General features: G+C 61.1%; 105 protein-coding genes and 1 other RNA gene (1 of these 106 cut by a window edge). 40 read left to right on the forward strand and 66 right to left on the reverse strand.

What is annotated here, in order from left to right:
• Positions 1 to 18 precede the first annotated feature (18 nt).
• Positions 19 to 270, forward strand: a complete 252-nt coding sequence (locus A7317_RS27685) for a YfhL family 4Fe-4S dicluster ferredoxin (RefSeq protein WP_010564414.1) — start codon at positions 19 to 21, stop codon at positions 268 to 270.
• 123 nt (positions 271 to 393) lie between these two features.
• Here the strand turns inward: A7317_RS27685 and mutM are convergent, their stop codons facing one another.
• Both mutM and A7317_RS27695 read right to left on the reverse strand, forming a co-directional pair.
• Positions 394 to 1,206, reverse strand: a complete 813-nt coding sequence (mutM, locus tag A7317_RS27690; RefSeq protein WP_024077929.1) for a bifunctional DNA-formamidopyrimidine glycosylase/DNA-(apurinic or apyrimidinic site) lyase — start codon at positions 1,204 to 1,206, stop codon at positions 394 to 396.
• 21 nt (positions 1,207 to 1,227) lie between these two features.
• A complete protein-coding gene (locus A7317_RS27695; protein ID WP_069077221.1) occupies positions 1,228 to 2,094 on the reverse strand; it encodes an HDOD domain-containing protein in 867 nt (288 codons plus the stop codon).
• Positions 2,095 to 2,227: 133 nt separating this feature from the next.
• Between A7317_RS27695 and A7317_RS27700 the strand changes: the two genes are divergently transcribed.
• On the forward strand, positions 2,228 to 3,424 hold the full coding sequence (locus tag A7317_RS27700; protein WP_015886370.1) for a class I SAM-dependent rRNA methyltransferase: 1,197 nt from the start codon (positions 2,228 to 2,230) through the stop codon (positions 3,422 to 3,424).
• A gap of 225 nt (positions 3,425 to 3,649) precedes the next feature.
• Complete coding sequence (locus A7317_RS27705) at positions 3,650 to 4,810, forward strand: MFS transporter (RefSeq protein WP_069077222.1); 1,161 nt, start codon at positions 3,650 to 3,652, stop codon at positions 4,808 to 4,810.
• A 124-nt stretch (positions 4,811 to 4,934) separates the two neighbouring features.
• On the opposite strand, the gene A7317_RS27710 is transcribed toward A7317_RS27705, so the two are convergent.
• Complete coding sequence (locus tag A7317_RS27710) at positions 4,935 to 5,393, reverse strand: REP-associated tyrosine transposase (RefSeq protein ID WP_069077223.1); 459 nt, start codon at positions 5,391 to 5,393, stop codon at positions 4,935 to 4,937.
• 386 nt (positions 5,394 to 5,779) lie between these two features.
• Here A7317_RS27710 and ilvD point away from each other — a divergent pair, with 386 nt between their 5' ends.
• The gene (ilvD, locus tag A7317_RS27715; protein WP_069077224.1) at positions 5,780 to 7,621 is read left to right on the forward strand and encodes a dihydroxy-acid dehydratase; all 1,842 of its coding nucleotides are present in this window, start codon (positions 5,780 to 5,782) and stop codon (positions 7,619 to 7,621) included.
• A 189-nt stretch (positions 7,622 to 7,810) separates the two neighbouring features.
• Here the strand turns inward: ilvD and A7317_RS27720 are convergent, their stop codons facing one another.
• Positions 7,811 to 8,872, reverse strand: coding sequence for a hypothetical protein (locus A7317_RS27720; RefSeq protein ID WP_024077933.1), 1,062 nt, complete (start codon positions 8,870 to 8,872; stop codon positions 7,811 to 7,813).
• A gap of 241 nt (positions 8,873 to 9,113) precedes the next feature.
• Between A7317_RS27720 and A7317_RS27725 the strand changes: the two genes are divergently transcribed.
• Positions 9,114 to 10,505 (forward strand): L-cystine transporter, encoded by a 1,392-nt coding sequence (locus tag A7317_RS27725; RefSeq protein WP_024077934.1) that lies wholly within the window; start codon positions 9,114 to 9,116, stop codon positions 10,503 to 10,505.
• Positions 10,506 to 10,600: 95 nt separating this feature from the next.
• On the opposite strand, the gene A7317_RS27730 is transcribed toward A7317_RS27725, so the two are convergent.
• Positions 10,601 to 11,113, reverse strand: coding sequence for a dihydrofolate reductase (locus A7317_RS27730; protein ID WP_069077225.1), 513 nt, complete (start codon positions 11,111 to 11,113; stop codon positions 10,601 to 10,603).
• Positions 11,114 to 11,203: 90 nt separating this feature from the next.
• Between A7317_RS27730 and A7317_RS27735 the strand changes: the two genes are divergently transcribed.
• Together A7317_RS27735 and A7317_RS27740 are read left to right on the forward strand one after the other, a co-directional pair.
• Positions 11,204 to 12,583 (forward strand): DUF2868 domain-containing protein, encoded by a 1,380-nt coding sequence (locus tag A7317_RS27735; protein ID WP_069077226.1) that lies wholly within the window; start codon positions 11,204 to 11,206, stop codon positions 12,581 to 12,583.
• A complete protein-coding gene (locus A7317_RS27740; protein WP_024077937.1) occupies positions 12,576 to 13,943 on the forward strand; it encodes a DUF3482 domain-containing protein in 1,368 nt (455 codons plus the stop codon). The genes A7317_RS27735 and A7317_RS27740 overlap by 8 nt, the downstream gene beginning before the upstream one ends.
• A gap of 5 nt (positions 13,944 to 13,948) precedes the next feature.
• Here A7317_RS27740 and A7317_RS27745 read toward each other — a convergent pair whose 3' ends face one another.
• The 8 genes from A7317_RS27745 to A7317_RS27780 all read right to left on the reverse strand — a co-directional run bounded on the left by A7317_RS27745 (position 13,949) and on the right by A7317_RS27780 (position 23,571).
• Positions 13,949 to 14,491: a hypothetical protein gene (locus A7317_RS27745; protein ID WP_069077227.1), complete on the reverse strand. Its 543-nt coding sequence runs from the start codon at positions 14,489 to 14,491 to the stop codon at positions 13,949 to 13,951.
• 93 nt (positions 14,492 to 14,584) lie between these two features.
• Positions 14,585 to 15,139, reverse strand: a complete 555-nt coding sequence (locus A7317_RS27750; protein ID WP_041161315.1) for a phosphonate degradation HD-domain oxygenase — start codon at positions 15,137 to 15,139, stop codon at positions 14,585 to 14,587.
• Positions 15,139 to 16,272 (reverse strand): TIGR03364 family FAD-dependent oxidoreductase, encoded by a 1,134-nt coding sequence (locus tag A7317_RS27755; RefSeq protein WP_069077228.1) that lies wholly within the window; start codon positions 16,270 to 16,272, stop codon positions 15,139 to 15,141. The genes A7317_RS27750 and A7317_RS27755 overlap by 1 nt, the downstream gene beginning before the upstream one ends.
• A 165-nt stretch (positions 16,273 to 16,437) precedes the next feature.
• Entirely contained in the window at positions 16,438 to 17,463 is a 1,026-nt protein-coding gene (locus tag A7317_RS27760; RefSeq protein WP_024077941.1) for a putative 2-aminoethylphosphonate ABC transporter substrate-binding protein, read from the reverse strand.
• Between the two features lie 22 nt (positions 17,464 to 17,485).
• Positions 17,486 to 19,198: a putative 2-aminoethylphosphonate ABC transporter permease subunit gene (locus A7317_RS27765; protein ID WP_041161047.1), complete on the reverse strand. Its 1,713-nt coding sequence runs from the start codon at positions 19,196 to 19,198 to the stop codon at positions 17,486 to 17,488.
• A 1-nt stretch (position 19,199) separates the two neighbouring features.
• Positions 19,200 to 20,264: a putative 2-aminoethylphosphonate ABC transporter ATP-binding protein gene (locus A7317_RS27770; RefSeq protein WP_069077229.1), complete on the reverse strand. Its 1,065-nt coding sequence runs from the start codon at positions 20,262 to 20,264 to the stop codon at positions 19,200 to 19,202.
• Positions 20,265 to 20,408: 144 nt separating this feature from the next.
• Positions 20,409 to 21,272 (reverse strand): LysR family transcriptional regulator, encoded by an 864-nt coding sequence (locus tag A7317_RS27775; RefSeq protein WP_024077944.1) that lies wholly within the window; start codon positions 21,270 to 21,272, stop codon positions 20,409 to 20,411.
• A gap of 16 nt (positions 21,273 to 21,288) precedes the next feature.
• On the reverse strand, positions 21,289 to 23,571 hold the full coding sequence (locus A7317_RS27780; RefSeq protein ID WP_069077230.1) for a heavy metal translocating P-type ATPase: 2,283 nt from the start codon (positions 23,569 to 23,571) through the stop codon (positions 21,289 to 21,291).
• An 84-nt stretch (positions 23,572 to 23,655) separates the two neighbouring features.
• On the opposite strand from A7317_RS27780, the gene cadR reads away from it, so the two are divergent.
• Entirely contained in the window at positions 23,656 to 24,105 is a 450-nt protein-coding gene (cadR, locus tag A7317_RS27785; RefSeq protein ID WP_024077946.1) for a Cd(II)/Pb(II)-responsive transcriptional regulator, read from the forward strand.
• A 381-nt stretch (positions 24,106 to 24,486) separates the two neighbouring features.
• On the opposite strand, the gene A7317_RS27790 is transcribed toward cadR, so the two are convergent.
• The 3 genes from A7317_RS27790 to A7317_RS27800 form a co-directional block, all read right to left on the reverse strand.
• Complete coding sequence (locus A7317_RS27790; RefSeq protein WP_024077947.1) at positions 24,487 to 25,320, reverse strand: thymidylate synthase; 834 nt, start codon at positions 25,318 to 25,320, stop codon at positions 24,487 to 24,489.
• A 52-nt stretch (positions 25,321 to 25,372) separates the two neighbouring features.
• Complete coding sequence (gene lgt, locus A7317_RS27795) at positions 25,373 to 26,185, reverse strand: prolipoprotein diacylglyceryl transferase (protein ID WP_024077948.1); 813 nt, start codon at positions 26,183 to 26,185, stop codon at positions 25,373 to 25,375.
• 64 nt (positions 26,186 to 26,249) lie between these two features.
• Positions 26,250 to 27,032 carry a sulfite exporter TauE/SafE family protein gene (locus A7317_RS27800; protein ID WP_069077231.1) on the reverse strand — a complete coding sequence of 261 codons (783 nt, stop codon included), beginning with the start codon at positions 27,030 to 27,032 and terminating at the stop codon, positions 26,250 to 26,252.
• A 122-nt stretch (positions 27,033 to 27,154) separates the two neighbouring features.
• Between A7317_RS27800 and A7317_RS27805 the strand changes: the two genes are divergently transcribed.
• Complete coding sequence (locus tag A7317_RS27805; protein ID WP_024077950.1) at positions 27,155 to 27,901, forward strand: NRDE family protein; 747 nt, start codon at positions 27,155 to 27,157, stop codon at positions 27,899 to 27,901.
• Positions 27,902 to 27,966: 65 nt separating this feature from the next.
• Here the strand turns inward: A7317_RS27805 and ptsP are convergent, their stop codons facing one another.
• Together ptsP and A7317_RS27815 are read right to left on the reverse strand one after the other, a co-directional pair.
• On the reverse strand, positions 27,967 to 30,246 hold the full coding sequence (gene ptsP / locus A7317_RS27810; RefSeq protein ID WP_024077951.1) for a phosphoenolpyruvate--protein phosphotransferase: 2,280 nt from the start codon (positions 30,244 to 30,246) through the stop codon (positions 27,967 to 27,969).
• 22 nt (positions 30,247 to 30,268) lie between these two features.
• The gene (locus A7317_RS27815) at positions 30,269 to 30,748 is read right to left on the reverse strand and encodes an RNA pyrophosphohydrolase (protein WP_003176750.1); all 480 of its coding nucleotides are present in this window, start codon (positions 30,746 to 30,748) and stop codon (positions 30,269 to 30,271) included.
• Positions 30,749 to 30,891: 143 nt separating this feature from the next.
• Between A7317_RS27815 and A7317_RS27820 the strand changes: the two genes are divergently transcribed.
• A complete protein-coding gene (locus A7317_RS27820; RefSeq protein ID WP_024077952.1) occupies positions 30,892 to 31,548 on the forward strand; it encodes an HAD family hydrolase in 657 nt (218 codons plus the stop codon).
• Positions 31,549 to 31,648: 100 nt separating this feature from the next.
• Here the strand turns inward: A7317_RS27820 and A7317_RS27825 are convergent, their stop codons facing one another.
• Positions 31,649 to 32,062 (reverse strand): DUF2269 family protein, encoded by a 414-nt coding sequence (locus A7317_RS27825; RefSeq protein ID WP_024077953.1) that lies wholly within the window; start codon positions 32,060 to 32,062, stop codon positions 31,649 to 31,651.
• A gap of 40 nt (positions 32,063 to 32,102) precedes the next feature.
• Complete coding sequence (gene ilvA / locus A7317_RS27830) at positions 32,103 to 33,617, reverse strand: threonine ammonia-lyase, biosynthetic (RefSeq protein ID WP_024077954.1); 1,515 nt, start codon at positions 33,615 to 33,617, stop codon at positions 32,103 to 32,105.
• 135 nt (positions 33,618 to 33,752) lie between these two features.
• Here ilvA and rpiA point away from each other — a divergent pair, with 135 nt between their 5' ends.
• Positions 33,753 to 34,424 carry a ribose-5-phosphate isomerase RpiA gene (rpiA, locus tag A7317_RS27835; RefSeq protein ID WP_024077955.1) on the forward strand — a complete coding sequence of 224 codons (672 nt, stop codon included), beginning with the start codon at positions 33,753 to 33,755 and terminating at the stop codon, positions 34,422 to 34,424.
• Positions 34,425 to 34,548: 124 nt separating this feature from the next.
• Here rpiA and A7317_RS27840 read toward each other — a convergent pair whose 3' ends face one another.
• From A7317_RS27840 to A7317_RS27855, 4 genes are all read right to left on the reverse strand, one after another.
• Complete coding sequence (locus A7317_RS27840; protein ID WP_024077956.1) at positions 34,549 to 35,463, reverse strand: SdiA-regulated domain-containing protein; 915 nt, start codon at positions 35,461 to 35,463, stop codon at positions 34,549 to 34,551.
• Positions 35,464 to 35,583: 120 nt separating this feature from the next.
• Complete coding sequence (locus A7317_RS27845; RefSeq protein WP_024077957.1) at positions 35,584 to 36,510, reverse strand: SdiA-regulated domain-containing protein; 927 nt, start codon at positions 36,508 to 36,510, stop codon at positions 35,584 to 35,586.
• 420 nt (positions 36,511 to 36,930) lie between these two features.
• Positions 36,931 to 37,596: a fumarylacetoacetate hydrolase family protein gene (locus tag A7317_RS27850; protein ID WP_024077958.1), complete on the reverse strand. Its 666-nt coding sequence runs from the start codon at positions 37,594 to 37,596 to the stop codon at positions 36,931 to 36,933.
• A 22-nt stretch (positions 37,597 to 37,618) separates the two neighbouring features.
• A complete protein-coding gene (locus tag A7317_RS27855) occupies positions 37,619 to 39,013 on the reverse strand; it encodes an FAD-binding oxidoreductase (protein ID WP_069077232.1) in 1,395 nt (464 codons plus the stop codon).
• 205 nt (positions 39,014 to 39,218) lie between these two features.
• Here A7317_RS27855 and serA point away from each other — a divergent pair, with 205 nt between their 5' ends.
• Complete coding sequence (serA, locus tag A7317_RS27860; protein WP_024077960.1) at positions 39,219 to 40,448, forward strand: phosphoglycerate dehydrogenase; 1,230 nt, start codon at positions 39,219 to 39,221, stop codon at positions 40,446 to 40,448.
• Between the two features lie 67 nt (positions 40,449 to 40,515).
• Here the strand turns inward: serA and A7317_RS27865 are convergent, their stop codons facing one another.
• On the reverse strand, positions 40,516 to 40,971 hold the full coding sequence (locus tag A7317_RS27865; protein ID WP_069077233.1) for a DUF4399 domain-containing protein: 456 nt from the start codon (positions 40,969 to 40,971) through the stop codon (positions 40,516 to 40,518).
• 133 nt (positions 40,972 to 41,104) lie between these two features.
• On the opposite strand from A7317_RS27865, the gene A7317_RS27870 reads away from it, so the two are divergent.
• Positions 41,105 to 41,632: a transporter substrate-binding domain-containing protein gene (locus A7317_RS27870; protein WP_069077234.1), complete on the forward strand. Its 528-nt coding sequence runs from the start codon at positions 41,105 to 41,107 to the stop codon at positions 41,630 to 41,632.
• Here the strand turns inward: A7317_RS27870 and A7317_RS27875 are convergent.
• Positions 41,583 to 42,065: a DUF523 domain-containing protein gene (locus A7317_RS27875; protein ID WP_024077963.1), complete on the reverse strand. Its 483-nt coding sequence runs from the start codon at positions 42,063 to 42,065 to the stop codon at positions 41,583 to 41,585. The genes A7317_RS27870 and A7317_RS27875 overlap by 50 nt on opposite strands.
• Before the next feature lie 2 nt (positions 42,066 to 42,067).
• On the reverse strand, positions 42,068 to 42,700 hold the full coding sequence (locus tag A7317_RS27880; protein WP_024077964.1) for a 2OG-Fe(II) oxygenase: 633 nt from the start codon (positions 42,698 to 42,700) through the stop codon (positions 42,068 to 42,070).
• Positions 42,701 to 42,831: 131 nt separating this feature from the next.
• Between A7317_RS27880 and A7317_RS27885 the strand changes: the two genes are divergently transcribed.
• On the forward strand, positions 42,832 to 43,584 hold the full coding sequence (locus A7317_RS27885; protein WP_024077965.1) for a DUF2059 domain-containing protein: 753 nt from the start codon (positions 42,832 to 42,834) through the stop codon (positions 43,582 to 43,584).
• A gap of 104 nt (positions 43,585 to 43,688) precedes the next feature.
• Here A7317_RS27885 and A7317_RS27890 read toward each other — a convergent pair whose 3' ends face one another.
• Complete coding sequence (locus A7317_RS27890) at positions 43,689 to 44,630, reverse strand: alpha/beta hydrolase (RefSeq protein ID WP_024077966.1); 942 nt, start codon at positions 44,628 to 44,630, stop codon at positions 43,689 to 43,691.
• 111 nt (positions 44,631 to 44,741) lie between these two features.
• Between A7317_RS27890 and A7317_RS27895 the strand changes: the two genes are divergently transcribed.
• On the forward strand, positions 44,742 to 45,317 hold the full coding sequence (locus A7317_RS27895) for a DUF6436 domain-containing protein (protein WP_069077235.1): 576 nt from the start codon (positions 44,742 to 44,744) through the stop codon (positions 45,315 to 45,317).
• Between the two features lie 30 nt (positions 45,318 to 45,347).
• Positions 45,348 to 47,702, forward strand: coding sequence for a penicillin acylase family protein (locus tag A7317_RS27900; RefSeq protein ID WP_069077236.1), 2,355 nt, complete (start codon positions 45,348 to 45,350; stop codon positions 47,700 to 47,702).
• A 255-nt stretch (positions 47,703 to 47,957) separates the two neighbouring features.
• Here A7317_RS27900 and A7317_RS27905 read toward each other — a convergent pair whose 3' ends face one another.
• A complete protein-coding gene (locus A7317_RS27905; protein ID WP_069077237.1) occupies positions 47,958 to 48,923 on the reverse strand; it encodes a GlxA family transcriptional regulator in 966 nt (321 codons plus the stop codon).
• A 292-nt stretch (positions 48,924 to 49,215) separates the two neighbouring features.
• Here A7317_RS27905 and A7317_RS27910 point away from each other — a divergent pair, with 292 nt between their 5' ends.
• Positions 49,216 to 49,857, forward strand: a complete 642-nt coding sequence (locus A7317_RS27910; protein WP_024077970.1) for an HD domain-containing protein — start codon at positions 49,216 to 49,218, stop codon at positions 49,855 to 49,857.
• An 82-nt stretch (positions 49,858 to 49,939) separates the two neighbouring features.
• On the opposite strand, the gene A7317_RS27915 is transcribed toward A7317_RS27910, so the two are convergent.
• From A7317_RS27915 to A7317_RS27945, 7 genes are all read right to left on the reverse strand, one after another.
• Positions 49,940 to 50,824, reverse strand: coding sequence for an ABC transporter permease subunit (locus A7317_RS27915; protein WP_024077971.1), 885 nt, complete (start codon positions 50,822 to 50,824; stop codon positions 49,940 to 49,942).
• Positions 50,821 to 51,741, reverse strand: a complete 921-nt coding sequence (locus A7317_RS27920; RefSeq protein WP_024077972.1) for an ABC transporter permease subunit — start codon at positions 51,739 to 51,741, stop codon at positions 50,821 to 50,823. The genes A7317_RS27915 and A7317_RS27920 overlap by 4 nt, the downstream gene beginning before the upstream one ends.
• Entirely contained in the window at positions 51,738 to 52,880 is a 1,143-nt protein-coding gene (locus tag A7317_RS27925; RefSeq protein ID WP_024077973.1) for an ABC transporter ATP-binding protein, read from the reverse strand. Before A7317_RS27925 ends, A7317_RS27920 begins: the two co-directional genes overlap by 4 nt.
• Before the next feature lie 66 nt (positions 52,881 to 52,946).
• A complete protein-coding gene (locus A7317_RS27930; RefSeq protein WP_024077974.1) occupies positions 52,947 to 54,041 on the reverse strand; it encodes a polyamine ABC transporter substrate-binding protein in 1,095 nt (364 codons plus the stop codon).
• A 239-nt stretch (positions 54,042 to 54,280) separates the two neighbouring features.
• Complete coding sequence (locus A7317_RS27935) at positions 54,281 to 55,375, reverse strand: polyamine ABC transporter substrate-binding protein (RefSeq protein WP_041161317.1); 1,095 nt, start codon at positions 55,373 to 55,375, stop codon at positions 54,281 to 54,283.
• Positions 55,376 to 55,582: 207 nt separating this feature from the next.
• The gene (locus A7317_RS27940; protein ID WP_024077976.1) at positions 55,583 to 56,947 is read right to left on the reverse strand and encodes an aspartate aminotransferase family protein; all 1,365 of its coding nucleotides are present in this window, start codon (positions 56,945 to 56,947) and stop codon (positions 55,583 to 55,585) included.
• Positions 56,948 to 57,005: 58 nt separating this feature from the next.
• Positions 57,006 to 58,364, reverse strand: coding sequence for a glutamine synthetase family protein (locus A7317_RS27945; protein ID WP_017845082.1), 1,359 nt, complete (start codon positions 58,362 to 58,364; stop codon positions 57,006 to 57,008).
• 609 nt (positions 58,365 to 58,973) lie between these two features.
• Between A7317_RS27945 and A7317_RS27950 the strand changes: the two genes are divergently transcribed.
• Together A7317_RS27950 and A7317_RS27955 are read left to right on the forward strand one after the other, a co-directional pair.
• Positions 58,974 to 60,350, forward strand: coding sequence for a glutamine synthetase family protein (locus A7317_RS27950; protein WP_003213894.1), 1,377 nt, complete (start codon positions 58,974 to 58,976; stop codon positions 60,348 to 60,350).
• A 232-nt stretch (positions 60,351 to 60,582) separates the two neighbouring features.
• Complete coding sequence (locus tag A7317_RS27955) at positions 60,583 to 61,224, forward strand: TetR/AcrR family transcriptional regulator (protein ID WP_069077238.1); 642 nt, start codon at positions 60,583 to 60,585, stop codon at positions 61,222 to 61,224.
• 109 nt (positions 61,225 to 61,333) lie between these two features.
• Here A7317_RS27955 and A7317_RS27960 read toward each other — a convergent pair whose 3' ends face one another.
• The 10 genes from A7317_RS27960 to argE all read right to left on the reverse strand — a co-directional run bounded on the left by A7317_RS27960 (position 61,334) and on the right by argE (position 72,255).
• Positions 61,334 to 61,549: a TOBE domain-containing protein gene (locus tag A7317_RS27960; protein ID WP_003176783.1), complete on the reverse strand. Its 216-nt coding sequence runs from the start codon at positions 61,547 to 61,549 to the stop codon at positions 61,334 to 61,336.
• A gap of 28 nt (positions 61,550 to 61,577) precedes the next feature.
• The gene (gene ssuB, locus A7317_RS27965; RefSeq protein ID WP_024077978.1) at positions 61,578 to 62,384 is read right to left on the reverse strand and encodes an aliphatic sulfonates ABC transporter ATP-binding protein; all 807 of its coding nucleotides are present in this window, start codon (positions 62,382 to 62,384) and stop codon (positions 61,578 to 61,580) included.
• Positions 62,381 to 63,169, reverse strand: coding sequence for an aliphatic sulfonate ABC transporter permease SsuC (gene ssuC, locus A7317_RS27970; protein WP_024077979.1), 789 nt, complete (start codon positions 63,167 to 63,169; stop codon positions 62,381 to 62,383). Before ssuC ends, ssuB begins: the two co-directional genes overlap by 4 nt.
• A gap of 9 nt (positions 63,170 to 63,178) precedes the next feature.
• Entirely contained in the window at positions 63,179 to 64,327 is a 1,149-nt protein-coding gene (ssuD, locus tag A7317_RS27975; RefSeq protein ID WP_024077980.1) for an FMNH2-dependent alkanesulfonate monooxygenase, read from the reverse strand.
• A 25-nt stretch (positions 64,328 to 64,352) separates the two neighbouring features.
• Positions 64,353 to 65,321, reverse strand: a complete 969-nt coding sequence (locus A7317_RS27980; protein WP_024077981.1) for a sulfonate ABC transporter substrate-binding protein — start codon at positions 65,319 to 65,321, stop codon at positions 64,353 to 64,355.
• A gap of 98 nt (positions 65,322 to 65,419) precedes the next feature.
• Complete coding sequence (gene ssuE, locus A7317_RS27985; protein WP_024077982.1) at positions 65,420 to 66,013, reverse strand: NADPH-dependent FMN reductase; 594 nt, start codon at positions 66,011 to 66,013, stop codon at positions 65,420 to 65,422.
• Between the two features lie 312 nt (positions 66,014 to 66,325).
• A complete protein-coding gene (locus A7317_RS27990) occupies positions 66,326 to 66,964 on the reverse strand; it encodes a peroxiredoxin (protein WP_024077983.1) in 639 nt (212 codons plus the stop codon).
• Between the two features lie 290 nt (positions 66,965 to 67,254).
• A complete protein-coding gene (locus A7317_RS27995; RefSeq protein ID WP_069077239.1) occupies positions 67,255 to 68,625 on the reverse strand; it encodes an OprD family porin in 1,371 nt (456 codons plus the stop codon).
• 1,046 nt (positions 68,626 to 69,671) lie between these two features.
• Positions 69,672 to 70,973 (reverse strand): amino-acid N-acetyltransferase, encoded by a 1,302-nt coding sequence (argA, locus tag A7317_RS28000; RefSeq protein ID WP_024077985.1) that lies wholly within the window; start codon positions 70,971 to 70,973, stop codon positions 69,672 to 69,674.
• A gap of 133 nt (positions 70,974 to 71,106) precedes the next feature.
• Entirely contained in the window at positions 71,107 to 72,255 is a 1,149-nt protein-coding gene (gene argE, locus A7317_RS28005; protein ID WP_024077986.1) for an acetylornithine deacetylase, read from the reverse strand.
• A gap of 158 nt (positions 72,256 to 72,413) precedes the next feature.
• On the opposite strand from argE, the gene A7317_RS28010 reads away from it, so the two are divergent.
• On the forward strand, positions 72,414 to 73,781 hold the full coding sequence (locus A7317_RS28010; protein ID WP_024077987.1) for an inorganic triphosphatase: 1,368 nt from the start codon (positions 72,414 to 72,416) through the stop codon (positions 73,779 to 73,781).
• A 39-nt stretch (positions 73,782 to 73,820) separates the two neighbouring features.
• Here the strand turns inward: A7317_RS28010 and A7317_RS28015 are convergent, their stop codons facing one another.
• Positions 73,821 to 74,291 carry an Lrp/AsnC family transcriptional regulator gene (locus A7317_RS28015; protein WP_024077988.1) on the reverse strand — a complete coding sequence of 157 codons (471 nt, stop codon included), beginning with the start codon at positions 74,289 to 74,291 and terminating at the stop codon, positions 73,821 to 73,823.
• Positions 74,292 to 74,418: 127 nt separating this feature from the next.
• On the opposite strand from A7317_RS28015, the gene A7317_RS28020 reads away from it, so the two are divergent.
• The 7 genes from A7317_RS28020 (at position 74,419) to A7317_RS28050 (ending at position 80,509) form a co-directional block, all read left to right on the forward strand.
• A complete protein-coding gene (locus A7317_RS28020) occupies positions 74,419 to 74,757 on the forward strand; it encodes a hypothetical protein (protein ID WP_024077989.1) in 339 nt (112 codons plus the stop codon).
• A 76-nt stretch (positions 74,758 to 74,833) separates the two neighbouring features.
• A complete protein-coding gene (locus tag A7317_RS28025; RefSeq protein WP_069077240.1) occupies positions 74,834 to 76,513 on the forward strand; it encodes a GspE/PulE family protein in 1,680 nt (559 codons plus the stop codon).
• A 77-nt stretch (positions 76,514 to 76,590) separates the two neighbouring features.
• Positions 76,591 to 77,511, forward strand: coding sequence for an SPFH domain-containing protein (locus A7317_RS28030; protein WP_024077991.1), 921 nt, complete (start codon positions 76,591 to 76,593; stop codon positions 77,509 to 77,511).
• Positions 77,512 to 77,521: 10 nt separating this feature from the next.
• Positions 77,522 to 77,968, forward strand: coding sequence for an NfeD family protein (locus A7317_RS28035; RefSeq protein ID WP_024077992.1), 447 nt, complete (start codon positions 77,522 to 77,524; stop codon positions 77,966 to 77,968).
• 69 nt (positions 77,969 to 78,037) lie between these two features.
• Positions 78,038 to 78,355 (forward strand): DUF2388 domain-containing protein, encoded by a 318-nt coding sequence (locus A7317_RS28040; protein ID WP_041161049.1) that lies wholly within the window; start codon positions 78,038 to 78,040, stop codon positions 78,353 to 78,355.
• 190 nt (positions 78,356 to 78,545) lie between these two features.
• The gene (locus A7317_RS28045) at positions 78,546 to 79,211 is read left to right on the forward strand and encodes an outer membrane protein (RefSeq protein WP_069077241.1); all 666 of its coding nucleotides are present in this window, start codon (positions 78,546 to 78,548) and stop codon (positions 79,209 to 79,211) included.
• 158 nt (positions 79,212 to 79,369) lie between these two features.
• Positions 79,370 to 80,509: a DegT/DnrJ/EryC1/StrS family aminotransferase gene (locus A7317_RS28050; RefSeq protein ID WP_069077242.1), complete on the forward strand. Its 1,140-nt coding sequence runs from the start codon at positions 79,370 to 79,372 to the stop codon at positions 80,507 to 80,509.
• Positions 80,510 to 80,551: 42 nt separating this feature from the next.
• Here the strand turns inward: A7317_RS28050 and gcvH are convergent, their stop codons facing one another.
• The 9 genes from gcvH to A7317_RS28095 all read right to left on the reverse strand — a co-directional run bounded on the left by gcvH (position 80,552) and on the right by A7317_RS28095 (position 89,805).
• Positions 80,552 to 80,938 (reverse strand): glycine cleavage system protein GcvH, encoded by a 387-nt coding sequence (gene gcvH / locus A7317_RS28055; protein WP_069077243.1) that lies wholly within the window; start codon positions 80,936 to 80,938, stop codon positions 80,552 to 80,554.
• Positions 80,939 to 80,989: 51 nt separating this feature from the next.
• Complete coding sequence (gene gcvT, locus A7317_RS28060) at positions 80,990 to 82,072, reverse strand: glycine cleavage system aminomethyltransferase GcvT (RefSeq protein ID WP_024077997.1); 1,083 nt, start codon at positions 82,070 to 82,072, stop codon at positions 80,990 to 80,992.
• Between the two features lie 156 nt (positions 82,073 to 82,228).
• Positions 82,229 to 83,845, reverse strand: coding sequence for an ABC transporter permease (locus A7317_RS28065; protein WP_069077244.1), 1,617 nt, complete (start codon positions 83,843 to 83,845; stop codon positions 82,229 to 82,231).
• A gap of 60 nt (positions 83,846 to 83,905) precedes the next feature.
• A complete protein-coding gene (locus A7317_RS28070; RefSeq protein WP_069077245.1) occupies positions 83,906 to 84,910 on the reverse strand; it encodes an extracellular solute-binding protein in 1,005 nt (334 codons plus the stop codon).
• Between the two features lie 105 nt (positions 84,911 to 85,015).
• On the reverse strand, positions 85,016 to 86,233 hold the full coding sequence (locus A7317_RS28075) for a 2-octaprenyl-3-methyl-6-methoxy-1,4-benzoquinol hydroxylase (RefSeq protein WP_172831390.1): 1,218 nt from the start codon (positions 86,231 to 86,233) through the stop codon (positions 85,016 to 85,018).
• Between the two features lie 9 nt (positions 86,234 to 86,242).
• On the reverse strand, positions 86,243 to 86,728 hold the full coding sequence (locus tag A7317_RS28080) for a DUF4442 domain-containing protein (protein WP_024078001.1): 486 nt from the start codon (positions 86,726 to 86,728) through the stop codon (positions 86,243 to 86,245).
• Positions 86,721 to 87,908 (reverse strand): 2-octaprenyl-6-methoxyphenyl hydroxylase, encoded by a 1,188-nt coding sequence (gene ubiH, locus A7317_RS28085; RefSeq protein WP_024078002.1) that lies wholly within the window; start codon positions 87,906 to 87,908, stop codon positions 86,721 to 86,723. The genes A7317_RS28080 and ubiH overlap by 8 nt, the downstream gene beginning before the upstream one ends.
• A complete protein-coding gene (gene pepP, locus A7317_RS28090; RefSeq protein ID WP_024078003.1) occupies positions 87,905 to 89,227 on the reverse strand; it encodes a Xaa-Pro aminopeptidase in 1,323 nt (440 codons plus the stop codon). The genes ubiH and pepP overlap by 4 nt, the downstream gene beginning before the upstream one ends.
• 20 nt (positions 89,228 to 89,247) lie before the next feature.
• A complete protein-coding gene (locus tag A7317_RS28095; RefSeq protein WP_021492630.1) occupies positions 89,248 to 89,805 on the reverse strand; it encodes a YecA family protein in 558 nt (185 codons plus the stop codon).
• Between the two features lie 138 nt (positions 89,806 to 89,943).
• Here A7317_RS28095 and A7317_RS28100 point away from each other — a divergent pair, with 138 nt between their 5' ends.
• The 4 genes from A7317_RS28100 to A7317_RS28115 all read left to right on the forward strand — a co-directional run bounded on the left by A7317_RS28100 (position 89,944) and on the right by A7317_RS28115 (position 91,363).
• Positions 89,944 to 90,153 carry a TIGR02449 family protein gene (locus A7317_RS28100; protein ID WP_003177365.1) on the forward strand — a complete coding sequence of 70 codons (210 nt, stop codon included), beginning with the start codon at positions 89,944 to 89,946 and terminating at the stop codon, positions 90,151 to 90,153.
• Entirely contained in the window at positions 90,150 to 90,467 is a 318-nt protein-coding gene (locus A7317_RS28105; RefSeq protein WP_010207385.1) for a cell division protein ZapA, read from the forward strand. Before A7317_RS28100 ends, A7317_RS28105 begins: the two co-directional genes overlap by 4 nt.
• A gap of 30 nt (positions 90,468 to 90,497) precedes the next feature.
• A non-coding RNA gene (gene ssrS, locus A7317_RS28110) (6S RNA) lies at positions 90,498 to 90,676 on the forward strand.
• Between the two features lie 57 nt (positions 90,677 to 90,733).
• Positions 90,734 to 91,363 carry a 5-formyltetrahydrofolate cyclo-ligase gene (locus A7317_RS28115; RefSeq protein WP_024078004.1) on the forward strand — a complete coding sequence of 210 codons (630 nt, stop codon included), beginning with the start codon at positions 90,734 to 90,736 and terminating at the stop codon, positions 91,361 to 91,363.
• A 7-nt stretch (positions 91,364 to 91,370) separates the two neighbouring features.
• On the opposite strand, the gene A7317_RS30800 is transcribed toward A7317_RS28115, so the two are convergent.
• Positions 91,371 to 91,520 carry a hypothetical protein gene (locus A7317_RS30800; RefSeq protein WP_024078005.1) on the reverse strand — a complete coding sequence of 50 codons (150 nt, stop codon included), beginning with the start codon at positions 91,518 to 91,520 and terminating at the stop codon, positions 91,371 to 91,373.
• Between the two features lie 195 nt (positions 91,521 to 91,715).
• On the opposite strand from A7317_RS30800, the gene A7317_RS28120 reads away from it, so the two are divergent.
• The 4 genes from A7317_RS28120 (at position 91,716) to A7317_RS28135 (ending at position 97,139) form a co-directional block, all read left to right on the forward strand.
• Positions 91,716 to 92,165, forward strand: a complete 450-nt coding sequence (locus tag A7317_RS28120) for an EVE domain-containing protein (protein WP_024078006.1) — start codon at positions 91,716 to 91,718, stop codon at positions 92,163 to 92,165.
• Between the two features lie 176 nt (positions 92,166 to 92,341).
• Complete coding sequence (locus A7317_RS28125) at positions 92,342 to 93,307, forward strand: HlyD family secretion protein (protein ID WP_024078007.1); 966 nt, start codon at positions 92,342 to 92,344, stop codon at positions 93,305 to 93,307.
• Positions 93,304 to 96,021: a ribosome-associated ATPase/putative transporter RbbA gene (gene rbbA / locus A7317_RS28130; RefSeq protein ID WP_024078008.1), complete on the forward strand. Its 2,718-nt coding sequence runs from the start codon at positions 93,304 to 93,306 to the stop codon at positions 96,019 to 96,021. The genes A7317_RS28125 and rbbA overlap by 4 nt, the downstream gene beginning before the upstream one ends.
• Entirely contained in the window at positions 96,021 to 97,139 is a 1,119-nt protein-coding gene (locus tag A7317_RS28135) for an ABC transporter permease (RefSeq protein WP_024078009.1), read from the forward strand. Before rbbA ends, A7317_RS28135 begins: the two co-directional genes overlap by 1 nt.
• 81 nt (positions 97,140 to 97,220) lie before the next feature.
• Here the strand turns inward: A7317_RS28135 and A7317_RS28140 are convergent, their stop codons facing one another.
• Complete coding sequence (locus A7317_RS28140) at positions 97,221 to 97,628, reverse strand: flagellar basal body-associated protein FliL (protein ID WP_024078010.1); 408 nt, start codon at positions 97,626 to 97,628, stop codon at positions 97,221 to 97,223.
• A 150-nt stretch (positions 97,629 to 97,778) separates the two neighbouring features.
• Here A7317_RS28140 and A7317_RS28145 point away from each other — a divergent pair, with 150 nt between their 5' ends.
• Positions 97,779 to 98,756 carry an NADPH:quinone oxidoreductase family protein gene (locus A7317_RS28145; protein WP_069077247.1) on the forward strand — a complete coding sequence of 326 codons (978 nt, stop codon included), beginning with the start codon at positions 97,779 to 97,781 and terminating at the stop codon, positions 98,754 to 98,756.
• 295 nt (positions 98,757 to 99,051) lie between these two features.
• On the forward strand, positions 99,052 to 100,389 hold the full coding sequence (gene glpT / locus A7317_RS28150; protein ID WP_024078012.1) for a glycerol-3-phosphate transporter: 1,338 nt from the start codon (positions 99,052 to 99,054) through the stop codon (positions 100,387 to 100,389).
• Here the strand turns inward: glpT and A7317_RS28155 are convergent.
• Entirely contained in the window at positions 100,386 to 101,039 is a 654-nt protein-coding gene (locus A7317_RS28155) for a gamma-glutamylcyclotransferase (RefSeq protein ID WP_024078013.1), read from the reverse strand. The two genes, glpT and A7317_RS28155, sit on opposite strands and share 4 nt — an antisense overlap.
• Positions 101,040 to 101,079: 40 nt before the next feature.
• Positions 101,080 to 103,467, reverse strand: coding sequence for a TonB-dependent receptor plug domain-containing protein (locus A7317_RS28160; protein WP_069077248.1), 2,388 nt, complete (start codon positions 103,465 to 103,467; stop codon positions 101,080 to 101,082).
• 328 nt (positions 103,468 to 103,795) lie between these two features.
• Between A7317_RS28160 and A7317_RS28165 the strand changes: the two genes are divergently transcribed.
• The gene (locus tag A7317_RS28165) at positions 103,796 to 104,278 is read left to right on the forward strand and encodes a hypothetical protein (RefSeq protein ID WP_024078015.1); all 483 of its coding nucleotides are present in this window, start codon (positions 103,796 to 103,798) and stop codon (positions 104,276 to 104,278) included.
• A gap of 128 nt (positions 104,279 to 104,406) precedes the next feature.
• Here A7317_RS28165 and A7317_RS28170 read toward each other — a convergent pair whose 3' ends face one another.
• The 6 genes from A7317_RS28170 to A7317_RS28195 all read right to left on the reverse strand — a co-directional run bounded on the left by A7317_RS28170 (position 104,407) and on the right by A7317_RS28195 (position 111,680).
• The gene (locus A7317_RS28170) at positions 104,407 to 105,375 is read right to left on the reverse strand and encodes a CDP-6-deoxy-delta-3,4-glucoseen reductase (RefSeq protein WP_024078016.1); all 969 of its coding nucleotides are present in this window, start codon (positions 105,373 to 105,375) and stop codon (positions 104,407 to 104,409) included.
• The gene (gene ubiD, locus A7317_RS28175; RefSeq protein ID WP_024078017.1) at positions 105,375 to 106,841 is read right to left on the reverse strand and encodes a 4-hydroxy-3-polyprenylbenzoate decarboxylase; all 1,467 of its coding nucleotides are present in this window, start codon (positions 106,839 to 106,841) and stop codon (positions 105,375 to 105,377) included. The genes A7317_RS28170 and ubiD overlap by 1 nt, the downstream gene beginning before the upstream one ends.
• A gap of 59 nt (positions 106,842 to 106,900) precedes the next feature.
• Entirely contained in the window at positions 106,901 to 108,883 is a 1,983-nt protein-coding gene (locus A7317_RS28180) for an acyltransferase family protein (RefSeq protein ID WP_069077249.1), read from the reverse strand.
• A 155-nt stretch (positions 108,884 to 109,038) separates the two neighbouring features.
• Complete coding sequence (gene rho / locus A7317_RS28185) at positions 109,039 to 110,298, reverse strand: transcription termination factor Rho (RefSeq protein WP_017845130.1); 1,260 nt, start codon at positions 110,296 to 110,298, stop codon at positions 109,039 to 109,041.
• 234 nt (positions 110,299 to 110,532) lie between these two features.
• Complete coding sequence (trxA, locus tag A7317_RS28190; RefSeq protein ID WP_024078019.1) at positions 110,533 to 110,862, reverse strand: thioredoxin TrxA; 330 nt, start codon at positions 110,860 to 110,862, stop codon at positions 110,533 to 110,535.
• Between the two features lie 122 nt (positions 110,863 to 110,984).
• Positions 110,985 to 111,680, reverse strand: coding sequence for a FadR/GntR family transcriptional regulator (locus tag A7317_RS28195; RefSeq protein ID WP_024078020.1), 696 nt, complete (start codon positions 111,678 to 111,680; stop codon positions 110,985 to 110,987).
• Between the two features lie 255 nt (positions 111,681 to 111,935).
• Here A7317_RS28195 and A7317_RS28200 point away from each other — a divergent pair, with 255 nt between their 5' ends.
• Both A7317_RS28200 and A7317_RS28205 read left to right on the forward strand, forming a co-directional pair.
• Complete coding sequence (locus A7317_RS28200; protein WP_069077250.1) at positions 111,936 to 112,721, forward strand: transporter substrate-binding domain-containing protein; 786 nt, start codon at positions 111,936 to 111,938, stop codon at positions 112,719 to 112,721.
• Positions 112,722 to 112,735: 14 nt separating this feature from the next.
• Positions 112,736 to 113,054, forward strand: the 5' portion of a protein-coding gene (locus A7317_RS28205) for an amino acid ABC transporter permease (RefSeq protein WP_017736949.1). Its footprint extends 350 nt past the window's final position; only the first 319 of its 669 coding nucleotides appear in the window; its start codon is at positions 112,736 to 112,738; the stop codon falls past the right edge of the window.

Raw genomic sequence — 113,054 nt, forward strand, 5'->3', positions numbered from 1 at the left:
GCCCTGGCAGGAGTTTCCATGTCCCTGATCATCACCGACGATTGCATCAACTGCGACGTCTGCGAACCTGAGTGCCCGAACGCTGCGATTTCACAAGGCGAAGAGATCTACGTGATCGACCCCAACCTGTGCACCCAGTGCGTCGGCCACTACGACGAACCCCAGTGCCAGCAGGTGTGCCCGGTGGATTGCATTCCGCTGGATGAGGCACACCCCGAGACTGAAGCGCAGTTGATGGAGAAGTACCGGAAGATTACCGGTAAGGCTTGAGCTTCTTTAGTGCCTGTCAGGACCTCATCGGGGCAAGCCCCCTCCCACACTTTGATTTGTGAATACCCTCAAAATGTGGGAGGGGGCTTGCCCCCGATAGCGATATCAGCCTTTACACCGCAATCAACTCTGGCACTTGGGGCAAAACACACTCGCCCGTTGCCCCAGCACCACGTTGCGCAATTCGCTCCCACAGACCTTGCACGCCTCGCCACCCCGGCCGTAGACGAACAATTCCTGCTGGAAATACCCCGGCTGCCCGTCACCGCCGATAAAGTCGCGCAACGTGGTGCCGCCACGCTCGATCGCCGCCGCCAGAATGCGCTTGATCTCGATCGCCAGCTTCAAATAACGCCCGCGTGAAATGCCGCCGGCGGCGCGACGCGGATCAATCCCCGCCGCAAACAACGCCTCAGTCGCATAGATATTGCCCACGCCGACCACCACCGCGTTGTCCATGATGAACGGTTTCACCGCCATCGACTTGCCGCGAGACAGTTGAAACAAACGCTCACCGTCGAACAGCTCGGTCAACGGCTCCGGCCCCAGGCGCAGCAGCAGTTCGTGGTTATGCGGGTCCTGGCTCCAGAGCATTGCGCCGAAACGCCGAGGGTCGGTGTAACGCAGGGCCAGGCCGGATTCAAGCTCGATGTCCACATGCTCATGCTTGGCCGCCGGCATGCCGACCTCCACCAGGCGCAGGTTACCGGACATGCCCAGGTGGCTGATCAAGGTGCCCACTTCGGCGTTGATCAACAGGTACTTGGCCCGTCGTTCCACCAGCACGATACGCTGCCCGGACAGGCGCACATCCAGGTCTTCCGGGATCGGCCAGCGCAGGCGCCGTTCGCGCACCACGACGCGGCTGACCCGCTGGCCTTCCAGGTGCGGCGCGATCCCGCGCCGGGTGGTTTCGACTTCAGGTAACTCGGGCATGTGGACCTCTTGAAGGGGGGATCAGTGCGCGCCCAGCTCGCGGATCGACAGCTTCATGCTTTCGAAGTCGTAGTCCGACAGGCCCACGTAGTCCAGCACCAGGTGGCCAATGGCGTTCCACTCATGGTCCTCCGCCTGGTTGCCCAACACGCGGTAGGACGAGCAGATGTGCTCGGCCATTTTCAGGATCGCCAGCAGGTTTTTCAGCTGCGGATTGCGCGACGACTCATCGCTGAAGATCGCCAGGGCATTGTGGTGGTTGGCGATGGCATCGGTCACATGCTCCGGCAGGCGCCAGGACTTGGCCGTGTAGTAGCCGACCACGGCGTGGTTGGTGTTGAACGCATTGTTCTCGGTGTCGACTACCCGGCAATCGGCGCCAGCGTTGGCGTAGGCCTCTTCGAGCACCGCCATGTAGTCGGGGAAGCGCTTGAGCATCAACGGCACGCCGCAGTCGTGGAACAGGCCCAAGGCATAAGCCTCGTCGACTGCCTGGGAACCGGTGCGCTTGGCCAGGGTCAGGCAGGTCATCGCCACATCCTGGGCGGTGTCCCAGAAACGGTTGAGCGTAACGATGGTGTCGTCGCTCATCTCGCCTTTGATCGACAATGCGTTGATCAGGTTGATGATCGAACGGCTCCCCAACAGGTTAACCGCGCGCTGGATCGAAGCGATCTTGTTGCTCAAGCCGTAATACGACGAGTTGACGACCTTCAACAGCGCACCGGAAAGGCCTGGATCCTGGGAAATCAGCCGCGCAATCACTTCCAGGTCCGGATCGGGCATGTACTGCTCCATCTGCAAATCCACCATGATTTGCGGCTGAGGCGGTACGCTGATGCCTTGCAAGGCCTGTTGGATCTGTTCGGCGGAAAGCTCTGGGGACATAAGTGCATACTCTGGGCTAGGCGGAGATTCTAACCCTTATCCACGGCGCGCCGACACCTTCCCGCACATCCGGCAGCCCGGCCATTTCCTACACAACACGGTATACTCCCGCTCTTTTTTCCGGAGCGACGTCATGTCCCTGCCAAGCCTGCGTCTCAAAGCCAACGCCGATCGTCGTTTGCGCAACGGCCACCTGTGGGTCTACAGCAACGAAATCGACGTGGCCGCCACACCTCTTCACGGCTTCCAGGCAGGCGACCAGGCCATCCTGGAAGCGGCCGGCGGCAAGACCCTGGGCATCGTGGCCATGAGCCCGAACAACCTGATCTGCGCACGCCTGCTGTCGCGTGACATCAAGTTGCCCCTGGACAAATCGCTGCTGGTGCACCGCCTCAACGTCGCCCTGTCCCTGCGCGACCGCCTGTTCGACAAGCCGTTCTACCGCCTGGTCTACGGCGATTCCGACCTGCTGCCGGGCCTGGTGGTCGACCGTTTCGGCGACATCCTGGTGGTACAGATCGCCTCGGCGACCATGGAAGCCCATAAAGAAGACGTGATCGCCGCCTTGACCCAAGTGCTCAAGCCCAGCGGCATCCTGTTCAAGAACGACTCCGCCGCGCGCGATGCCGAAGGCCTCAACCGCTACGTCGAGACCGTATTCGGCCTGGTGCCGGAGTGGGTGGCACTGGAAGAAAACGGCGTGAAATTCGAAGCCCCGGTGATCCAGGGCCAAAAAACCGGCTGGTTCTACGACCACCGCATGAACCGCGCGCGCCTGGCGCCGTATGCCAAAGGCAAACGTGTACTCGACCTGTACAGCTACATCGGTGGCTGGGGCGTGCAAGCGGCAGCCTTCGGCGCCAGTGAAGTATTCTGCGTCGACGCCTCGGCCTTCGCCCTCGACGGCGTCGAGCGCAACGCCGCGCTGAACGGTGTCGCCGAGAAAATGACCTGCATCGAAGGCGACGTCTTCGAAGCCCTGAAGGAACTCAAAGCCAGCGAAGAACGCTTCGACGTGATCGTCGCCGACCCGCCGGCCTTCATCAAACGCAAGAAAGACATGAAAAACGGCGAAGGCGCCTACCGCCGCCTCAACGAGCAAGCCATGCGCCTGCTCAGCAAGGACGGCATCCTGGTCAGCGCCTCGTGCTCGATGCACCTGCCCGAAGACGACCTGCAAAACATCCTGCTGACCAGCGCCCGCCACCTGGACCGTAACATCCAGATGCTCGAACGCGGCGGCCAGGGCCCGGATCACCCGGTGCATCCGGCGATTGTCGAGACGCGCTATATCAAGAGCATTACGTGCCGGTTGTTGCCCAATAGCTAAATACCGAAACCGTCCCCCTGTAGGAGCGAGCTTGCTCGCGAAGACCCCATAGACGACGCGGGCTACCTGATAGCGCTGCGTCATCGTTGACGCTTTTCGCGAGCAAGCTCGCTCCTACAGGGGCGGCGTACACCAATACAGGACGCTTCGCACAATAGATTTGATTGAATTCCATTTTTCGCAGACTAGTATCGGTTTCTGGTTTTACTCCGGAAAACAAAAACAATGTCTGGGCCCACCCTCTCCCGCTTTATCCTCATCACCTGCATTTCACTGATCAGCTTCTTCCCTATCAACATCCTACTGCCCTCTTTCCCCGCGCTGGCAACCCGGTTTGACACGCCCAGCGCAGACATCGCGCTGTCCATCAGCCTGTTCACCCTGGTCTTTTCCATCTCTCAACTGGTCACCGGTCCGCTTTCGGATAAATGGGGGCGCAAGAACGTGCTGCTCGGCTGCATCACGTTGTCGATTGTCGGAGCAATAGGCTGCGCACTGGCGTCGAATTACCTGACCTTCCTGCTGTTTCGCGCGGTGCAGGCCATGGGCTGTGGATTCTTTGTATTGGGCCATGCACTGGTGGAAGACCTGTTCGACGAACAGGACCGAGTCCGGGTGCGCCTCTATTACATGACCCTGAGCGGCTCGTTTGTCGCCTTGTCACCGCTGATCGGCTCCTGGCTGCAAACCACCTTCGACTGGCAAGGGAGCTTCTATGCGTTCGTACTCATGGCATTGGGCATGTTTCTCCATGCGTTTTGCATCCTGCCTTCCAAGGCTGCCAGCCCTCACAGCGCGCCCGTCTCGATCCCAGGCACGCTCAAGGCGGTCGCGGCCAATCGCGACTTCCTGCGCTACTGGTGGATCGCCGCCCTGGTGTTTGCCTGCTACTTCGCCTTGATCAGCGTGACACCGCTGATTTTCATGGATGCGCTGAAGCTTTCCGAATATCAGTACGCGCTGGTGCTGATGGTGTACGGCGCGGCTTATCTCCTCGGCGGAGTGGCAGCCTCGTACCTGCAAAAACTTATCGCGCTGTCCCGGCAAATCAATATCGGTCTTGGGTTGTTGCTGGTCGCGGGTGTGCTGCTGGCGCTGATTATCATCTTTGAAGCCATTACCACAGTGACCCTGCTCATTCCGATGATGATCAGCGCACTGGCGGTCACCCTGATTCGTCCCGCCGCAATTTCGGCGGCGATGCTGTTGTTTTCAAGCAGCGCGGGCACAGCAGCATCAGCAGGAAATAGCATCATGTTCTTCACCGCCGCCGTCAGCAGCGCAGCGCTTGCGCAAACCGGCAGTCATTTGCTGATGACGATTGCCGTGAGCTTTATCATCTTCAGCCTGTGGGGTTGGCTGACCAATGCGCGGGTCGGACACTGACACTGTCCCCCTGTAGGAGCGAGCTCGCTCGCGAAAAACTCATAGACGACTCGGGCCATCTGATAGCGCTGCGTCATCGTTGACGTTTTTCGCGAGCAAGCTCGCTCCTACAGGGGAGAAGAGGTCACAACCAGATGGCGTCCCATAGCGGGTACTGGCCGATATGCTCGACTAGCCCTGCACGCAAGGGATTGGCCACGATATAGCGGGCCATTGCTTTCAGATCTTCCTCCCGACGCAGTGCGCGGTCGAAGTAACCTTTTTGCCATAGGGTCCCGAACGAACACCTGGCCTGGTTGATGGCACGGGCACTTCGCGACTTGGTTATTCGCATCAGCCTTGGCAAGTCGCCGTTATGCAACTCGACCAGCCAATGGAAATGGTCAGGCATGACCACCCAGGCCAGCGAAGTCGCCTCACCCTTGTCCTGAGCCGCCCTGAATTCACTGACAAGCAACCGACCGACGCGCCAGTCCTGAAAGACCCATTGCCGTTGATGGGTAACCGCAGTGATCAGGTAAATTCGGCCTGACTCCGAATAGCGCCCGGTACGCAGCCGATGTGCATGTTGCTGGGTGGACATTCCTTCGTCCTCTTCTGTGAATGGAGGAGAAACGGTAGGCGTAGCGGCGTCGACTGACCTTTTAAACAGTGGTTCTGAATATGTCCGGTACCTGTAGGAGCGAGCTCGCTCGCGAAAAACTCATAGACGACTCGGGCCATCTGATAGCGCTGCGTTATCGTTGACGTTTTTCGCGAGCAAGCTCCCTCCTACAGGAAGACGGTGTAGAATCGGCCCTATTCATCGCCAGTCATCCCCCGGCGGGTTTATGAGCTCAAGGCCAATGCGCACGGCGATCCCGTCACGTTTGCGGCAACTTCCGGACACCAGTGCCATTTTTCGGGTGTTCCAGACGTCAATAGAAGCTCACTCCCCTTTGATACCGATTAGCCGCCCGGAGTGCTCCAATGCCTGATTACCGCTCGAAAACATCCACCCACGGTCGCAACATGGCCGGCGCCCGCGCACTGTGGCGTGCCACTGGGATGAAAGATGACGACTTCAAGAAGCCGATCATCGCGATTGCCAACTCGTTCACCCAGTTCGTACCGGGTCACGTGCACCTCAAGGACCTGGGCCAGCTGGTCGCCCGCGAGATCGAACGCGCTGGCGGCGTGGCCAAGGAATTCAACACCATCGCCGTGGACGACGGCATCGCCATGGGCCATGACGGCATGCTGTACTCGCTGCCGAGCCGCGAGATCATCGCCGATTCCGTCGAGTACATGGTCAACGCCCACTGCGCCGACGCCATCGTCTGCATCTCGAACTGCGACAAGATCACCCCCGGCATGCTGATGGCCGCCCTGCGCCTGAATGTGCCGGTGATCTTCGTCTCCGGCGGCCCGATGGAAGCCGGCAAGACCAAGCTGGCCTCCCACGGCCTCGACCTGGTCGACGCCATGGTCATCGCCGCCGATTCCAGCGCTTCTGACGAGAAGGTCGCGGAATACGAGCGCAGCGCCTGCCCGACCTGCGGTTCGTGCTCCGGCATGTTCACCGCCAACTCGATGAACTGCCTGGTGGAAGCCCTGGGCCTGGCCTTGCCGGGCAACGGTTCGACACTGGCCACCCACAGCGACCGCGAGCAACTGTTCCTGCAGGCCGGCCGCACCATCGTCGAGCTGTGCAAGCGTTACTACGGCGAGAACGATGAGTCGGTATTGCCGCGCAATATCGCCAACTTCAAGGCGTTCGAAAACGCCATGACCCTGGACATCGCCATGGGCGGTTCCACCAACACCATCCTGCACTTGCTGGCCGCGGCCCAGGAAGCCGAGATCGATTTCGACCTGCGCGACATCGACCGCCTGTCCCGCCGCGTGCCGCAACTGTGCAAGGTCGCGCCGAACATCCAGAAGTACCACATGGAAGACGTGCACCGCGCCGGCGGGATCTTCTCCATCCTGGGCTCCCTGGCCCGTGGCGGCCTGCTGCACACCGACCTGCCGACCGTACACAGCAAGTCCCTCGCCGAAGGCATCGCCAAGTGGGACATCACCCTCACGGACGACGAAGCCGTGCACACCTTCTTCAAGGCCGGCCCGGCGGGTATCCCGACCCAGACCGCGTTCAGCCAGTCGACCCGCTGGGACACCCTCGACGACGACCGTGAAAACGGCTGCATCCGCAGCGTCGAGCACGCCTACTCGAAAGAGGGCGGCCTGGCCGTGCTGTACGGCAACATCGCCCTGGACGGCTGCGTGGTGAAAACCGCCGGCGTGGATGAGTCGATCCACGTGTTCGAAGGCAACGCCAAGATCTTCGAAAGCCAGGACAGCGCGGTACGCGGCATCCTCGCCGACGAAGTCAAGGAAGGCGACATCGTGATCATCCGCTACGAAGGCCCGAAAGGCGGCCCGGGTATGCAGGAGATGCTCTACCCGACGTCCTACCTGAAATCCAAGGGCCTGGGCAAAGCCTGTGCCCTGCTGACCGACGGCCGCTTCTCCGGCGGCACCTCGGGCCTGTCCATCGGCCACGCTTCGCCAGAAGCCGCTGCTGGCGGCGCGATCGGCCTGGTGCAGGATGGCGACAAGGTGCTGATCGACATTCCAAACCGTTCGATCAACCTGTTGATCAGCGACGAAGAACTGGCTGCGCGCCGGGTCGAGCAGGACAAGAAAGGCTGGAAACCGGTGGAGAAGCGTCCTCGCAAAGTCACCACGGCGCTGAAAGCCTATGCCCTGCTGGCCACCAGTGCCGACAAGGGCGCGGTGCGTAACAAGGCGATGCTCGACGGCCTGTAAGCCTCGCGCATAAAAATGCCCCGCCAAGTGCGGGGCATTTTTTTTGCCTGGAACAACTCTTCAAAACACTGAAGATCAACCGTGGGAGGGGGCTTGCCCCGATGGCAGCGTGTCAGTAGATACATCCACAGCTGACCCACCGCTATCGGGGGCAAGCCCCCTCCCACATTTTTGACCGCATTCGGCCCGTTACTGGATTTCGTCAGGCTTGACGATCACCCAGTTCTTGTCCGCCGTCACCGGCAACCCTTCCTTGGCCTGCGCTGCCGCGTGCTTGGCGATCATGCCGTTGAGCTGGGTCATGTACTTGTCCTTGCGGTTGACCCACAGATGGATGCCGCCCTTGGCCACGTCCACATCGTGGAACAGCATGTAGCCGTCGCTGGTCGGGGTATCGCCACCGACGATCACCGGTTTTTTCCATTCGTCGATGTAGGTCAGGATCGCGGCATGTTTGCCGGCCATCCAGGTGGCGGGGGTCCACAGGTACGGGGTCAGTTCCAGGCCGAGGTTGGCTTTCTCGTCATATTTACCGGCGCTGATCTGCTTGCGCGCCGTGGTCAGCTCGCCGGTCTTGCGGTCCTTGAGCAAGGTGGTCACGCCGATGACGTTCTCGGGCTTGACGTTATAGCCGTACTTCGGATCGGCGGCGACCATGCGCACCAGCTCTTCCGAGGCAGCGGTCATCACGTACACCTCGATGCCGTTTTCCATCAGTTTGTTGTACAGCTCGGCCTGGCCGGTGAAGACTTTCGGCGGCTGTACTTCGGAGTTCTTCACCACGTCGCCTTCGAAGTAGCTGACCGGTACCGGCTTGCCGGAGGCCATCAACTCATCGACCTGAACCTTGAGCTCCTTGAGGGTAAAACCTGCAAACACTTGGGCGACCCACGGGTAGCAGACCATGTCGTCCACTTCGCAGAGGCGATAGTAGTAACTGAACAGGCTTTCCTTATGGTCGGCGGTGTCTTTGAACGGGATGAGCTTGAGCGACGGATCGAGCGTGTCGCGGGTGATCAGGCCCTTGTTTTCCATGTAGGGCAGCAGGGACTCTTCGAGGTCGTAGCGATAGCTGGTGTTGTCCATGTCGAACACCGCAAAGTTACCTTTGTTGGCATTGGCGGCGATCATTTCGTCCAGTTGCTTGGCGGCGGGTGCCGGCCAGTGCTTCAACTCGGTGGCGGCGAACGCCTGGCTGGCGAGGCCTAGGCAGAATGCGGCGGATACCAGTAGTTTCGGTACGAGCTTCATAGGCGTTGTCTCCCTGAGTGAAAGACATCGACGCTAACAAATCTCTGTGACAGTTACCGCCCGAGCACGACCGCCTCCATCGCGATTGCGCCAATGGCATGTGCCTGAGCGTCAAACGCTTATTCCAAAAACGACAGACGCCATTCCATATCGGTATTAAATCATTATATTTCAAGCTGTTAGGCTTCCCGGTTCGCAATCGCAGGCTCACGCGATTGGCTGCCTTCTCAACGGAGCTTCAATGAATCTGCCCCTGATTCTCAACTTACTGGTGTTCGTGGCCTTGCTATTGGGCCTGGCACAAACCCGTCGCACCCACTGGAGCCTCGCCAAGAAGGTTCTGTTCGCCCTGGTACTGGGCGTGGCGTTCGGTGTGGCCCTGCACGCCATTTATGGCGCCGGCAACCCGGTGCTCAAGGCCTCCATCGGCTGGTTCGACCTGGTCGGCAATGGTTATGTGCAGTTGCTGCAGATGATCGTGATCCCGCTGGTGTTCGCCTCGATCCTCAGTGCCGTGGCGCGCCTGCATAACGCCGCGTCCCTGGGCAAGATCAGCTTCCTGACCATCGGCACGCTGCTGTTCACCACGGCGATTGCAGCCCTGATCGGCATCGGCCTGACCAACCTGTTCGGCCTCACCGCCGAAGGCCTGGTGGCCGGCACCCAGGAAATGGCGCGCCTGCAAGTCATCCAGAGCGATTACGCGGGCAAGGTCGCCGACCTGAATATCCCGCAGTTGCTGCTCTCATTCGTGCCGGCCAACCCGTTCGCCGACCTGGCGCGGGCCAAGCCGACGTCGATCATCAGTGTGGTGATCTTCGCCGCATTCCTAGGGGTTGCCGCGCTGCAACTGCTCAAGGATGACGTGGAGAAAGGCCAGAAAGTGCTCAACGCCATCGACACCCTGCAAGCCTGGGTGATGCGCCTGGTGCGCCTGGTGATGAAGCTGACGCCCTACGGTGTATTGGCGCTGATGACCAAGGTGGTCGCCAGCTCCAACCTGCAAGACATCATCAAGCTCGGCAGTTTTGTCGTGGTCTCGTACCTGGCCCTGGGGCTGATGTTCGTGGTGCATGGCCTGCTGCTGTCGCTGGCCGGGATCAACCCGCTGCGCTTCTTCCGCAAGGTGTGGCCGGTGCTGACCTTTGCCTTTACCAGCCGCTCCAGCGCGGCGGCGATCCCGCTGAGCATCGAAGCGCAGACCCGTCGCCTGGGGATCCCGCACTCCATCGCCGGTTTCGCCGCCTCGTTCGGCGCCACCATCGGCCAGAACGGCTGCGCCGGCCTGTACCCTGCCATGTTGGCGGTGATGGTCGCGCCGACCGTGGGCATCAACCCGCTGGACCCGCTGTGGATCGCGACCCTGGTGGCCATTGTGACCTTAAGCTCGGCCGGTGTGGCGGGCGTGGGTGGCGGTGCGACATTCGCCGCACTGATCGTATTGCCAGCCATGGGCTTGCCGGTGTCACTGGTGGCGCTGCTGATTTCCGTGGAGCCGCTGATCGACATGGGCCGCACGGCGTTGAACGTGAATGGTTCGATGACAGCGGGGGCGATTACCAGCCAGATCATGCAGCAGACGGATAAAGCGTTGTTGGATGCCGATGAGCATGCCGAATTAGCGCAGGCCTGATAGGCCGCTATCGGGGGCAAGCCCCCTCCCACATTCGACCGCATTCTCATGTTGGAACTCGATCAACTGTGGGAGGGGGCTTGCCCCCGATGCTTTTAGACTTTTTCCCAGACTTCGAAGGTGTAAGCCGGCTTATCACCTTCGGCTGGGTTCGGCAGATTGGAAACCAACGTCCACTGGTTCGTATCAAAATCCGGAAACCACGCATCCCCATCCGGGCTCAACGCCACCCGCGTCAAATACAGGCGATCCGCCTGCGCCAGCCCCTGCTCATACAGCTGCGCGCCGCCGATCAGCATCAGCTCATCCACGCCCTGCTCCAGCGCCCAGGCCTCAGCCCGCGCCACGGCGGCATCGAGTGACGGAAAAACTTCCGCACCTTCAAGCGCCAGATCGGTCTGACGACTGACCACAATGTTCAAGCGCCCCGGCAGCGGTCGGCCCAGGGAATCCCAGGTCTTGCGCCCCATGATGATCGGCTTGCCCAGGGTGGTGGCCTTGAAATATTTGAAATCCCCCGGCAAATGCCAGGGCATGCTGTTGTCGACGCCGATCACACGGTTTTCACCGAGGGCTGCGATCAGGCTTAAAGGGAGAGTTTTTTTCATGGCGACGAGAATACCAGAGCAGCACGCCGCGTACCCCAACCAGGTGCACAGCGGTTATGCTCCAGGCTCACGAACACAACAGGACGGCGCGTGACTGCACTGACCCCCCTGCACACACTCTGGCTGACGGAAACCGTGCGCCTGCGTGAAGAACACGCCGGCCCCTTGGAAGACCTCGAAGCCAACCGCCTGGCCCGTACGGCCGGCGGCGATCTGCCGACGCGCATCCAGCAGCGCGCTCTGCACCTGGCCGAGCGCGATGGCCTGACGGCGGCCCTTGCTCGCTGGCTGCAAGGTGCGCGCCTGGCGCTGCTGCTGCTGGCAATAGTCGCAGTGATCAGCGGTGCCGGCCTGGCCTTTGCCGCGCTGGGTAACGGCTTGATCCCGGTGAACGTATTCTGGGCCCTGGGCAGCCTGCTCGGCTTAAACCTGATCCTGTTAATCAGCTGGGCTTTGGGCCTGCTGTTTGCCGGCGAACACAGCGCCAGCCTGGGGCGACTGTGGTTGTGGCTCAGCGAAAAGCTCGCCCGTGACGCCAAGGCCGCACAACTGGCGCCAGCGCTTTTACTGCTGCTGCAACGACAGAAACTCAATCGCTGGGCGGTCGGTGTGCTGGTCAACAGCCTGTGGGTGTTGGCGCTGCTCAGTGCCCTGGTGATTCTGCTGACGCTGCTCGCTACCCGCCGCTACGGCTTTGTGTGGGAAACCACCATTCTGGGCGCCGATACCTTTGTCGCCGTCACCCAGGCCCTCGGCACCCTGCCCGCCCTGCTGGGCTTCAATGTGCCAACCGTCGACATGATCCGCGCCAGCGGCGATTCCGCGCTGAATATCGAAAGCGCCCGCCAAGCCTGGGCCGCCTGGCTGGTGGGCGTGCTGCTGGTCTATGGCTTGATGCCCCGCTTGATCCTCGCCCTGCTGTGCCTGTGGCGCTGGAAACGCGGGCGCGCCGCCCTGCGCCTGGACCTCAACCTGCCCGGCTACAGCCAGTTGCGCGAACGCCTGATGCCGAGCAGCGAGCGCCTTGGGGTCAACGATGCCGCGCCCGAACAGCTGCACCACGTCAGCGGCGGCGTCAGTGAATTGGAAAGCGATGGCGCGCTGCTGGTGGCCATCGAGCTGGACGACCAGCACCCCTGGCCGCCCAAGCTGCCCTCCAGCGTCAAGAACGCCGGCATCCTCGACAGCCGCGAATCGCGCAACAAGCTGCTGGAACAACTCGCCCGCTTTCCACCTGCGCGCCTGGCCATCGCCTGCGATCCACGCCGCTCGCCGGACCGCGGCAGCCTGGCGCTGATCGCCGAGCTGGCACGCAGCGCCAGCGCTACCCGGGTGTGGCTGCTGCAAGCCCCGCCCGGCCAGGCGCTGGATGCCGAGCGCCTGGGCGACTGGCACGCCGCGCTGCAACAGCTTGAACTACCGTTCGCCGATTGCGCGCCGCTGAACTGGCTGGAGACCGGTCATGACTAAACCGCTGAAACTCGCCGTGGTCGGCCACACCAACGTCGGCAAGACCTCCCTGCTGCGCACGCTGACCCGTGACGTCGGCTTCGGCGAAGTCTCCCATCGCCCCAGCACCACACGCCATGTCGAAGGCGCGCGTTTGTCGGTGGATGGCGAAGCCTTGCTGGAGCTTTACGACACCCCCGGCCTGGAAGATGCCATCGCCCTGCTCGACTACCTGGAGCGCCTGGAACGCCCCGGCGAACGCCTGGACGGCCCGGCACGCCTGGTGCGGTTTCTGGACGGCAGCGAAGCGCGCCAGCGGTTCGAACAGGAAGCCAAGGTGCTGCGCCAGTTGCTCGCCTCCGACGCCGGCCTGTATGTGATCGACGCCCGCGAGCCGGTGCTGGCCAAGTATCGCGATGAACTGCAAGTGCTGGCCAGTTGCGGCAAACCGCTGCTGCCCGTACTCAACTTTGTCAGCAGCAACGACCACCGCGAGCCGGACTGGCGCGAAGCCCTGGCCCGCCTCGGCCTGCATGCGCTGGTGCGCTTTGACAGCGTGGCGCCGCCGGAAGACGGCGAACGGCGCTTGTATGAAAGCCTTGCCCTGCTGCTGGAAAACGCGCGGCCGCAACTGGAAAGGCTGATTCTCGATCAACACGCCCAACGCCAGGCTCGTCAGCAAAGCGCTGCGCGGTTGATTGCCGAATTGCTGATCGACTGCGCCGCTTGCCGCCGCAGCGTGGTCACCGAAGACGAACAGCAAGCCATCGGTGACCTGCGCAAAGCGGTGCGCCAGCGCGAACAAAAATGCGTGGAAGCCCTGCTCAAACTATTCGGCTTCCGCCCCCAGGATGCCGCCGCCAGCGACCTGCCATTGCTCGACGGCCGCTGGGGTGATGACCTGTTCAACCCGGAAACCCTCAAGCAACTCGGCGTGCGCGTCGGAGGTGGCATCGCCGCAGGCGCTGCCGCGGGTGCCGGTGTGGACCTGCTGGTCGGTGGCCTGACGCTTGGCGCCGCCGCCCTGGCCGGCGCGATTGCCGGCGGCGCACTGCAAACCGCGCGCAGCTATGGCAGCCGACTGCTGGGCAAAATCAAAGGCCAGCGTGAGCTGACCGTCGACGATAGCGTGCTGCGCCTGCTCGCCCTGCGCCAACGCCAGTTGCTCAAGGCCCTTAACCTGCGCGGTCATGCGGCGATGCACAGCATCAAGGTCGACACGCCGCAGGACAAGACCTGGCGTGAAGGCAAGCTGCCGGAAGCCTTGCACAAGGCCCGCGCTCACCCGCAATGGTCGTCCCTCAACCCAAACGCCAAATTGAGCCAGGCCGAGCGTCAGGAGCAGGTCGAAGCCCTGGCCGCCCGACTCGATGAAGCCTGACCGGCTTATTGACGCGCGTACCACTCAAAGCCCAGAAAGGTCGTGCATAACGTGCGGATCAGCTCTTTATCGGCCTTGTCCGCAATACCGTCGCGGTCGATGTCACTGTTGGTAAACGATTCCAGCACCCCGTCGCCATCGCCGTCATAGGCCGCCGCCTTGTAGATCAGCGAACCCTTGCACTGCGACGCCGTGCGCTCTTGGAATTCCAGCTTGACCGCGTTGGGCGTGCCGGCCTTGGCGTAATGATCGACGTACAGCGTCAACGTGCGCTGCCAGTGGCTGCGCCGATTGAACCAGTTCAACTTCAAAAAGCAGTCGGCGAAAGTGTCCACCCGCTGTTTTTCCAGCCGACAGGGGCGGGTGACCGGGTTCAGATCGTCCGCCCATTGCAGGTCGACCCGACCGTCCGCGCTCATGTCCACGGCGAAGATCTCGTGGATCAGTTCATCGGGACGGCCAGCCTGCTGCTCATAGAAGTGCAGGATGACGGTGTCTGCCCGACCGTTGCCGCTCATGTCCTGGGCCGTCACTTTTAAGTAGCGCATCAGCGTTGCTCCTTGGATTGAAGAAGCAAGCCACCTTAGTGATCCGACCTCAGGGGCTCTAGGCGGCGCATCTGCATTTGGCGTAAGGCCAATCTACGCAGCCAGTAGCCGCGCGGCCTTGGCCTTGAGTAGCTGCAGGTCGAGCACCGGCACCTGCGCTTGCTTGGCCTGTTCGTCCCAGTGGCGCAGACGCAGACTGATCGCGTAGAGCGGGTCTTGCTCGAACGCCCGCGCTTCGTCAGGCGTCATTGCCCCGCCTTGATACGCCAGCGTGCGGCGGCTGGCTTCGCTCAACCGGGCGTAGTAGTCCGGCTGGCTGAAGGTCAGGTAGCGCTTGGCCTCGACGTGATATTCCACCAGCCGCGCCAGGCGCTCGCTGAAACCGACGCGGCGCAGGTAATCGGCGCCCAGCCGCTCATGGCTGGCCACGCCATAACCGCCCATGTTCTCGCCGCCCTGGCCGCAGAGATGGCCGATATCGTGGAAGAACGCCGCCAACACCACTTCATCATCAAAGCCCTCGGCCATGGCCAACTGAGCGGCTTGGGACATGTGCTCGATCTGCGACACCGGCTCGCCGATGTAATCCGCCGCGCCGTGCTGCTCGTACAAGCCAAACACCTCGGCGATTGCCTGTTCCGGGTTCATCATGCCGCCCCCCACAACGCACTGATATTTCGCTCGGCCATCGCCGGCCCCACGCTCATGCCTACACCGGTGTGCATCAACGCCGCGCTCACCCCTGGAGCAGCACGCAGGAATGAAAACGGTCCCGGCCCGCGCGAGCCATAGACACCCTGCCAGCGCTCCACCACCTGGATCCTGCACCCCAAGGTGTGCTCGGCCAGCTCAACCAACCAGTTATCCACGTGTTCGGCGTTGAACGGCGACGGATCGCCGCCGTAATCATGGGAATCGCCGATGATCAGCTCACCATGGGGCGTCGGGCTGATCAGCAGGTGGATGCCGTGTTCGTGCAGGTACGGTGCCTCCCGCAGGATCTGCGCCTGTACCGCCGCCGCTTCCGGCAAGTCGGCAAACGCACCGTAGTGCACGCAACTGAGGCCGGTGAGCAAGGCGTGTTGCAGGTTAAGGTTGAGTGCAGGCCGGGCGCGCAGCATTTGCAGCCGGCAGATCTGCGGGTTGAGTTCGGCGATGGCCTCGGCCAGCAGGGTTTGGTAGTCATGGCCGGAACACACGATGATCTGCTCGCCACGAAAGCTGCCGGCCGTGCTGTGCAACTGGCCCGGTTCCACATCGCGCACCAGGGTGGAAAAGTGAAACTCCACCTTCAGTTCATGGCGAAGGTAGTTGATCAGCGCCGGGATCGCTTCGCGCGAATACAGTTGCTGATCGTCCTTGCCATGCAGCGCGGCGCGGTGATGGCGGAACTGGCCGCCGTACAGGTCCTTCATTGCCGCGCCTTGCAGCAGTTCGACGTGATAGCCGTGCTCCTGCGCGCGGCCGGCACAGAAGGCTTCCAGCAGATGTTCTTCCGCTTCGGTTCGCGCGAACAGGTAAGAACCATTGCGCTTGAGTTGCAGGCTGGCGAGTTGTGCCCATTGGTCCCAGATCGCGCGGCTCTCCCGAGCCAGGTCGAGCATCGGCCCCGGTGGTTGGCCCGTGACCAGCGCCTGGCCAAAGTTGCGCACGGAGGCGCCCAGCGGGGTGGCGCTGCGCTCGAACACCCTGACCTTGAGCCCGCGCCTGGCAGCGGCGTAGGCGTGGGACAGGCCGAGGATGCCGGCGCCGACGATCAGCAGGTCGCTGTGGTGTGTCATTGAGTGATGTCCTGTTTTCAAGACCGCTATCGGGGGCAAGTCGAATCGTCGCACCGCCCCTCCCACAGTTGATCGAGTTCCAACATGAGAATGCGGTCGAATGTGGGAGGGGCGGGGCGACGATTCGACTTGCCCCCGATGAGGCCAGTAGCCCTAACGAAAGCCTTACTGACCCGCGACCTTCTCCGACTTGCCGTCATAGCGCTTACGCCACTCGGTCAAGATGCTGTCGCGATTCTTCGACGCCCAGCCAAAGTCGTTCTTGATCAGGCGCTGCTCGTAGTCGGCCGGCAGTTCGGTTTGCGGCTTGGCGATGCCAGGCTGGGCGAGGACCGCAAAATTTTCTTTGTACAGGTCCATCGCGGCGGGGCTGGCAGAGAAGTCGGCGAGTTTTTTCGCCGCATCGGCGTGGGCGGAACCCTTGATCACGGCGGTGGCTTCGATGTCCCAGCCCAGGCCTTCCTTCGGCAGGATGATGTCCAGCGGTGCGCCCTGGCGCTTGAGCTGCACGGCCGGGTACTCAAAGGAAATACCAATCGGGAATTCACCGGAAGCCGCCAGCTTGCAGGGCTTGGAGCCGGAGTGAACGTATTGGCCGATGTTCTGGTGCAAGTCGTCCATGTACTGCCAGCCCTGCTTCTCGCCGAAGGTTTGCAGCCAGGCGCTCACATCCAGGAAGCCGGTGCCGGACGATGCCGGGTTGGGCATGACGATCTTGCCCTTGTACTCGGGCTTGGTCAGGTCCTGCCAGCTCACCGGCTTGGTCAGGCCCTGTTTCTCGGCTTCGACAGTGTTGAAGCAAATGGTCGCGGCCCACACATCCATGCCGACCCAGGCCGGTGGGTTGGCGGCGTCACGGTAGTGCTTGCCGATCTTGTCCAGGTCCTTGGGCGCGTAGTTATCCAGCATGCCCTGCTGATCGAGAATCGCCAGGCTCGACGCGGCCAGGCCCCACACTACGTCGGCTTGCGGGCGAGCTTTTTCGGCCAGCAGCTTGGCGGTGATGATGCCGGTGGAGTCGCGCACCCATTTGATATCGATATCCGGGTTGGCCTTCTCGAAGGCCTGCTTGTAGGTCTTCAACTGCTCGGCTTCGAGGGCCGTGTACACGGTCAGCTCGGTTTTCGCGGCAAAGGCATTCAGGCTGAATACGCTGAGTACAGCAGCGGCCAGCGCCAGGGGCTTGAACATGGTGCACTTCCTTTATCGAGGGTTATTGACCGGGCGCGGTTTGACGCCAGGCTTGGGAGCGACGCAACAGGCCGCGTGAGGCCCACGCCAGCAGCAGCGAGACGGCGGCCGAAGTGAACAGGATCAGGGTCGACATCGCCGCCGCGCCGCCCACGTTGCCGGCGTCGTCCATGTTCAGCACGGCGACGGCGGCGAGAATGGTGTCGGGGCTGTAGAGAAAAATTGCCGCCGACACCGTGGTCATCGCCGACACAAACAGGTAGCGCACGATATCCAGCAGTGCCGGCAGGCAAATCGGCACGGTCACCCGCAGGTAGTGGCGATAAAGCGGCGCCTTGAGGGACAGCGCAGCGGCTTCGAACTCGGCGTCCAGCTGGCGCAGGGCAGTGGTCGCGGTCATCTGGGCAGTGGTCAGGTAGTGCGCGATGGTGCACACCACCAGCAAGGTCATGGTCCCGTAGAACACATGCAGCGGGTTGCCGTTGAGGTTGAAGAAGAACACATAACCCAGGCCCAACACCAAGCCCGGCACGGCCATCGGCACAAAACTGAGCAGGCGCAGCGCCAGGTTGAGGCCCTTCTGGCCCTGGGTCTTTTCCATCAGGTAGGCGCCGGTGAAGATCAGCACGCTGCCGATCAACGCGGTGCACAGTGCCAGGGTCAGGCTGTTGCGATAGGCCAGCCAGCCGCCGCCGGCCGTGTCTTCGAACTGGTAGTGGTTGAGCGACAGCGACAGGTTGTACGGCCAGAACTTCACCAGCGAGGAGTACACCGCCATGCCGAACACCAGCAGCAACACGGCACACATCCCCAGCACAATGGCCAGGTAGCAGGCGTCCCGCAGCCGCGATGGCGCGGGTTGGAACACCTGGGCGCGGCCACTCATCGAATCACCCTGCCGACGACGTAACCAGGCGTCCACGCCAAAGCTGAACAGCGCCGGCAGCAGCAACACCATGCCAATCAACGCACCGCGGCCGAACTGTTGCTGGCCCACCACCGCCTTGTAGGCTTCCAGCGCCAACACCTGGTAATCGCCGCCGACCACCACGGGCACGCCGAAGTCGGTGATGGTCAAGGTGAACACCAGGCAGAACGCGGCGAACACCGCCTGGCGCGTGGCCGGCCAGGTGATGCTGCGAAATGCTCGGGCGGGGCTGGCGCCCATGCTCGATGCCGCGTCGAATAACCGCGCATCCGCCAAGGAAAGCGCTGACAACAGGATCATCAAGGCATGTGGGAAGGTGTAGATCACTTCGCCGAGGACAATGCCCCAGAAGCCGTAGATATTCTCCGAGAGCAGGCCACGTAACAGGCCCTGGTTACCAAACAGGTACACCAATGCAATCCCCGGCAGCATCGACGGTGCCATCAACGGCAGTAACGACAGGCCACGCCAGATGGCCTTGCCGGGAATCAGGGTGCGTTGCAGCGCGTAGGCAAACAGGTAGGCCAGCGGTACGACGATAGCCGCCACGCTAAGGGAAACTTTCAGGCTATTGCCCAACAGCCAATGAAAGTTGGCGCTGCTCACCAGCTCTCGCGCAGCGACCAGGCCACCGCCCTGCCCCGCCTCGCTGCTGAAGCCACGCCAGAAGATCGCCAACAGCGGTAGCAGGACCGCGACACCCAGCAGGCACAGCCACAACAGTTTGCCGCCGAGCACAAAAAGGCGGTCGCCGGTTTCCGCACGGGAAACCTGGCGCGGTATCGGCAAGCTCATATCAACGGCCATCTCAGGCAAACACCTGCAGGCTACGCGGCGGCAAGGCGACCCAGATGTGCTGGGCGCCCAGGCGTGGCATGGCTTCCGGGGCCAGCTCGGCCAACAGCGGATGCCCAGGCAACTGCTCCAGTTCAAAGCTCATGCGGCAGCGGTTACCCAGGAAGGTGATCTCGCGGACCTTGGCCGGGAACAGGTTTTCTTCATGCACCGGTGGGTTGACGCTGATCGCTTCCGGGCGGCAGAACAGGCGGCCGGAGGAAGCCACACCCGCGTCGTCGGCCAGGCGCATGTTCATCCCGCCGACCTGCGCGTGACTCGCGCTGTTGCGGCTGAACGGCAGCCAATTGCCCTGGCCGACAAACTCGGCCACGAACGGCGTGGCCGGGCGATCATAGATTTCCTGGGGCGTGGCGTATTGCTCGACCTTGCCGTTGTTCATCACGGCGATGCGGTCGGCCATCAACATGGCCTCATCCTGATTATGGGTGACCATCAGGGTGGTGATGCCCAGGCGCCGTTGCAGTTGGCGCAACTCGGTGCATAAATGCTCGCGGACACGGGCATCGAGGGCCGACATCGGCTCGTCCAGCAGCAGCAACGACGGTGCTGGCGCCAGCGCACGGGCCAGGGCGACACGCTGCTGTTGGCCACCGGACAGTTGGCCTGGGTATTTCTTTTCACTGCCGAGCAGGCCCACCAGTTCGAGCATCTGCCCGACACGCTGGCGCACTTCATCACGACCGCTGCCGGTAAGGCCGTAGCCAATATTGGCTTCGACGCTGAGGTTGGGAAACAACGCGTAGGACTGGAACAGAATGCCGTAGTCCCGTGCCTGGGGCGGCAGCAGGGAAACATCCCGGCTGCCCAGGTACAGTTCACCGCTGTCCTGGCGCTCCAGGCCGGCGATGCAACGCAGCAAGGTGGTCTTGCCGCAACCCGACGGGCCCAGCAGACACACCAGCTCGCCGGCGGCGACGTCCAGGGACACGTTGTCCAGCGCGGTAAAGGCGCCGAAGCGTTTCTGGACACCGCGCACCTTCATTGGCGCGCCGGGGTTGCTCAGGGCTGTGTTCATGGAGGCACCTCATCAAACGGATGAGGGCCATGCTAGGCAGCCAATGCGTCCCTGGTGTGGCAGAAAGGCAAAACATGGCGATAGTGGTATTGGTGGATTTGGGTAGGCCATTCAGAGATGGGTTGCCTGGTCTACCGCAAGGCTTCAGATCGGCGACATTTCCTGCGCCAACCCCAAAAACGCCGCCGGCAACCGAGCGCCTTTTCTTTCCTTGAGGCAGTAGAGATATTCCGGAATCTGCGGTGCATGCTCGATGGTCAGCACCCGTAACTGCGGGTCATGGGGCACTTCCTGGCGGGCGATGATGCTGATGCCGATATTGCGCAGCACTGCTTCGCGAATCGACTCGCGACTGCCGATTTCCAGCAGCGGCCCATAACTCACACCGGCGCCTTGCAGCATCTCTTCCGTCAGCCGTCGCGTGGTAGAACCCGCCTCACGCATCAACAGCGTATGGCCGGCGAGCGCGGTCAACGGCACATGATCCAGTTTGGCCAGGGGATGGTTGCGATGCACCGCCAGCACCAGGGGGTCGGTGCCCAATACGCGGCGGATCAAACGGGGGTCTTCCAGCAACTGCGAGGAGGCAGCGACGTCTACACGGTAATCGTCCAGGGCCTCGAGCACCTGCTGGGAGTTGCCGATTTCCACCGACACCTCCACGTGCGGCAGGCGTTCGCGAAAGGCTTTGACCAGGTCGAGGATGTAATACGGCGCCGTCGCGGCAATCCTCAGCGCCCCTTGGACCTGACCGCTGTTGCGCAGGAAAAACTCGATGTCCGCTTCCTGCTGCAACAGCGTCTTGACCATCGGCAACAGGCGCGCGCCTTCGTCGCTGACGGTGAGACGGCGGCCGCCACGGTAGAACAACTCAACGCCGTATTGGCTCTCCAGGTTGCGCACCTGGGTGGTGACGGTGGGCTGGCTCAGGCCGAGTTTTTTCGCCGCCTGGGTGATGCTGCCCAGGCGGGCGACCAGATAAAACGCCTTCAGCTCGGCACTCAGCACACCACCCTCTCATCGTCTATTTGCGCAGCAGGCGCAGGCCATTGAATACCACCAGCAGGCTCACGCCCATGTCGGCGAACACCGCCATCCACATGGTGGCCATGCCCAGGAAGGTAACGGCCAGGAAGATGGCCTTGATCACCAGCGCCAGGGCGATGTTCTGCTTGAGGATACTCGACGTTTGCCGCGACAACCGAATGAATGCGGGAATCTTGCGCAAGTCATCGTCCATCAAGGCGACGTCGGCGGTCTCGATGGCGGTGTCCGTGCCCGCGGCGGCCATGGCAAAACCGATCTCGGCGCGAGCCAGGGCCGGGGCGTCGTTGATGCCGTCGCCGACCATGCCCACGCGGTGGCCTTGGCCGTAGAGGGTTTCGATGGCTTGCAGCTTATCGGTGGGCAACAGGTCGCCCTGGGCCTGGTCGATGCCGACCTGGGCTGCGATCGCCTGGGCGGTGTGGGTGTTGTCGCCGGTGAGCATCAGGGTCTTGATGCCCAGCTCATGCAACTGCTGGATGGCTTCGCGGCTGCTGTCCTTGACCGTATCGGCCACGGCGAACAGCGCCAGCGGGCCGGATGTGTCGAGCAGCAGCACCACGGACTTGCCTTGTTTTTCCAGGGCGAAGAGTTTTTCTTCCAGAGCTGGCGAACACAGGCCCAGGTCTTCCACCAGGCGATGGTTGCCCAGGTGGTAGGTTTGACCGTTGATATCGCCGCGCACACCGCGACCGGCCAGCGCTGCGAAGTTATCCACAGCGTGGGTCGCCAGGTTTTTATCCACAGCCGCCAAGGCGATCGCCAGGGACACCGGGTGATCGGACCGCGCGGCCAAACTCGCGGCCAGGGCCGGTGCGCTGTCTTCGACATTCGGGAACAGCGCCAGGTAATCGGTTTGCACCGGCTTGCCGTGGGTAAGGGTGCCGGTCTTGTCGAGGGCCAGGTAGTCGAGCTTGTAACCGCCCTCCAGGTACACGCCGCCCTTGATCAGGATGCCTTTGCGCGCCGCGGCGGCCAGGCCGCTGACAATGGTCACCGGGGTGGAGATCACCAGCGCGCAGGGGCAGGCGACCACCAGCAGCACCAGCGCGCGGTAGATCCAGTCAAACCACACGCCGGCCATGAACAGCGGCGGGATCAACGCCACGCCCAGCGCGAACAGGAACACAGCCGGGGTGTAGATCCTCGCGAAGCTGTCGACAAAGCGCTGGGTCGGTGCACGCGCGCCTTGGGCCTGTTCCACCGCGTGGATGATCCGCGCCAGCGTGGAATTGTTGGCTGCCGCCGTCACCTTGTATTCCAGGGAGCCGGCCTGGTTGATAGTGCCGGCAAAGACCTTATCGCCCGCTGCCTTCTCAATCGGCAGGCTTTCGCCGGTGATCGGCGCCTGGTCGACAGTGGATTGGCCGGCGGTAACTTCGCCGTCCAGGCCAATGCGCTCGCCAGGTCGAACCCGCACGATTGCACCCAGTTCGATGTTTTTGACTGGTTGTACGCCCCACGATCCATCCGCCTGCCGTACCGTGGCCTGCTCCGGCGTCATCTGCATCAAGCCGCTGATCGCGTTGCGCGCCCGGTCCAGGGACTTGGCTTCGATCAACTCGGCCACGGTGAACAGGAACATCACCATCGCCGCTTCCGGCCACTGGCCAATCAGGATCGCGCCGGTGACCGCGATACTCATCAGCGCGTTGATGTTCAGGTTGAGGTTTTTCAGGGCTATCCAACCCTTTTTATAGGTGGTGAGGCCGCCACTGAGGATCGATACCAGCGCCACGATGGCGATCACCCAGGTCGGCGCGGCATTGGTAAAGTGCAACACTTCGGCGCCCAGTGCGCCCACGCCAGACAGCGCCAGCGGCCACCAGTGCTTCTTGGCTGGCGGCTCGGCGGCCGGGACGCCCTCTTCGATCGGATCGGCGTGCATGCCCAGGGATTTGATGGCCTCGACAATCGACGCGGTGCTCGGCAGGTCATGGGTGACGCCGAGTATGCGGTTGATCAGGTTGAACTCCAGTTGCTGCACGCCGGCCAACTTGCCCAGTTTGTTCTGGATCAGCGTTTGCTCGGTGGGGCAGTCCATGGCTTCGATACGGAAAGTGCTCAGGCGTGAGCCGGCGGTCTGGGCATCGCTCAGTCGCACCAATGCAGGCGCCGGGGTACCGGAGCAGCAGGAGCCGCCGTGGCCGTGATCATGCACGGGCGTAAGTTTCTTCGGCGCATGATCGTGCTCATGGTCGTGATCGTGATCGTGATCGTGATCGTGGTCATGCTTATGCGGGGTGTGGAAGGAGTCGCTCATCAGGTCGCGTCCGTAAGGTGCCTGTTGCCAAGTAAAGACCCTGTAGCCACTATAGGGTCAAGCACCCATTTGGAGATTGCTGCGATGAAGATCGGCGAACTGGCCAAACTGACCGACTGCCCGGTGGAAACCATCCGTTATTACGAGAAGGAAGGCCTGCTGCCGCCGCCGGCGCGCACCGAGGCCAACTACCGTGTGTACACCCAGGCGCACACCGAACGGCTGGTGTTTATCCGCAATTGCCGCAGCCTCGACATGACCCTGGAAGAAATCCGCAGCCTGCTCGGGCTGCGCGACAGCCCGCAGGACCAGTGTGAAAACGTGAATGCATTGATCGATGAGCATATCCACCATGTGAAAGCGCGGATCGATGGGCTGCTGGCGTTGCAGGAACAGTTGATCGACCTGCGCCAGCGCTGTGGCAGCGGGCCGGAGCTGGACCAGTGCGGGATTTTGCAGCGGCTGGAGGTCAGCGGCGGTGTCGCTGCCAGCGAGGCTGAGCCTTCGCACGTGGGCAGAAGCCACGGCCACTGACTCAAGGCGACACAGATCAAATGTGGGAGGGGGCTTGCCCCCGATAGCAGTGGATCAGCTAAGTATTAGGTGGCTGACATAGTTAAGGCTTTTTTGTAGGAGCGAGCTTGCTCGCGAAGAACTCACAGGCGCCGCGTTCACTCAGGAAACACGCGTTATCGTTGACGTTTTTCGCGAGCAAGCTCGCTCCTACAGAAGGCGATGTACGCTTAACTGAATTGACGTTTTTCGCGAGCAAGCTCGCTCCTACAGAAGGCGATGTACGCTTAACTGAACGGCATTAGGGCTTGCCCCCGATAGCAGTGGATCAGCTAAGTATTAGGTGGCTGACATACTGCAATCGGGGGCAAGCCCCCTCCCACAGTGGAACCGAGACCGACGTTAGATAGCCACGTCGGCCTTGATGCTTGGGTCGGCGTCGTAGCCCACGATTTCAAAGTCTTCGAACCTGTAGTCGTAGATCGACGCCGGCTTACGCTTGATCACCAGTTCCGGCAGCTTCTTCGGCGTGCGCGCCAGCTGGGTCCGGATCTGTTCCATATGGTTGCTGTAGGCGTGGGTGTCGCCGGTGGTGACGATGATCTCGTGAGGGATCAGGTCGCATTGCTGCGCCAGCATATGGGTCAGCAGCGCCAGCGCGGCGGTGTTGTAGGGCAGGCCGAGGAACACGTCGGAGCTGCGGATGTACAACTGCATCGACAGATGGCCGTCATGCACGAACGCCTGGTACAGCAGGTGGCACGGTGGCAGGGCTTGTTTGCCATTGCGCGCGTTCTCCTGCGGGCTCTTGGTTTCGTCCGGCAGGTACTCGACGTTCCAGCCGTGGAACAGGATGCGACGGCTGTTGGGGTTGGTCTTGAGCGTGTGCACCATGTAGTCGATCTGGTTGATCGTGCCGCCATCCTTGGTCGGCCAGGCGGTCCACTGTTCGCCGTACACCGGGCCCAGGTCACCTTCTTCGGTGGCCCACTCGTCCCAGATTCTCACGCCGTTTTCGTTCAGCCACTTGATGTTGGTGTTACCGCTCAACATCCAGATCAGCTCGTTGGCGATGCTCTTGAAGTGAAGCTTCTTGGTGGTCAGCAACGGGAAGCCGTCGGCCAAGTTATGCCGATACTGACGGGCGAACACGGCCTTGGTGCCGGTGCCGGTACGGTCGCCTTTGGTCAGGCCATTGGTCACGACGTCGTTCAGTAGTTCGAGATATTGCTTCATGTCATTACCCGTATCGTTGAAGCCGAGACCTCGCAGGCCTCGGCGTTCGAATTTAAAGCGCGGTGTTCTTCAGCGGTTGCGGGCGGTTGTAGGCCCACCACAGCAAGCCCAGGCCGGCCAGGATCATCGGCAGGCTGAGGATCTGGCCCATGGTCAGCCAGCCCCACGCCAGGTAGCCCAGTTGCGCATCCGGCACGCGCACGAACTCGACGATGAAACGGAAGATCCCGTAGAACAACGCGAACATACCCGACACCGCCATGGTGGGACGTGGTTTGCGCGAGAAGAGGTACAGGATAAGGAACAGTGCCACCCCTTCCAGGGCGAACTGGTAAAGCTGCGACGGATGGCGCGGCAGCTGTGCCGGGTCGCTGAACGGCGGGAACACCATGGCCCACGGCACGTCGGTCGGCTTGCCCCACAACTCGGCGTTGATGAAGTTACCGATACGCCCGGCACCCAGGCCGATCGGCACCAGCGGTGCGACGAAATCCATCAGTTGGAAAAACGACTTGCCGTTGCGCCGGCCAAACCACCAGGCGGCGATCATCACGCCGATAAACCCACCGTGGAACGCCATGCCACCCTTCCACACTTCGAAGATCAGCGTCGGGTTGGCGATATACGCCGAGAGATCGTAGAACAGCACATACCCCAGTCGCCCGCCGACAATCACCCCCATCGACAGCCAGAACACCATGTCGGAGAGTTTCTCCTTGGTCCAGGTCGGGTCAAAACGGTTCAAACGCCGAGAGGCCAGCAGCCAGGCGCCGCCGATGCCGATCAGGTACATCAACCCGTACCAGTGGATTTTCAGCGGACCGATGGCCAGGGCCACCGGGTCGATCTGCGGGTAAGGCAGCATTGCGACTCCTCGTTAAATCATTCGTTATGGCGCCGGACCATGCCCGGGCGCGATTAAGCCTGCGTTACAGCAAAAAATTCAAACCGACACAAAACAACAGACCGGCGAACAGCCGCTTCAACAGACGCGGCGACAAGCGGTGCGCCAGGCGTGCGCCGAAGCGGGCGAACACCATGCTGGTCAAGGCAATGCCCAGCAGTGCCGGCAAATACACGAACCCTAGACTATGAGCGGGCAACAGCGGGTCATGCCAGCCCAGAATCATGAAACTTAACGCGCTGGCCACGGCGATCGGCAGGCCGCAGGCCGATGAGGTGGCCACCGCTTGCTGCATCGGCACGCTGCGCCAGGTCAAAAACGGTACGGTCAGCGAGCCGCCGCCGATGCCGAAAATCGCCGAGGCCCAGCCGATCACCGTACCGGCCAGGGTCAGGCCGACCTTGCCGGGTACCGTCCGGCTGGCCTTGGGCTTGACCTCCAGGGCCAGCTGCACGGCGACGATCAATGCGAACACGCCAATGATCTTCTGCAAATGCGGGCCGGAGATCGCCTCGGCCGTCAGCGCGCCGAAGCCTGCGCCGATCAAGATGCCGACCGTCATCCACACGAATATCGGCCAACGCACCGCGCCGCGTCGGTGATGCTCACGCACGGCATTGATCGAGGTAAATATGATCGTCGCCAGGGAAGTGCCCACGGCCAGGTGGGTCAGCACCTGCGGGTCAAAGCCCTGCAAGGTGAAACTGAACACCAGCACCGGCACGATAATGATCCCGCCCCCCACGCCAAACAGCCCGGCGAGCACGCCCGCACAGGCACCCAGCAGCAAATACAGCAGAAATTCCATGGGAGCCCCCCAACCAAGTCCGGCATGTTAACGGATGGAAGGCATGCGACCCAACTGGATACGATGGAACGCCGCTGCCGGTGTGGGTAGAGTGACAAAAAAACACAAAGGGGAATCGCCTGATGTGCCTGATTGTTTTCGCCTGGCGGCCGGGCCACGCCCAACCGCTGATCGTCGCGGCCAACCGTGATGAGTTCTACGCCCGCCCCAGCCTGCCGCTGGCCCAGTGGCTGGATGCGCCCGATGTGTACGCCGGTCGCGACCAGGAAGCGGGCGGCACCTGGCTGGGGGTCAATACCGATGGGCGATTCGCCGCCCTGACCAATATCCGCGACCCGCACCAACCGCCCGCACGCAAGTCGCGCGGTGAATTGGTGGCGCGGTTTCTCAGCGGTTCACTGCCCATTGACGACTACTTGGCCGACGTTAACGGCCGATCGATTGAATATGCTGGGTTTAACCTGCTGGTGGGCACGCGGGATGAGTTGTGGCATTACAACGCCCGGGACACTGCGCCCAGCCTGTTGGCGCCTGGCGTGTACGGGCTATCCAATGCAGGGCTGGATACGCCCTGGCCGAAGCTGCTCAAGGCCAAGTCAGCATTGATCGAAGTCCTGGACGATCCGCAGCCGGACGCGTTGCTGCAGATCTTGAGCGACCCGCTGACAGCGCCATTTGCGGAGTTGCCGGATACCGGCGTGGGGTTGGCGACTGAAAGCCTGTTATCGAGCGTGTTTATCGCCAGCCCAAGTTATGGGACACGGGCGAGTACGGCGCTGATTGTAAATGCCGATGGCACGCGGCGGATGGTGGAGCGTAGTTTCGGCCCCCATGGTGGCCGACTCGGCGAAGTCGAACTCACGCTCTAGGCACACCACAAAACCAATGTGGGAGGGAGCAAGCCCCCTCCCACCTTTCTCATCGGCACCAGGCTTTAGAGGGTCTTGGCGGAAGCTGGATTGATCATCCGCGTCAGCCCCAGGTTCTTCAGCGCCAATTGCAGCGAGCTGTGGATCACTTGCGGGTTGTCGATGGTCATCAACTCCGCCAGCAAGTCCTTGGCCCGGCTCAGGTTGATCTGGCGCAGCATCCACTTCACTTTCGGCAAGTTGGTGGCGTTCATCGACAGGCTGTCAAAGCCCATCGCCATCAACAGCACCGCTGCGGCCGGGTCGCCGGCCATTTCACCGCAGATGCTCACCGGCTTGCCTTCGGCATGGGCGTCGCGCACCACGTGTTGCAGGGCTTGCAGGACGGCCGGGTGCAGGTAGTCGTAGAGGTCGGCCACCCGTGGGTTGTTGCGGTCCACGGCCAGCAGGTACTGGGTCAAGTCGTTGGAACCGACCGAGAGGAAGTCCACCTGCCGCGCCAGCTCCTTGGCCTGGTAGACCGCCGCCGGGATTTCGATCATCACGCCAATCGGCGGCATCGGTACGTCGGCACCTTCGTCGCGCACTTCGCCCCAGGCACGGTGAATCAGGTGCAGGGCCTCTTCCAGCTCATGGGTGCCGGAGATCATCGGCAGCAGGATGCGCAGGTTATTCAAGCCTTCGCTGGCCTTGAGCATGGCGCGGGTTTGTACGAGGAAAATCTCGGGATGGTCGAGGGTGACGCGAATACCGCGCCAGCCGAGGAAGGGGTTGTCTTCCTTGATCGGGAAATAAGACAGTGACTTGTCGCCGCCGATGTCCAGGCTGCGCATGGTCACCGGTAACGGGTGGAAGGCCTGCAATTGCTCGCGATAAATCGCCAACTGCTCCTTCTCACTCGGGAAACGCTGGTTGATCATGAACGGCACTTCGGTGCGGTACAGCCCCACCCCTTCGGCCCCGCGCTGTTGCGCGCGCGCGACATCGGCGAGCAGGCCGGTGTTGACCAGCAGCGGCACGCGGTGGCCGTCGAGGGTGACGCAGGGCAGCTCGCGCAACGAATCGAGGCCTTGCGCCAGTTGTTTCTCTTCTTCCACCACCTCGGCGAATTGCTTGCGCAGCACGTCGCTGGGGTTGGTGTAGACCTCGCCACGATGGCCATCGACGATCATGTCGATGCCGTCGACCTTGGAATAAGGCAAGTCCACCAGGCCCATCACGGTCGGAATGCCCATGGCGCGAGCCAGGATCGCGACGTGGGAGTTGCCCGAACCCAATACCGAAACCAGGCCCACCAGCTTGCCTTCTGGCACTTCGCCAAGCTGAGTGGCCGTCAGTTCTTCACTGACCAGGATGGTGTTATCGGGGAAGACCATGTTGGTGGTGCGATCTTCCTGCAGATAAGCCAGCAGACGGCGACCCAGGTCGCGCACATCCGAAGCCCGTTCACGCAGGTAGGCGTCATCCATCATTTCAAAGCGGTTGACGTGATCGGTGACCACCTGGCGCAACGCGCCCTGGGCCCACTGGCCGGTCTTGATCACGGTCTTGACTTCGTTACCCAGGGACGCGTCGTCGAGCATCATCTGGTACACGTCGAACAGCGCGCGCTCTTCGGGGCGCAGCTGGGTGGCCAGCTTGTTCGACAGGTTGCGCATGTCGGCGCGCACGCCTTCGAGGGCGGTCTTGAACAGCTTGATCTCGGCGTCGATGTCGATGACGGTCTTGTCCGGCACCACATCGAGGTCGGCCGGTGGCAGCATGACCACCGCCGTACCCACCGCAGCGCCCGGCGAACCCGGCACGCCGACGAACTTGGCTTCCTGGATGCCCTTGCCCTGGCGCCCCAGGCCGCGAATCGAGCCCGTGGCTTCGGCGTGGGCGATAACCCCGGCCAGTTGCGCGCTCATGGTCACGAGGAAGGCTTCTTCACCTTCGTCGAACTGGCGGCGTTCTTTCTGCTGGATGACCAACACGCCAACGACGCGGCGGTGGTGGATAATCGGTGCGCCGAGGAACGAGGCGTAGCGCTCTTCACCGGTCTCGGCAAAGTAGCGATACCGCGGGTGATCAGCGGCGTGTTCAAGGTTCAGGGGTTCTTCACGCGTCCCCACCAGGCCCACCAGACCCTCATTGGGTGCCATGCTGACCTTGCCAATGGAGCGCTTGTTCAAGCCCTCGGTGGCCATCAGCACAAAACGGTTGGTCTCTGGGTCCAGCAGGTAAACCGAGCAGACCTGGCTGCCCATGGCTTCCTTGACGCGCAACACAATAATCCCCAACGCCGCCTTGAGATCCTTGGCGGAGTTAACTTCCTGGACGATCTTGCGCAGCGTATTGAGCATGGCTCGGGGTCGAACTCCGTCGTCAGTCGCGCGCTAAAAGGCGCGGGGCAAGCTCTTTGAGAGCGCGACGATAAACCTCGCGCTTGAATGTCACCACCTGGCCCAACGGGTACCAATAGCTGACCCAGCGCCAGCCATCGAACTCCGGTTTACCGGTCAAATCCATCCGCACCCGCTGCTCGTTGGAGATCAGGCGCAGGAGAAACCATTTCTGCTTCTGGCCGATGCACAGCGGTTGGCTGTGGGTACGCACCAGACGTTGCGGCAAACGATAGCGCAACCAGCCGCGGGTACAGGCCAGAATTTGCACATCTTCACGCTCAAGGCCGACTTCTTCGTTCAACTCACGGTACAAGGCGTCTTCAGGGGTTTCGTCGGGGTTGATTCCACCTTGAGGAAACTGCCAGGCATCTTGGTTGATTCGGCGAGCCCATAGCACCTGTCCGGCATCATTCGTAAGAATAATCCCGACATTAGGACGGAAACCATCGGGGTCGATCACGGCAACAACCTCGCAAACGCATGTCGCCGCATTGTTCCACAAAGGTTGATCCAGCGGCAACGAGGCTTCTTACCTTATGTGCACTCTTGTGAAAAGACCGTATTCTGGACGCCTTTTTACAGACTTTTCAGCGAGTAACTGCAATGCGCCTGGCTTTATTCGACTTGGACAACACGCTCCTGGGGGGTGACAGCGATCACGCCTGGGGCGATTACCTCTGCGAACGCGGGATTCTCGACCCGGTGGCCTACAAGGCTCGCAACGATGAGTTCTACCAGGACTACCTGGCCGGCCAACTGGATAACGCGGCCTACCTGAACTTTTGCCTGGAAATCCTCGGCCGCACCGAGATGGCCCAGCTGGACGAGTGGCACAACGACTATATGCGCGACTGCATCGAGCCGATCATGTTGCCGCAGGCATTGGAACTGCTGGCCAAACACCGCGATGCCGGGGACAAGTTGGTGATCATCACCGCCACCAACCGGTTCGTCACCGCGCCAATTGCCGCACGCCTGGGCGTAGACGCCCTGATCGCCACCGAATGCGAGATGGAAGACGGCCGCTACACCGGGCGCAGCACCGATGTGCCGTGTTTCCGTGAAGGCAAGGTGACACGCTTGAATCGTTGGCTGGAAGAGACCGGGCATAGCCTGGAAGGCAGCTATTTTTACAGCGATTCGATGAATGACCTGCCGCTGCTGGAACAGGTGACCCACCCGGTGGCGGTGGATCCGGACCCGAATCTGCGCGCTGAAGCCGAGAAGCGTGGTTGGCCGGTGATTACGCTGCGTAGCTGATGGCCCTATCGGGGGCAAGCCCCTCCCACACTCGAGCGCATTCACAAATCAACATGTGGGAGGGGCTTGCCTCCCGATAAGGTAGGCGCGGTCTAAAACCCTAAACCGGCTTGGCGCCCATCAACCCCGCAATCGCTACAAACCCCACCAGGCTGACCACTGCCAGGACCAGGGTGAAATTCAGGCTGCCGCCCTCGCCCTTGCGCAGGCGATTGAGCCGCGCCACCAGCCAGAACCAGGCCAGCGCCGCGACGGTGTAGAGGATGCTGGAGCCCAGGATCCAGGTCTGCCCCAGCGGCCAGCCGATCAAGTGCGCCAGCCACCAGCCGGTAAACGGCATGCTGAGCAGGCAGACCCCCATCAGCAACCACACGAACACCCATGGGCGTTGCACGGTAACCGCCGGGCCGGCACTGCGTTTGCGCCAGGCCAGCAGTGCCAGGCCCAGGCCGCTGAGCAGCAATAACGCAGTGGCCGCAATGTGGATAACTTTCAGGGTGGTCAGGGTTTCCATGGTTTCGATTCCTTAAAGGCCGCCCAATCAGCGTAGTCGTTCAACCGAGGAACAGTTGGTACGCCGGGTTATCACTTTCATCCCAGTACGGGTAGCCGATGGCTTCAAGGGCTGCAGGCACCAAGTGGCGCTCGTCCGCCGGCACTTGCAAGCCGGCGACCACACGGCCATCAGCCGCGCCATGGTTGCGATAGTGGAACATCGAGATATTCCAGCGCCCGCCCAGCTTATTCAGGAAGTTGAACAGCGCGCCGGGGCGCTCCGGGAACTCGAAGCGCAACACCACTTCATCGCTGACTTTGGCCGCATGCCCGCCAACCATATGGCGGATGTGCAACTTGGCCAGCTCGTTTTCGGTCAGGTCCAGCACCGGAAAGCCCTTGCCGGTGAGGCTGGCGATCAACGCGCTGCGCGGGTCGTTTTCCGGGTGGGTCTGCACGCCGACAAAGATGTGCGCCTCGCTGCCGGAGTGGTAGCGGTAGTTGAATTCGGTGATCTGGCGCTTGCCCACGGCCTCGCAGAACGCTTTGAAGCTGCCCGGTTTTTCCGGGATGGTCACGGCGATAATGGCTTCGCGCCCCTCACCCAACTCAGCGCGCTCGGCCACATGGCGCAGGCGGTCGAAGTTGACGTTGGCCCCCGAGTCGATGGCCACCAGGGTTTGCCCGGTGATGCCACGGGTCTCGACGTACTTCTTGATACCGGCCACGCCCAGCGCGCCGGCCGGCTCGGTGATCGAACGGGTATCGTCGTAGATGTCCTTGATCGCCGCACAGATTTCATCGGTGCTGACGGTGATCACTTCATCCACATAGTCCTTGCAGATATCGAAGGTGTACTGGCCGATCTGCGCCACGGCCACGCCATCGGCAAAAATGCCCACGGTCGGCAATACCACACGTTCGCCCGCCGCCATCGCGGCTTGCAGGCAGTTGGAGTCGTCCGGCTCGACGCCGATGATCTTGATTTCCGGGCGCAGGTATTTCACGTACGCCGCGATACCCGCGATCAGCCCGCCGCCGCCCACCGGAACGAAGATCGCATCCAACGGCCCTGGGTGCTGGCGCAGGATCTCCATGGCCACAGTGCCCTGCCCGGCAATGGTGTGCGGATCGTCATAGGGGTGGATGTAGACGTAGCCTTTTTCATCGACCAGCTTCAGCGAGTAGGCCAGGGCTTCCGGGAAGGAATCACCGTGCAGCACCACCTTGCCGCCACGGGAGCGCACGCCTTCGACCTTGATCTCCGGGGTGGTCTTGGGCATTACGATAGTGGCCTTGACCCCCAGCACCTTGGCTGCCAGGGCCAGGCCCTGGGCATGGTTGCCGGCCGAGGCGGTGACCACGCCGCGCGCACGCTCTTCGTCCGTCAACTGGGTCAGCTTGTTATACGCACCGCGAATCTTGAATGAGAACACCGGCTGCAAGTCTTCACGCTTGAGCCAGACCTTGTTGCCCAGCCGCTCGGAGAGCTGGCGGGCGGTCTGCAATGGAGTTTCCACGGCAACGTCGTAAACGCGCGAGGTGAGGATCTTTTTGACGTACTGTTCAAGCATCGGAAAGCATCACTGGGCGGGTTGGGCAGGGTCGAGGAGTCTAACCCGGCTTTTGGCCGTACGACCACACGAATCCCGAGGTTTTGTTGGGTTATACTCGCGCCCTCTTTACTCCCCGCCCGTTCCGGAGCCCGCATGACCCAGGATCAACTCAAACAGGCAGTGGCCCAGGCCGCCGTCGATTTAATCCTTCCTAAACTCGACGACAAGAGCATCGTCGGTGTCGGCACCGGCTCCACCGCCAACTGCTTTATCGATGCGCTGGCCAAGCACAAGGGCGCATTCGATGGCGCCGTGGCCAGCTCCGAAGCCACCGCCGCACGCCTCAAGGGCCATGGCATTCCGGTGTACGAGCTCAATACCGTGAGCGACCTGGAGTTCTATGTCGACGGTGCCGATGAAAGCGACGCGCACCTGAACCTGATCAAGGGCGGCGGCGCGGCCCTGACCCGCGAGAAGATCGTCGCGGCCGTGGCCAAGACCTTTATCTGCATCGCCGACGCCAGCAAGCTGGTGCCGGTGCTCGGCGCGTTCCCGCTGCCGGTGGAAGTGATCCCCATGGCCCGCAGCCACGTGGCCCGCGAACTGGTGAAACTGGGCGGCGACCCGGTGTACCGCGAAGGCGTGTTGACCGACAACGGCAACATCATCCTCGACGTGTTCAACATGCAAATCACCAACCCGGTGGAGCTTGAGACTCAGATCAACGCCATCGTCGGCGTGGTCACCAACGGCCTGTTCGCTGCGCGTCCGGCTGATGTGCTGTTGCTGGGCACGCCCGAAGGCGTGAAAACCCTCAAGGCCTGAGAACACCACACATCCAATGTGGGAGGGGGCTTGCCCCCGATGGCGGTGCCTAAGTCAAGTAGATGTCGACTGACACATCGCTATCGGGGGCAAGCCCCCTCCCACATTTTTGATCGGCGGTGCCTCAGAGATTGGGTTTCTTGAACACATAGAACAGGTTCGGCTCGCTGACCAGGTACAACGTGCCCTCGTCATCCATGGCGATCCCTTCGGCCTGCGGCACGCGCTTGCCCAGGCCATGGCGCCCTTTGAGCAGCGACAAACTGCTTAATGGCCGCCCATCGATATCCAGCTCCAACACCAGGAACGACTCATCCGACAGCGCCAGCAAATGACCGCTGCGCTCATCGTATTGCAAGCTTGAAAGGTCGCGCACAAACAACCCGGCATCGCGCCTGGGGTTGTTGACCACGTGCACTGAGTAGGTTTTTTCCGGTTTGAAATGGGGAAAGCCGTGGACCTCGTAGATCAGCATCGGGTCGCGCTCCTTGGCGACAAACAGGCGCTTGCCAACCGAGTCATAGGCCAACCCTTCGAACCCCTTGTTGCCGCCGACATGCATGCCCAGGGTCATCTGCTCCGCGTCGGCCGCGTCGAGGAATTGGGTGTCGTCGTCCACATGCACCTTGATCAGGCGTTGCTGGCGCTCATCGCTGATGACGTAGATGTTGTCGCTGATGAACTCCACGGCTTCGGCATCGCCAAACCCCACCAGGGGAATGCGTCGCAGGATCTTGCCCTGCAGGGACAGTTCGATCAGTTCGGCGTTTTTATTGGTGACAGTAAACAGGCTGTTGCGCACAGGGTCGTAGGTGAGCGCTGAAACATCGTCGTCGAGCCCCTCGATCACCTGGGCTTCGAGGGCGACCCGATAATCCGCCAGGCCGATGGAGCGCTCGTCGGCAGGCTGGCGCCACGCTTTCCAGTTGAACCAGGCGCGCTCGAACAGACGAAACTGTTGCGCAAAGACGCCGACGGAAACCAGCGCAATCAACAGCAGGATAAACAATGCAGGTTTGGGGCGGGCAAATCGGCGCATCGGGGCGGGCTCGAAGAAAAACTGGCGAATAGATATCAAGGTCGCCTGAATTTAAACTTAAACGCACCGGACTGTCTGGCGAATGCCGCTCATAGAGACGCATCCGACGTAATCGGTCTGCTATTTCCGCTTCTCGAAGCGATAGAACAGGTTTGGCTCACTGACAAAGTACAGGTTGCCACTCTCGTCCATGGTCACCCCTTCCGCGCGGGGGATGGTGTCTTTCAGGCCATTGAAGCCGCCGAGCAAGGTCATGAAGCTGACCTGCTTGCCCTTCTCGTCCAGTTCCAGCAACAGGTGGGAGTCCGCCGACAGCACCAGCAAGTGCCCGGTACGCGGGTCGACGGCCAGGGCCGAGAGGTTGCGCATGTCCAGCTCGGTGCTGGCCAGCTTTTGCTTGTCGCCGACCAGGGTCTGGCTACCGTCGCTTTTCCAGGTGAACAGCGCCGGCGGTCGTTCTTCACCCAGCACCAGTTGCTGGTTGCGCTTGTCCCAGGTGATGGCTTCAAAGGCTTTGTTCTGGTCTTTGGACGGCCCCAGGTCATAACTGGAGAAGTCCGCCTTGTTCAACGCTGTCGTACCGGCGTCGACCTTGATGATGGTCAGGCTGTGCTGGCGCTCATCCACCACGGCCATCAGGCCGTTTTCCATGACAGTCACACCTTCCGGGTTATTCCAACCGTTGAGCGGCATCTTGCGCAGCACATCGCCTTGCAGGGTCAACTCAACCAGGAACGGGTTCTTGCCCATGACCGAAAACAGGGTTTTGGTCTGCGGGTTATAGGCCAGGTCGGAAGCCTCGTCCTTCTCCATGCCGGGCAACAACTTGGCGTCGATCACGGCGCGATAGTCCGGTAGCCAGACACTGGCCTCGCGCTCGGCGGGCGATTCAAAACGCTCCACCAACCACAACACACCGCGATTGTCCCAATGCATGGCCCAGGCGATGCCATACACAATGGCCCCGACCAGGAACAGCCAGGAATACCAGCGCAGGGCAAAACGCGAACGTCGCTTGGGCGTCAGGGTAGGCAGGGGCACAGCCATTGGGCGCTTATCCAGAAAGTCAGCATTAGGTGATAGCACAGGCTCGACGAGCCTGCGTGTTCGAGGCTGAGGATTATCCGGATAGCGTGTGAAAAAAATGCAAAACATTGGATTTGTGGCGAGCGGGCTTGCCCTAATGCCGTTCAGTTAAGGCTTTTTTGTAGGAGCGAGCTTGCTCGCGAAAAACTCAGCGAGCAAGCTCGCTCCTACAGAAGGCGATGTACGCTTAACTGAACGGCATTAGGGCTTGCCCCGCGTTGGGCTGCGAAGCAGCCCCAAAACACAGCCCCGGAGCTGACTGAAACACTGCAGCGCTCTTATTGGGGCTGCTGCGCAGCCCAACGCGGGGCAAGCCCGCTCGCCACAAGGATGCGAGAGTTAGCGCAACCCCACACATTTTTACCGCGTTTCGTCAGGCGCTCAGCGAACGCTGCTTTCGAAGCGGTTCACGCCAGACAGTTCCAGCACCAATTCATCACCCACATTCAGCGGGCCTACGCCGGCCGGGGTGCCGGTGAGGATTACATCGCCAGCTTGCAGTGAGAAACAGCCGGCCATGTGCTGGATCATCGGGACGATCGGGTTGAGCATCTGCGCGCTATTGCCGTCCTGGCGCACTTCGCCGTTGATGGTCAGGCGAATGCCGATATCGGCCAGGTCCGGGAACGTACTGCCGACCACGAACGGGGCAATCACCGCCGCGCCGTCGAAGGACTTGGCGATTTCCCACGGCAAGCCCTTGGCTTTGAGCTCAGCCTGCTTGTCCCGCAGGGTCAGGTCCAGGGCCGGGGCGAAGCCGGAGATGGCGTCCAGCACTTCTTCACGGCTGGGCTTGGTCGACAGGGGCTTGCCGATCAGCACGGCGATTTCCGCTTCGTAGTGCACCGAACCGCGTTCGGTCGGAATGCTGAAACCACCTTCCAGCGGCACCACGCAACTGCCCGGCTTGATGAACAACAACGGCTCGGTCGGTACCGGGTTGTCCAGTTCCTTGGCATGTTCGGCGTAGTTACGCCCAATACACACCACTTTACCCACAGGAAAGTGGATGTTGGTGCCGTCGACATACTTGTGCTGGTAGCTCATGAAACGACTCCTTCAGGGGCGGTTAAACAGCGAAGATCTTGCCAGGGTTCATGATCCCTTTCGGGTCGAACACGGCCTTCACGGCCTTCATGTATTCGATTTCAACCGGCGAGCGGCTGTAGGTCAGGTAATCGCGCTTGGTCATGCCCACGCCGTGCTCGGCGGAGATCGAGCCGTTGTACTTCTGAACGGTTTCGAATACCCATTTATTCACGGTGGCGCACTTGGCGAAGAACTCGTCCTTGCTCAGGTTTTCCGGCTTGAGGATGTTCAAGTGCAGGTTGCCGTCGCCGATATGGCCGAACCAGACGATTTCGAAGTCCGGGTAGTGTTCGCCGACGATCGCGTCAATTTCCTTCAAGAACGCCGGCACTTTGGAGACAGTCACCGAGATATCGTTCTTGTAGGGCGTCCAGTGGGAAATGGTCTCCGAGATGTACTCGCGCAGCTTCCACAGGTTGTGCAGTTGGGTTTCGCTCTGGCTCATCACGCCGTCCAGCACCCAACCCTGCTCCACGCAGTGCTCGAAGGTTTCCAGGGCATGGTTGGCAACTTCTTCGGTGGTGGCTTCAAATTCCAGCAGCGCATAGAACGGGCATTCGGTTTCGAACGGTGCAGGCACATCGCCACGACCGAGGACTTTGGCCAGGGCCTTGTCGGAGAAAAACTCGAACGCGGTCAGGTCCAGCTTGCCCTGGAAGGCATGCAGCACCGGCATGATCGAATCGAAGTCGGTGGTACCGAGCACCATGGCGGTGAGGTTTTTCGGCGCCCGATCCAGGCGCATGGTGGCTTCGACCACAAAGCCCAGGGTGCCTTCAGCACCGATGAACAGCTGGCGCATGTCGTAGCCGGTGGCGTTCTTGATCAGGTCGCGGTTCAGCTCCAGCACATCGCCCTTGCCGGTGACGACTTTCATGCCGGCCACCCAGTTACGGGTCATGCCGTAGCGAATCACCTTGATCCCGCCGGCATTGGTGCCGATATTGCCGCCAATCTGGCTCGAACCGGACGACGCGAAATCCACCGGGTAGTACAAGCCGTTTTCTTCGGCGACGTTCTGCAATTGCTTGGTGACCACCCCCGGCTGGCACTTGGCGGTACGGTCGGTGAGGTTCACCTCGAGGATCTGGTTCATATAGTCGAACGAGACGACCACTTCGCCATTGGCCGCGACCGCCGCGGCCGACAGGCCGGTACGGCCACCGGACGGCACCAGCGCCACTGTGTGCTCATTGGCCCAGCGGACAATGGCCTGCACCTGCTCGATGGTCTTGGGGAAGACGATGGCGGTGGGGGCGGGAGCGAAGTGCTTGGTCCAATCCTTGCCGTAAGCCTCCAGGGAGTCTGCATCGGTCAGCACTTTGCCGGGCTCAACCAGGGTCTTTAGCTCATCAATCAGGGCAGGATGGGTCATCGACAGAACTCTCGAACAATTCATGGTCATCCTGAGAACGCTTCACGTCGCAGGAATAGGTGTTTAGCGGGGCGCGTATGCTAGCATACCGCCCCCGCAGGACAGAGCCCAAAGGCGTTTCTGCGGTGACGGCTTTCCTGCCGTCCGGGTCAGCTTAAGCGATCCGATTCCCTGCCATTTTTCTCCGGGATACAGGTTTACGCAGATGAGCAAGACTTCTCTCGATAAGAGCAAGATCAAGTTCCTTCTTCTGGAAGGCGTCCACCCATCGGCCGTCGAAGTACTGAAGGCCGCCGGGTACTCCAGCATTGAGTACATCACCAGTTCTCTGCCGGAAGCCCAGCTCAAGGAAAAGATCGCCGACGCGCACTTTATCGGCATTCGCTCCCGCACCCAGTTGACCGAAGAGATCTTCGATCACGCCAAGAAACTCGTGGCGGTCGGCTGTTTCTGCATCGGCACCAACCAGGTCGACCTCAACGCAGCGCGCGAGCGCGGCATCGCGGTGTTCAACGCACCGTACTCCAACACCCGCTCCGTTGCGGAACTGGTGCTGGCCGAGGCGATCCTGCTGTTGCGCGGTATTCCTGAGAAGAACGCTTCCTGCCACCGTGGCGGCTGGATCAAGAGCGCAGCCAACTCCTTCGAAATCCGCGGCAAGAAGCTGGGTATCGTCGGTTACGGCTCGATCGGTACTCAGCTGTCGGTCCTGGCTGAAGGCCTCGGCATGCAGGTGTTCTTCTACGACACCCTGACCAAGCTGCCATTGGGCAACGCCACGCAAGTGTCGAGCCTGACCGAGCTGCTGGGCATGTCCGATATCGTCACTCTGCACGTGCCGGAAACCGCTGAGACCCAGTGGATGATCGGCGAAAAGGAAATCCGCGCCATCAAGAAAGGCGGGATCCTGATCAACGCCGCACGCGGCACCGTGGTCGAGCTGGACGCCCTGGCCGAGGCGATCAAGGACAAGCACCTGATCGGCGCCGCGATCGACGTGTTCCCGGTGGAGCCGCGCTCCAACGACGACATCTTCGAAAGCCCGCTGCGTGGCCTGGACAACGTGATCCTGACCCCGCACATCGGCGGTTCCACCGCTGAAGCCCAGGCCAACATTGGCCTGGAAGTGTCGGAGAAACTGGTCAAGTACAGCGACAACGGTACGTCGGTCTCGTCCGTCAACTTCCCGGAAGTGGCCCTGCCGGCTCACCCTGGCAAGCACCGTCTGCTGCACATCCACCAGAACATCCCTGGCGTGATGATGGAGATCAACAAGGTCTTCGCGGAAAACGGCATCAACATCTCCGGTCAGTTCCTGCAGACCAACGAGAAGGTTGGCTACGTGGTGATCGACGTCGACGCCGAGTACTCGGACCTGGCGCAAGAGAAGCTGCAGCACATCAACGGCACTATCCGTAGCCGCGTGTTGTTCTAAGGCTTTAAACGCTGCATAAAAAATGGGAGACCCGCAGAGGTCTCCCATTTTTTTGTCTGAACAAATCTTACTTGACGTTAACGGTGATCACTTTCGAGGCTACAGTCGGGTTGAACTGCATGTGCAGCTTGTCGCCGGCCACCAGTTGCAAGGTGTGCTCGCCTGGGGTGAGGGTCAATTCGGTTTCGGTCTGGGCTTTGCCGTAGTGGATCACGGTGTCGGTGGCCGGGATCGGCGCGCTGGCGTCTGGCAGCTCTTTCTGGTCGACCAGCAAGTGGTGGTGGCCGGTGCCTGGGGTCTGGTCGGTAGCCGGGGCCAGTTTCAGGCCTTCCATACCGAATTTCACGGTGAAGGTTTTATCGACGGTGGCGCCGTCTTTGGGCGAGACGATAAACACCTTGGCGCCTTCGGGCGGTGCGCTGCGCGGGATACCATCGGCGGCGGAGGCCAACATGGAGGCACCCAGCAATAGGCTGGCCAGCACTGTATTAGAGAGTGTTGCGCGTGACAAAAGGGCTTTCATTCGCTTCTCCGGTTTTTCAAGAAATGTGTTGGGTTGTGACAACTTCGCGACAAATTGCTGTCCAAGGCACTCAACACCATAGCAAAGCGATGCTGAACGGCGCCTCGCACATAAAAATTCTCTAGGAGTGACCATGCGCTTTTCGCCTGGCCTGTTACTGCTGCTTCCCCTTCTGAGCCCCCTGGCTCACGCCGAACTGGTCGATGATGTGTTCGATCGTGGCGAACTGCGCATCGCCCTTGAAGCCAATACGCCACCGTTCAACTTCAAGGACGGCGACAAACTCACCGGTTTTGAAGTGGAACTGGGTGAACTGCTGGCAAAGGAAATGGACGTACGCTCCTCGTTCATCACCACCGATGACGCCGACTTGCTGCCAGGGGTGGCAACCGGCAAGTACGACGTGGCCATTAACCATATCGCTAAGACTGCCGACCTTGAGGATCAGTTCGATTTCAGTGAGGTTTATCGCGAGAAGCCCGATTTGGTGATCCCGTTCCAAAAGGGTAACCCCGCGTTCAAGACGAGCCTTGACGGCGCGCTGAAACGGGTGAAGGAGGATGGCCGGTTAAAGGCGCTGTCGCAGAAGTGGTTTGACGCAGAAGCACCGACTACAGCTGCGCCAGTGCCTGCGCAGCCTCAGGTAACTCCAGCTCACTGAACACCTGCACGCCGTGGCGTTTGAGCAGCGCCGCGGTTACGCCCTCGCCCTTCACTTTCACGCCGGTAAAGGTGCCGTCATAAGTGAGCAGGTTGCCACACGACGGGCTGTTGGCCTTGAGCACGGCGATGCGAATAGCGTGGCGTTGCACCAGCGCCAAGGCCTGGCGGGCGCCGTCGAGAAAGGCGGCGCTGAAATCTTCGCCCTCGGCCGTCAGCACCTGGGCGCGCCCCTCCCACACATCCACACCCTGCCCGCCTGGGATCTCGGCGGCAGGTCGTGGCGTTGGCAAACCACCCGACACTTCCGGGCAGATCGCAACCACACGCCCCTCGGCCTGCCATGCGGCCAACTGGTCAAACGGCCCGCTGGCCCCGCCGTCGTAACGCACCTTGTGCCCGAGCAGGCAGCGGCTGACCAGAATCTTTTGCATGCTCAAAACGGCTCATTGCCCCGCCGGCGAAACCAGCCCGTCAGGGACAGGCGCTCACGCGTAGCAGGCAAAACTTCGTGGGGTACCTCGCCCGACAGGAACACCACCAGGCAACCTCCGGTGGGCACCACGTCGTATTCGACGCCGTCCTTGAGGTACATGCGCAACTGGCCGCCATGCTCGGGCAGCCAGGCGTCGTTCAAGTAGATCACCGCCGACACCGTGCGCCGATCATCATCGCGAAACCGGTCCAGGTGCTTGAGGTAGAAGGCCCCTGGCGGGTACATCGCGAAGTGGCTTTCGAAATCCTCCAGGCCCAGGAACAGGTTGCGGTTCATCGCCAGGCGCAGGCTGTCCATCAGCGCCATATAGTCGCCACAGACCGCCGCGTCGCCCTCTTCCAGCCACTGGATATGGTCGCCGCGAATACCCTCACGAATTTCCTGGGCCGGCCCGCGCCCCACCGCCGCCGGCGACAGCTCACCTTCGGCCGCACGTTTACGGCACTCAGCCGCCAGTTCCAGGGTCAGAGCCTGGGACAGGAAGGCGTTCTGCTGCGACCAGCCTTTCTCGGCCAGGTCGTCGACGATGCGTTGCAGCAGCGGGTGATCAAAGGGTATTTGCATGGCGCGCATAGTATCCATACGCCTATGAATCCGACAGAGCCGCCGAGCGTCTGAATGCACTTTAGTCAGGTGACTGATAGGACTTCTCGACAAATCCTACGCCCGACACGGACAATAGTGGCCGACTGACAGGAGTCCATATGCGTCGTTTGTTTTTTTCCTTGCTGATGTTCTGCGTTTTGCCCGCCTGGGCAGACGGCCATGACCAGTTGTACAAGGTCGCCGGCTGGGCCGAACAACGTGCGCATTTCAATGATGCCCTCAGTGCAGCCCAGCAACGCTACCGCAACAGCCTGCCGCCGGCGGTGTACCAGGCGCTGGTGGACAACAGCAACAGGCGCTTCGCCGCCCAGGCCATGGACCAGCGTGCCGAAGCGCAGTTGCGCCAGCACCTGGCGGACCCCAAGCCGGCCCTGGCGTTCTTCCAATCGCCGCTGGGCCGCAAGATCGTCGCCGCCGAATTGCTCGCCACCCGCCGCGACCAGTTGGCTAAAAATGCCCAGGGCCTGCCGCATGTCGAAGCCGACGCCACCCGCAGCCTGATCATCGGCCACTTGGCCCAAGCCCTGCCCGCCCGTGAAGCCGGTGCGGAAGTCAGCCTGGCAATCGCCGGCGTGGCGGCCGACAGCTTGAGCCAGATGATTCCCGGCCTGTTGGGCGGCGACCAAGCCCAGGGCATGCTGGATGGGCAACGCGAGCGCTTGATGCAACAGATCGGCAATGACCTGAACAACACACTGCTGTACGTCTATCGAGATTTGTCTGACCCGGAGCTGGAAGAATTCGCGACGTTTGCGGAGTCGCCGGAGGGTAAGGCGTATTACCGGGCGGCGCTGGCAGCGGTTCGTGCGGGGCTGGCGGTCGGCCAAAGCACTTCAAGCCTGACGCAGTAGAAAATGTGGGAGGGGGCTTGCCCCCGATGGCAGTGGGTCAGCTACAGATAAGCTGACTGATGCACCGCTATCGGGGGCAAGCCCCCTCCCACATTTGGATTGCGTTATTTCAAATGGTCTGTCAAATACCGGAAGTACTCTTCACGAATCTCCGGAATCTCATTGGCCAGGTGATGCCGGCCACGCGGCAGCATCAACACCTCGGGCTGGTCGAACTTGCCCCGCAGTACCTGCAAGTTGTGCTGCCAATCCACGGTCATGTCTTCCTCTCCCTGCACAATCACCGGCCGCCGTGGGCTGCGCGGTGCGGCTTCGATGCGTTTGATCCAGCGCGCCAGCGCCCCCACCCAGGCGGTTGGCAGCTGGCGCGGCTGAAGCGGGTCGGCCTCCAGGAACGGCTTGAACTGCGGGTCGTTGGTGTTCTCGCTGAAACGCCGGGCGATGCCTTTGACGAACGGGCGCAACAGGTAATAGCTGACCTGCGACCACCCCCACGCACGCGGCCGTACCAGCGGAGACAGCAGGAAGGTCTTGCCTTGGGCCGGGCTGTCGGCCCCGCGGCTGAGCAGGTGGTCGACCACCACCGCGCCGCCGGTGCTTTGCCCGAACAAGTGCCAGGGCTGCGGCAATTGCAGCGCTTGGGCTTGAGCGAACAGTGCCTGCACCACGTCCTGATACACCGCAAAATCATCGATGCTGGCACGCGCGCCGCTGGACAAGCCATGGCCTGGCAAATCGCAGGCGATCACCACAAAGCCCTGGTCCAGCGCCCAGTCCACCACGTGGCGATACAGCCCCATGTGGTCGTAGAAGCCGTGGAACATGAACATCGTCGCCACCGGTGCGGGCGGCCACCATACCTGGGCCACCACCTGGAACCCATCGACCTCGAAACGTCCCAGCCGGCTCACTGCCGGCACTTTGCGTGCGGCCAGGTCCAGGCCGTAGAAACGCTGGTAGACCCGCGCCTCGGCGCTGAGCGGCTGCGCATCCACCAGGGGTCGCAAGCTTTCGCGCAGATGATCGGGGTCAAAGGTGACGGGCATAGGAGGTTCCAGACTTGAGGCTTCACGCACTGCGCAGATGAATATCGAGCTGCGATATTCATCTGTCAGGGCAAGCATGGCAAGCTACGCGACCTTCGAGGATAGATCTGAATGCGACAGCCCTACCGCAGTGCCTTATTCGCCAGCCTGCTCCTGATCCTCTGCGTCGGCGTGCTATGGGCCGCCTATGATTGGTTCCAAGGCCGCTACCTGCGCGCCTTCAGCGAACATACGGCGGTCTTTTCCGGCGACGCCCTGCACCTGCCCGCCGACCTTGCCGGCCCCGGCCACATCCGCCTGGTGCACTTCTGGGACCCGGCCTGCCCGTGCAACGTCGGCAACCAGCAACACCTGGCCGAGCTGATCGAGCACTACGCGCCCCAGGGCGTCGAATTCTACGCCCTGCAAAAAACCGGCAGCCACGGCCAATTGCCCGATAACCTGCGCCAGATGAAAATCCTCACCGCCCTGCCCGGTGCCGACCAGATACCCGCCGTCCCCGCCGTGGGGATCTGGGATCGCACGGGCAAGCTTGCGTATTTCGGGCCTTATAGCGAAGGGCTGACGTGCAATTCCAGCAACAGCTTTATCGAGCCGATCCTCAAGGCTCTTGAAGACGGACGCGCAGTGAATGCCACTCACACCCTGGCGGTGGGCTGCTATTGTTCGTGGCCAACAGGTTCGTAGCCCACTCCCCTCTCTTGCTAAGGAATGTTCATGAAGCGCGTCTTGCAGGCTCTCGCGGTTCTGGTGGTGCTGATCGCTCTCGGCGCCGTCGGGTACGTCTACAGCAAACTGCCCACCCGCCAGGGCACGGTTGAGCTGGCGCACCTGCAAGGCTCGGTCACCGTGCGCTACGACGACCGTGGCGTGCCGCATATCCGCGCCGAGAACGAGACCGACCTGTACCGCGCCCTGGGCTATGTGCAGGCCCAGGACCGGCTGTTCCAGATGGAAATCATGCGGCGCCTGGCCCGTGGCGAGCTGGCCGAGGTGCTGGGGCCCAAGCTGCTGGAGACCGACAAGCTGTTTCGCAGCCTGCGCATTCGTGAGCGCGCCCTGAGCTATGTGGAGCATATGGACCGCGAGTCTGCGTCGTGGAAGGCCCTGCAAGCCTATTTGGACGGGATCAACGCGTATCAGGACAGCCACGCCAGCCCGATGGAGTTCGATGTGCTGGGCATTCCCAAGCGCCGGTTCACCGCCGAAGACACCATCAGCGTCGCCGGCTACCTGGCCTACAGCTTTGCCGCCGCGTTTCGTACAGAGCCCTTGCTGACCTATGTACGTGACCAGTTGGGCAGCGATTACCTGAAAGTGTTCGACCTCGACTGGCAACCCAAGGGCGCACTCAACCTGGCCGCCGGCGATTGGCAAACCCTTGGCGCCATCGCCTCCCTGAGCGAACAAGCCTTGGCCGACAACGGCTTGCCGCAGTTCGAAGGCAGCAACGCCTGGGCCATCAGTGGCAACCGCACCAAAAGCGGCAAGCCGTTGCTGGCCGGTGACCCGCATATCCGCTTCTCGGTGCCGTCGGTGTGGTATGAGGCGCAGTTGTCGGCGCCGGGCTTCGAACTGTACGGCTATCACAACGCGCTGGTACCGGTGGCGTTCCTGGGGCACAACCTGGACTTCGGCTGGAGCCTGACCATGTTCCAGAATGATGACCTCGACCTGATCGCCGAGAAGGTCAACCCGGACAATTCCAACCAGGTCTGGTACCACGACCAGTGGGTCGACATGACCAGCAGCGAGCAACAGATCGCGGTGAAAGGCCAGGCACCGGTCACGGTCACCCTGCGCCAGTCGCCCCATGGCCCGATCATCAATGACGTGCTTGGCGACAATGCCGGCAAGACGCCGATTGCCATGTGGTGGGCGTTCCTCGACACCGAGAACCCGATCCTCGAAGGTTTCTACCAGCTCAACCGCGCCGACACCCTGGCCAAGGCGCGCGCGGCTGCATCCAAGGTTTCCGCGCCGGGGCTGAATATCGTGTGGGCCAATGCCAAGGGCGATATCGGCTGGTGGGCGGCGGCACAGTTGCCGATCCGCCCGGCCGGTGTCAACGCCGGGTTTATCCTCGACGGTAGCAGCGCCCAGGCCGACAAGCTGGGTTTCTACCCCTTCAGCGCCAACCCCCAGGAAGAAAACCCCGCGCGTGGCTATGTGGTGTCGGCCAACGCCCAGCCGGTATCGCCCACGGGCATGGAGATCCCCGGTTATTACAACCTGGCCGACCGGGGCCAACAGTTGAACGCGCAGTTGAGCGACAAGAGCGTGAAGTGGGATGTGAACAACAGCCAGGCCTTGCAACTGGGCACCACCACCGCCTACGGCCCGCGCCTGCTGGCGCCGCTGCTGCCGGTGCTGCGCGAGGTGGTCAAGGACCCGGCGCAATTGAAACTGGTGGAACAGCTTGCCAGCTGGAAAGGCGACTACCCGCTGGACTCCACCAGCGCCACGCTGTTCAACCAGTTCCTGTTCAACCTGGCCGATGCCACCTTCCACCCGAAACTGGGCGACGGCATGTTCAAGACCCTGCTCGGCACCCGCGTGATCGACGCCGCCTTGCCACGCCTGGCCGCATCGGCGGATTCACCCTGGTGGGACGGCAAGCGCGCCGAGCTCGTCAAACTGGCCTGGGACAACAGCCTGGCGCACCTCAAGACCACCTTCGGCGATGACCCGACTCAGTGGCAGTGGGGCAAGGCCCATACCCTGACCCACAGCCATCCACTGGGCTCGCAAAAGCCATTGGACTTGATCGTCAACGTCGGCCCCTTCCCGGCGCCCGGCACCCACGAAGTGCCGAACAACCAGTCGGCCGCCATCGGCCCGGCGCCATGGCCAGTGACCTACGGCCCATCGACCCGCCGCCTGATCGACTTCGCTGACCCGGCCCACGCCCTGACCATCAACCCGGTCGGGCAAAGCGGCGTGCCGTTCGACAAGCACTACAGCGATCAAGCGGAAACCTATATCGAAGGGGGTTACGAGCAGGCGCATTTCAGTGATGAGGAAGTCACGGCCAATACACGCGGTACGCTGAAGCTATTGCCCGCTCGATAACGGCCTGAAACGCGATCAAACCTGTGGGAGGTCCCGCTAAAAGCGCCGTCGCCCAGCAAACTGGCCCCCTGTGGCAAGCGGGCTTGCCCTTTGTAGGAGCGAGCTTGCTCGCGAAAAACGTCAACGATAACGCGTGTTTCCTGAATCAACGCGGCGCCTGTGAGTTCTTCGCGAGCAAGCTCGCTCCTACAGAAGGCGATGTACGCCACAAAAAATGCCGTCGTTTAATACAGCCCTTCCCACGGTGTGTTCCGTTTAGAGCGGCGCCGCAAAGTTGCGCCGGAACTGTTGCGGCGTCACGCCCAGGCGGCGATTGAACACGTTGCGCATGTGCTGGGCATCGCGAAAACCGCACTGATAGGCCACGGTCTTGAGCGGCGCGGGACTGCTTTCGAGCATCATCCGCGCCGCATCCACCCGCGCCCGCTCGACAAACTCCGCAGGCGTTATCCGCGCTTCACGGGTGAACACCCGAGAGAAATTACGCGCACTCATATTCGCGGCCTTGGCCAGGTCGGCGATGGTCAAGTCACCGGTCAGGTTCGCCAAGACGTACACCTGCACCAGCGCTACCGCCGAGGTGGTTTCGGCATGGGGCGTGAGGAACGGGCTGAACTGTGACTGCCCACCCGAGCGCTGGGTGAACACCACCAGGCGCTTGGCCACGCTCAGCGCCACCTCCGGGCCATGGTCCTGGGCCAACAGGTACAGCGAGAGGTCGATACCCGCCGTGACGCCAGCCGAGGTGTAGAGGTTGCCGTCTTGCACGTAGAGGCGGTCAGCTTCGACCTGGGCGCGGGGGCACAAACGCGCCAGGCCTGCCGCATCATTCCAATGCGTCGTGACGGTTTTTCCATCCAGTAGCCCGGCGCGCGCCAGCGTGAAGGCGCCGTTGCAGATTGAACCGAAGCGCCGCGCCCGGGCGGTTGCACCACGCAGCCAATCATCGAACGGGGCGCCAAATTCCTCGAAGGGCAATTGCGGGCCACCGGGGACCAGCAGCAGGTCATAGGCTTGCAGGGCTTCGCTGTAGTGCCGGTGGGCCTGCAATGACAAACCGTTGGAGGCAGCCAGCGTGCCGTGGCCCAGCCCGATGACCTCCATCTGGTAGTGATCCTGGGGCGGCAGAAAGCGGTTGGCTTCGCAGAACACATCCAGGGGGCCGGTCACATCCAGTGACTGGACGCCGGGGAAGATCAGGATGGCGACGGTCTTGTGCATGCTCACAGACACCTTTTTCTAACGGAATAAAATGCAAACCCTGTGGGAGGGAGCTTGCTCCCGATGGCGTTGTATCAGTCAGCAGATGCAGTGCCTGGTGCTCAGCTATCGGGGGCAAGCCCCCTCTCACATTTTGATTTTCGCAGGCTTCAAGAGTGATATCGCCCGCTACACCCTAGTCGATTTCCCCTTGGCACGATGTGACGGCAGATTGGCCGGGATCGCCCCCTCGTCACCATGGCCGCTTCACGGGCGCGCGGCCAGACTGGAGGCTTTCCAGAGGAGAACCACCATGAGCACCACCATCGCCGGCATCAAGATCCCGGACAGCGCCCTGGCCAAGGCCACCACCGAGTACATCCGCGACATTGAATCCGACCTGCTCTACCACCACTCCCGCCGGGTATTCCTGTTCGGCGCCTTGAGCGGTGAGCGCAGGCAACTGGCCTACAACCCCGAGTTGCTGTACGTCGGTGCGATGTTCCATGACCTGGGCCTGGTGGAAGGCCATCGCAGTGACAACGAGCGTTTCGAAGTAGACGGTGCCAACGCAGCGGCGGATTTTCTCAAGCCCTACGGACTGAGCGACGACGATATCGAACAGGTGTGGCTGTCCATCGCCCTGCACACCACACCGGGTGTGCCACAGCATCTGCGCCCGACCGTGGCGCTGGTGACGGCCGGCGTGGAAATGGACGTGCTGGGCATGGACTACGCCGCCTTTCCCAGCGTGCAGCGCGAAGCCGTGGTGCATGCGCATCCACGTGGTGAAGGGTTCAAGGAGTGCATCATCTGCGCCTTCGCCGACGGCTTGCGCCATCGTCCGCAGACCACGTTTGGCAACGTGAAGACCGATGTGCTGGTGGACCAGGAGCCGGGGTTCAAGCCGATGAATTTTGTCGAGGTGATTCGCCAGTCGCCGTGGTTGGCGTAGCGGAGTTGAAATGCAATCAACTGTGGGAGGGGCGGTGCGACGTTTCGACTTGCCCCCTCCCACATTTTGACCGCGCAGGCTTTTAGACCGGCGCTGGCGCCCGACGCACATCCGGCTGCTGCCAGCCATCCGCCGCCGCTTCTTCGATCGCCTGCTGGATCGCCTTCTTGCGCATTTCTTCGGCACGCCGGCTGAAGAACCACACCAGGAAGGTCACCAGCGATACCGCCAGCAGAATCAGGCTGGCCACGGCGTTGATCTCGGGTTTAACCCCCAGGCGCACTGCCGAGAACACTTCCATCGGCAAGGTGGTCGAACCCGGGCCCGACACGAAGCTGGCCAGTACCAAGTCATCCAGGGACAGCGCGAACGACATCATCCCACCGGCCGCCAACGACGGCGCGATCATCGGGATGGTGATCAGGAAGAACACCTTCCACGGCCGCGCACCCAGGTCCATCGCCGCTTCTTCGATCGACAGGTCCAGTTCACGCAGGCGCGCCGACACTACCACCGCCACATAGGCCGCGCAGAACGTGGTGTGGGCGATCCAGATGGTGACAATGCCACGCTCCTGGGGCCAGCCGATCATCTGCGCCATCGCCACGAACAGCAGCAACAGCGACAGACCGGTGATCACTTCCGGCATCACCAACGGTGCAGTCACCAGGCCGCCGAACAGCGTACGGCCTTTGAACTGACTGATGCGCGTCAAGACGAACGCGGCCAAGGTGCCCAGCGCCACCGCCGCCACCGCCGTGTAGCAGGCGATTTCCAGGGAGCGCGCCACCGAGCCCATCAACTGGGTGTTGTCCAGCAGGCCCACGTACCACTTGATCGACCAACCGCCCCACACTGTCACCAGCTTGGATTCGTTGAACGAGTAGATCACCAGAATCAGCATCGGCAGGTAGATGAACAACAACCCCGCCACCAGCATGAAGCTTGAGAAACTGACGCGCTTCATATCTTGCCCTCCATCTCTTTGGCTTGGCTGCGGTTAAACAGGATGATCGGCACGATCAGGATCGCCAGCATCACCACCGCCAGGGCAGAGGCCACCGGCCAGTCACGGTTGTTGAAGAATTCTTGCCACAACACTTTACCGATCATCAGGGTTTCCGGGCCGCCAAGCAGTTCCGGGATCACGAACTCGCCCACTACCGGAATGAAGACCAGCATGCAGCCGGCGATGATGCCGTTCTTGGACAGCGGCACGGTGATCTTCCAGAAGCTGTTGAACGTGCTCGACCCGAGGTCTGACGCGGCTTCCAACAGGCTCTGGTCATGCTTCACCAGGTTGGCGTACAGCGGCAGGATCATGAACGGCAAGTATGAATAGACCACGCCGATATACACCGCGATGTTGGTGTTGAGGATCTGCAACGGTTCGTTGATCAGGCCCATGGACATCAGGAAGCCATTGAGCAAGCCGTTGTTGCTGAGAATGCCCATCCACGCATACACGCGGATCAGGATCGCGGTCCAGGTCGGCATCATGATCAGCAGCACCAGTACGGTCTGCATCTCCTTGCGCGCACTGGCAATCGCATAGGCCATCGGGTAGCCGATCACCAGGCAGAGGATGGTGCTGAAAAACGCCATCTTCAGCGAGCCCAGGTACGCGGCGATGTACAACTCGTCATCGCCGAGCATCGCGTAGTTGGCCAGGTTCAGCACCAACTGCAACTTCTGCTCTACGAAGGTGTAGATCTCGGTGTATGGCGGGATCGCCACGTCGGCTTCGGCAAAGCTGATCTTCAGGACGATGAAGAACGGCAGCATGAAGAACAGGAACAGCCAGAGGAAAGGGATCCCGATGACCACATGCCGGCCACCGGGGGTTATTCGTTGCAGCTGGCGCTTGAACTTTTTCATATTCATGAGCGAAGTACCACGCCGCTGTCGTCTTCCCACCATACGTACACCTGGTCACCCCAGGTCGGACGCTGGCCACGGCGCTCTGCGTTGGCAACGAAGGACTGCACCAGCTTGCCGCTCGGCAGCTCGACGTAGAACACCGAGTGGCCACCCAGGTAGGCGATATCGTGCACCTTGCCGCTGGACCAGTTGTGCTCGCAGGTCGGCATTTCGGTGGTCACCAGCAGTTTTTCCGGGCGGATGGCGTAGGTCACCGACTTGTCTTCGACCGCTGTGGCGATGCCGTAGCCCACGTAGATGTCGCGGTCCAGGTCCGGGCACTTGAGTACCGCGTGGCCTTCGGCGTCGTCCACCACCTGGGTGTCGAAGATGTTGACGTTGCCGATGAATTCGCACACCAGGCGGCTGGTGGGGGTCTCGTAGATGTCGACCGGGCTGCCGATCTGGGCGATCCAGCCCAGGTGCATGATTGCGATGCGCTCGGCCATGGTCATGGCCTCTTCCTGGTCGTGGGTCACCATGACGCAGGTCACGCCGACACGCTCGATGATTTCCACCAGTTCCAGTTGCATCTGCGAACGCAGTTTCTTGTCGAGTGCGCCCATCGGCTCATCGAGCAGCAGCAGTTTCGGGCGCTTGGCCAGGGAACGGGCCAGGGCCACGCGCTGACGCTGGCCGCCGGACAACTGGTGCGGCTTGCGCTTGGCGAACTGGCTCATCTGTACCAGCTTGAGCATCTCGGCCACGCGCGCATCCACTTCGGCCTTGGGGATCTTGTCCTGCTGCAGGCCGAACGCGATGTTCTGCGCCACGGTCATGTGCGGGAACAAGGCGTAGGACTGGAACATCATGTTGATCGGCCGCTCGTAGGGCGGCATATCAGTGATGTCCACGCCGTCGAGGTAGATGCGACCTTCGGTGGGGCGCTCAAAGCCTGCGAGCATGCGCAGCAAGGTGGATTTGCCCGAACCCGAACCGCCGAGCAAGGCGAATATCTCGCCTTTCTTGATTTCCAGGGACACATCGTCCACGGCAATCGTCTCGTCGAACTTCTTCGTGACCCGGTCGATTTTGACCAGCACCTTTTTCGGTGTCTGGTCGCCCTCGAGGGCTTTCTTATAGGCGCCGGAGGCAACTGCCATTTACGAAACTCCCAAAAAAAAGAGTGCGGTTCGCCCGAGGTGGGCGAACCTTGGATAGTTAGAGCCTTACTTGCCCGTCTTGACCTTGGTCCAGCTACGGGTCATTAAACGCTGCACCTTCGGGGGTAGCTCGAAGTTGACGAATGTCCGGTCGAGAACCGCCTGCGGTGGGTAAACCGCTGCGTCGGTGCGTATCGATTGCTCCATCAGTTTGTCCGCCCCTGGGTTAGGGTTGGCATAACCGACGTGATCACTGACCTGAGCGATCACCTCAGGTTGCAGCAAATAGTTGATAAAGGCGTGGGCTTCCTTGACGTTGGTGGCATCCTTGGGAATCGCCAGCACGTCAAACCACAGGTTGCCGCCTTCTTTCGGAATCGCGTAGGCGATGTTCACGCCTTTACCCGCTTCGGCCGCCCGGGCCTTGGCCTGGAACACATCACCGGAGAACCCGGCAGCCACGCAGATATTGCCGTTGGCCAGGTCGGAGATGTATTTGGAGGAGTGGAAGTAGGTCACGTAGGGACGCACTTTCAGTAGTTTTTCTTCGGCCTTCTTGTAGTCGTCCGGGTTGGTACTGTTGGGGTTGAGGCCCATGTAGTTGAGTACTGCCGGCAGCATTTCATCCGCCGAGTCCATAAAGGACACGCCGCAGGACGCCAGCTTCTTCATGTTTTCCGGTTCGAACAGCACGGCCCACGAGTCGATATGGTCGACACCCAGTACTTCCTTCACTTTATCGACGTTGTAGCCAATGCCGTTGGTGCCCCACAGGTACGGTACAGCGTACTGGTTACCCGGGTCGTTCTTTTCCAGGCGCTTGAGCAACGCCGGATCAAGGTTGGCGTAGTTCGTCAGCAACGACTTGTCGAGCTTCTGGAATGCTCCGGCCTTGATCTGCTTGCCGAGGAAGTGGTTGGACGGCACGACCACGTCGTAACCCGTGCGCCCGGCGAGCAACTTGCCTTCCAGGGTTTCATTGGAATCAAACACGTCATACACCGGCTTGATGCCGCTGGCTTTTTCAAAGTTGGCCAGGGTGTCGGGCCCGATGTAGTCCGACCAGTTATAAACATGCACGGTCGATGCGGCCTGCACGCTGACAGCCAGCGTGATACCTGCACCCACCAGCAAGGCTTTGCGAAATAAAGAAAATGGCAAGTGGAGGTCCTCTTAAATAGTTGGGCCCAAAGTTGTTGCCCGGCAACAAAACCGGCGCGCAACTTACCCTCGATAAACCGATCCGGCAAAACTTTCTGTCATTTAATTACTGTACGGTTGCCGCTCTTTGTAGGAGCGAGCTTGCTCGCGAAGAACTCACAGGCAACGCGGGCGACCAGAGGCGCTGCGTTATCGTTGACGATTTTCGCGAGCAAGCTCGCTGCTACAGGTTTCCTCGCTTATTTGCCCGACTTGATCTTGGTCCAGCTGCGTGTCATTTCACGCTGGGTTGCCGCCGGCAAGTCAGCAATGGCGTAGAGCTTGGCCTGCACCTCCGCCGGCGGGTAGATGCCCGGGTCGCTGGTGATGTCTTTATCGACCAGTGCGGTGGCTTTTTCGTTACCGTTCGGGAAACGGACGCTGTTGGTAATGCTCGCCATGACTTCCGGCTTGAGCAGGTAGTTCAGGAACTTGTAGGCAGCGTCGACGTTTTCGGCATCTTTAGGGATGGCGACCATGTCGTAGAAGCTACCGGCGCCTTCTTTCGGAATGTCGTAGGCGACCTTGACCTTGCCACCGGCTTCAGCCGCGCGGGACTTGGCCTGCTGGATGTCACCCGAGTAGCCCACGGCCACGCAGATGTTGCCGTTGGCCAGGTCGGAGATGTATTTGGACGAGTGGAAGTAGCCAATCGAAGGACGGATCTTGAGGAACAGATCTTCAGCTTTCTTCAAGTCTTCTTTTTTCTGGGTGTCGGTCGGCAGGCCCAGGTAATGCAGCGCCACTGGCAGCATTTCGGTTGGCGAATCGAGGAAGCTCACGCCGCAGCTTTTCAGCTTGGCGATGTTTTCCGGCTTGAGCAGGGTGTCCCACGAATCGATCTTGTCCACGCCCAGCGCAGCCTTGACCTTCTCCGGGTTGTAGCCGATACCGATCGAGCCCCACATGTACGGGAATGCGTGCTTGTTGTCCGGGTCGCTGACCGACACGGCTTTGAGCAGGGCTTTGTTCAGGTTGCCGTAGTTGGACAATTTGGACTTGTCCAGCTCCTGGTAGACCCCAGCCTTGATCTGCTTGGCAAGGAAGTTGTTCGACGGTACGACGATGTCGTAGCCGGACTTGCCTGCCAGCAACTTGGCTTCCAGGGTCTCGTTACTGTCGAAAACGTCGTACACCACTTTAATGCCCGACTCTTTTTCAAAGTTGGCGATGGTGTCCGGAGCGATGTAGTCGGACCAGTTATAGACGTGCAGCACTTTATCGTCTGCCTGGGCCGCGCCTGCCATTGCGCCCATCAGGGACAAGGCGAGGAGGGTCTTGCCCGCGTTCTTCAAACCTAATGCCTTCATTTGGTGATGCTCCAATTTTTCTTTTTTGGGCCACAAGCTTGTGTGTGTTTCGCGGCCCACAAAGGGCAACAAAACAGGGCGACAGTCTGGCAACTTAGAGGGCCGGCTTTCAACCAAAGCCCTCGATTTATACATGCATATTTATAGCTGCCCAGACGCAGCGGCAAAGCCACCGCGCACTGAGCCTAGCACTTAGCCCTGCAATGCCGCCAAAGTCAGGTCCAGGCAATGCCGAGCCTTGGTTACCAGCTCATCAATTTCAGCCTTGCTGATCACCAGTGGCGGCGAAATGATCATGGTGTCGCCCACGGCGCGCATGATCAGGCCATTCTCGAAGCAGAAGGTGCGGCAGATCATGCCAACGCCACGGCCTTCGTAACGCTTGCGCGTCGCTTTGTCCTGGACCAGTTCAATTGCACCGAGCATGCCGACACCGCGTACTTCACCCACCAACGGGTGGTCAGCCAGCTCCCTCAGACGTTTCTGCAAATACGGTGCCGTTTCGTCGTGAACGCGGTTAACGATTTTTTCATCGCGCATGATGCGGATGTTTTCCAACGCAACCGCCGCTGCCACCGGGTGACCGGAATAGGTGAAGCCGTGGTTGAAATCGCCGCCTTCATTCAGCACGGCAACCACATCGTCACGCACGATCAGGCCGCCCATCGGGATGTAGCCCGAGGTCAGGCCCTTGGCGATGGTCATCATGTCTGGCTTGAGGTCGTAGAAATCGCTACCGAACCACTCACCGGTACGGCCGAAACCACAGATCACTTCATCGGCGACAAACAGGATGTCGTACTTGGCGAGAATTTCCTTGATGCGCGGCCAGTAGGTCGCGGGCGGTACGATCACGCCACCGGCGCCCTGGATCGGCTCGGCAATAAAGGCCCCGACGTTGTCCACACCCAGCTCCAGGATCTTCTCTTCCAGCTGGTTGGCAGCCCACACCCCGAACTCTTCGGGGCTCATGTCACCGCCTTCGCCGAACCAATAGGGCTGGGCGATATGGACGATGCCCGGGATCGGCAAATCGCCCTGTTCATGCATATAAGTCATGCCGCCCAGGCTGGCGCCAGCCACGGTGGAGCCGTGGTAGCCATTCTTGCGGCTGATGATGGTTTTCTTGTTCGGTTGGCCCTTGATCGCCCAGTAGTGGCGGACCATACGCAACATGGTGTCGTTGCCTTCGGAGCCGGAACCGGTGAAGAACACGTGGTTCATGCCAGCAGGCGCGATGTCGGAAATGGCCTTGGCCAATTCGAGTACCGGCGGGTGTGCGGTCTGGAAGAACAGGTTGTAGTACGGCAGTTCTTTCATCTGCTTGGCGGCGGCGTCGGCCAGTTCATCGCGACCGTAGCCGATCGCCACGCACCACAGGCCGGCCATGCCGTCGAGGATCTTGTTACCTTCGCTGTCCCACAGGTAAACGCCGTGGGCTTTGGTGATGATCCGCGGGCCTTTCTCTTTCAATTGCTTGAAGTCGCTGAACGGTGCCAGGTGGTGCTCACTGCTCAAGGCTTGCCATTCACGGGTTTGCGGGTTGTTGCTGGACATACCAATCTCCTAGACTTTTCAGGTGAGGGCGCGCCGTTCCCACGGCACGCCCGGCGCATCAGACGGCGAAGAGCAGGAATTCCCGCTCCCACGAACTGATCACGCGCTTGAAGTTTTCATGCTCGGCCCGCTTGACCGCGACGTAGCCTGTGATGAATTTATGACCCAGGTATTTCTCGATGGTCTTGCTGTTTTCCATGCGCTCCAGGGCGTCTTCGATGGTCAACGGCAGGCGCAGGTTGCGCCGCTCGTAGCCACGACCAACCACTGGTGCGCTCGGGTTATGGCCTTCGACCATGCCGATGTAGCCACACAGCAGGCTGGCGGCAATCGCCAGGTACGGGTTGGCGTCGGCCCCCGGCAGGCGGTTTTCCACACGGCGGTTTTGCGGGCCGGCATCCGGTACGCGTAGGCCGACGGTGCGGTTTTCTTCGCCCCATTCCACGTTGACCGGCGCCGAGGTGTCGGGCAGGAAGCGGCGGAACGAGTTCACGTTGGGGGCAAACAGCGGCAGCAATTCGGGGATGAATTTCTGCAAGCCGCCAATGTGGTTGAGGAACAGCTGGCTCATGGTCCCGTCTTCGTTGGAGAAGACGTTCTTGCCGGTGGCGATGTCGATGATGCTCTGGTGCAGGTGCATCGCGCTGCCAGGCTCGCCGGTCATCGGCTTGGCCATGAAGGTGGCGGCCACGTCGTGCTTGAGCGCGGCTTCCCGCATGGTGCGCTTGAACACCAGGATCTGGTCGGCCAGGGACAGGGCATCGCCGTGACGGAAGTTGATTTCCATCTGCGCCGTGCCGTCTTCGTGGATCAGGGTGTCGAGGTCCAGCTCCTGCAGCTCGCACCAGTCGTAGACGTCTTCGAACAACGGGTCGAATTCGTTGGCGGCTTCTATGGAGAAGGACTGGCGGCCGGTTTCCGGGCGACCGGAACGACCAATCGGCGGCTGCAGCGGGAAATCCGGGTCTTCGCAGCGCTTGGTCAGGTAGAACTCCATCTCAGGCGCCACGATGGGCTGCCAGCCTTTGTCGGCGTAGAGCTTGAGGACTTTCTTGAGCACGTTGCGCGGTGACAGCTCGATCGGGTTGCCTTGCTTGTCGTAGGTGTCGTGGATCACCTGGGCGGTCGGCTCGATGGCCCAAGGCACCAGGAATACCGCGTTCTGGTCGGGGCGGCAGATCATGTCGATGTCGGCCGGGTCGAGCAATTCGTAATAGATGTCGTCTTCGACGTAGTCGCCGGTCACGGTCTGCAACAGCACACTCTCGGGCAGGCGCATGCCTTTTTCGGCGATGAACTTGTTGGTCGGCGAGATCTTGCCCCGGGTGATGCCGGTGAGGTCGCCAATCATGCATTCGACTTCTGTGATCTTGTGGTCTTTCAACCAATCGGTGAGCTGGTCGAGGTTGTTACTCATAAATGCCTCTGGGCTGGGTTTCCTGGCATCCATTAAAGGCCAGGCGTTGGTTGACGCAGCATCCGCGTCGTTTTTTTCGTTCAGAGTAGGAGCTTACCTGCCATTTGCTGCAGCGTTGCATTCCTCAGGCCAAAGTCGTGCAGAATCATGAGCAGCACCTTGCACGGGAGCCGTTCAGGGGTAAATTCGAGGGAAGCGCAGAGGCATAGAAGAGGTCCGCCGAAGCGTCAAGAATATTGGCCGGGGCGCGGGTGTTCACACAGGACGGATGAACGGATGACAAAGCCTGTATGGAGCAGGCCAAGACGCCAAGTGGCGGCAGGAGACACATGAAACACCCCGGTATTATTGCTGTTATGGGTTTGAATCGAGCTTAGCCTTGTTCATTTTTTTACACAACACCCCCGTAAAAAATACAACACGGCCCGCTCAAGCCTGCTGGTCCCACGGCGGTCAAACCGAAAAAACAGCCCCAAAAAGCCTCAAAAAAGCCCTCAAGGCGCTTTTTTAGGGCAAAAAAGGCCTCGCTTGACTTCGGCATGCCGTTCGGGTTGACTGAAACCAGAAAAGATCAATGATTGATATTTTTAACAACAAAGGTGTTGCATCATGTCGGTACCCCCGCGTGCCGTTCAGCTTAACGAAGCGAACGCGTTCCTTAAGGATCATCCTGAGGTTCTGTACGTAGACCTTCTAATTGCGGATATGAATGGTGTGGTGCGCGGTAAGCGCATCGAACGCACCAGCCTCCACAAGGTTTACGAGAAGGGCATTAACCTGCCTGCCTCTCTATTTGCCCTGGATATCAATGGCTCTACGGTGGAAAGCACCGGCCTGGGCCTGGATATCGGTGATGCTGACCGAATCTGTTATCCGATCCCTGACACCCTGTGCAATGAACCCTGGCAAAAGCGCCCTACCGCGCAACTGCTGATGACCATGCACGAACTTGAAGGTGAACCTTTCTTCGCCGATCCGCGCGAAGTGCTCCGCCAAGTTGTAAGCAAATTTGATGACCTCGGCCTGACCATCTGTGCTGCCTTCGAGCTTGAGTTCTACCTGATCGACCAGGAGAACGTGAACGGCCGCCCGCAACCGCCCCGCTCGCCGATCTCCGGCAAACGCCCGCACTCGACACAGGTCTACCTGATCGACGACCTCGACGAATACGTCGACTGCCTCCAGGACATCCTGGAAGGTGCAAAGGAACAAGGCATCCCGGCCGACGCCATCGTCAAGGAAAGTGCCCCGGCGCAGTTCGAAGTGAACCTGCACCACGTGGCCGACCCGATCAAGGCTTGCGACTACGCGGTACTGCTCAAGCGCCTGATCAAGAACATCGCCTACGACCATGAGATGGACACCACCTTCATGGCCAAGCCTTACCCAGGCCAGGCAGGCAACGGTTTGCACGTACACATTTCGATCCTGGACAAGGACGGCAAGAACATCTTTGCCAGCGAGGATCCCGAGCAGAACGCCGCATTGCGTCACGCGATCGGCGGTGTGCTCGAGACCCTACCCGCCCAAATGGCGTTCCTGTGCCCTAACGTCAACTCCTACCGTCGTTTCGGCGCACAGTTCTACGTGCCGAACTCGCCGTGCTGGGGCCTGGATAACCGTACTGTGGCGATTCGCGTACCGACCGGCTCGTCCGATGCAGTGCGTATCGAACACCGCGTGGCCGGCGCCGATGCCAACCCCTACCTGCTGATGGCTTCGGTCCTGGCAGGCGTGCACCACGGCCTGACCAACAAGATCGAACCGGGCGCTCCCGTGGAAGGCAACAGCTACGAGCAGAACGAGCAAAGCCTGCCGAACAACCTACGCGATGCCTTGCGCGAGTTGGACGACAGCGAGGTGATGGCCAAGTACATCGATCCTAAATACATCGATATCTTCGTCGCCTGTAAGGAAAGTGAGCTGGAAGAGTTCGAACACTCCATCTCCGACCTTGAGTACAACTGGTACCTGCATACCGTGTAAGCAGTGGTTGTACTGAAAAACGCCTCCGACCTTTGGTCTGTGGCGTTTTTTTATGGGTTTCTTCCGGTTGACCGAGTCGGCCTCATCGGGAGCAAGCCCCCCCTCCCACACTTGACTGCATTTCAAGGTTGGAACTCAGTCAACTGTGGGAGGGGGTTTGCTCCCGATGGCGCCTTGGCAGACAACACCGGTTCCTGCTCATACAATGCCCGCTGCCTTGTAGGAGACTTCCATGCCACCCCGCCCCGCCGCCCCTCGCAAACCCCGCGCCCGCAGCCAGGCCCGGATCGACGCGATCCTTGATGCCGCCCGTACCTTGCTGGCCGCCGAAGGCGTGGCCAGTTTGTCGATCTACAGCGTGGCCGAGCGTGCGCAGATTCCACCGTCGTCGGTGTATCACTTTTTTGCCAGTGTGCCAGCGCTGCTCGAGGCACTGACGGCGGACGTCCACGCCGCCTTCCGGGCAGCAATCCAGGCGCCCATCGAGCATGGTTCGCTCAAGCACTGGCGTGACCTGTCCTGCATCGTCGAGCAACGCATGCTCACCATCTACGACCAAGACGCCGCCGCCCGCCAACTGATCCTGGCGCAGCATGGGCTGACCGAAGTGACCCAGGCGGATCGCCAGCATGATCTGGAACTGGGCGACTTGATGCTGGAGGTGTTCAATCGTCACTTCGAGGTGCCGAGCCTGCCTAAGGATGTGGACGTGTTTGCCCTGGCGCTGGAACTGAGTGACCGGGTGTATGCGCGCTCGGTGCATCAGCATGGGTTGATCACGCCGCGCATGGCGGAGGAAGGGATGCGGGTGTTCGACGCCTATGTCGGGCTTTATTTGCCGGCGTATCTGCCCATGCGCCAGGCCTTGCGTTGACTGGGATGGCCTCATCGGGGGCAAGCCCCCTCCCACATGTTGATCTGTGAACACATTCAAAATGTGGGAGGGGGCTTGCCCCCGATGACGGCCTCAAGAGCGACGCAAATCACAACTTGGCGATCGACACCTCGGTGGACTTAACAAAGGCAATCACTTCGCTGCCAATCACCAGCTCCAGCTCTTTGACCGAGCGGGTGGTGATCACGGAAGTGACGATGCCGGATGCCGTCTGCACGTCGATTTCCGACAGCACGTCGCCTACCACGATTTCCTTGATGGTGCCTTTGAACTGGTTACGCACGTTGATGGCTTTAATAGTCATGGTGTTCTTCCTTCGTGGGACAAGTGAGTTATTGAGCCCAACGCAATTGCGTAGGCAACGGTGAAACAGGTTCGGGCTCCGGCGGGGTGCCGGGCAACGACAGCACACGGTTGAGCACTTGCGCTTCCAGCGCGGCCAGGCGGTGTGAGCCACGGGCGCGTGGACGCGGCAGATCGACGAGCAGGTCCAGGCCGATTTCGCCGTCTTCGATCAGGATCACCCGGTCGGCAATGGCCACGGCTTCACTGACGTCATGGGTCACCAGCAACACCGTGAAGCCGTGTTTTTGCCAGAGGTTTTCGATCAGTTGCTGCATCTCGATACGGGTCAGGGCGTCCAGGGCACCCAGCGGTTCGTCGAGCAGCAGCAGGCGCGGCTGGTGGATCAAGGCGCGAGCCAACGCCACCCGCTGCTTCTGCCCACCGGACAAGGCCGCCGGCCACTCATTGGCACGCTCGGCCAGGCCGACCGCTTCCAAGGCTTCCAAGGCTTTAGGGCGCCAGTTGCCTTTGAGGCCAAGCCCGACGTTGTCGATGATCTTTTTCCACGGCAGCAGGCGCGCTTCCTGGAACATCAACCGCGTGTCTTCAATCGCCTCGCTCAGCGGCGCTGAACCGGCCAGCAGCTCGCCGCCGCTGGCTTTGTCCAGGCCGGCCAACAGGCGCAGCAAGGTACTTTTACCGCAACCGCTGCGCCCGACCACGGCGACGAACTGGCCCGCGGGGATATGCAGGTCGATGCCCTTCAGCACTTCCCGCGCGCCAAAGGCCTTGCGCAACTTACGCACCGCCAGCGGGATGCCTTTCAACAGGCGTGGAGGTTGTTGAGCAGTCATGCCGCACCTCCTTTATTGACTTGATACGCCGGGTGCCAGCGCAGCCATACACGTTCCAGGCCGCGCGCGGCCAGGTCGGCCAGCTTGCCGAGGATGGCGTACATCACGATGGCCAACACCACCACGTCGGTTTGCAGGAATTCGCGAGCGTTCATCGCCAGGTAGCCAATCCCGGAGCTGGCAGAGATCGTTTCCGCCACGATCAGCGTCAGCCACATAAAGCCCAGGGCAAACCGCACGCCCACCAGGATCGAAGGCAGCGCACCCGGCAGGATCACTTGCCAGAACAGGCTGAAACCGGACAAGCCATAGCTGCGCGACATTTCCACCAACGCCGGGTCGACGTTGCGAATACCGTGGTAAGTGTTGAGATAAATCGGGAACAGCGTGCCGAGGGCCACCAGGAAAATCTTCGCGGTCTCGTCGATGCCGAACCACAGGATCACCAATGGAATCAGCGCCAGGTGCGGCACGTTACGGATCATCTGCACCGAGCTGTCCAGCAGGCGTTCGCCCCACGTCGACAGGCCGGTGATAAACCCAAGCGCCAGGCCGATGCCGCCACCGATCACAAAGCCCAGGCCGGCCCGCCAGCCACTGATCGCCAGGTGCGTCCAGATTTCGCCGCTGCGCACCAGGTTGACCCCAGCCTCAATCACCGCGCTGGGCGCCGGCAGGATGCGCGTCGACAACCAGCCCGCCGACACTGACAGCTGCCACACCGCCAACAACAATACCGGCAACACCCACGGCGCCACGCGATGGCTCAATTTTTCAAGGTTCATGGCGCTGCCTCAGCTCTGTGATGCAGCTTTGGGAAGGATATCGTTGGCCACCATCTCGCCGAACGGGCTGACGTAACCGGCGCTTTTCGGCAGCTCGGGACGTTCGATATCCAGGTGTGGGAACAGCAGTTCGGCCACGCGATACGACTCTTCCAAGTGTGGATAGCCGGAGAAGATAAAGGTGTCGATGCCCAACGCTGCGTACTCCTTGACCCGGGCGGCCACGGTCGGACCATCGCCCACCAGCGCAGTGCCTGCCCCGCCGCGTACCAGGCCAACGCCCGCCCACAGGTTGGGACTGACTTCCAGGTTGTCGCGGCTGCCGCCATGCAAGGCCGCCATGCGTTGCTGGCCGACGGAATCGAAGCGCGCCAGGGAAGCCTGGGCACGGGCGATAGTGTCGTCGTCCAGGTGGGAGATCAGTTTGTCGGCGGCTTTCCAGGCTTCAGCGTTGGTTTCGCGCACAATCACATGCAGACGAATGCCGAAACGCACGGTGCGCCCCAGCTTCGCCGCCTTGGCCCGCACCTGTTCGATTTTTTCGGCAACGGCAGCCGGTGGCTCGCCCCAGGTCAGCACCATGTCCACTTGCTCAGCGGCCAGGTCCTGGGCCGCTTCCGAGGAACCGCCGAAGTACAGCGGCGGACGCGGTTGCTGGATCGGTGGGTAAAGCAGCTTGGCGCCTTTGACGCTGATGTGCTGGCCGTCGTAATCCACGGTCTCGCCTTCCAGCACGCGCCGCCAGATGCGGGTGAATTCCACCGAGGCCTGGTAGCGCTCTTCGTGACTGAGGAACAAACCGTCGCCAGCCAATTCTTCCGGGTCGCCACCGGTCACCAGGTTGAACAACGCCCGGCCACCGGACAGGCGGTCGAGGGTCGCGGCCTGACGCGCCGCCACCGTCGGGGAAATGATCCCGGGGCGCAGCGCCACAAGGAATTTCAAACGCTGGGTCACCGGAATCAGCGAGGCGGCCACCAGCCACGAGTCTTCGCAGGACCGGCCGGTGGGGATCAATACCCCGCCGAAACCGAGACGGTCAGCGGCCTGGGCCACTTGTTGCAAATAACCGTGGTCGACGGCGCGAGCGCCTTCGGCGGTGCCAAGGTAATGGCCGTCGCCGTGAGTAGGCAGGAACCAGAAAATATTGAGGCTCATGGAGTTGTCTCCTGAAGAAGTCGAATTACGGCGCTTTGGCCACGGCGGCAGGTGGCGTCCAGATCACGTCCTTGATGCTCAAGGGTTTGGGGATCAATTTGAGTTGGTAGAAGCTGTCAGCGATTTTCTGCTGGGCCGCCACCACTTCCGGGGTCAGGAACAGCGCGCCGTAGCCTTGGCGCTTCACCGAAGTCAGGGTGATGTCGGCCGGTAAGCCAAGCAGCGGAGCGACTTGTTCGGTGACTTCCTGGGGGTTGGCCTTGGACCATTCGCCCACCGCGCGCACTTCTTCCACCAGCGCCTTGATCACTTCGGGGTGTTTTTCGGCATAGGGTTTGGTGGCCAGGTAGAACTGGTGGTTGTCGGCAATGCCGGTGCCGTCACGCAGGGTGCGCGCTTGCAGTTGTTTCTCGGCGGCGGCCTGGTACGGGTCCCAGATAACCCAGGCGTCGACACTGCCACGCTCGAACGCGGCACGGGCATCGGCGGGCGGCAGGAATACGGTTTGTACATCGGTGTATTTCAGGCCGGCGTCTTCCAGGGCACGTACCAGCAGGTAGTGCACGTTCGAGCCTTTATTGAGCACAACTTTCTTGCCCTTGAGTTCGGCCACGGATTTGATCGGCGAATCTTTCGGTACCAGGATCGCTTCGCTGGTCGGCGCGGGCGGCTCGTAGGCAACGTAGAGCAAGTCGGCACCGGCCGCCTGGGCAAACACCGGCGGGGTCTCGCCGGTGACACCGAAGTCGATAGAGCCCACGTTCAAGCCTTCGAGCAACTGCGGGCCGCCAGGGAACTCAGTCCATTGCACCTGCACGCCTTGGGCGGCCAGGCGTTTTTCCAGGGTGCCCTTGGCCTTGAGCAGCACCAGGGTGCCGTACTTCTGATAACCGATCCGCAGGGTTTCGGCGGCGTGGGCTTGAACGATGGCGCCGAAGGACACAGCCGCGGCAAACAGCGCGACCAGACCACGACGCAAGATGACAGTGCGCATGGCGCTCTCTCCAAAAATGCGATGAAGGGGTTGGCTGCACCTGCTTGGCCGTTGGCGGCTGAGTAAGGTGAGTACTTCTATATAGCGGTGAGGCTTACTTAAATGCTCCAGCGAGCACTCAACAAACGTTCATTCAACACATGCGGGTCCAGCGGTTTCGGGCGACGGGCCATGGCGCCATAAAGCGTCTCCAGGGCCTCGTGCAAACGGTGTTCGAGCACCGGCACCAACTGCGCCTGGGCACTGCCTTCGCCATAGGCGATCTGGCTGTCTTCGGCGAAAATCCCGTGGAGCAGCTCCTGGGCTTTCAATGCCGACAACACCGGCTTGAGCGCGTAGTCCACCGCCAACATGTGGGCGATGCTGCCGCCGGTCGCCATGGGCAGCACGATCTTGTGGGCCAGGGCGCGTTCCGGCAGCAGGTCGAGCACGGTCTTCAGCGCGCCGGAGAACGAGGCCTTGTACACCGGCGTGGCGATCACCAGGCCGTCTGCATTGGCCACCTGTTGCAGCAGGTCGATGACCTTGGGGCTGTCGAAGCGGGCGTGCAGCAAGTCTTCGGCCGGGAAGTCCCGTATCTGGTAACTCACGACTTCCACGCCTTTGTGTTGCAACCACTGACGGGTTTTATCCAGCAACACCCCGGAGCGCGAACGCTGGCTGGGACTGCCTCCAAGTGTTACGACCAGCATCTAGGAAATTCCTTAAGCAAGTGTCGGCGGTTCGCTGTGTGGCGATGGCGCCAAGATGGAACAGACCATATCAGCAGATTTATATATCTATAAATCTTATTTTTTCATTTGTTTATTCTTTAAATGCATAAAGCATAGATAAATTCACAGGCGAAAAAAAAGGCCGTCGAAACGGCCTGAAAACCCCTGCTATGTGTGACTTGAAATGCGCTCAACCTGTGGGAGGGGGCTTGCTCCCGATAGCAGCGTGTCAGTCGACACATTCAGTCCTGACGCTATCGGGAGCAAGCCCCCTCCCACATGGGTCCTGTGTCAGCGGTTGGGTTGCGGGGTGAGACGCAGGTATGGCTTCACCGCTCGATACCCCTTCGGAAAGCGCTTCTTGATCTCTTCCTCGTCCTTGAGCGACGGCACGATCACCACTTCATCGCCGTCCTGCCAGTTGGCGGGCGTCGCGACTTTGTAGTTGTCGGTCAGTTGCAACGAGTCGATCACCCGCAGGATTTCGTGGAAATTGCGACCGGTGCTGGCCGGGTAGGTGATGGTCAGGCGGATCTTCTTGTTCGGGTCGATCACGAACAAGGAACGTACGGTGAGGGTGTCACTGGCGTTCGGGTGGATCAAGTCGTAGAGGTCCGAGACCTTGCGGTCGGCATCGGCCAGGATCGGGAAGTTGACGATCGTGTGCTGGGTTTCGTTGATGTCTTCGATCCACTTGTGGTGCGAGTCCACCGGGTCTACCGACAGGGCGATGGCCTTGACGCCGCGCTTGGCGAATTCGTCCTTGAGCTTGGCGGTAAAGCCCAACTCGGTGGTGCACACCGGGGTGAAGTCTGCCGGGTGGGAAAACAACACCCCCCAGCTGTCGCCCAGCCATTCGTGGAAACGAATCTTGCCGGCGCTGGAATCCTGTTCGAAGTCGGGGGCGATGTCGCCCAGTCTTAGGCTCATGGTGTGGCTCCTGGTGAGTGCTATGGAGCCCACTGTGCATGCATTGTGGATAATTTAAAAAGAATAAATATCGATTTATCTAGATGATAATGGAATATTAAAAATCTGTTCATTGGACGCCGGAACGGGCAAGGAGCAACATCCATTTCAAGGTTTGAGAAGGCCTTGAGACGCTGTACGAAGAGGGGTTCAGGAAGGGCTTGCGGGGGTTGAGCCCGACTTGAAAAGCAAGACACCTTGCCCGGCGTTGCGCCGGGCAAGGTTTACAGTCTTACAACAGCGTTACGCTACTAGAACAGTGGCAGCGAATAGCTGACGATCAGGCGGTTTTCGTCCTGGGAACGGGTGTTCGCCAGGTCGGTACGCCACATAGCGTTTTTCCAGGCAACGCCGAGGTTTTTCAGCGGGCCTTCTGGAATCACGTAGGCAACGGTGATGTCACGTTCCCACTCGGATTGACCGGTGATTTCAGTACGAGCAGCGTTGGTGCCAACAGTGTCGATGTCGCTACCCTTGAGGTAAACAACACCAGCAGTCAGGCCAGGTACGCCGACTTTAGCGAAGTCATAAGCGTAGCGAGCTTGCCAGGTGCGTTCGCCGGCACGGGCAAACTTCTGGATCTGCATGTCAGTGGTCAGGTAAGCCGACGAACCGTCGCCTTGGTTCAACCAAGGGAAGTCGCTGCTACCGTTGCTGACCTGGTAACCGCCACCGAAGGTGTGACCGGCAACGGTGTACAGGAACAGGCCGCTGTACAGGTTGTTGTCAACCTTACCCTTGCCGCCGCTGAAGCCGTTGTAGTTACCGCTGCTGTAGTAAGCAGGGGTATTGCCGTTTTTACCATCGTCAGAGCTGTTGAAATAACGCAGGTCAGATTTCAAAACGCCCGGGCCGATTGCCCAGTTGTGGGTCAGACCCAGGAAGTGCTGCTTGTAGAAGTCTTCCAGGTTGCCGTAGTAGTACTGGGCGGTCAGGTCTTTGGTGAGTTTGTAGTCACCACCGGCGTAGTAGAACTTGTTGGTGAACTTGCCTGCGTTGTAGTTGGAGCTGCCGTTGGCACCGCCAATCGACAGGTTTTCGTTGTTGCTGGAGTTACGACCCTTGGCCTTTTCGACCTGACCAGCAACCAAGGTCAAATCCTTGATGTCGTTGGTAGTGATCTGGCCACCTTGGAAGGTTTGCGGCAGCAGACGACCATCGTTGGTCACGATAACTGGCAGCTTAGGCTGCAGGGTGCCCAGCTTCAGTTCGGTTTGGGAGATCTTGACCTTGCCGGTCACGCCCAGGCTGGCGAAATCATTGACAGCGGTGTTGCCGTCGCTTGGGAACACGGTGCCGCCGGAAGCAGTACCGGTGTAGTTACCGTGTTCTGCACGGCTCGAATCCAGACGCACGCCGTACAGGCCGATCGCATCAACGCCGAACTGGACAGTGCCCTGGGTGTAACCCGAGATGAAACGCAGGTCGAAGCCTTGGCCCCATTCAGCGTTCTTGCTGCGGGTGTTCGAGGTCGCCGATGGCTGGCCATCACGGTTATCAGTGTTGATGTAGAAGTTACGCGCACTCAGTGTGGCGTGGCTGTCTTCGATGAAACCGGCAGCGCCTGCTTGCTGAGCGATTACGCCCAAAGCTACAGACAGTGCCAAGGTGGACTTCTTCATGTACCGCTCCTCTCATTTCTAATTTTTGTATTTCTTTGGTCTCGGGTCTGACGCCCTCGATCCACAGATGCGCGATTAGCACCGGATAGTGACTGACAAGTCAATCGTAACCTTGTGTGTCTACTACCTTCGTCTAATCACAGTTGATTTGGTCCCTGCAGGGTAATGAGTTTTTCATACACCCAAAAAGAATTGTTTCATTCTTTTTCATACGATTTGGGAATAAGCCCTAGCATGGGGTGAGCGAGTCAGCGTAGACCAACTACTCCACGAGCTAATTCCTAAAGGGTATTTGTTAGCCTTTTTTTAGATCGCTTAGTGTGGCCGCGAGGTTGCATACGTCACCCACGATCAAAAAAGCGACGCCATCATGGCCAAACGCGCATCCTCCCGTCAATTTGTTACAGTTTTTGTATCGCTAATATTTTTTCCGGGATTAAAGCCGTCGTATGGAGCGTTCTGACCACGGCAGCCTAGTGCAATCTACCCACTGCCGCCTTGATCGTATCGGCTCAAATCAAGAATTCTGAAACTTTAGTAGGGGTTCACGGCAGCCAAATTGACGCACCCCAAGACCGGCTCGACAAAAACCATTACCCCCTCCTTGTCTCATTACGGCCTGCCTGTTGCACTGGCGCCTTTGGGGGCTGGGCACCAGACAAATCAACGGCGTGAACCTGAAATCCGCCGACCAGGTGGCCCAGAAAGACGGCCGGATGATGGATTTTAACCGGCACAGAAAATCGCCAAACTGACAGGTTTAAACACCGCCGGTATCCCCGAACCGTTGGCCGGCCTTACATTCCAGAATGCACAGGCGCGACAAGCCGACGCCCCGCTTAAAGGGGACACGGCAAGGGTTTTGAAGGTATGGGGAAGGGATCGAAGCAGTGTGACCGACGTATTTATCAGCCCCTGGGCAGATCAACTGTGGGAGGGGGCTTGCTCCCGATTTCGGTAGTTCAGATCGACACTCAGTGACTGATCCACCGCATCGGGAGCAAGCCCGCCCCACATTGCAATTTCATTCATCTATCGAGTCGGGCCTACAGGGCCTTTTCGAAAATCTTCGAGTTACGCTGATAGTTGTACAGTGACGCCCGTGCCGACGGCAGGCGGTCCACACTGCTCGGTACGAAACCGCGCTCACGGAACCAATGGGCCGTGCGCGTGGTGAGGACGAACAACGTCTTCAAGCCCTGCGCCCGGGCACGCGTCTCGATGCGCTCCAGCAGCTCATCACCACGGCCGCCATGGCGGTACTCCGGGTTGACCGCCAGGCACGCCAGCTCCCCCGCGTCCGACTCCGCAATCTGATACAGCGCCGCACAGGCGATGATCATGCCTTCGCGCTCCACCACGCTGAATTGCTCGATCTCACGCTCCAGCACCTCCCGCGAGCGGCGCACCAGGATGCCCTGCTCTTCCAGCGGGCTGATCAAGTCAAGCAAGCCGCCGACGTCTTCAATCGCCGCTTCGCGCACCAGTTCGAATTGCTCCTGGGCCACCAGCGTACCGCCGCCGTCCCGGGTAAACAGTTCGGTGAGCAATGCGCCGTCTTCGGCGTAGCTGACGATATGGCTGCGCCCTACCCCGCCACGGCAGGCCTGGGCCGCTGCATCGAGCAATTCGGCCTGGTAGTTGCTGCTGCCCAGGCGTTGCAGGTGCGCCGGCACTTGTTGCGGGCGCAGTTCACGGACCAGGCGACCGTTTTCATCGATCAGGCCCAGGTCGGCGCCAAACAGCAGCAGCTTGTCGGCGCCCAGGTCGATGGCGGCGCGGGTGGCGACGTCTTCGCAGGCCAGGTTGAAGATCTCGCCGGTGGGCGAATACCCCAGGGGCGACAACAGCACGATGGAGCGCTCGTCCAGCAGGCGATTGATGCCCTTGCGGTCGACCCGGCGCACTTCGCCGGTGTGGTGGTAGTCCACGCCTTCGAGCACGCCGATCGGCCGCGCGGTGACCAGGTTGCCGCTGGCCACCCGCAGGCGCGAACCCTGCATCGGCGACGAGGCCATGTCCATGGACAGCCGCGCCTCGATAGCGATACGCAGGTGGCCGACCGCATCGATCACGCATTCCAGTGTTGCGGCATCGGTGATGCGCAAACCATCGTGGTAAGCCGGGGTCAGGCCGCGTGCTTCAAGGCGTGCCTCGATCTGCGGGCGCGAACCGTGCACCAGCACCAGGCGCACGCCCAGGCTGTGAAGCAGCACCAGGTCGTGGACGATATTGCCGAAATTCGGGTGTTCCACACCGTCGCCGGGCAGCATGACCACAAAGGTGCAGTCGCGGTGGGCGTTGATGTAGGGCGAAGCGTGACGAAGCCAATTGACGTATTCGGGCATGGAACCTGGGCCTGTAATAAAAAGCAGCCGAAAAAGGATGAGTCGTGAAAACGCACAGCGGGCTGATGGTTATCGTCGGAACAGGCTTGGCGACACGCTCGCTCTCCTTATGTACGAATGGACGGGGGTTAATTTATGCAGGTTTGAGGCAGTAATGCTCGATCAGCTCACGCAATAGACGCACTGTAGGCGTCAAGCGTGACATTTCGAGGTACTCGCCTGGCTGGTGGGCGCAAGCGATATCGCCGGGGCCCAATACCAGGGTTTCACAACCAAGGCGCTGAAGATAAGGCGCTTCGGTGCCAAACGCTACTGCTTCGGCACGATGACCGGTCAATCGTTCCGCCACCCGCACCAGCTCGGCGTCTTCGGCCTGTTCGAACGGCGGCACTTCGGGGAACAACGGCGCGTAGTCGATCTTGACTTGATGGCGCTCGGCGAGCGGTTCGAGTCTCTGCCGGATGGCGGCGCGCAACGCCTGGGGGTCCATGCCCGGCAGGGGCCGCAGGTCGAATTCCAGGGAACACTGGCCACAGATGCGGTTGGGATTGTCGCCGCCATGGATGCAGCCGAAATTCAGGGTCGGCTGCGGCACACTGAATTGCGGGTTGCGGTACTCGCGCTGCCAGGCCAGGCGCAGGCCGCGCAATTCGCCGATGGCATCGTGCATGGCCTCAAGGGCGCTGTGGCCCAGGCTCGGGTCTGACGAATGGCCGCTTTGGCCGAGAATATCGATGCGCTCCATCATCACGCCTTTGTGCAGGCGGATCGGCTTGAGGCCGGTCGGCTCGCCAATCACCGCCGCACGCCCCAGCGGGCGCCCGGCGGCCGCCAAGGCACGGGCGCCAGACATGGAGCTCTCTTCATCGCAGGTGGCGAGGATCAGCAGCGGCTGCTTGAACGGCTGCTCCAGCAGCGGCAACACCGCTTCGATGGCCAGCGCGAAGAAACCCTTCATGTCACAACTGCCCAATCCGACCCAGCGGCCATCGACTTCCGTCAGCTTGAGGGGGTCGGTCTTCCACAGCGCCGGGTCATAAGGAACGGTGTCACTATGACCTGCCAGCACCAAGCCACCCGGGCCGCTGCCGAAACTGGCCAACAGGTTGAACTTGCCGGGGCTGACGGGCTGGATGTCGATGGCGAATCCCAGGTCGCCCAGCCAACTGGCGAGCAGGTCGATCACCGGGCGATTGCTCTGGTCGAGAGACGCCTGGGTACAACTGACCGACGGCGCGGCAATCAAGGCGGCGAATTGCTCTTTCATGGACGGCAACGGCATGCGCGGTCTCCCTACTTCCCGGATGAACCTCACTATAGAGGCATCTGCACGACACAATAAACCGTTGCGGCGCGCTGCCGGGCTCAGTCCTGTACACTGCACGACCTTGGCAGCCACTCTTTTCCCCGGCTGCGCTCCCGATCCTGGATTTTCCGGCCATGCAGAAAGAAACCGAAATCAAGCTCCGCGTCAGCCGCGAAACACTCGCCGCGCTGCGTGAGCACCCGCTACTGAAAAAACGCAACAAAAGTGGCTGGGAACGCCGTGAGTTGATGAACCAGTATTTCGACACCCCCGAGCGCGACCTGGCCCAGGCCAAGGTTGCCCTGCGCCTGCGCAAGGACGGTGACGACATTATCCAGACCCTCAAGACCCGTGGCCAAAGCGTCGCTGGCTTGTCGGAACGTAACGAATACAACTGGGAATTGCCCAAAGCCAAGCTCGACGTCAAGAAACTCGACGGCGAATGCTGGCCCGAGCAACTGGCCGAGCTGGACAAGAAAACCCTCAAGCCAATCTTCACCACCGACTTCGTGCGCGAACGCGCCGAAATCGCTTGGGGCCGCGGCAAAGCCAAGGTGGTGATCGAAGCCGCCCTGGACCTGGGCCATGTGGTGGCTGGCAAGCAGAAAGAAGAAATCTGCGAGCTGGAACTGGAACTGCGTGAAGGCGAACCGTCCGCCCTGCTGGAGCTGGCCGCTGAACTGGCTGAGACCCTGGCCCTGATGCCGTGTGACATCAGCAAGGCTGAGCGCGGCTACCGCCTGTACGACGCCAGCAGCTACTCACTGAGCCTACCGGCGCCCCAATTGCAGGCTGAAATGCCGCTGGACGACGCCTTCGCCGCGATCATGTGGCACCTGCTGGGCAGCAGCCAGCGCCTGGCCGAGCAATACCGCTTCAATGGCCACTGGCGCCTGTTGCAAGACTGGGTCGACAACCTCGGCGAACTGCGTGCCCTGCTTGGCAGCCTCGGCCAGGCCGCCCCGCGCCAATCCACCAGCGAACTGCGCAGCGCCCTCGACGCCCTGCTGGAAGACTGGCGCCCGCTGGTCCAGGCCGGTGATGACGACGAAGACATTCGCAAAGCCGCGCCGGAACAGTTCGCTGAAGAATTGACTGACGTACGCTGGGGCCTGTTCTCGCTGAACACCTCCCGCTGGTTGCTGAACCGCACCTGGACCGCCGACCGCAACGTACGCGGCAACCGTCAGGGTGCTGCGCAAATCACCAACTGGCTGCCGCGCCTGCTGGCCGAAGATGCCGTCGCCCTGCAACTGCCGCGCTACCAGCAGCAACCGGAAGACCTCGCCGAGCAACTGCCGCGCATCGAACGCATCCAGGCCTGGCTGCACCATGCACGCCAGGTGGTGGACATCCCGGAGCTGGACCGTTTGTACGGCGAGCTGAACAAACTGGCACAACTGGCCAACCAGCCGATCACCGATGAATCGCTGGATGCGCGCATGCATCAGGCCATCGCGGTGTATCAGAACCGTGCCTGGAAAACCCTGCTGCGTCTGTAAATCGCCATCGGGGGCAAGCCCCCGATAAGGCCGGTACAGTCAACGCAATACTGGCAGGCTGGTGGTCGACTTGATCTCGGACAGTGCCACAATCGAGTTGACCTCCTGAATCCCCGGCACCATCGACAACTTCTCAAAGAAAAACCGCTCGTACGCCTCGATATCCGAGGTGACGATACGCAGCAGAAAATCCACCGCCCCCATCAGCACATAACACTCCAGCACTTCCGGAAAGCCGCGGATCGCCTCGGTAAACTCAGTGAAGTTGGATCGCCCGTGGGCGTTGAGTTTGACCTCGGCAAAAATCTGCGTATTGAGGCCGATTTTCTTGCGATCCAACAGGGTGACCTGGCCGCGGATCACCCCTTCCTCCTTGAGCCGCTGGATGCGCCGCCAGCAAGGTGACTGGGACAGCCCGACCTGTTCGGCGATCTGCGCGCTGGAGAGCGAAGCATCCTCCTGCAGCAAGGCCAGGATGCGGCGATCATAGACGTCCAACTCGCTACGCATAAAACAACCTGCTTAGTGGCTTACATTGAATAGAATTATTCGAGTACGCGTGAATATTGCCCATTTTAGATAAGAAATCTCCGTTGGCGAATGTAAAAATTTCTCCAGTCGAAACTGGAGAGCCAACATGCACGCCGTTGAAACCACCCATTCCGTTTGCCGCGTCGATGCCTGGGCCGTCGATAGTGCTCACTGCCAGGCGCATTATCAGATCGTCGCCGAGGCTGAGCCGGATGTGCTGTGCCGGGTACTCAACTATTTCGCGTTGCAGTTCCTGACTCCGCGCCAGGTCAATGTGAACCGGCAGGAAGACCTGCTGACCCTCGATATCGTGATGGATGGCCTGAGCTGGCACCGTGCCCAGGTGATTGGTGAAAAGATTCGAAACCTGATCAGCGTGTGCACGCTCGAGGTTTGGCCTGCCGATGCCGTGCGGCCCCAGGCGCTGGCGGCGGGAGCCCAGTAAAAACCTGCAATACACATCGGGAGGAGGAACGCTGGCGGCTGACTAGCCTGGGATCACGCCTCCCAGGAAACGCCTCATGCCCGTTGATCATCGATTGGAATTGCACCCGTTGTTGCCGGCCCTGCTCGAAGAAGGGCTGATCACGCCCGACATGGCACAGCGCCTGGCGACGCTGCCGGCCAGCGACACCCAGCACCCACTGGAACACATCGCGGCCCTGGGCCCTTGCCTGGAAACCCTGACCCAATGGCTTGCCCGACACACCGGGCAAGCCTACCTGCGTATCGACCCCCTGAAAATCGACGTGGCAACCGTGGTGCCGCTGATGTCCCACGCCTTTGCCCAACGCCACGCCATCCTGGCGGTGGCCGTGGACGCGCAGAGCGTCACCATCGCCAGCGCCCAACCCCATGTCACCGCCTGGGAAGCCGGGCTGGCGCAGGTGCTCAAGCGCTCGATCAAGCGGGTGGTCGCCAATCCCCAGGATATCCAGCGTTGTATCGCGCAGTTCTACCGGCTGGCCAAGTCGGTCAGCGGCGCGGATCTCAAGATGGCAGCGCCGGGCCATTTCGACCTGCTCAACCTCGGCATCGGCGACCAGGAGCCGGACGCCAACGACGCGCACATCGTCAACATTGTCGACTGGCTGCTGCAGTACGCGTTCGGCCAACGCGCCAGTGATATCCATGTCGAACCGTGCCGGGACCAGGGCCGGGTGCGCTTTCGCATCGATGGGTTGCTGCATGATGTCTATCAATTTCCGTCCCAGGTAACGGTGGCCGTGGTCAGCCGCCTGAAAAGCCTCGGACGGATGAACGTGGCGGAGAAACGCAAACCCCAGGACGGCCGGGTCAAGACCAAAAGCCCGGCGGGCGCCGAAGTGGAGTTGCGCCTGTCGACCTTGCCCACGGCGTTCGGCGAGAAACTGGTGATGCGGATTTTCGACCCCCAGGTGCTACTCAAGGACTTCGATCAGTTGGGCTTGCCCACCGAAGACCAGCGGCGCTGGCACACCATGGTTCGCCAGACCAGTGGCATCATCCTGGTCACCGGCCCTACCGGCTCGGGCAAGACCAGCACCCTTTACACCACGCTCAAGCAACTGGCGACCCGCGAGGTCAACCTGTGCACGGTGGAAGACCCCATCGAGATGGTCGAGCCGGCGTTCAACCAGATGCAGGTGCAGTCCAATATCGACCTGACCTTCGCCAGCGGTATCCGTGCCCTGCTGCGCCAGGACCCGGACATCATCATGATCGGCGAGATTCGCGACAGGGAAACCGCCGAAATGGCGATTCAAGCTGCATTGACGGGGCACCTGGTACTGTCGACGCTGCACACCAACGATGCACCCAGCGCTATCAGCCGTTTACAGGAACTAGGAATTGCTCATTATTTGATCAAAGCTACGCTGATTGGAGTGATGGCGCAGCGCCTGGTGCGGCTGTTGTGCCCGCACTGCAAGCGTGTCGCGGGTGAGCGCTACGAAGCTGTGGGCTGCGCGCAGTGCCGAGACAGCGGTTACCGAGGCAGGGCCGGCGTGTACGAAATCATGGTCATGGACGAAACGCTCAAAGCGTTGATCACCCCCGGCGCCGATGTGCAGGCCTTGCGCCGGGCCGCGCTCAAACAAGGCATGTGCAGCCTGCGTATCGCCGGCCTGCGCAAGGTCAACGCCGGGCTGACCACACTGGCTGAAGTATTACGAGTAACGCCCGGGGATTCAGATACAAATCCTTTGCTTGTCGAACCGTGAAATCGTTCTTATCCGTGACAACACCGCTACAATCGGCCGAACGTCGTTTCACTGACACCAACAGATAGGGAATCGCTATGCAGATCGGAACCGTACTGCTTCTTTTCGTGGGTTTGGCTGTCGCCATTCTCTTCATGGGTTTCAAGGTCGTGCCACAAGGCTACCAGTGGACCGTGGAGCGTTTCGGGCGCTACACCAACACGCTCAAGCCGGGCCTCAACATCATCATCCCGGTCATGGACCGTATCGGTCGCAAGATCAACGTGATGGAAAGCGTGCTGGATATCCCTCCCCAGGAAGTGATCACCGCCGACAACGCCACCGTGCAGATCGACGCCGTGTGCTTCTTCCAGGTGGTCAACACCGCCCAGGCGGCCTACGAGGTGAACAACCTCGAGCATGCCATCCGCAACCTGCTGCAAACCAATATCCGTACCGTCCTCGGCTCCATGGAGCTGGACGCCATGCTCAGCCAACGTGACGGCATCAACGAAAAACTGCTGCGCACGGTCGACGAAGCCACCGCGCCGTGGGGCATCAAGATCACCCGGATCGAGATCAAGGACATCAGCCCACCTGCGGACCTGATGGCCGCCATGTCCGGCCAGATGAAAGCCGAGCGGATCAAGCGTGCACAGATTCTGGAGGCCGAGGGCCTGCGGGCGTCGGCGATCCTGACCGCCGAAGGCAAGAAGCAGGCACAGATCCTTGAAGCCGAAGGTGGCCGCCAGGCTGCGTTCCTGGAATCCGAAGCCCGTGAGCGTCAGGCTGAAGCAGAGGCTCGTGCGACCCAGGTCGTTTCCGAAGCGATCGCCACCGGTAACGTGCAGGCCATCAACTACTTCGTCGCGCAAAAATACATCGATGCCCTGGGCAAGCTGGCTTCGGCCAATAACAGCAAAGTGATCCTGATGCCGCTGGAAGCCAGCCAGGTGATCGGTGCAGTCGGTGGTATCGGCGAGATCGTCAAGGCCACGTTCGATAACAAGAAAGGCTGAGGCGATCGACATGTGGGATTTCCTGCAGCATCTATCGTTCTGGGATTGGCTGGCGCTGGGCACCGTGTTGTTGATTCTTGAGGTGTTCGGCGCCGGGGGTTATCTGCTGTGGATGGGGATCGCCGCCGCCGCCGTGGGCGTGATCAAGTTCCTGGTACCGCCGCTCGGGCTGGAATGGCAACTGCTGCTGTTCGCCCTCCTGTCGATCCTGACGGCGGTGTATTGGTGGAAACGCCAACGCAGCAGCGCCAAGGCCAGCGACCAGCCGGGGCTGAACATGCGCGGCTCCGAGCTGATCGGCCGCACCTTCATAGTGCATCAGGCAATTGTCGATGGGCGCGGCAAGATAAAAGTCGGTGATGGCGTATGGATCGTGACCGGCCCGGATATGCCTGTAGGCGCTCAAGTACGGGTCGTTGGCCAGGATGGCGCGATTCTGAAAGTTGAAACTGTTTAGTCAGTGATGGAACTCGGCTGGGCTAACCACAATCATAATGTACAGATAACCCACCCGGAGTCACCCATCATGCGTCTCAAATATGCTGTCGCAACCCTCGCTGTGCTTTCCCTCCCCGTCGGCTCAGCCATGGCCGACAGTTTCTGGCGCAATGTCATCTCCTCGGGCGCTACTACCGGCTCGACTTACCTGACATTCAAGGACCATAAGTTGGTGGTTGCCGCCCAGGACGACGCCGGCAGCTTCGTTGCCAGCGACGGCGGCATCCGTGGCCCGTACCTGGAGGCTGCGATGCAGAAGGTCCGTGCCGATAACCCTGGCCTGAAAGCCACGGACATGGAACTGGCCAATGCCATCCTGGCGAAAAACGCCATCGCTTCCGAGTAATACGGCCCCATGAAAAATGCCGCTTTTGAAGCGGCATTTTTTTTGCGCCGATATCCTACAGCCAGAGCTGGTAATTCATTAGCCAATGGCGCCGGCTTCGCCCATGAATGCCAGAGAAGTCCTGTTCACGCTAGATCCCCCTCCGCAACAAGCTATCGATCCCCTTTTACATCAAAGTGAATCGACGACCATGCAAAAGCTGTCCTTCGCCCTGTTACTCGCCGCGACCGCCAGCCCTGCCACCCAGGCGGAAGGCTGGTATGGTTCGGCAAAACTCAACAGCGCCCGCCAGGACCTTGCCAATGCTCTGCTGACCAGCCCCCGTGTCACCGCGCGGGTAGACGGCCCCAACAACGCCAAAACGTTCACCGGCTCCTTCGCGGCCGGTTACGCGCTCAGGGAAGGCTGGCGCCTGGAGGGCGAATACACCCTGCCTGGCAACTCGACGTTCAAGTCCTATTGGGCGCCTTTCAACGCCAACGTCAACAGCCTGCACACACGAAGCCAGCGTTTAATGCTCAATGGCTACAAAGACATTCCGATCACCCCCTGGCTGTCGTTTTACGGCATGGCCGGCGTGGGCGCAGCGCGGATTGACGCCAACGGTACCCAGGCCAACGACACCCGGCGCTTCGCCAGTCACCGCCAGTACAATCTCGCCTATAGCGTTGGCCTGGGACTGGACGCCAAGGTCAGTGACGAAACAACCCTGGGTGTGGGCTATCGCTATGTGGGCATGGGCAATGTTGAAACCGGCTACAACACCTTCGCCAACCGCATAAACGCACGGGATGAACAGCTCAAGGGCAAGCTCAAGGAGCAGAATCTGTTTCTTGAAACTCGAATGGCCTTCTGACCCTTATTGTCGAGATGCTGCCCACCGGGCGGCATCTTTTTGCAACGGCTGACGATTCATTCACAGGCGACAGGCTATATTCAGTCGAGCCGTGCAACCATGCCGGTACTGATCAATCTTTCTCTCATCGTCTATCTGAAACGGATGCCTTCGTCGTCATGAGCCAACAGCCCTTTCTGCCGTTCTCCAAACCCACCATCGATGAAGCCACCATCTCGGCGGTCGGCGATGTACTGCGCTCGGGCTGGATCACCAGCGGGCCGAAAGTGCAGGCATTCGAGGCACAGCTGTCGGAATACTTTGGCGGCCGCCCCGTGCGCACCTTCAACTCAGGCACCTGCACCATGGAGATCGCCTTGCGCATCGCCGGTATCGGGCCTGGCGATGAAGTCATCACCACACCGATCTCCTGGGTCGCCACGGCCAACGTGATTCTCGAAGTGGGCGCCACACCGGTGTTTGCCGACATTGACCCGGTGACCCGCAATATCGACCTGGCCCAGGTGGAAGCGGCCATCACCCCGCGTACCAAAGCGATCATCCCTGTGTACCTGGCGGGCTTGCCCGTGGACATGCCGCTGCTTTACGCGCTGGCCAACAAATACAACCTGCGCATCGTCGAAGACGCTGCCCAGGCCCTGGGTTCCAGCTGGGATGGCGAGCGCATTGGGGCCACGGGTGACTTTGTGTCCTTCAGCTTCCAGGCCAACAAGAACATCACCTCCTCCGAGGGGGGTTGCCTGGTGTTGAACAACGCCGAGGAAGCCCGCCTGGCGGAAAAGTATCGCTTGCAGGGGGTGACCCGAACCGGCTTCGACGGCCTGGACGTGGACGTGTTGGGCGGCAAGTTCAACATGACTGATATCGCTGCTGCCATCGGCCTGGGGCAATTTGCCCATATCGAGAAGATCACCGCCCATCGCCGGCACCTGGCACAGCACTACTTCAAGTGCTTCGGCAGTGACTTTGAAGAGAAGTACGGCGCGCAACTGCCGCCGCCGGACTTTGAAAACAGCAACTGGCACCTGTTCCAACTGGTGCTGCCGGAACGTCAGGACGGCCTGCCCGCCCGCGCCACCTTCATGGAGCAGATGCAAGCCCTTGGCGTCGGCATTGGCTATCACTACCCGCCGATCCACCTGTTGAGCCTGTATCGTGCACAGGGCTTCAAGGAAGGCATGTTCCCGGTGGCGGAGCGTGTTGGACGTTTGATCGTGTCGTTGCCGATGTTCACGGCGATGACAGAGGCGGATGTGGAGCGGTCGGTGGCGGCAGTGAAGGCTGTGTTGAAACGCTGAATGCCTGTTGCAGGAGCCGGGTGACCGGCTCCTGCAGCGGAATCACTCGCCGATGGCGGCCTTGTAGGCAGCAGCATCGAACAGTTTGGCCAGGTCGGCGTCAACGCTGCTTGGCTTGAGCTTGAAGATCCAGGCACCGTAAGGGTCGGAGTTCAGCAACTCAGGGCTGCCGCCCAGCTCTTCGTTAACCGCAATCACTTCGCCGGCAACTGGCGAGTAGATATCAGACGCCGCTTTAACCGACTCCACGACACCCGCCGTTTCACCCGCCGCAAACACTTTGCCAACCTCGGCCAACTCAACAAACACCACATCACCCAACGCTTCCTGGGCATGGTCGGAGATCCCGACGGTCACAGTACCGTCAGCTTCCAGACGCGCCCATTCGTGACTTTCGGCAAAACGCAGGTCGGCAGGGATATTGCTCATAGTCTGTGTCCTCAAGAAGAAATGTCAGCAGCCTTTGGCCTGCCGGAAAAGTTAGATCAAGGTTTTGCCATGGCGCACGAAGGTCGGTTTGACCACTCGAACCGGGTACCACTTGCCGCGGATTTCCACTTCGGCCCGATCGGCAGTCGCCATCGGTACGCGCGCCAGGGCAATGGATTTGCTCAGCGTAGGAGAGAAACTACCACTGGTGATCTCTCCTTCGCCAACATTGGCGATACGAACCACTTGGTGAGCGCGTAAAACCCCACGCTCTTCCAGCACCAAGCCGACCAATTTGGTCTGCACACCGGCCCCCAGTTCGGCTTCCAGCGCGGCGCGGCCGATGAAACGGCGCTCGGCCGGCTCCCACGCAATGCTCCAGGCCATGTTGGCCGCCAGGGGCGAAACGTCTTGGTGGATATCCTGCCCATACAGGTTCATGCCCGCTTCCAGGCGCAAGGTATCGCGGGCGCCCAGGCCGATAGGAGAAATACCGGCGCCCACCAGGTCGTTGAAAAAACCCGGCGCCTGGTCGGCAGGCAGGACAATCTCCAGGCCGTCTTCGCCGGTGTAGCCGGTACGGGCGATAAACCAATCACCGTCGGCCTGGCCTTCGAAGGGCTTGAGCTGATGAATCAGGGTGCCGCGGGACTGGGTAACCAGCTCGGCAATCTTCTGCCGGGCATGGGGGCCTTGAATCGCGAGCATGGCCAATTCGGGCCGCTCGAGCAATTGCGCCTGGTAGGTGCCCAACTGAGCCTGCATCCAGGCCATATCCTGATCGCGGGTAGCGGCATTGACCACCAGCCGATAACCGGTTTCGGTGCGGTAGACGATCATGTCGTCCACCACCCCACCCTGCTCGTTGAGCATGGCGCTGTACAACGCACGGCCGCAGCCCTGCAGACGATCGACATCATTGGCCAGCAGGTGCTGGAGCCATTCCTTGGCCTCGGGGCCTGTGACATCGATCACGGTCATATGAGATACATCGAACACCCCGCAGTCGCGCCGCACCTGATGGTGCTCTTCAACTTGCGAGCCGTAGTGCAGAGGCATATCCCAACCGCCAAAATCGACCATTTTCGCGCCTAGGGCGAGATGCAGGTCATACAGAGGCGTACGCTGTCCCATGGGTTTCTCCTTCCGGGCTTGGCGAAGGTGCGTAAGGTTGCCGTTCGCGCTGCAAACCTTGAATTACAAGGCCTGCAGCCACGTACAGCGACCCGACCCGAAAGACGGACCGCACCGAATGCCGCGCATTGTAGCCGCAAGCTGTAGGACTGGCACCTAGCCGATTTGTCGGGCAGAGCGACGGATCAGCCCGATCACCGGCAGCAAGCCCACCAACACCAGGGTCAGCGCCGGCAAGGAAGCCCGCGCCCACTCCCCTTCGCTGGTCATTTCAAAAATCCGCACCGCCAGGGTGTCCCAGCCAAACGGGCGCATCAGCAGGGTGGCGGGCATTTCCTTGAGCACGTCGACGAACACCAGCAACGCAGCGCTCAGGGTCCCGGGCAGCAGCAACGGCAGATACACCTTGCAAAACAGTCGTGGGCCGCTCACCCCAAGACTGCGCGCCGCCTCCGGCAACGATGGACGGATTCGTGCCAGGCTGTTTTCCAGCGGCCCGTAGGCCACCGCGAGGAAGCGCACCAAGTACGCCAGCAGCAGTGCCGACAGGCTGCCGAGCAGCAACGGCTTGCCCGCACCGCCGAGCCAGCCCGACAGCGGCACCACCAACTCACGGTCCAGGTAGCTGAATGCCAACATCATCGACACCGCCAGCACCGAGCCCGGCAAGGCATAACCGACATTCGCCAGGCTGATGCCGGAGCGAATTGCCCTGGTCGGCGCCAGGCGATTGGCGAACGCCAGAATCAACGCCACGCTGACCGTGATCAGCGCGGCGGTACCGCCCAGGTACAGCGTGTGGACGATCAGGCCGGTATAGCGTTCATCCAGGTCGAACCGACCGCGCTGCCAGAACCAGGCAACCAGTTGCAGCACCGGAATGACAAACGCACAGCCGAACACCAATCCACACCAGGCACTGGCCGCCGCCGCCTTGAACCCGCGCAGGTGGTACAGCGCCTTGCCGCGCGGTCGTTCATTGCTCGGTCGGCTGGCGCCCCGGGCTCGCCGTTCGCCGTACAGCACCAGCATCACCACCAACAGCAACAGGCTGGCCAGTTGGGCCGCGCTGGAGAGGCTGAAAAAGCCGTACCAGGTCTTGTAGATGGCGGTGGTGAAGGTATCGAAGTTGAACACCGAGACCGCACCAAAATCCGCCAGGGTTTCCATCAATGCCAGCGCCACGCCGGCGCCAATCGCCGGTCGCGCCATGGGCAAGGCCACGCGCCAGAACGCCTGCCATGGCGATTGCCCAAGCATGCGCGCGGCTTCCATCAGGCCCTTGCCCTGAGCCAGGAAGGCGGTGCGCGCCAGCAGGTAGACGTAGGGATAGAACACCAGCACCAAAACAATGACCACGCCGCCCGTGGAGCGCACACGCGGCCAGCGTAGGCCCGTGCCGAACCAGTCGCGCAGCAGGGTCTGCACCGGGCCGGAGAAGTCCAGCAAGCCGACAAATACGAACGCCAGCACATACGCAGGAATCGCGAAGGGCAACATCAGCGCCCAGTCCAGCCAGCGCCGCCCGGGAAACTCGCAGAGGCTGGTCAGCCAGGCCAGGCTTACGCCCAACAGGGTCACGCCAATACCGACGCCCAGCACCAGGATCAGGGTATTGCCCAGCAAGCGCGGCATCTGGGTTTCCCAGAGATGGGACCAGATCTGCCCATCGATGCTTTGCCAGGACAGCAACAGCACGCTCAGCGGCAGCAGCACCAGCGCGGCGGCGATAAAGACCGGCGCGTACCAGCGACGTTGGGCGGGGTGGACCAAGAGCAAATTCCCAGGGAAGAGTATCTAAAGGCAGACACAAAAGGGGCGGCGTTTACCCATTCAGTTCCAGCCAGCGCGATCCATCAGGCGAATGGCCTCGGCCTGGCGCTTGCCCGCGACTTCCACCGGCAAGGTATCGGCCACGAACTTGCCCCAGGTCGCGACTTCGGCAGACGGTGGCACCGCCGGGCTGGCCGGGAATTCCTGGTTCACGTCGGCGAAGATCTTCTGTGCCTCAGGTGTGGTCATCCATTCCACCAAGGCCTTGGCGGCTTCCGGGTGCGGCGCATGCTTGGTCAGGCCGATACCGGACAGGTTCACATGCACGCCACGGTCGCCCTGGTTGGGCCAGAACAACTTCACCGCCAGGTCCGGCTTCTGCTTATGCAGGCGGCCGAAGTAGTACGTGTTGACGATACCCACGTCGCACTGCCCGGCGTTGATCGCTTCGAGCACGGCGATGTCATCGGAGAACACGTCGGTGGACAGGTTGTTGACCCAGCCCTTGACGATTTCTTCGGTCTTGGCCGCGCCATGGGTTTCGATCAGGGTGGCGGTCAGCGACTGGTTGTAGACCTTTTTCGCCGTGCGCAGGCACAGGCGGCCTTCCCATTGTTTGTCGGCCAGGGCTTCGTAAGTCGTCAGGTCGCCGGGTTTGACCCGGTCGGTGGAGTAGGCGATGGTCCGCGCGCGCAAGCTCAAGCCGGTCCAGGCATGGGCCGACGAGCGATATTGAAGAGGGATGTTCTTGTCGATCACTGGGGAGGTGAACGGTTGCAGGATGCCCATTTGCTCAGCCTGCCAGAGGTTGCCGGCGTCGACGGTGAGCAGCAGGTCGGCAGTGGCGTTTTCGCCCTCGGCCTTGATGCGCTGCATCAACGGGGCTTCCTTATCGGTGATGAACTTCACCTGCACGCCGGTCTTTTGGGTGTAGGCGTCGAATACCGGCTTGATCAGTTCGTCGATGCGCGAGGAGTAGACCACGACTTCGTCGGCCGCCTGCACGGTGGTGCTGCCGATAAGGGTTAGGGCCAGGGCAGTCAGGAGGCGCTTGGGTGCCAACATGGGTGCGGTCTCTCATATGCAAATTGAAAGCAAATGATAGGGACTCACATTTGGCAGCTCAATCAAACACTCAGCGGAGGCGTTACCAGATGTTGCACGGCGCCTTCAGGGCCGTGCCAACTCTGGTAGATCCCCAGTCAGGCCAAGGGCCTGACGCACGAATACCGCCTTGGCTTCCGGCATTTTATCAACCATTTTCAACCCGGCATTACGCAACCAGCGCAACGGCAGTTGATCGGCCTGGAACAAGCGCTCGAAGCCTTCCATCGCCGCCATCAACGCCAGGTTGTGCGGCATGCGCCGACGCTCGTAACGGCTCAGCACTTTCACATCCGCCAGGCGTTCGCCACGTTCAGTCGCCGACAACAGCACCTCGGCCAGGACCGCCGCGTCGAGGAAGCCCAGGTTCACGCCCTGCCCGGCCAACGGGTGGATGACGTGTGCGGCGTCGCCGATCAACGCCAGGCCTTCGGCCACATAGCGCTTGGCATGGCGTTGGCGCAATGGCACACAGACACGCGGATCAGCGCTGAGCACCGTGCCCAGTCGGCCTTCAAAGGCGCGTTCCAGCTCACGGCAAAAGCTTTCATCCTCAAGCGCCATCAGGCGTGCGGATTCAGCTGGCGTGGTCGACCAGACGATCGAGCACCAGTCTTCCTGACCATCGCGCACCAATGGCAAGAAGGCCAGCGGACCGGTATCGGTAAAGCGCTGCCAGGCGGTGCGCTGGTGCGGCTGGCTGCTGCGCACGCTGGTGACAATCGCGTTATGCAGGTAATCCCACTCGCGGGTCGCGGTGCCAGTCAGGCGGCGTACGGCGGAATTGGCGCCATCGGCGGCCACCACCAGCGGCGCGCGCAATTTGCGGCCATCGGCCAGGGTCAGCAGCCAGTCATCGCCGGAGCGGCGCATTTGCTCCAGGCGTGCATTGGCCAGCAGGCCGAGGTCACAGTCATGCAGGCGATCAAGCAGGGCATCCTGGACCACACGGTTTTCGACGATATGCCCGAGCACTTCGGCATGCACGCTGGCCGCCGAAAAGTGGACCTGCCCGGTGCCGCTGCCGTCCCACACCTGCATCTCTGCGTAAGGGCTGGCGCGGCGGTCGACGATGCCGTCCCACACGCCCAGGCGCTCGAGGATGCGCTGGCTGGCGGCCGACAAGGCGCTGACCCGCGGCTCGAAGGCGGCGTCACGTTCGAACGGCTTGACGCTCAACGGGCTGCCGTCCAGCAGCAGCACCTGCAGGCCACTGCCCTGCAACGCCAGCGCCAGGGCGCTTCCGACCATTCCGGCCCCGACAATCAGCACATCTGCGCGCATGTCCATGCTTTAAGCCTGTCTCGCTGGCGGCTTGCGCCGCACGTAAAGGGTTTTGTCGACTCGCGCCACCAGGGTGCCGGAGCCGTCATGAATCTGGACCTTGAGGCGGGGCAAATACTTCTCGCCGCCTGCGGTCTGTCGACGCACCTCATCCAGCAAGGCGTCGTCGATGGAAAACTCGGCATACACCGGGCCTTTGCCCGGCGAGACGAAGTCGATGCTGGCCGCCTTGTCCCACACAATGTAGTCGCGGCCCAGGTTCTCCATCAGCATCAGCATGTAGAACGGGTCGACCATCGAATAGAGGCTGCCGCCGAACTGCGTACCCACGTAGTTACGGTTGTACCACCCCAGGCCCATGCGCACTTTGACGTGGCGAAAATCGGCGCTCATGTGCTGCACGCTGATCCCCGCGCCCAGATACGGCGGGTAAAGGGTCATGACCCAACGCAATAAACGCGCTTTACCCAGGCGAGCGACCAGCCACTTACGCATCGGGACGCGTACCCAGGCCCATGGCCTGCCGGGCGAACCAGCGTTTGGCCGGTGGCAGCAGGTCCAGGCCCAGCAAGCCCATGTTGCGCCCCAGGGCGACCAGCGGCTGTGCACTGCCGAACAGGCGCGTGACCTGGTCGGAGAAGCCCACGGTCAGCTTCTGATCCAGCCGCTGACGCTCGCGATAGGCCTGCAAGGTGGCCAGGTCGCCCGGCACCGTCGGCCCGGCCAACAGGGCCTCGGCCAAGGCATTGGCATCACGCAGGGACAGGTTGAAACCCTGCCCGGCAATCGGGTGCAGACTGTGGGCAGCATTGCCGAGGATCGCCAGGTGGGAGCGGACTTGTTCTTCGGCTTCCACCAGGGTCAGCGGGTACAGGTGACGAGCCCCCACTTGCTTCAGGGTGCCTAGGCGGTAACCAAACACGCCCTGCAACTCACTCAAGAAACTGCGTTCATCCAGGCTGGCCAAGCGCTGGGCGTCCATGCCGATGCGGGTCCACACCAGCGCGCAACGGTTGTCCGGCAGCGGCAGCAAGGCCATCGGCCCCTCATCGGTAAAGCGCTCGAAGGCTTCGCCGTTATGGGCTTCGCTCGGGGTGATATTGGCGATCAGCGCGCTCTGGTTGTAGGGGCGGGTTTTCACGCCGATGCCCAGTTGCTCACGCAAACCGGAGCGGCCACCATCCGCGAGCACCGCGAGGTCGCATTCCAGTACGGTTTCATCGTTGAGGGTCAGGCGGTAGCCATCCGGCAGCGGTTCCATGCGCGTGACTTCCGCCGGGCAGCGCCAACTGACCACCTCTTTATCCAAGCCTTGCCACAGGCACTGGCCGAGCCAGGCGTTTTCCACCACATAGCCAAGGGCAGGAACGCCCTCCTCCATGGCGGATAACCGCGCGGTGGAGAAACGCCCGCGGTCCGACACATGAATCTGCTTGATCGGTTCTGCGCGGCGGGAGATGTGCTGCCAGAGCCCCAGGCGCTGGTAAATCTGCCGAGCGCCAAACGACAGCGCCGAGGAGCGTGCATCGTAGCTAGGCTGGTAGCTGTCACCCGGTGCAAAGGGTTCGATCAGCACGATCTTCCAGCCTCGGGCCTTTGCCCCCGCTTGCAATGCCAGCGCCAGGCTGGCGCCCACCAGGCCGCCACCGATGATCGCCAGGTTGACCCGGCTCATCGGGCAGCCGCCATCAGGGCTTCAATGTCGGCGACGGTCTTGGGCACGCCGACGGTCAGGATTTCACAGCCTTGCTTGGTCACTACCACGTCGTCCTCGATGCGCACGCCAATGCCACGCCATTTCTTTGCCACATTCTGGTTGTCCGGCGATATGTAGATCCCCGGTTCCACGGTCAATGCCATGCCGACCTCCAGCACACGCCATTCACCGCCCACTTTGTACTCGCCCACATCGTGCACATCCATGCCCAGCCAGTGGCCGGCTCGGTGCATGTAGAAAGCCCGGTAGGCTTCGCTGGCAATCAACTCGTCCACATCACCCTGCAGCAAGCCCAGTTTGACCAGCCCGGCGGTGATGACCTGCACGGTTGCCTCGTGGGCCTGGTTCCAATGCTTGTTCGGCGCTATCTCGGCAAAGGCGGCTTCCTGGGAGGCCAGCACGATTTCATAGATCGCCTTCTGCTCCGGCGAGAACTTGCCATTGACCGGCCAGGTGCGGGTGATGTCGCTGGCGTAGCAGTCGATCTCGCAACCGGCATCGATCAGCACCAGGTCGCCGTCCTTGAGCACGGCGTCATTCTGCTGGTAATGCAGGATGCAGCTGTTGCGCCCGGCGGCGACGATGGAGCCATAGGCCGGCATTTTCGCGCCGCCCTTGCGGAACTCGTAATCCAGTTCGGCTTCCAGGCTGAACTCATGCAAGCCGGCGCGGCTGGCCTGCATCGCCTTCACATGGGCCGCGCAGGAAATTCGCGCAGCCTCGCGCATCACCTTCACTTCCGCCGCCGATTTATACAGGCGCATGTCGTGGAGCAAATGATCCAGGGCAACGAATTCGTTCGGGGGCTGGGCACCGAGGTGCGCTTTAGAGCGGATGACGTTGATCCACTCCATCAGGTGCCGATCGAATTCAGCGTTGCTGCCCATGGCCGAATACACCCGGTCGCGACCTTCGATCAAGCCGGGCAGGATGTCGTCGATATCGGTGATGGGGAAGGCATCGTCGGCGCCAAAATCGCGGATCGCGCCCTCGGTACCGGCGCGCAGGCCGTCCCACAGTTCGCGTTCGGCATTGCGCTCGCGGCAGAACAGCACGTACTCGCCGTGCTGGCGACCGGGCATCAGCACGATCACCGCCTGTGGCTCGGGGAAACCGCTCAGGTACTGGAAGTCGCTGTCCTGGCGATAGACGTGCTCGACATCACGGTTGCGGATCGCCACGGCGGCGGCCGGCAGGATCGCGATGCTGTTGGGTTCCATCTGCGCCATGAGCGCCTTGCGGCGCCGGGTGTATTCCGCTTTGGGGATATGGATCATGGGCAGATGGGCTTCCTTTCTCAGTGCAGCGAAGGCTTGGGGGCAGCCGGCTCAGCGGACTTCTTGGTCTCGGTGAACAGCAGCAACGGTGCGACGCGCAGGTATTCCATGACTTCCATGTAGTCGCCTTCGCCGTCTTCGGACTCTTCCAGGGCGTCTTGCACCTGGGAGATGGCCGCCAGGTCCTGCAACACTTCCTTGGCATCGGTGCTCAGCTCCAGGCCACCGGCGTTCACGCCGAAACCGTGGAGGAAGCCCTGGCACCATTGGCCCAGTGCGGCGGCGCGTTCGGCGAGCGGTGCATCGTCGGTCGGCAGCAGCAGGACCACGGTGACGTCATCACCGGTCAGCTCGCCCTTGACCATCTCTTGCAGGCCGATCAGCGCGTTACGCACGTTGTCGGTCGGTTCGGTTTCCAGCAGCTCGGCCACATCGGCCAGCCAGTTGTCGGCATCAAAGCCAACGCCGGTGCAACTGCGGCCGAGCAACACGCCGTGCAGTTCGGCAGGCGAGCAAGGATGACCGCTGGTGCTCAGCAGTTTGGAAAAAGCATCGTACGGGGAGTTCTGAATGGGCATGGTGAGCTAGGCGCCAGACGGCGCAATGTCTAGAATGGAGCGCTGTATCCTAGCACCGGCAGACGTACCAAGACTATCGAGGGCGTCAGATCGTTTATCCTGCAGTTGCCATTCATCAGACAAATCCAGTGGAACCCAATGGAAGACACCGACCTGCAAGCGCTGATGGCCAGACTCGAATTGCTAATTGATCGGGTCGAGCAACTAAAGAGCCAAAACGGACTCCTATTAGCTCAGGAAAAGACCTGGCGCGAGGAACGCGCTCACCTCATTGAAAAAAACGAAATCGCCCGGCGTAAGGTCGAATCGATGATTTCGCGCCTGAAGGCCCTGGAGCAAGACTCATGAGTTCAAGCAATAGCGTTACCGTGCAGATCCTCGACAAAGAGTATTCGATCATTTGCCCCCAGGAAGAACGCAGCAACCTGGTGAGCGCTGCCCGCTACCTGGATGGCAAGATGCGTGAAATCCGCAGCAGCGGCAAAGTCATCGGCGCCGACCGCATCGCCGTGATGGCCGCGCTGAACATCACCCACGATCTGCTGCACAAGCAGGAACGTCCTGACGTACAGGCCAGCGGCTCAACGCGCGAACAGGTGCGTGACCTGCTCGAACGCGTTGATCTGGTGCTCTCCAGCGACTCAGACGCACCCAAGGGCTGATTGCCGCGACTGTTTAAGGTATACTCGCCCCACTCCCTGGCGTGCTTGCCAGTCGGCGATGTCCCGGAGCCGATTCGCACTACCCTGGAAGTTGCACGTTGGGCTGGTGTGCATGTCCGCTAGACGGAAAGCCTTAAAGCCTACTGCTTCTTCCACCTTGAACTTTCGGGTTCAAGGGCTTAGTCGACAGCGGTTCTGTCGGGGAGCCTGATTCCCAAACTCAATGCCAGTCTTAAGGACTGGCATTGTTTTATGAGCCGAAAACCATGACCGAACCTGCGCCGCTTTCCCGTCCGCACCTTCGACGCATGTTGCGCAAGGCCCGCCGTGCGCTCACCCCCAGCGAGCAGCGCCGGGCGGCCCTTGGCTTGTATCGGCAACTGGCACAGCACCCGCTGTTTCGCCGGGCCAAACATATTTCTCTATACCTGCCGACGGACGGTGAAATCGATCCGCGCCTGCTGCTGCGCGCGGCCCAGCGCCGGGGCAAGGCCACCTACCTGCCAGTACTCAGCGCCTGGCCGAGAACCAAGATGGTCTTCCAACGCGTGGACCCAGGGGAAAAACTGCTGCCCAATCGGTTTCGCATTCTCGAACCCCGGATAAACGCCTGCCGCCAGCGCAAGGTGTGGGCGCTGGACCTGGTGTTGCTCCCGCTGGTGGGGTTCGACGACGCGGGGGGGCGCCTGGGCATGGGCGGTGGGTTTTATGACCGCAGCCTGGCCTACCTCGCTCGCCGCCAAAGCTGGCGCAAGCCGACGCTGCTGGGGCTGGCCCATGAGTGTCAGAAGGTCGATCGGTTGGCGCAGGCGAGTTGGGATGTGCCGCTGGCGGGCACGGTCACTGACAAGTATTGGTATATCGCAGAGACGCCACTGGAGTCAGCGGCGCCTTGAATAAGGGTCAGCGCTTGAACGGTTTAGGCTGCTGCTGAGCCAGTTCAACGGGTGCATCGGTCTTGTTCGACCACAAGCTTTGCGCATACCCGGTGGTCACGACGCCCAGACCAAACAAAATCACCAATATCCATAGTAAATCCGGTTTACGTTGCATCGATTGCCCCCCTTCAGGCATCTCGTACACGATGACAACAACGTTCCAAAGTAGTCCGTTGCAGCTGCGTCAAGCTTAAAATCCCGGCATTCTGCGTTAACGTGAACCAACACGCAAACCTTGGCGTCAACCGACTGTCGGTTTGTCATGGAATTGCCTGACAACTTGCCCAACGCCTTTTTCAGGAGCCCCCAAATGGCCTATTGGCTGATGAAATCCGAGCCCGACGAACTCTCCATCAAAGGCCTGGAAACGCTTGGCGAAGCCCGCTGGGATGGGGTGCGCAATTATCAGGCGCGCAACTTTCTGAGGGCGATGGCGGTGGGTGACCAATTTTTCTTCTATCACTCCAGCTGCCCCGAGCCTGGTATTGCCGGCATCGGCACCATCGTCGAGGCCGCCTACCCGGACCCGACCGCACTGGAGCCGGACAACCACTATTTCGACGCCAAGGCCAGCCCGGAGAAAAATCCATGGAGCGCGATCAACGTGGCCCATGTCGAGACGTTCCCCTGCGTACTGGGCCTGGGGTACCTGAAGCAGCAAGCCGCCCTAGCCGAGCTGCCTCTGGTGCAAAAAGGCAGCCGTCTCTCGGTGATGCCGGTTACCGCCGAGCAATGGGCCGCGGTCTTGGCGCTACGCTGACGGCTGGAGCCAGCTTGCTCGCGAAGAGCGCAGCTTCACCGCGACCTTCCAGGCTGGTCGCGTTATCGTTTACATTTTTCGCGAGCCAGCTCGCTCCTTCAGTTCATTTGATCGGTATCAACGCCTTCTGAGGCGAGGCCGGTCAAACTAGGACGCTAACGCCGCAGGATGCATTCATGTCGACGAACCATCGCACCTCCCAGCTGTTTGCCTCGCTCCTGATTGTGTTGCTGCTCGCCGCCGGCGGCTTCGGTTACTGGAAATCCACCCAGGACCGCCTGCCCGAAGGCTTGAGCATGGGCAACGGTCGCCTGGAATCCACTGAGGTGCAGATTGCCGCCAAGATACCCGGGCGCCTCGCCGAAGTGCGCGTGGATGAAGGCGACAAGGTGCTCAAGGGCCAACTGCTGGCGCGCATGGACACCCGCACCCTGGAGGCCCAGCGCGCCCAGGCTGAAGCCGAGGTGCTGCGCGCCAAGGAAAACTTCGCCGCTGCCGAAGCCAATGTGCAACTGCGCCAAAGCGAGCAACTGTTGGCCCATCAGGAGCTCAAGCGTACGCAGGAGCTATACGCGCGCGGCTTTGCCAGCAGCCAGTTGATCGACCAGCAGCAGGCTCGCCAGAATACCGGCAATGCGGCCGTAGTCGCGGCCCAAGCCCAGGTCAATTCGGTCAAGGCGGCCATCGGCGCCGCCGAAGCCCAGGTGGCGCAACTCACCAGCGAAATCGATGACAGCAGCCTGCGCGCGCCCATCGACGGCATTATCCAGCTACGCCTGGCTGAACCGGGCGAAGTGCTCGCCGCCGGTGGGCGCGTGTTGCTGCTGATCGACCCCCAAGATCAATACATGAACCTCTACTTGCCCGCCTCTGTGACCGGCCGGCTGACCGTCGGCAGCGATGCACGCATCCTCCTCGATGCACTCCCCGACCAACCGCTGCCGGCCAAAATCAGCTTTGTCGCGGCCAAATCGCAATTCACGCCCAAGGAAGTGGAAACCCGCGACGAACGCCAGAAACTGGTATTCCGCGTCAAACTGCGCCTGACCCAACCCAGCGCCGTGCCGCAGGCCAAGCCCGGCATGCCCGGTGCCGGCTATGTGCGTACGGCTGACATCGACTGGCCGGCCAACCTGAAATGACCGACCTGGCGCTGCACGCCACAGGTGTTCAGCACCGCTATGGCAAGCAACAGGCGCTGATCGACATCGCCTTCAGCCTGCCCGCCGGTACGCGATGCGGGCTGATAGGCCCGGATGGCGCGGGCAAGTCGAGCCTGCTGGGCTTGATCGCCGGGGTTAAACACCTTCAGGAAGGCCAACTGGAGGTGCTCGGCGGCTCCATCGCCGACCGCCGCCATCGCAACAGCCTGTACCCGCGTATCGCCTTTATGCCCCAGGGCCTGGGCGGCAACCTGTACCCCGAGTTGTCCATCAGCGAAAACATCCGCTTCTTCGCCACGCTGTTTGGCCTGTCGAAAGCCGACTGCGACCAGCGCATGCACAACCTGCTGCTGGCCACCGACCTCGCCCGTTTCGCCGAGCGCCCGGCCGGCAAACTCTCGGGCGGGATGAAACAGAAGCTCGGCCTGTGCTGCGCACTGATCCACGACCCGGACCTGCTGATCCTTGACGAGCCCACCACTGGCGTCGACCCGCTGTCGCGTAGACGCTTCTGGGAACTGGTCGATACCGTACGTGCCGAGCGCCCGCAACTGACCCTGCTGGTGGCCACGGCCTACATGGAGGAGGCCGAGCAGTTCGAACATTGCCTGATGCTCGATCGCGGCAAACTGATCGCCAACGGGCTTAGCAGCGAACTGGCGGCGGCCACACCCAGCGGAAAACTGGATGAAGCCTTCACCCACTTCCAGGGCGACAGCGCCCACAACAACCAGCCACTGGTGATCCCGCCCAGAGCAAGCGCCAACACCGATATCGCCATCGAAGCCCACGACCTGACCCTGCGCTTCGGCGACTTCACGGCAGTCAACAAGGTCAGCTTCGCTATTGGCCGGGGCGAGATCTTCGGTTTCCTCGGTTCAAACGGTTGCGGCAAGACCACCACCATGAAGGTCCTCACCGGCCTGATGCCGGCCACCGAAGGCAGTGCCACGTTGCTGGGCAACCCGGTGAACGCCAAGGACCTGGCCACCCGCAAGCGCGTGGGCTTCATGTCGCAGAGCTTCTCACTGTATGGCGAACTCAGCGTGCGCCAGAACCTGGTGTTGCATGCGCAGTTGTTCGACTTGCCCAAGGCCGACAGTGGCGCGCGGATCGACGAACTGATCCAGCGCTTCGACCTGGGCGAAGTCGCCGAGCAGCCGTCCGGTGAACTGCCCCTTGGCCTGCGCCAACGGTTGTCGCTGGCCGTGGCGGTGCTGCATCGCCCCGAGGTGCTGATCCTCGATGAACCGACCTCAGGCGTAGACCCAGCGGCGCGGGATGATTTCTGGCGGTTGCTGATCGAGCTATCGCGCGAACAGGGGGTGACGATCTTCCTGTCCACTCACTTTATGAACGAAGCCCAGCGCTGCGACCGCATCTCCCTGATGCATGCGGGCAAGGTGCTGGCCTGCGACACGCCCGACGCGCTGCAACAGCAGTTCCGCGGCGACACCCTTGAAGCCGCGTTTGTCACGTGCCTGGAGCAAGCCCAGGGCGAACCGGAACCGACGGCGCCTACCGCCACCGTCAGCGAAACCACTGCACCGCCTGTGAGCAAGCGCGGGTTCAGCCTGGCGCGCCTACTGGCCGTGGCCAGTCGCGAAGGCAAGGAACTCTTGCGCGACAAGGTGCGCATGGCCTTCGCCCTGCTCGGGGCGATGTTCATGATGGTGATCTTCGGCTACGGCATTTCCCTGGATGTGGAAAACCTCGCCTTCGCCGTCTACGACCAGGACCAGACCCCGCAAAGCCGTGCCTACCTGGAAGCCTTTCGCAGCTCGCGCTATTTCGCCGAGCAAACGCCAATCCAGGATGCCAACGAACTGCACCGGCGCCTGCAACGCTCGGAAATCAAACTGGCGCTGGAAATCCCGCCGGGCTTTGGTCGTGATCTTTACGCCGGTCGCCAGCCCACCGTGGCCGCGTGGCTCGACGGCGGCATGCCGTTTCGCGCGGAAACCAGCCGCAACTATGTCGAGGCCGTGCACCAGGGCAACCTTGAACAACTGGCCGAACTGAGCAGTTCGCCCTCGAACACACAAGCTGCCGCCAAGTTGGAAACCCGCTTCCGCTATAACCAGGACGTGGTCAGCGTAAATGCCATCGGCCCGGGCGTCATGGCGCTGATCCTGGCCTTTATACCGGCCATGCTGACGGCCCTGGGCATCGTGCGCGAGAAGGAGCTGGGCTCGATCACCAACTTCTATGCCACGCCCCTGACCCGCCTGGAGTTTTTGCTGGGCAAACAGGCGCCCTACCTGGCAGTGAGCCTGGTGAACCTGGCTGTACTGGTGGCGATGAACCGCTGGCTGTTCGGCGTGCCGTTCAAGGGCAGCGCCCTGACCCTGGCGTTTGGCGGCCTGCTGTACGTGCTCGCCACCACCAGCATGGGCCTGCTGATTTCCGCATTCACGCGCACCCAGATCGCGGCGATCCTTGGCACCATGATCATCACCAGCCTGCCGACCATCCAGTTCTCCGGGCTGATCGTGCCGCGCTCGTCCCTGGAGGGCGCGGCGGCGGTGATGGGCATGCTGTTTCCGGCGGGGCACTTTCTCGATATTGCGGTGGGCACCTTCACCAAGGCCCTGGACTTGCGCCAGTTGTGGCCACAGTGCCTGGCGCTGTTCGGATTTTTCCTCGGTTTTACCGGACTGAGCCTGATCATGCTCAAGAAGCAGGAGGCCTGATGCACAAGTTTGCGCATATCCTGCGCCTGGGGATCAAGGAGCTGACCAGCCTGCGCCACGACAGTGTGTTGCTGCTGTTTCTGTTCTACGCCTTCACGGTGGCGATCTATATGCCCGCCGCGGGCTCGGTAATTGGGGTGCACCATGCCAGCGTGGCATTTGTCGACGAAGACCACAGCCCGCTCTCGCGACAGATGGCCGAAGCGCTGCAACCGCCCGAGTTCCAGCCACCCGCACCGTTGGCGTACGACCAGTTGGACAAGGTCATGGACAGCGGCCAGTACACCTTCGTGATCAACGTACCGGCGAACTTCCAGGCCGACCTGTTGGCCGGTCGACAGCCCGCCGTACAGGTGAACGTCGACGCCACGGCGATGAGCCAGGCCTTTATGGGCGCCGGCTACATCGGCCGGATTTTCCAGCGCGAGTTGCTCACCTACAGCGGCCAGGCGGATAGCGCCGCGAAAGCGCCAGCGCAACTGACCACCCGGGCGCTGTTCAATACCAACCTGGAGGGTGGCTGGTTCCTGGCGGTGATCCAGATCGTCAACAACATCACCATCCTCGCCATCGTGCTCACCGGCACCGCCCTGCTGCGCGAGCGTGAACACGGCACCCTCGACCACTTGCTGGTACTGCCGCTGACAGCACTGGAAATCATGCTGGCGAAAATCTGGAGCAACATGCTGGTGGTCGTGCTGTGTACCTGGCTATCCCTGGAAGTGGTGGTCAAGGGCTTGCTCGGCGTACCGCTGGCCGGCTCGCTGGCGTTATTTCTGTTCGTGACCGCGCTGTACCTGTTTGCCAGCACGGCCCTGGGCATCTTCCTCGCCACCCTCGCCCGCTCGACGCCTCAGTTCGGCTTGCTGGCGATCCCGGTGATCATCCCGATGCTGCTGCTTTCCGGCGGCAGTACCCCGCTGGACAGCATGCCCGAGTGGTTGCAGTGGGTGATGCAGGCTTCGCCGTCGACGCACTTTGTGAGCCTGAGCGCAGCGATCCTGTTCCGCGATGCGGGCGCTAGCGTGGTGTGGCCGGACCTGCTGGCGCTGGCAGGGATCGGCCTGCTGTTCTTTGCCGTGGCGTTGGCGCGGTTCAGGAAAAGCCTGGCCTCCTGAGCGTGGCGAGCGGGCTTGTTGTGGCAAACGGGCTTCTTGTTGTGGTCAGCCCGCTCGCCACAGTAAGCCCGATCGCCACAGTTACTGGATGATGAGGTTATTGAACAGCAGGTCTTCCACCACCGGTTTGCCGGTTTCGTCGCTCATCACTTGCTGGGTTTGCTTGAGTGCTTCCTGGCGCAGCTTTTCCTTGCCTTCGACACTGCTCATGGTCTCGTTGGTCTGCTGGGTGAACAGTGCCACCAACTGGTTGCGAATCAATGCATCGTTGGATTTGACCAGCGCCGCCGCTTCGGGGCCGGTGACGCGCAGGGCGATGTCGGCCTTGTACACCTTGAGCTTTGCCGTGCCATCCAGGCCATAGTTGCCCACGAACGGCGGAGTCAGGCTGATATAGCTGACCTTCGGTGCCTCACCTTCTTTGGCTTCTTCGGCCTGGGCTGCCATCGGCAAGGTCAGGGCCAGCATCAACGGGATCCACGCTTTCACAGTTCATTCCTCACATTCGATTGCCAGGTAGCATAACGCTAGCAAGGCTGAGCACAAGCTTATGGCGACTTATCAGGCCAGGGCATGCTCGTTGACCCCCGGGCGTACCCTCCTACACTTATCGGCCACGACGCCAAAAGGAATAGTCCGATGAAAGCTGTGCTGTGCAAAGCCTTCGGCCCTGCCGAAACCCTGGTGCTGGAAGAGATCCCCAGCCCGGCGATCAAGAAGAACGAAATCCTGCTGGACGTGCACGCGGCCGGGGTCAACTTCCCGGATACCTTGATCATTGAGGGCAAGTACCAGTTCAAGCCGCCTTTCCCGTTCTCGCCGGGCGGCGAAGCGGCGGGGGTGGTCAGTGAAGTGGGCGAAAAGGTCAGCCACCTGAAGGTCGGCGACCGGGTCATGGCGCTGACAGGCTGGGGCAGCTTTGCCGAACAGGTCGCCGTACCCGGCTATAACGTGCTGCCGATCCCGCCGAGCATGGACTTCAACACCGCAGCCGCGTTCAGCATGACCTACGGCACGTCGATGCACGCCCTGAAACAACGGGCCAACCTGCAACCTGGCGAAACCCTGCTGGTGCTCGGCGCCTCCGGTGGCGTGGGCCTGGCCGCCGTGGAAATTGGCAAGGCCATGGGCGCGCGCGTGATCGCCGCCGCCAGCAGCGCCGACAAGCTCGCGGTGGCCAAGGCGGCCGGCGCCGATGAACTGATCAATTACAGCGAAGCCAGCCTGAAAGACGAGATCAAGCGCCTGACCGATGGCAACGGCGCCGATGTGATCTACGACCCGGTGGGTGGCGACCTGTTTGACCAGGCCATCCGCGCAATCGCCTGGAACGGCCGCCTGCTGGTAGTGGGGTTTGCCAGTGGGCGCATTCCCGAGCTACCGGTGAACCTGGCGCTGCTCAAAGGTGCGGCGGTGGTTGGGGTGTTCTGGGGCTCGTTCGCCCAGCGCCAGCCGCAGGATAATGCGGCGAACTTCCACCAGTTGTTTGCCTGGTACGCCGAGGGCAAGCTCAAGCCGCTGGTGTCGCAGGTGTATCCGCTGGAACAAGCCGCACAGGCGATCAATGATCTCGGCCAGCGCAAGGCGGTCGGCAAGGTCGTCGTCCAGACCCGCTGATAGCCACGTGAAATGCGATCAGTGTGGGAGGGGGCTTGCCCCCGATTGCTGTGGGTCAGTTGATGCAACTGTTGACTGAGTCACCGCCATCGGGGGCAAGCCCCCCTCCCACATTTGCTCTGCATTGGTCTGAGAAGCGCTAAACGACCACCACGTATCGATTATCGACATGTTCGTAAGAGAACACGCGCTTGCTCTGTTTTCTTGTGTTTGCACATAAGACGCGATGCTATTTTCGGTAACGAAACTGTAACATTCGCATCCGCAGTCAAAACAAGAAATCTGGAGCTCTTGAATGTTTGCTTTTTTTCGTCCTGCCGCGCACCAGGCACCCCTGCCTGAAGAAAAAATAGACAGTACCTACCGACGACTGCGCTGGCAGATCTTCGCCGGTATTTTCTTCGGATACGCCGGGTACTACCTGCTGCGCAAGAACTTCTCCCTGGCCATGCCTTACCTGATCGACGAGGGTTACACCCGTGGCGAACTGGGCCTGGCAATGTCGGCCATCGCGATTGCCTACGGCTTGTCCAAGTTCCTGATGGGCCTGGTATCCGACCGCTCCAACCCGCGCTACTTCCTGCCCTTCGGCCTGCTGGTATCGGCGGGGGTGATGTTCATTTTCGGTTTCGCACCTTGGGCAACGTCCAGCGTGACCATGATGTTCATTCTGCTGTTCATCAATGGCTGGGCCCAGGGCATGGGCTGGCCGCCAAGCGGACGCACCATGGTGCACTGGTGGTCGCAAAAAGAACGCGGCCGCGTAGTCTCGGTCTGGAACGTCGCGCATAACGTCGGCGGAGGCCTGATCGGCCCGCTGTTCCTGTTGGGCATGGCCTGGTTCAACGACTGGCATGCGGCGTTCTATGTGCCGGCAACCGTAGCGTTGCTGGTGGCGGCGTTTGCCTTCATCACCATGCGCGACACCCCGCAATCGGTTGGCCTGCCGCCGATCGAGCAGTACAAGAACGACTACCCGGAAGGCTACGACGCCAGCCACGAAGACGAATTCAGCGCCAAGGAAATCTTCGTCAAGTACGTGCTGCGCAACAAAATGCTGTGGTACATCGCCTTCGCCAACGTGTTCGTCTACCTCCTGCGCTATGGCGTACTGGACTGGGCGCCAACCTACTTGAAAGAAGCCAAGCACTTCACGGTCGACAAGTCGTCCTGGGCGTACTTCTTCTACGAATGGGCCGGTATTCCAGGCACGCTGCTGTGCGGCTGGATGTCGGACAAGATTTTCCGCGGTAACCGAGGCCTGACCGGCATCGTGTTCATGACGTTGGTAACCTTGGCCACCCTGGTCTACTGGCTCAACCCGCCGGGCAACCCGATGGTCGATATGATCGCGCTGTTCTCCATCGGCTTCCTGATCTACGGCCCGGTGATGCTGATCGGCCTGCAGGCGCTGGAACTGGCGCCGAAGAAAGCCGCCGGTACGGCAGCGGGCTTCACCGGCCTGTTCGGTTACCTGGGCGGTTCGGTGGCGGCGAGCGCGGCCATGGGCTACACGGTGGACCATTTCGGCTGGGACGGTGGCTTCGTGCTGTTGATCGGCGCGTGCCTGCTGGCCATCGCCTTCCTGATCCCAACCTTATGGCACACCAACAGTGTCAGCTCGGCGCGTTAATCACCTGAGCAATCCTTGGCACAACGCTTGAGCCGCGCCTCCAGATTCTTGTCTGGCATGGCGTGGCTACGCAGGGCGTTGACGGTCTGCTCGACATAATCGCGCGTAGTGCCGTAACGCCCGCAAGCGCTTTGCAATACGTGATTGAGCACGATATCGGGCAAGTTGCCGGCGTAGCTGGGTAAATGCCGCTCCAAGACAAACCCTAACGCCTGTACCTGGCTGCCATCTTCCAGGCGGCAACTGAGCCAGTGCGGCCGGTAGGAGGGGTATGGCATCTCGCGCTGCCACAGGGCATAAAGCGAGGCCTCCAGCTGATCTTCCGGCAGGCGATAGGCAAACCCGCTGCACGAACCGCCCCGATCCAGCCCGAACACCAACCCTGGTAGTTCCGGTGTACCCCGATGCTCGTGGGACCACAGGTACAGGCCCCGGTGATAACCGTGGACCCGTGCCCGCACGCGCTCGGTCGAGGAGCACTCAGGGCGCCAGATCAGCGAACCATAAGCGAATAACCAGACCGGCCCACCCTTATGCCTGGCCATGGTGGCCTGCATTGAGCTCATCAACTGTTCGTGAGTGAGTTGCGGCCCCAGATCGAGCCGCGGAGGGTAAGCCAATTGCAAAAGATCGGTTTCAATAACGGTCATGGCGGATCGCTTAGGTCTCCTGTGTTGCTGCGAAAAGCTGTTACCAGTTGTAAGCAACTTTACCGTAATAGAACGCGCCGCTGTAACCGTATGGCGAAAAAGTGCTATAGGCCAAATTCCCACCACTGCTGGCGAAGGCGTTGACCTTCTCCGGGTATTTATCCGTAACGTTGTCGCCGCCCAGGGTGAAGGTCCAGTTCTTCAGCTTGTAGTCCACCGACAGGTCGAGCACCCAGGCCGCCTTGAAGGTCTGGTCGTTGACCTTGTCGGCCTGGTAACTGGTGAATTCACCATAGCGCACCAGGTTGCTGTGCAACGCCCACCGGCCGAAGGTGAAGTCGTTACCCAGGCTCAGTTTGTGCTGGGGCGTGGTGTCGCCGAGCAAACCGATGCGCTCGCGACGGTCCACCCGCAGCAGGTTCACCCCCAGGCTATCGAGGACGGCCGGGTTGGCTTTCACGTCGGTGACCTTGGTGTGGTTGTAGTTGTAGCCCACGGTGCTGTTCCAGCGGATGCCGTTATCGAGTCGATAGCGATAGTTGGCCACCAGGTCGACGCCGTCGGTGCTGGTGTCGGTGGCATTGGTGAAGTACCGCGCACTGGTGTAGTTGATATTGCCCACGCCATTGGCCTGCAGGTAAGCAATCGCCGCCGGGTTGAGGTTCAGGTTGGACGAAAGGCTGATGCGGTCACGGATATCGATGCGGTACACGTCCAGCGTCACGGTCAAGTCATCGGCCGGTTCCAGTACCAGGCCGAGGCTGTAGTTGCGCGATTTCTCGGCCTTGAGGTCTTCGGCACCGAGCAGACGGGCGACCTGGCTGTTGGCCGGGAAGGTGCCGGCTTCCTGGATCGTACTGCCGATCAACTGCGAGGAGGTGTAGGCAAAGTTCTGCTGGGCCAGGGACGGTGCGCGGAAACCATTGGAAATACTGCCGCGCACAGCGACTTGCGGGGTGAAGTCGTAACGCGCTGACAGCGAGCCGCTGACATTGGAGCCAAAGTCGCTGTAGTCCTCATGGCGCACGGCAGCCGAGGCACTGAGTTTTTCGGTGAAGTTGGTTTCCAGGTCCAGGTACTGTGCCCAGTTATGCCGTGTGCTGGTGCCCGCATCAGCATCACGAAAGCCACCTAACCCCGAGCTGCCGGTCTGGTAATAAGAGGCGGGCTCTCCCGCCTCGATTTCATACCCCTGGTGCAAGTATTCACCACCAAACGCCACGGACACCGGGTAAGGCAGCCAACCCACGTCGAACTCGCGAGACAGGTCCAGGCTGATTTGCTTCTGGTCGTTGCTCAACGTGCCGTTATCGAACTTGCGCGGCGTGGCCAGGCCCAGGGAGGTGTTGATGGTTTCGGTGCTCAGCGCGTACTGGTTCTTGCCGTAATTGGCCGAGAAGTCGTAATGCCAGTCGTAGGCCAGCAAGCCGCGCAGGCCCACCACCAGTGAGGTGTCCTCCAGGTCGCCTTTGATCAGCGGCAGGTAGCCGTTGGGGTTGAGCGCCGGGATGTTGTTGGACGCATTGCTCGCCCGGTAGAACGCTGCCGTCTCGCCGCGTCGCTTGCTGTAACCGCCGAAAGAGTAGAACTCGGCCGCATCGTTGAAGGAATATTCGGAGTTGAACTGCAATTTGCCTTCATTGGTCGCAGGCTCGCCTTGTCGGAACACGCGCTGGCCGTAGGTGGTGGAACCCACGCTGCCCGGCCGGAAATCATCCCCGGCGCGGTTGGTGTAGTCGTTGTCGGCACCTTCGGCCGAGAGGTTGATAAAGCCGTTGTCACCCAAAGCCAGGCCAGTGTTGCCGCTGATATTGCGCTGGATGCCATCGCCCTTCTTGTATTCGCCAAACTTGGTGGAGATCGAGCCGCCATGGTCAGCGTGCTTGAGGATCACGTTGATCACACCCGCGATGGCATCGGAGCCGTAGCGCGCGGAAGCGCCGTCACGCAGCACTTCGATATGATCCACCGCCGACAGCGGGATCGCATTCAAATCCGCCGGGGCCGAACCACGCCCTACCGCACCGCCCAGGTTGACGAACGCACTGGTGTGGCGGCGCTTGCCGTTGACCAGCACCAGCACCTGGTCCGGCGACAGGCCGCGCAACTGTGCAGGTCGTACCAGCTCGGCACCGTCCACCAGGCTTGGGCGAGGGAAGTTGATCGACGGAATCAGGCGCGCCAGCACCGCCCCCAGCTCATCGGAGCCGGTACTGCGTAGGGTCTCGCCGGAAATCACATCGATAGGCGACAGTGAAGCGCTGGCCGTGCGCTCCTGGGCACGGGTACCGGTGACGATCACCGTGTCGAGTTTGGGTACATCGTCGGCAGGCGTTTCAGCCGCCTGGACTGGATTGAATCCCACAGCGGTCAGCAAATTGGCCGACAAAATCGCTGAGTACAGCGCGTGTTTCTTGTAGCTCCCCATACCGCTCCCCTTGGAATCAACACTCAGAACTTCATTGCGCTGAGTGCGTACGATCGATCCGGCTGGCGGGCGGTGGCGGTCAGTGATTGGTTAGTGTCTGTCGTTCGGTAGTCCGTTGATATATAGCTTAAAGATATCTATCAAATAAATTAAATACCTTAAAAGAATAAGCAAAAGTATAAGCCCCCCGCCCTTTCGTCAGGATTCAGGGCAGCAATCCCGCTACTTTCAGCCCCGGTTCAGCCTGGGCGCACGTCAAGCCGTCAAAATAGCGTGCACATCACGACCCACTTAGCCGCCTCTCACACCGACTATCGAGGTCGCCTCCATGAAAAAATATCGACTGCCCGGCCTGCTGTTCCTGGCCCAGGCCGCCACGGCCCTCGCTGCCGAAGCGCCGCCCGCCAATGACGACGATGGCTTCTGGTATGCGCAGACCAGTGTCTACACCCGCCACTTCGCGCCGGACCCGGACCACAATAACCAGCAAGACTTGATCGGGCTGGAACGCAATGAGCCGTCAGGCCTGGTATATGGCGGCGCGACGTTTCGCAACTCGTTCAGCCAGCGCTCGTACTACGTCTACGCGGGCAAGCGCTATGACATGGCTGAGTATCCGGTGTATGTGAAACTGACAGGCGGGGCGATCCAGGGTTATCGCGGCGAATATCGCGACAAGATCCCGTTGAACCGTTTTGGCGTGGCGCCGGTGATCATTCCGTCCGTGGGCGCCCATTACGGGCCGGTGGCGGCGGAACTGGTATTGCTGGGGTTCAACGCGGCGATGGTGACGACCGGAGTACGATTCTGAGCCGGCACAAACCATTGTGGCGGGTGGCTTGCTCCCGATAGGGAAGTGCCAGCCAGCTCATTTGGACTGATACACCGCTATGGGAGCACGTCGAATCGTCGCACCGCCCCTCCCACCGTTTGATCGCGTCAGGGCCGCGGGGCGTAGGCGAATACGTCGGCGCGCATCTGGTGCGCATCCATGCCGGCCTCCACCAGTGCGTCCAAGGTCCCGTAGATCATCGCCGGCGAACCGCTGGCGTAGACATGCACCGCCTTCAGGTCGGCAATGTCCTCGCACACAGCCTCATGCAACAGCCCGCAGCGACCCTGCCAGCCACACAGGTCGCTGACGACTTTGTGCAGGAACAGGTTGGGCAGTTGAGCCCATTGATCCCAATGCTCGATCTCGTAGAAGTCTTCCGGACGACGCACGCCCCAATACAGGTGCACCGGGTGCTTGAAGCCCGAGGCGCGGCAATGCTCGATCAGGCTGTGCATCTGCGCCATGCCGGTGCCGGCGGCGATCAATACCAGCGGCCCGTCTGGCAGCTCAGCCAGGTGGGTGTCGCCAAACGGCAGCTCAATGCGAGCCATCCGGTTGCGCTGCAACTGCTCCAGCAGGTTGCGCGCGCTGTCCTCACGGGCCAGCACGTGCAATTCCAGGTCGCGCCCGGCATGGGGCGCGGAGGCCAGGGAAAACGCCGACTTCTCGCCGTTCTCCCGCTCGATCATCAGGTATTGCCCAGCGTGGTAACGCACTGCCTTGCCGGCCGGGGCGCGCAGGCGCACGCGCCACACATCGCCACCGACCTCCACGCACTCGCTCAACTGGCACGCCAACTTGCGCAGCGGTAACTCACCCGGTGCTAGCACGCCATCCCACAACACCACACAATCTTCCAGTGGCTCGGCGATGCAGGTATAGAACTCACCATGGTCGCGCACCTCGCCGGCCTGCTGCACGCGGCCTTCCACCAGGAGCGCCGCACACACGTGGCACACGCCGTTGCGACAGGCTTGCGGGCACTCGTAGCCCAGGCGGCGGGCGCCTTCGAGAATTCGCTCGCCAGGGACCAACTCCAGTACCGCACCGGAAGGTTGCAGGGTTACACGCATCAATCTATTCCCAATTCTTTCCAGATCGCATCGACACGCGCCGTCACGGCTTCATCCTTGACGATCACCCGCCCCCACTCGCGGGTGGTTTCACCCGGCCACTTATGGGTGGCATCCAGGCCCATCTTCGACCCCAGCCCCGACACCGGCGAGGCGAAGTCAAGGTAGTCGATCGGCGTATTGTCGATCATCACCGTATCGCGCTTGGGGTCCATGCGCGTGGTGATGGCCCAGATCACGTCGTTCCAGTCACGGGCGTTGATGTCGTCGTCGGTGACAATAACGAACTTGGTGTACATGAACTGTCGCAAAAACGACCACACACCCAGCATGACCCGCTTGGCATGGCCTGGGTACGACTTCTTCATGGTGACAATGGCCATGCGGTACGAACAGCCTTCCGGCGGCAGGTAGAAGTCGGTGATCTCCGGGAATTGCTTTTGCAGGATCGGCACGAACACTTCGTTGAGCGCCACGCCGAGGATCGCCGGCTCATCCGGTGGTCGGCCAGTGTAGGTGCTGTGGTAGATCGGCTTGATTCGATGGGTAATGCGTTCAACGGTAAACACTGGGAAGCTGTCGACTTCGTTGTAGTAACCGGTGTGGTCACCGTAAGGGCCCTCATCGGCCATTTCACCGGGGTGAATCACGCCTTCGAGGATGATTTCGGCGGTGGCCGGTACTTGCAGGTCGTTGCCACGGCACTTCACCAGCTCAGTGCGGTTGCCGCGCAGCAGGCCGGCGAATGCGTATTCGGACAGGCTGTCCGGTACCGGCGTCACGGCGCCGAGGATGGTCGCCGGGTCGGCACCCAGCGCCACGGAAACCGGGAACGGCTTGCCCGGGTGCTTTTCACACCACTCACGGAAATCGAGGGCACCGCCGCGGTGGCTCAGCCAACGCATGATCACTTTGTTGCGGCCGATCACTTGCTGACGGTAGATGCCGAGGTTCTGGCGATCCTTGTTCGGGCCCTTGGTGACGGTCAGGCCCCAGGTGATCAGCGGGCCGACGTCGCCGGGCCAGCAGGTCTGCACCGGCAACATGCCCAGGTCGACGTCATCACCCTCGATGACCACTTCCTGGCACACCGCGTCCTTGACCACCTTGGGCGCCATGGCAATGATCTTGCGGAAAATCGGCAGCTTCGACCAGGCATCCTTCAAGCCCTTGGGAGGCTCGGGCTCCTTGAGGAATGCCAGCAGCTTGCCGATCTCGCGCAATTCGCTGACCGATTCGGCGCCCATGCCAAAGGCCACGCGGTCGGGGGTGCCGAACAGGTTGCCGAGCACCGGGATATCAAAGCCGGTCGGGTTCTCGAACAGCAGCGCCGGGCCCTTGTTACGCAGGGTACGGTCGCAAATCTCAGTCATTTCCAGCACCGGGGAAACCGGTACCTGGATACGTTTCAACTCTCCGCGCTGCTCAAGTTGCTGCACGAAATCCCGAAGATCCTTGAATTTCATTAACCATGCCACCCGTAAAATAGGCGTACATCCTACCTGCTCTGACCGCGGCTGGCAGCTTAATTGGCCGTCAGCCCCCGTGATTGCAGCGAACTGAACAGTGGCTCCAGAAAGGCTTCGATGTGCCGCGCACCGACCTCGGAGAGGTGATTATCATCGGTGTACAGCGCGCGACCATTGAGTTCGACCCGACATAGACCGTCGACGCCACACAGCAGGGGCGCCGGGTCCAGTACCGCCACGCCACTGTCGGCAGCCGCCAACTCGTCGAATAGCTGGGTGATAAAAGCCTGGCGCCGCTCATGCTCCTCCACCGCAAGCCCTTCTCCCTCCACCGGGCGGTGCATCATGGCCAGGCGACTGAGGCGGTAAGGCACGATGATTTGCTGCAGCGGGACTTCCTTGACCAACCACACGCGATGCCCGGCGGCGCGCAACCCCTTGATGCGCTCGCGCAGGCCCTCGGCGAAGCGTTGTTCGGCCACGGCGCGCACGTACTCACCGGTGCTCGGGTCCTTGAGCGCGTGCTCCTTGTCGCCCGACATTTGCCCATAGAGGTACAGGCTCCAGCGCGCCGCCAGTACCACATCACTGAACGACTGATCGGCCAAGGCCTTCTCGACGCGGCGATTGAAATGCGCACACCGAGAAATATTCTCCAGACCGTCCAAGGGCACGCAACCGGCGAAGCTGGCCTGTACCAGGCTGATGTCGTGGCGCTTGGCCCCATCCTCAAGCGCCGGAATCAACGCGGTGGCATGGCTATCGCCCCACACCAGCGCGGACACCGACAGACTTTTGGGGCCAAAGTGGCAGAACAGTCGCTCATCGGGCGTGTCCTTGTCCGCCAGGCAGGCCATGAGTTCCGGGCTCCATTTCTTAGCCTGGGCATACCGCAACGCCTGTTCGGACAAGCGTGAAGGCACGCCATCGGCTTCGCGCACCGCAAGGCCCGTCAAGCCCAGGCACAGGATGCCAGCCCCGGCAGCGGCCAGGATCGCCTTGCGCCCAGCCAGCAAGCGCTTTTCCCGAAACGGCGCCTCCACGAAGCGCCAGGACACATAACCCAGCACCAGGCTCAGCAATAACAACCCGGTCAGATCAAGCGCGCCCAAGCCATCAACCGCGGCATAGTTGGCGTACACGAACACCGGCCAATGCCACAGGTACCAGGAATAAGAAATCAGCCCCAGGCCCACCATCAACCGCGAACTGAGCAACCGCCCGACCCAGGTTTGCCGCTGCCCATTGGCCCAGATCAAACCAACCACACCCAGCACCGGCAGCAAAGCGGCGGCACCGGGGAATGGCGTGGACGCATCGAAAGCGAATATGGCAATCAGGATCAACGCCATGGACACCAGACTGACCCCCTGGGCGAGTGCCGGTGAAGCGCGCCAGTCACGCTTGGGCATCACCGCCAGCATCGCACCCGCCAGCAGTTCCCAGGCCCTGAGGTGTAGCAGGAAGAAGGCTTTTTGCGGTTGATGGTCGACGGCCCAGACGCTCAGGCCAAACGACACCAGCAACACCACGAACAAGGCCAGGCGCCAGTGTTTCAAGCGGCTGGAAAGCAGGGTCAGCAACAACGGGAAGAGGATGTAGAACTGCTCCTCCACCGCCAGCGACCAAGTGTGCAGCAATGGCTTGATGTCAGAGGAGGCGTCGAAATAACCGTGCTGGCGTGAAAAGAGCAGGTTGGAGGTGAATATCACCTGGTAGTGCGCCGACCGTCCCAGCTCTTCGTAGTCCTTGGGTGCCAACAGGAACCAACCCACTGCCAGTGTCGCGGCCATCATCACGAACAACGCCGGCAGGATACGCCGGGCGCGGCGAGCCCAGAAGTCGACGAAACTGAAACGCCCGGCCTGGCGTTCGCGCCAGATGATCGAAGTAATCAAAAAGCCGGAAATCACAAAAAAAACGTCTACCCCCACAAAGCCGCCAGTAACGCCTGGAACGCCAAAGTGGAACAGTACGACTGCAAGGACAGCGACAGCACGTAGGCCATCAATGTCTCTTCGGTAAGCAAGAGAGGTCATAAATCTAGAGTCAGCCAGATACGAATGGGGATGAGCGTAGCCTCGCTCACTTTTTTGTTTCTTAACTGACACTTGACGCGCTCAAACCTCCCTTTTTCGACACAAAAAAAATGGCGCCCCGGAGGGCGCCATTCTTACGGACCTGAAACGTCGTATTACTTACGTTTCATCGACAGGAAGAACTCGTCGTTGGTCTTGGTGGTTTTCAGCTTGTCGATCAAGAACTCAATGGCCGCAACTTCGTCCATTGGGTGCAGCAGCTTACGCAGGATCCACATGCGCTGCAGTTCGTCGTCGGCGGTCAGCAACTCTTCGCGGCGGGTGCCGGAGCGGTTGATGTTGATCGCCGGGAACACGCGTTTTTCCGCGATGCGACGGTCCAGGGGCAATTCCATGTTGCCGGTACCCTTGAACTCTTCGTAGATCACTTCATCCATCTTCGAGCCGGTTTCAACCAGCGCGGTGGCGATAATGGTCAGCGAGCCGCCTTCTTCGATGTTCCGCGCGGCGCCGAAGAAACGCTTCGGTTTCTCCAGGGCGTGGGCATCGACACCACCGGTCAATACCTTGCCGGAGCTCGGGATCACGGTGTTGTAGGCGCGAGCCAGACGGGTGATGGAGTCGAGCAGGATCACCACGTCCTTCTTGTGTTCGACCAGGCGCTTGGCCTTCTCGATCACCATTTCGGCAACCTGCACGTGGCGGGTTGGCGGCTCATCGAACGTCGAGGCAACCACTTCGCCGCGCACGGTGCGCTGCATTTCGGTAACTTCTTCCGGACGCTCATCGATCAGCAATACGATCAGGTGAACTTCAGGGTTGTTACGTGCGATGTTCGCTGCAATGTTCTGCAGCATGATGGTCTTACCGGCTTTCGGCGGTGCGACGATCAGGCCACGCTGGCCCTTGCCGATGGGAGCGCACAGGTCGATGACTCGACCGGTCAGGTCTTCGGTGGAACCGTTGCCGGCTTCCATCTTCATGCGCACGGTCGGGAACAGCGGGGTCAGGTTCTCGAAGAGAATCTTGTTTTTCGCGTTCTCGGGACGATCGAAGTTGATCGTGTCGACCTTGAGCAGGGCGAAATAACGCTCGCCTTCCTTCGGAGGGCGGATCTTGCCAACGATGGTGTCACCGGTGCGCAAGTTGAAGCGACGGATCTGGCTCGGCGAGACATAGATATCGTCTGGGCCGGCGAGATAGGAGGCGTCTGCAGAGCGGAGGAAGCCGAAGCCGTCCTGGAGAATCTCCAGCACGCCATCACCGGAGATTTCCTCGCCGCTTTTCGCGTGCTTTTTCAGCAGGGAGAAAATCACGTCCTGCTTGCGCGAACGGGCCATATTTTCTATGCCCATCTGTTCGGCCAATTCGAGCAGTTCGGTAATCGGCTTTTGCTTGAGTTCAGTCAGATTCATATAGGAATGACGTAATCATTTATGGAGGGGGGGGAAATTAAGCTTTTGGCTTAATGAGGCCGCGCCGCAGAGAAGGCGACAGGATCGCGTACTAATCGAAAGGAATGCGTCGGCGACGGCTTGCAGGGGGCAGTGGAGAAACCAGTGCGGGGCCGAATGTACCACCTGAGTTTCGGAGCGTCTAGCCCTGTTTCACGAAAAAGCCCCGCGATTTGCGGGGCTTTTTGCTGACGCTTAGATGTGCGCGTCGAGGAAAGCTTGCAACTGGGACTTCGACAGCGCGCCTACTTTGGTCGCTTCGATGTTGCCGTCCTTGAACAGCATCAGGGTCGGGATACCACGCACGCCGTGCTTGGCCGGGGTTTCCTGGTTGTCGTCGATGTTCAGCTTGGCAATGGTCAGCTTGCCTTCGTAGGTGGTCGCAATGTCGTCCAGGACTGGAGCGATCATTTTGCAAGGGCCGCACCATTCAGCCCAGTAGTCAACCAGCACCGGGCCAGCAGCCTTGAGTACTTCGGCCTCAAAGGTCGCGTCGGTGACGTGCTTGATAAGATCGCTGCTCATGGATGTCTCCGGATTGTAAGCAAAAAAAACGTTGCCCATCATAGCTGCCCTTCCCCCGTTCAGGAAGCCGTCTCTGATTGAGTCTTGCTATGGTGGTGCATGAGTTTGGGTATGGGCCCAACTCAGGGCGTTACGGGAGTCACAAAGGCAATGCCAGTACGCAATGCCGCGTTGCGCACGTGTTCCTGCATGGTTTTTTGTGCCGCTGCACTGGCGCGACGTGCCAGGGCACGCAGGATTCGACGGTGCTCCTGCCAGGTTTCCATGGCCCGCTCCGGCCGGATGAACGGTAGTTTCTGGCTCTCCAGAAACACCTCGGCGCTGGCGCTGAGTATGCTCACCATCGCCTGATTGCCGCTGGCCAGGAGGATGCGCTGGTGAAATTCGAAGTCCAGTCGGGCGGCAGCTTCGAAGTCACCGGCCTTGAGCACTTTGCGCATGGCCTCGACATTGTCTTCAAGGCTATCCAGCTCATCGAGGGTCAATGTCACTGCCGCCAAACCCGCCGCAAACCCCTCCAGCGCGTAGCGCAACTGGAAGATATCCAGCGGCGTGGCCTGGGCCGCGAAGGGCCAGGCAAATCCCGGCGACTCTTGTACCTCCTGCACAAACACGCCCTTGCCTGGCTGCACACTGACTACGCCCAAAGCACTGAGGGACGACAATGCCTCGCGCAAAGACGCCCGGCTCACGCCCAACTGCACTGCCAAGTCGCGCTGGGATGGCAATGCATCACCCGGCCCGAAGCCCTGCTCCTTGATCAGTTTACGGATGGCCTGCAGGGCCGCTTCCGGTACGGCTTGGGCGATGGAATTCATAAAAAACTCAAGGTTCCAGACAACTGAGCGGCTAGTTGTAAAGCTATTCGCAGCCGGCGGCAAGCTACGCCCCAAAGGGGCTCGCCAGGTTTTGTCGACGCCCGAAAAGGGTGCGAAATGCCTGCCAACTGTTCAGACCAGTAAGACCACTTAAACTCAACAAATCCGAGCGTTGCAGGCCATTGCGACGGTCATGGCATGGGCTGTGCACTGGGCAAATCCAGAAATTCCCTTCGCCCTTCTCGGAGAGTTGCCATGACCAAGCGCTACAGCGCCCTGCTCACTGCCCTGTTTGCCAGCCTGATGCTGAGCCAGGCACCCGCCCAGGCCAACGGTCTGGACGACATCGTCGCCCGTGGCACCCTCAAGGTCGCCGTGCCCCAGGACTTCCCGCCATTCGGTTCGGTCGGCCCCGACATGAAACCACGCGGCCTGGATATCGACACCGCCAAGCTGCTGGCCGACCAACTCAAGGTCAAGCTGGAACTGACGCCGGTCAACAGCACCAACCGCATTCCGTTCCTCACCACCGGCAAGGTCGACCTGGTGATCTCCAGCCTGGGCAAGAACCCCGAGCGTGAAAAGGTCATCGACTTCTCCAAGGCCTACGCCCCCTTCTACCTGGCGGTGTTTGGCCCGCCTGACGCCCCCATCGCCAGCACTAACGACCTCAAGGGCAAGACCATCAGCGTTACTCGTGGCGCCATCGAAGACATCGAGCTGACCGCCGTCGCCCCCAAAGAGGCAACCATCAAGCGCTTCGAAGATAACAACTCGACCATCGCCGCCTACCTGGCCGGCCAAGTCGACCTGATCGCAAGCGGCAACGTGGTGATGGTAGCGATCAGCGAGCGCAACCCGAAACGCGTGCCCGCGCTGAAAGTGAAGCTCAAGGATTCGCCGGTGTACGTGGGCGTGAACAAGAACGAGCCGGCGTTGCTGGAGAAGGTCAACCAGATCCTGGTCGCGGCCAAGGCGGACGGCAGCCTGGAAAAGAACGCGATGCAGTGGCTCAAAGAACCACTGCCTGCTGACCTCTGAAGCGGAGCTGATTGATGGCCTATCAATTCGACTTTGTGCCGGTGCTGGCCAATACCGACCTGCTGTTGCGCGGTGCCCTGTTCACCCTTGAGCTGACCGCTATCGGCGCGATCCTGGGGGTCGCCCTGGGCACCGTGGGGGCCGTGGTGCGGGCGTGGAAAATCCAGCCATTCGCCTGGTTCTTTGGGGTGTATGTCGAGTTGATCCGCAACACGCCGTTCCTGGTGCAGTTGTTCTTTATCTTCTTCGGCCTGCCGTCCCTGGGGCTGAAGATTACCGAGTGGCAAGCCGCCGTGCTGGCGATGGTGATCAACCTGGGGGCCTACTCCACCG

Source organism: Pseudomonas fluorescens, assembly GCF_001708445.1.
Lineage (GTDB): Bacteria > Pseudomonadota > Gammaproteobacteria > Pseudomonadales > Pseudomonadaceae > Aquipseudomonas > Aquipseudomonas gorinensis.

Excerpts from the sequence above, each read along its gene's own strand:
- A7317_RS28015 (WP_024077988.1), bottom strand. The coding sequence starts at position 74,291 with ATGCGTAGCGAGTTGGACGTCTATGATCGCCGCATCCTGGCCTTGCTG.
- A7317_RS27840 (WP_024077956.1), bottom strand. The coding sequence starts at position 35,463 with ATGCGCCGATTTGCCCGCCCCAAACCTGCATTGTTTATCCTGCTGTTG.
- ssuE (WP_024077982.1), bottom strand. The coding sequence starts at position 66,013 with ATGCTGGTCGTAACACTTGGAGGCAGTCCCAGCCAGCGTTCGCGCTCC.
- ptsP (WP_024077951.1), bottom strand. The coding sequence starts at position 30,246 with ATGCTCAATACGCTGCGCAAGATCGTCCAGGAAGTTAACTCCGCCAAG.
- A7317_RS28195 (WP_024078020.1), bottom strand. The coding sequence starts at position 111,680 with ATGAATTCCATCGCCCAAGCCGTACCGGAAGCGGCCCTGCAGGCCATC.
- A7317_RS28010 (WP_024077987.1), top strand. The coding sequence starts at position 72,414 with ATGCAGAAAGAAACCGAAATCAAGCTCCGCGTCAGCCGCGAAACACTC.
- A7317_RS27960 (WP_003176783.1), bottom strand. The coding sequence starts at position 61,549 with ATGACTATTAAAGCCATCAACGTGCGTAACCAGTTCAAAGGCACCATC.
- A7317_RS27725 (WP_024077934.1), top strand. The coding sequence starts at position 9,114 with ATGAATCTGCCCCTGATTCTCAACTTACTGGTGTTCGTGGCCTTGCTA.
- A7317_RS27945 (WP_017845082.1), bottom strand. The coding sequence starts at position 58,364 with ATGAGTAACAACCTCGACCAGCTCACCGATTGGTTGAAAGACCACAAG.
- A7317_RS27820 (WP_024077952.1), top strand. The coding sequence starts at position 30,892 with ATGCGCCTGGCTTTATTCGACTTGGACAACACGCTCCTGGGGGGTGAC.
- A7317_RS27740 (WP_024077937.1), top strand. The coding sequence starts at position 12,576 with ATGACTAAACCGCTGAAACTCGCCGTGGTCGGCCACACCAACGTCGGC.
- ilvA (WP_024077954.1), bottom strand. The coding sequence starts at position 33,617 with ATGCTTGAACAGTACGTCAAAAAGATCCTCACCTCGCGCGTTTACGAC.
- A7317_RS27745 (WP_069077227.1), bottom strand. The coding sequence starts at position 14,491 with ATGCGCTACTTAAAAGTGACGGCCCAGGACATGAGCGGCAACGGTCGG.
- A7317_RS27885 (WP_024077965.1), top strand. The coding sequence starts at position 42,832 with ATGCGTCGTTTGTTTTTTTCCTTGCTGATGTTCTGCGTTTTGCCCGCC.
- ilvD (WP_069077224.1), top strand. The coding sequence starts at position 5,780 with ATGCCTGATTACCGCTCGAAAACATCCACCCACGGTCGCAACATGGCC.
- A7317_RS27780 (WP_069077230.1), bottom strand. The coding sequence starts at position 23,571 with ATGAGCGACTCCTTCCACACCCCGCATAAGCATGACCACGATCACGAT.
- ubiH (WP_024078002.1), bottom strand. The coding sequence starts at position 87,908 with ATGAGCCGGGTCAACCTGGCGATCATCGGTGGCGGCCTGGTGGGCGCC.
- gcvH (WP_069077243.1), bottom strand. The coding sequence starts at position 80,938 with ATGAGCAATATCCCTGCCGACCTGCGTTTTGCCGAAAGTCACGAATGG.
- A7317_RS28030 (WP_024077991.1), top strand. The coding sequence starts at position 76,591 with ATGCAGATCGGAACCGTACTGCTTCTTTTCGTGGGTTTGGCTGTCGCC.
- ssuC (WP_024077979.1), bottom strand. The coding sequence starts at position 63,169 with ATGAACCTTGAAAAATTGAGCCATCGCGTGGCGCCGTGGGTGTTGCCG.
- A7317_RS27855 (WP_069077232.1), bottom strand. The coding sequence starts at position 39,013 with ATGACCCATCCTGCCCTGATTGATGAGCTAAAGACCCTGGTTGAGCCC.
- A7317_RS27870 (WP_069077234.1), top strand. The coding sequence starts at position 41,105 with ATGCGCTTTTCGCCTGGCCTGTTACTGCTGCTTCCCCTTCTGAGCCCC.
- A7317_RS28135 (WP_024078009.1), top strand. The coding sequence starts at position 96,021 with ATGCACAAGTTTGCGCATATCCTGCGCCTGGGGATCAAGGAGCTGACC.
- A7317_RS28040 (WP_041161049.1), top strand. The coding sequence starts at position 78,038 with ATGCGTCTCAAATATGCTGTCGCAACCCTCGCTGTGCTTTCCCTCCCC.
- A7317_RS27950 (WP_003213894.1), top strand. The coding sequence starts at position 58,974 with ATGTCGGTACCCCCGCGTGCCGTTCAGCTTAACGAAGCGAACGCGTTC.
- A7317_RS27990 (WP_024077983.1), bottom strand. The coding sequence starts at position 66,964 with ATGAGCCTAAGACTGGGCGACATCGCCCCCGACTTCGAACAGGATTCC.
- A7317_RS27915 (WP_024077971.1), bottom strand. The coding sequence starts at position 50,824 with ATGAAGCGCGTCAGTTTCTCAAGCTTCATGCTGGTGGCGGGGTTGTTG.
- A7317_RS28145 (WP_069077247.1), top strand. The coding sequence starts at position 97,779 with ATGAAAGCTGTGCTGTGCAAAGCCTTCGGCCCTGCCGAAACCCTGGTG.
- A7317_RS27730 (WP_069077225.1), bottom strand. The coding sequence starts at position 11,113 with ATGAAAAAAACTCTCCCTTTAAGCCTGATCGCAGCCCTCGGTGAAAAC.
- A7317_RS28105 (WP_010207385.1), top strand. The coding sequence starts at position 90,150 with ATGAGTTCAAGCAATAGCGTTACCGTGCAGATCCTCGACAAAGAGTAT.
- A7317_RS27710 (WP_069077223.1), bottom strand. The coding sequence starts at position 5,393 with ATGTCCACCCAGCAACATGCACATCGGCTGCGTACCGGGCGCTATTCG.
- A7317_RS28100 (WP_003177365.1), top strand. The coding sequence starts at position 89,944 with ATGGAAGACACCGACCTGCAAGCGCTGATGGCCAGACTCGAATTGCTA.
- A7317_RS28125 (WP_024078007.1), top strand. The coding sequence starts at position 92,342 with ATGTCGACGAACCATCGCACCTCCCAGCTGTTTGCCTCGCTCCTGATT.
- A7317_RS27875 (WP_024077963.1), bottom strand. The coding sequence starts at position 42,065 with ATGCAAAAGATTCTGGTCAGCCGCTGCCTGCTCGGGCACAAGGTGCGT.
- A7317_RS28045 (WP_069077241.1), top strand. The coding sequence starts at position 78,546 with ATGCAAAAGCTGTCCTTCGCCCTGTTACTCGCCGCGACCGCCAGCCCT.
- rho (WP_017845130.1), bottom strand. The coding sequence starts at position 110,298 with ATGAATCTGACTGAACTCAAGCAAAAGCCGATTACCGAACTGCTCGAA.
- A7317_RS27770 (WP_069077229.1), bottom strand. The coding sequence starts at position 20,264 with ATGAACACAGCCCTGAGCAACCCCGGCGCGCCAATGAAGGTGCGCGGT.
- A7317_RS27925 (WP_024077973.1), bottom strand. The coding sequence starts at position 52,880 with ATGGCAGTTGCCTCCGGCGCCTATAAGAAAGCCCTCGAGGGCGACCAG.
- A7317_RS27825 (WP_024077953.1), bottom strand. The coding sequence starts at position 32,062 with ATGGAAACCCTGACCACCCTGAAAGTTATCCACATTGCGGCCACTGCG.
- A7317_RS28200 (WP_069077250.1), top strand. The coding sequence starts at position 111,936 with ATGACCAAGCGCTACAGCGCCCTGCTCACTGCCCTGTTTGCCAGCCTG.
- ssuB (WP_024077978.1), bottom strand. The coding sequence starts at position 62,384 with ATGACTGCTCAACAACCTCCACGCCTGTTGAAAGGCATCCCGCTGGCG.
- A7317_RS27910 (WP_024077970.1), top strand. The coding sequence starts at position 49,216 with ATGAGCACCACCATCGCCGGCATCAAGATCCCGGACAGCGCCCTGGCC.
- A7317_RS28095 (WP_021492630.1), bottom strand. The coding sequence starts at position 89,805 with ATGCCCATTCAGAACTCCCCGTACGATGCTTTTTCCAAACTGCTGAGC.
- A7317_RS28025 (WP_069077240.1), top strand. The coding sequence starts at position 74,834 with ATGCCCGTTGATCATCGATTGGAATTGCACCCGTTGTTGCCGGCCCTG.
- A7317_RS27900 (WP_069077236.1), top strand. The coding sequence starts at position 45,348 with ATGAAGCGCGTCTTGCAGGCTCTCGCGGTTCTGGTGGTGCTGATCGCT.
- A7317_RS28080 (WP_024078001.1), bottom strand. The coding sequence starts at position 86,728 with ATGCGTAAGTGGCTGGTCGCTCGCCTGGGTAAAGCGCGTTTATTGCGT.
- A7317_RS27700 (WP_015886370.1), top strand. The coding sequence starts at position 2,228 with ATGTCCCTGCCAAGCCTGCGTCTCAAAGCCAACGCCGATCGTCGTTTG.
- A7317_RS28075 (WP_172831390.1), bottom strand. The coding sequence starts at position 86,233 with ATGCGCGCAGATGTGCTGATTGTCGGGGCCGGAATGGTCGGAAGCGCC.
- A7317_RS27845 (WP_024077957.1), bottom strand. The coding sequence starts at position 36,510 with ATGGCTGTGCCCCTGCCTACCCTGACGCCCAAGCGACGTTCGCGTTTT.
- A7317_RS27995 (WP_069077239.1), bottom strand. The coding sequence starts at position 68,625 with ATGAAGAAGTCCACCTTGGCACTGTCTGTAGCTTTGGGCGTAATCGCT.
- A7317_RS27720 (WP_024077933.1), bottom strand. The coding sequence starts at position 8,872 with ATGAAGCTCGTACCGAAACTACTGGTATCCGCCGCATTCTGCCTAGGC.
- rpiA (WP_024077955.1), top strand. The coding sequence starts at position 33,753 with ATGACCCAGGATCAACTCAAACAGGCAGTGGCCCAGGCCGCCGTCGAT.
- A7317_RS28165 (WP_024078015.1), top strand. The coding sequence starts at position 103,796 with ATGAAAAAATATCGACTGCCCGGCCTGCTGTTCCTGGCCCAGGCCGCC.
- A7317_RS27765 (WP_041161047.1), bottom strand. The coding sequence starts at position 19,198 with ATGGCCGTTGATATGAGCTTGCCGATACCGCGCCAGGTTTCCCGTGCG.
- A7317_RS27760 (WP_024077941.1), bottom strand. The coding sequence starts at position 17,463 with ATGTTCAAGCCCCTGGCGCTGGCCGCTGCTGTACTCAGCGTATTCAGC.
- A7317_RS27790 (WP_024077947.1), bottom strand. The coding sequence starts at position 25,320 with ATGAAGCAATATCTCGAACTACTGAACGACGTCGTGACCAATGGCCTG.
- A7317_RS27890 (WP_024077966.1), bottom strand. The coding sequence starts at position 44,630 with ATGCCCGTCACCTTTGACCCCGATCATCTGCGCGAAAGCTTGCGACCC.
- cadR (WP_024077946.1), top strand. The coding sequence starts at position 23,656 with ATGAAGATCGGCGAACTGGCCAAACTGACCGACTGCCCGGTGGAAACC.
- A7317_RS27905 (WP_069077237.1), bottom strand. The coding sequence starts at position 48,923 with ATGCACAAGACCGTCGCCATCCTGATCTTCCCCGGCGTCCAGTCACTG.
- A7317_RS27705 (WP_069077222.1), top strand. The coding sequence starts at position 3,650 with ATGTCTGGGCCCACCCTCTCCCGCTTTATCCTCATCACCTGCATTTCA.
- argA (WP_024077985.1), bottom strand. The coding sequence starts at position 70,973 with ATGCCCGAATACGTCAATTGGCTTCGTCACGCTTCGCCCTACATCAAC.
- trxA (WP_024078019.1), bottom strand. The coding sequence starts at position 110,862 with ATGAGCAGCGATCTTATCAAGCACGTCACCGACGCGACCTTTGAGGCC.
- A7317_RS27800 (WP_069077231.1), bottom strand. The coding sequence starts at position 27,032 with ATGGAATTTCTGCTGTATTTGCTGCTGGGTGCCTGTGCGGGCGTGCTC.
- rbbA (WP_024078008.1), top strand. The coding sequence starts at position 93,304 with ATGACCGACCTGGCGCTGCACGCCACAGGTGTTCAGCACCGCTATGGC.
- A7317_RS28170 (WP_024078016.1), bottom strand. The coding sequence starts at position 105,375 with ATGCGTGTAACCCTGCAACCTTCCGGTGCGGTACTGGAGTTGGTCCCT.
- A7317_RS27805 (WP_024077950.1), top strand. The coding sequence starts at position 27,155 with ATGTGCCTGATTGTTTTCGCCTGGCGGCCGGGCCACGCCCAACCGCTG.
- A7317_RS28070 (WP_069077245.1), bottom strand. The coding sequence starts at position 84,910 with ATGTTGGCACCCAAGCGCCTCCTGACTGCCCTGGCCCTAACCCTTATC.
- lgt (WP_024077948.1), bottom strand. The coding sequence starts at position 26,185 with ATGCTGCCTTACCCGCAGATCGACCCGGTGGCCCTGGCCATCGGTCCG.
- A7317_RS27685 (WP_010564414.1), top strand. The coding sequence starts at position 19 with ATGTCCCTGATCATCACCGACGATTGCATCAACTGCGACGTCTGCGAA.
- argE (WP_024077986.1), bottom strand. The coding sequence starts at position 72,255 with ATGCCGTTGCCGTCCATGAAAGAGCAATTCGCCGCCTTGATTGCCGCG.
- A7317_RS27695 (WP_069077221.1), bottom strand. The coding sequence starts at position 2,094 with ATGTCCCCAGAGCTTTCCGCCGAACAGATCCAACAGGCCTTGCAAGGC.
- A7317_RS27980 (WP_024077981.1), bottom strand. The coding sequence starts at position 65,321 with ATGCGCACTGTCATCTTGCGTCGTGGTCTGGTCGCGCTGTTTGCCGCG.
- gcvT (WP_024077997.1), bottom strand. The coding sequence starts at position 82,072 with ATGGGACAGCGTACGCCTCTGTATGACCTGCATCTCGCCCTAGGCGCG.
- ubiD (WP_024078017.1), bottom strand. The coding sequence starts at position 106,841 with ATGAAATTCAAGGATCTTCGGGATTTCGTGCAGCAACTTGAGCAGCGC.
- A7317_RS27850 (WP_024077958.1), bottom strand. The coding sequence starts at position 37,596 with ATGAGCTACCAGCACAAGTATGTCGACGGCACCAACATCCACTTTCCT.
- A7317_RS28020 (WP_024077989.1), top strand. The coding sequence starts at position 74,419 with ATGCACGCCGTTGAAACCACCCATTCCGTTTGCCGCGTCGATGCCTGG.
- A7317_RS27940 (WP_024077976.1), bottom strand. The coding sequence starts at position 56,947 with ATGTCCAGCAACAACCCGCAAACCCGTGAATGGCAAGCCTTGAGCAGT.
- glpT (WP_024078012.1), top strand. The coding sequence starts at position 99,052 with ATGTTTGCTTTTTTTCGTCCTGCCGCGCACCAGGCACCCCTGCCTGAA.
- ssuD (WP_024077980.1), bottom strand. The coding sequence starts at position 64,327 with ATGAGCCTCAATATTTTCTGGTTCCTGCCTACTCACGGCGACGGCCAT.
- A7317_RS28155 (WP_024078013.1), bottom strand. The coding sequence starts at position 101,039 with ATGACCGTTATTGAAACCGATCTTTTGCAATTGGCTTACCCTCCGCGG.
- A7317_RS27750 (WP_041161315.1), bottom strand. The coding sequence starts at position 15,139 with ATGAACCCGGAACAGGCAATCGCCGAGGTGTTTGGCTTGTACGAGCAG.
- A7317_RS27865 (WP_069077233.1), bottom strand. The coding sequence starts at position 40,971 with ATGAAAGCCCTTTTGTCACGCGCAACACTCTCTAATACAGTGCTGGCC.
- A7317_RS27920 (WP_024077972.1), bottom strand. The coding sequence starts at position 51,741 with ATGAATATGAAAAAGTTCAAGCGCCAGCTGCAACGAATAACCCCCGGT.
- A7317_RS28115 (WP_024078004.1), top strand. The coding sequence starts at position 90,734 with ATGACCGAACCTGCGCCGCTTTCCCGTCCGCACCTTCGACGCATGTTG.
- pepP (WP_024078003.1), bottom strand. The coding sequence starts at position 89,227 with ATGATCCATATCCCCAAAGCGGAATACACCCGGCGCCGCAAGGCGCTC.
- A7317_RS28120 (WP_024078006.1), top strand. The coding sequence starts at position 91,716 with ATGGCCTATTGGCTGATGAAATCCGAGCCCGACGAACTCTCCATCAAA.
- A7317_RS27880 (WP_024077964.1), bottom strand. The coding sequence starts at position 42,700 with ATGCGCGCCATGCAAATACCCTTTGATCACCCGCTGCTGCAACGCATC.
- A7317_RS27955 (WP_069077238.1), top strand. The coding sequence starts at position 60,583 with ATGCCACCCCGCCCCGCCGCCCCTCGCAAACCCCGCGCCCGCAGCCAG.
- A7317_RS27895 (WP_069077235.1), top strand. The coding sequence starts at position 44,742 with ATGCGACAGCCCTACCGCAGTGCCTTATTCGCCAGCCTGCTCCTGATC.
- A7317_RS28180 (WP_069077249.1), bottom strand. The coding sequence starts at position 108,883 with ATGACCTCTCTTGCTTACCGAAGAGACATTGATGGCCTACGTGCTGTC.
- mutM (WP_024077929.1), bottom strand. The coding sequence starts at position 1,206 with ATGCCCGAGTTACCTGAAGTCGAAACCACCCGGCGCGGGATCGCGCCG.
- A7317_RS30800 (WP_024078005.1), bottom strand. The coding sequence starts at position 91,520 with ATGCAACGTAAACCGGATTTACTATGGATATTGGTGATTTTGTTTGGT.
- A7317_RS28160 (WP_069077248.1), bottom strand. The coding sequence starts at position 103,467 with ATGGGGAGCTACAAGAAACACGCGCTGTACTCAGCGATTTTGTCGGCC.
- serA (WP_024077960.1), top strand. The coding sequence starts at position 39,219 with ATGAGCAAGACTTCTCTCGATAAGAGCAAGATCAAGTTCCTTCTTCTG.
- A7317_RS27755 (WP_069077228.1), bottom strand. The coding sequence starts at position 16,272 with ATGACACACCACAGCGACCTGCTGATCGTCGGCGCCGGCATCCTCGGC.
- A7317_RS28050 (WP_069077242.1), top strand. The coding sequence starts at position 79,370 with ATGAGCCAACAGCCCTTTCTGCCGTTCTCCAAACCCACCATCGATGAA.
- A7317_RS28035 (WP_024077992.1), top strand. The coding sequence starts at position 77,522 with ATGTGGGATTTCCTGCAGCATCTATCGTTCTGGGATTGGCTGGCGCTG.